We start from the raw sequence: 112737 nt of genomic DNA, 5'->3' as shown, positions 1-112737 counted from the left end.
TTCCTGCAGACCGGTAGGCCCGGTGGGCCCAGTGGGACCATCGGCCCCAGTGACGCCCTTTTCTCCTTGCAGACCGGTAGGCCCAGTGGCGCCATCGGCGCCGGTATCCCCCTTTTCACCTTGAGGTCCTGCAGGCCCATCGAAACCAGTGTCACCTTTTTCACCCTTAGGTCCTTCAGGTCCCAGAGGTCCCTGTTCGCCCTGGGGTCCCGGACATCCCATATCGCCCTGCGGCCCCTGAGGCGCAGTTGCACCGGGAGGCCCCTGCTCGCCCTGAGGTCCCTGCTCTCCGGCAAGCCCTCGTTCTCCTGGTTCGCCGCGATCTCCTTTTGGTCCCTGAGGGCCTGCGGGGCCAGGATCACCTTTGGGGCCTACAGGTCCCCGATCGCCCTGAGGCCCTATCGGTCCGGGATTTCCCTGAATGCCCTGGATTCCCATGGGGCCAGGATCGCCTTTGGGGCCTGCGTCTCCGCGTATTCCCTGAAGTCCTCTTGGCCCGGCTGGTCCGGCTGATCCTCTGGGCCCCTGAAGTCCAGGACACCCAGGATCCCCCTTGATACCTTGGGGGCCCATCGGCCCGCGTTCACCGCGCTGTCCCTGAGGCCCAGTTGCACCGGGAAGCCCCTGCGGTCCCTGAGGTCCCTGCACAGCAGCGGAAGATTCATTTGAGTTGCAGGAACAGTTATAACAGCGGCCATAATTATTGCCGTTATTCCCAAAACAATTCATAGTTTTTTCTCCTCAATTTAAAAAAGACTTTAATATTAAAATATGTGAATGTCCAGGTTTTGCTTCAATAAATTTGGACGAACCGGCAGAGATTTACCGAAATTTTTGTCCGTAGGGCATCTATTTTTCTGCATCTGCATAGATTTGGATCAAGTCTGAGCAGAAGGTGAATATCTGTGACAAGAGATCAGCTTTTCCAACTGAAAGATAAAGCGGCGTTTGTGTCGGAGAGGGTAGATATTGAAGCGGTGAATATGGATCAGGCTATGCCTGCTGCCTGGCGCGCAGAAGAATATCTGCGCCAGATCGGAAATCCTTATGCCTTCAAATGCGGAGAAATCTCAGTCAATGTATGCTTTGCTGAATCTGGAAGAACATTTCGTGAGGCTTTGGTTTCCTGTTTTGCAGCATCATTAGGAAAGAAGGCCAATATAGATAGTCTCTGATTTCTGGATTTTTTGGAGCGCATGTGTTCTATGGAAATAAAAAGGAGGCAGACTATGGCGCGAATCAGCAGACAGGGTTTCCAGAGTTCCGGAGCAGCTCCGGAGGATCTGCGTATCAGTATGGATTTGCAGAAATGGAGAATCTGTGTTTACGTGCGTCTTTCCAGAGAAGACGAAAGAAATATTTCTCGGAAAGGCGGACCGGAAAGCCAGCCGCAGAGCGAGAGTATTATGAACCAGAAAAGTATTCTCAGGTCGTGGATTGAGGATTATTTTGAACCTGGCAGCTATGAGATCGCCGGATATTTTGAGGATGACGGTCTGACTGGAACGGACGATGAGCGTGAGGGTTTTATGCGCATGGTCGGGACAATTGAGCGGGGAGAAGCAAACTGTGTGGTGGTGAAAACTCTTTCCCGCGCTTTCCGCAATTATTCAGATCAAGGTTATTACCTGGAAGAATTTTTTCCTTCCAGAAACGTGCGCTTTATTTCTACAATGGATTCTTTTGTAGATACCTATATGGATTCTGAAGCAATTTATAATCTGGATGTGCCGATGTATGGTTTATTAAATGACCGTTTTGCGGCGGCGACCTCGCGGTCAGTGAGAAGAACCTTTGATGATAAACGTTCTAAAGGGAAATTTATCGGTGCGTTTCCTCCTTATGGATTTTTGAAGGACCCAGAAGATAAAAACCATTTGATTCTTGATCCCGACACTGTGCCGGTCAAGCTGCAGATGAAAGATTGGCTGCTTCATGAAGGATTGAGCCTTGGCGCAGTGGCCAGGCGGCTCAATGCCATGGGAGTGCCAAATCCGGCCAGGTATAAGCAGATGAAGGGATGGAAATACTGCAACCCGCATGCGCGGGGCGGCCAGGGGCTCTGGTGTGCGGCCACGGTGAAAAATGTGCTGCTCACCCAGATGAATCTCGGTCACATGGTGCAGGGCAGGCAAAGAGTAATGAGCTACAAAATTCACGATAGAATTACCGTGCCCGAAAGCAGCTGGTTTGTAGTGGAAAATATGCATGAGGCTACGTTTACTCAGGAGGACTATACTGCTCTTTGCGCTCTGTTTGAAAGAAAGACCCGCGCCTCTGACAGCCGCGGTACGGTCCATAAATTTGCCGGGCTTTTAAAATGCGGATGCTGCGGGAGGGCGATGCACCGTTCCCATGTAAAAAACCATATTTATTATAAGTGTGAAACTAGAAAAAATAAAGGTCCGGCAGCCTGCCAGGTGAAGTCCATCCGGGAGGACAGACTGGAGCGGGCGGTGCTTGGAGCGATACAGGGACAGATGAAACAGGTGGAATCTTTGGAAACGGTCATAGAAGAGGCCGGAAAAAATTCGGATGCAAAGGACAGTATAAATCGCCTGGAAAAGCTGTTCTTGGATAAGGAGCGGGAATTGGAACGGATGCAGAACGTATTTGACTGCCTTTATGAAGACTGGAAATTTGGCGAGGTTTCAGAAAAGGAATACAGACGTATGAGAGAACGCTGCGAAACGAAAATGGATCAACTGAAGGCAGCCGCAGAAAAAATCAGAGAGGAAGCTGATAATTGCAGAAAGCAAGTATCAGAAGAAAACCCGCTGTTTGAAAGTCTTTTGCAATATGGAAATATAAAAGAACTGAGCCGTTCTGTGTTGCTTTCTCTAATTGATGTGATTTATGTACATGGAGCTTATAAAATTACAATTAAATTCAAATTTGAGGATGAACTGCTGCGGATAGCCAGGGCAACAGAGGGCTCTTTGGACAAAAGGACAGCGGATAAATAATTGCCGCCACCGGCCCTGCGGGCCCAACAGGCCCGGAAGGAACAGTTCCGGATCTCATTTTCGCTTCATTTGTAAATTATGGCGGATATTTTCCGGATGGGACTCTGATCCCCATGGGAACAGGCATCGCAGATCCCACCGGAAATATTACCCTCTCAGATCCGGCCCGCATTGCATTGGAACCAGGAATCTATGCTATTTCCTATCAGGTATCGGCGCTGCTTGCCGCCTCAGGATTTATGCAGGTGAGCCCCTATTACAATGGAAGCCCTCATCTGGAATATGGCATATATTTCATGACCGGCAGCGGACGTACCAGCGCGGCAGGTTCGGTTTCATTCCTCATTGAAGTGCCGGCGAGGACTGTTTTCACCCTGACCTTTAACAGCCCCGTCCGGGCTACAGAGGGAACACTAACAATGGTGATTTTTAAATTGAGGTAAGCTTCCTAACCTAAAACATTTCCGGAAGCCCTTGGCTAAGAGACTGCAGAACAAACTCCGGAGGCTATAGCCGTCAGGCATCGGGCCTCCGGAGTTTGTTCTGCAGTCTCCTTCCGGCTTCCCGGTTTTCTTGCCCATTCTCCGTTGAATTTGCAAAGGAAAAAGATTATAATAGAAATAATTCATAAAACAGCGGGTGAGGGCGGTACCCGCGGAAGGAGCGGACGATGGATTTCTATAATATGAGGCCGGAGGAAGCCGCAAGGGCGCTGCAGACTGATATGGAGAGCGGCCTGACCGAAAAACAGGTGTCTGAGAGGAAAGAGCAGTATGGGGAAAACAAGCTGAGAGAGAAGAAGAAAAAGACCAATCTCCAGCGCTTTCTGGCACAGTTTAAGGACGTGATGATTCTGATTCTTCTCGGGGCGGCGGCAGTATCATTCGTCACTGCCTGTATGGAAGGGGAGCTTCAGGAATTTTTTGAACCTGTGCTGATTCTGGCTATTGTTGTGATGAATGCGGTGATCGGGATGCTGCAGGAGAGCAGGGCGGAAAAAGCCCTGGAGGCTTTGCAGAAAATGTCCGCGCCCCATGCCAGAGTCATCCGGCAGGGAAAGGAGAGGATGGTTGAAGCCTCTGAACTGGTGCCCGGAGATTTGATCCGGCTGGAAGCCGGGGACTTTGTGCCCGCAGACGCCAGGCTGCTGAAAAGCGCGGGGCTGAAAAGCGAAGAATCTGCGCTGACAGGAGAGTCTGTGCCTGCGGATAAGGACGCAGAGGCGCAGATCCGTGAGAAAGCGCCTCTGGGGGATCGTGATAATATGCTGTTTTCCGGCTGCAGCATTACAAACGGGACGGCTCTGGCGGCAGTCACTGCAACCGGAATGTCTACGGAAATGGGCCGTATTGCGGATCTGCTGGAAAGAGAGAAAGACGATGAGACGCCGCTGCAGCAGAAACTGGCCAAGCTGGGAAAATATCTGGGCGTGATCGCTTTGGCTGCCTGCGCGGTGGTTTTCGCGGTGGGCCTGTATAATGGGATTCCGGTGATGGAGATCTTTATGACAGCAGTGTCCCTCGCGGTTTCAGCTATTCCGGAAGGTCTTCCAGCCATTGTGACCATTGTGCTGTCCATTGGAGTGCAGAGGATGGTAAAACAAAATGCAATTATCAGAAGCCTGCCGGCTGTGGAAACGCTGGGGAGCGCATCTGTGATCTGTTCGGATAAAACCGGAACCCTGACGCAGAACCGGATGACGCTGGTACAGGCATTTGCCGAAGGGATGAAAGAACCGGAAAAGATCGGCAGGAAAAATACAGAACAGATCAGGCAGCTGCTGAAGTATGCCGCTCTGTGCTGCGACGGCACTGTGGAGATGGAGGGAGAGGAGATCCGCCATATCGGAGACCCTACTGAGACTGCCATTGTGCTGGCGGCGGCCAAAAACGGTATGGAGAAAAGCGCGCTCTTCCGGGAGGCTCCAAGACTTGCGGAGATCCCTTTTGATTCTGACAGGAAACTGATGTCCACAGTACATAAGATGGGCGGAAGATATATTGTGATTGTAAAAGGAGCTTTTGATATTCTGGCCGGGCGGTGCAGAGAAGGAAATCTGCGGCTGGCGGAAAAAATCTGCGGGCAGATGAGCATGGCAGCCCTGCGGGTACTGGCAGTGGCGTGGAAGGAAATAAAAGAATTGCCGGATCAGCCGGATGCAGGAGAACTGGAGCAGGATCTGAATTTCCTGGGGCTGGTGGGTATGATTGATCCGCCCAGGCCGGAAGCGAAAAAGGCTGTGGAGGTCTGCCGCAGGGCAGGAATCCGCCCTGTGATGATCACAGGAGATCATGTGGCAACGGCCTCTGCAATTGCCGGAGAGCTGGGGATTCTAAAACCGGGCGGCCTGGCTGTGACGGGCGCACAGCTGGACGAGATGTCAGAAGAAGAGCTGGATGAGCGGGTGGAGCAGATTTCCGTGTATGCCAGAGTGTCCCCTGAGAATAAAATCCGGATTGTGAAAGCATGGCAGCGCAAGGGGCAGGTGGTGTCCATGACAGGAGACGGCGTGAACGACGCCCCGGCTTTAAAAGCGGCGGATATCGGCTGCGCTATGGGCGTGACCGGCACGGATGTGGCAAAAGGAGCGGCGGACATGACTCTCACCGACGATAATTTCGCAACGATTGTGGAGGCTGTCCGGCAGGGCCGGGGAATCTATGCCAATATCAGAAAAGTGGTGGGATTTCTCCTGGGAACAAATGTGGGAGAAATCTTGTCTGTGTTTACTGCTATGCTGCTTTGGCATAAATCTATCCTGCTGTCCATGCAGCTTCTTTGGATCAACCTGGTGACGGACAGCCTGCCTGCGGTGGCCCTGGGCATGGAAGCGGTGGAACCGGATGTGATGGATCAGCGACCGAAGCCCAGAAACGAAGGGATTTTTGCCCATGGTCTGGGGCTGCGCATTTTTCTGCAGGGAGTCATGTTTGCCGTGCTGACGCTGACCGGATTTTTTGCGGCGGAACGGATGACAGGGGATGTGGCGGCCGGCCGGACGCTGGCTTTTATGGTACTGTCCTTGTGCCAGATTGTACAGGTCTATAATATGCGTTCCGAACATTCTCTTTTTAAGACAGGTATATTTGGAAACCACAAGCTGAATTGGGCGGCCCTGCTGTCAGTAGTTTTGGTGGCTATCGTTCTGTTTACACCCCTGTCGTCAATTTTTGAGCTGGTGCGTCTGCCCTGGCAGCTGTACCTTCTGGGAGTAGCGCTGATACTGGTTCCGCTGCCGGTGATGGAGATCTCTAAGGCCTGCGGGCTCATCAAGCACCAGCATTGACCGGAACAGTGGTTTTCAAGTCCGCATTTTTATGGTATGATAGTGGGCATGGCGCGGCAGGAATCAGTTACAGGAGAAAAAATCGTATTATGATACAGGATATTGGAGAACATATTTATGACAATGCCTACCGGAAATCGGAGCCGTCGGAAGACAGCTTTGTGCTCTGGTATCAGGAAAGAGAAGTGCTGGTGCGCCGGAGCGGGGAGATGATTTCTTTTCCTGTTTTCGGGCAGCTGGTCCAGAACAACCAGAGACTGAAAGAACAGCTGACCTATCTGTTTTCTATAGACGGGAGAGAATATTTCCTTGCGGGGGATTTGGAGCTGCCTCCGGGAGAGGGATACTGTATGGTTTCCCAGGAGACGCTGCGGATGGCGGAACCCAGATATCTGGCATTTGCCGGAATCACCGGATTGCAGCTGAACCGCTGGTATGGGCAGCACAGGTTCTGCGGCTGTTGCGGCAGGGAACTGGAACAGGACGCAAAAGAGCGGATGCTGAAGTGCCCGTCCTGCGGACAGATGGAATATCCGAAGATATCCCCTGCGGTAATTGTGGGGGTGACGGACGGAGACAGGCTTCTGCTGACAAAATACGTGGGACGGACTTATAAAAAACATGCGCTGGTGGCTGGATTTGCGGAGATCGGAGAATCCATTGAAGATACCGTGCGCCGGGAGGTGCGGGAAGAGGTGGGCCTGGAGCTGGGGGACCTGCATTATTATAAAAGCCAGCCCTGGTCTTTTTCTGACACGCTGCTTTTAGGCTTTTTTGCGGAATTAAAGGGCTCTGACGAAATCTGCCTGCAGGAGGATGAACTGGCGGTGGGGGAGTGGTTTTCCAGAGAGGACATTGTGCCGGACGACGACACCTCCAGCCTGACCAATGAAATGATTCGTATGTTCAGGGAGGGAAAACTACCCTGGTGAGGAGGAATACCATGGAATGCAGAGAGGCGCAGAAGCTGATTCGGGATTATATGTACGGCCAGCTTCCGGCTGACAAAAAGGAAGATTTTGTCAGCCATATCAGAAGCTGCCGGGACTGTTATGAAGAACTGGATATTTATTATATGGTAGAAGTAGGGTTGAACGGCCTTCGGGACGACAGGCTGAATAACATGGACCTGAAAAACCGCCTGGAGCAGGAGCTGGAAGACCTGGAAACGGAAGTACAGCAGCAGCGCACCAATACTTTTTTCCGGTATTCCCTGCTGACGCTGTCCTACCTGGCCGCGGGAGTGATATTCCTGCTGCAGCTGCGCATCTGGCTGCTGCCCTAGGGCGTGAAAGAACTTTTTAAACACACCCTGGAAAACAATAGAAAACAGGAGAAGAATATGGAAGATTTTTTGCTGCTGATAGACGGCTCCAGCCTGCTGTCCACACAGTTTTACGGCAATCTCCCCAGGGAGATTCTGTTTGCGAAAACAGTGGAAGAGAAGGAGAAATACTATCACAAGATTATGATGACCTCTACGGGAGTGTATACCAACGCTGTTTTTGGTTTTCTGAGGACATTGTTTAAAATCCTGCAGGAACAGAAGCCCAGATATCTGGCGGTGGCCTGGGATCTGAGCCGGGATACCTTCCGGAGGGAAAAATACGCGGATTATAAAGCCAACCGGAGCGAACTGCTGGAGCCGCTGCGCCAGCAGTTCGATTTGTGCCAGAAAGTGCTGGGCCGCCTGCCGGTGGTCCAGCTGATGGATGAACGGTACGAAGCGGATGATTTCTGCGGCACCCTGTCGAAAAAGTTTGAAGGTCAGGTTCCTGTGAGGATACTGACAAAGGATAATGATTATCTCCAACTGGTGACAGAGCGGACAAATCTCTGGCTGATGCACAGCACTGCAGAAAAGACAGACGCCCTGTTTTCAAAATATCATATTGACAAGAAGACTGTAAATGTTCCGGAGCGGGCATTTTGTTTTACACCGGAACTGGTGGAACAGGAATTTGGCGTGAAACCCTGCCATATCAATTCCCTGAAGGGGCTGCAGGGGGACGCTTCCGATAATATTAAGGGTGTGTCCGGCGTGGGGCCGGTGGCTGCTGTAAAGCTGATTCAGGAATATGGGACGGTGGAAGCACTTTATGCGGCGATAGACGGTCTGGACGCGGCGGGGGAGAAGGAACTGAAAGAATACTGGAAAGAACATCTGGGGCTTAAGAGATCACCCCTGTCCTATCTGAAAAAGGAAAGCGATACAGAACTGGTGGGAAAGAAGGCTGCTTTTCTCAGCGAAGAGCTGGCCACCATCAAATGCGATATCCCGCTGGAACAGAGTCTTGGGGATCTGGAAGTGTCGCTGGACCCCCGAAAAGTGCAGGAAGTGCTGGATGAGCTGGAATTTGCGTCCCTGCACTACCAGACGGAGGAGCAGAAAAAGGAACAGGCCGGAAAGTGGAATCTGATCAGAGATTTCGGTGAAGCGGACCGGATTTTCCGGCAGGCCGGAAAGCAAGAGTCTTTGGGGCTGCACCTGATAGCGGAAAAGGGCCGAGTTCTGGCAGCCGCGCTGTGCTGGAAAGCCAGGGAGGCTTATACCATCCCGGCGGAGGGGATGGTCAGCCCCGAACAGCTTGCATGTTGGGTAAAAGAAACCCTTTGCGGGGTCAAGCAGGGATTTGTGCCGGATTTAAAGGGATTGCTGCATCTGGTTCCCGAACTCTATGGCTGCAGAGAGAAACAGAATCTGATGGATGTGGGCGTTGCGGCCTACCTGCTGAATCCGCTGCAATCCGGTTACAGCTGCCAGCAAGTTGCCAAACAGCTGTTGGAGGAGGTGATTCCTTCGGAAACAGACCTGTTGGGCAAAGGAGGATTTACGGAAGCGCTGGATCTGGAGCCAGAGCTGTTTTCGGAATGCGCGGGGAGAATGGCGGAAACGGCTTTTCTGGCAGGACCCGCCGCTCTGGCGCAGCTGCGCGAACAGGAAATGGAGGCGCTTTATAAAACGGTGGAACTGCCCCTGATCTACAGCCTGGCCAGGATGGAGGACGTGGGGATCGCCACCAGAAGAGAACTGCTGGAGGAGCTGAGCGAAAGGCTGTCAGGAGGCATAAGCCGTCTGGAAGAAGAAATCTATGAGATGACCGGAGCGAAATTCAACATTAATTCTCCCAAACAGCTGGGCGAGGTGCTTTTCGGTCAGATGAAGCTGCCCTTTGGAAAAAAGACAAAGACAGGCTATTCCACTTCAGCGGATGTTCTGGATAAGCTGGCTCCGGATTATCCTGTAGTAAAAAAGATTCTGGAATACAGGCAGCTGACGAAACTGAAGTCCACTTATTCCGATGGGCTGGTACAGTTCATCGGAGAAGACGGGAGAATTCACGGAACCTTTAACCAGACAATTACCGCAACCGGAAGGATCAGCAGCACGGAACCAAACCTGCAGAATATCCCGGTCCGCATGGAACTGGGCAGGGAAATCAGGAGAGTTTTTGTGCCCAGAGAAGGGTCCGTGCTGATGGATGCGGATTATTCCCAGATCGAGCTGCGGATTTTGGCGTCCATGTCAGGGGACAGCAGCCTGATCGAAGCTTACCGGGAGGCCAGGGATATCCACGCAGTCACTGCGTCCCAGGTATTTCATGTGCCTCTGGAAGAAGTGACGTCTTTGCAGCGGCGGAACGCAAAGGCAGTAAATTTTGGCATTGTCTATGGGATCAGCGCTTTTGGATTAAGTGAAGACCTGAGCATCAGCAGAAAAGAAGCTACTGAATATATCGAGCAGTATTTTGCCACCTATCCCGGCGTGAAGTATTTTCTGGATCAGCTGGTAGCGGACGCGAAAGAGAAAGGCTATGCGGTCACCCTGTTCGGCCGCAGAAGGCCTGTGCCGGAGCTGGATTCCTCCAATTTCATGCAGCGGTCTTTCGGGGAAAGGGTGGCGATGAATTCTCCCATTCAGGGAACTGCTGCGGATGTGATGAAGATCGCCATGATTCGGGTGGACCGGGCGCTGGAAAAAGCCGGGCTGTCCTCCAGAATCGTGCTCCAGGTTCATGACGAACTGCTTCTGGAAGTGCCTGTGGAAGAGCAGGAAGCTGCCAGAGAGATTCTGGAACGGGAAATGCGGGAAGCCGCGGCCCTGCAGGTTCCTCTGGAGGTGGACTGCAAAGTAGGCAACAGCTGGTATGAGACGAAATGACAGAGGATGACAGGATGAAAGTGATCGGAGTTACAGGAGGAATGGGCGCCGGAAAATCAGAAGTGCTCAGGATCATGGAGCAGGATTTCGGCGCCCGCGTGATCCTGGCGGACGAGGTGGGCCGCAGGCTGATGGAGCCCGGCGGCGCTACCTATGAAAAAATTCTGAGCGAATTTGGCAGGGAGTTTGCCGGAGCGGACGGAAAGATAGACCGGCAGAAACTGGCCCGGGAGATTTTCGGGGACGAGGAAAAACGCCGGAAGATCAACAGCATCGTCCACCCTCTGGTGCGGCAGGAGATTGAAGAAGAGATCGCGGAGGCGAGGGCGGAAAAACTGTTAAATAACAGGGGGGTACCCTCCTGCATCGCGGTGGAATCCGCCCTTCTGGCAGAGGGAGGGCTTGAAGGCTGCTGCGATACTCTGTGGTATATTTATGCTTCTCCTGAGACCAGGATCCGCCGGGTGATGGAAAACAGAGGCTATACCAGAACAAAGGCAGAACAAGTGATCAACAGCCAGATGGAAGAGGAAGAATACCGGCGGATCTGTTCCGTTATGATCGATAACAGCGGGGCCCTTTCGGATACCAGGAGCCAGGTGTCCTGCGAAATGCGTAAAATTCTTGACAATTCCGGCCGGATGAACTTATAATGTACAGGTGTATCACAGAACGGATACGAAGGAGGAAACAGGATGAGATTTGTCAGCCTGGCCAGCGGGAGCAGCGGGAACTGCACTTATATCGGGACAGACAGGACACATATCCTGATCGACGCGGGGATTTCCTGCAGGAGAATTGAGCAGGGTGTGGAAAGTCTGGACGTGAAGGCTTCGGAGCTGGACGGAATTTTTATCACTCATGAACATTCCGACCATATCTGCGGGCTGAAAATCCTTTGCAAGCGCTATGGCGTGCCGGTTTATGGAACGGAAAGGACGCTGGAGAGAATCAGGGAATCTGATAAAAAGGGAGAGATAGATCCGGAATTGTACCATCCCCTGGAGGCGGACTGTTCGCTGAAGCTGGGAGGGTTAGAGGTGATTCCCTTTCAGAATTACCATGATGCGGCCGACCCGGTAGCCTATCGGGTGGAAACAGAGGAGGACGGCAGAAAAAAATCCGCGGCGGTGATCACTGATCTGGGGCATTATACAGATTATACGGTGGACCATCTGAAGAATCTGGACGGAATCCTGATTGAAGCCAACCATGATATCCGCATGCTGGAAAGCGGCAGCTATCCCTATTCGCTGAAGCGCCGCATTCTTGGAGATCTGGGCCACCTGTCCAATGAACGGTCAGGCCAGCTTCTGACAGAGCTGCTCCACGACGGATTGAAACAGGTGCTGCTGGGCCATCTGAGCAAAGAAAACAACTATGAAGAACTGGCGTATGAAACTGTGCGCCTGGAAATCACCATGGGGGACAACCCCTATCAGGCCGGCGATTTTGATATCCGCGTTGCAAGGCGGGATATGCCGTCTGAAACGATTCTATTATAAACCCGGGAGAAGGAGAAGCTATGAGCAAGGCGATTATTACAGTAGTAGGTATGGACACAGTGGGAATCATTGCGAGGGTATGTACATACCTGGCAGAAAGTAAAATTAATATTCTTGACATATCGCAGACAATAATCCAGGAGTATTTCAACATGATGATGATCGTGGACTACAGCAGTACGGAGAAAGATTTCGGAACTGTAGTGGACGATCTGGAAGCCCTGGGAGATGAGATCGGCGTGCGCATCCGCTGCCAGAAGGAAGAAATTTTTACGAAAATGCACCGCATCTGACCCGCAAAGGAGAAATATCATGCTGAACATATTTGAAGTCAATGAGACAAACCAGATGATTGAGCAGGAACAGCTGGATGTCCGCACCATTACCATGGGAATCAGCCTGCTGGACTGCTGCGACAGAGACCTGGATAAGCTGAATGAAAATATCTACAGGAAAATCACCACATATGCGAAGGAGCTGGTTTCCACTGGGCAGGCGATTGAGCGGGAATATGGCATTCCTATTGTTAACAAGCGCATCTCTGTAACGCCCATCGCGCTGGTGGGCGGCTGCGCCTGCAAGAGCAGCCAGGACTATGTGACAATTGCCAGAACCCTGGACCGCGCGGCTCATGAAGTGGGCGTGAATTTTATCGGCGGTTATTCCGCGCTGGTGAGCAAAGGGATGACGCCTGCAGAAGAACTGCTGATTCGTTCCATCCCCCAGGCCCTTTCCGAGACGGAGCGGGTTTGCAGCTCTGTTAATGTGGGTTCCACGAAAACAGGTATTGATATGGATGCCGTCCGTCTGATGGGAGAGATGATCAAAGCCACCGCGGAGGCCACCAGAGAGAATGATTCCATGGGCTGTGCAAAGCTGGTGGTATTCTGCAACGCGCCTGACGACAACCCGTTTATGGCGGGCGCTTTTCATGGCGTGACAGAAGGAGACGCTGTGATCAATGTGGGCGTCAGCGGCCCGGGCGTGGTAAAATGCGCACTGGAACAGGTGCGCGGCGCGAATTTTGAAGTGCTGTGTGAAACAATTAAGAAAACTGCTTTTAAAATCACCCGCGTGGGCCAGTTGGTGGCCCAGGAAGCCAGCCGCCGGCTGGGTGTGCCCTTCGGGATCATCGACCTGTCTCTGGCTCCTACCCCTGCGGTAGGGGACAGCGTGGGGCAGATTCTGGAAGAAATCGGCCTGGAACAGGTAGGAGCGCCCGGCACCACCGCAGCGCTGGCGCTGCTGAACGATCAGGTGAAAAAGGGAGGAGTGATGGCTTCCTCCTATGTGGGCGGATTGAGCGGGGCTTTCATCCCGGTCAGCGAGGACCAGCATATGATCGACGCGGCTGCCTGCGGCTGCCTGACGCTGGAGAAGCTGGAAGCAATGACCTGCGTATGTTCCGTGGGCCTGGATATGATCGCGATTCCGGGGGATACTACTGCATCCACGATATCCGGGATCATTGCAGATGAAGCCGCCATCGGCATGGTGAACCAGAAAACTACAGCTGTCCGCGTCATTCCCGCTGTGGGAAAGAGCGTGGGAGATACAGTTGAATTTGGCGGATTGCTGGGCTATGCTCCCGTGATGCCGGTGAACACCAGATCCTGCGAGGCATTTGTCACCCGGGGAGGACGCATTCCGGCGCCCATACACAGCTTTAAGAACTGAGAAAGAAGGAAACATGGATAAACAGCAGGGAAACAGGAAAAACAGAAGTACCCGCTGGAAAAAACAGCGGAATAAACTGATCTTCATGTATACGGGGTTGGGATTGATGGTGGTGATCGTGATTGCCGCAGTGCTTTCTCTGACCAGAAATCTGATTTTCAGCGGAGGTCCTGACCCCACTGCTGCCACCGGAGGTCTGGAAGCCGGGTTAAACCAGGGCTACAGGCCCTCCGGCGCAGACGATCATGAGCCCACAGCGGAAGAGGTAGAGGAGTTTTATGATAATACCTTATTCATTGGGGACTCAATTATCGTCGGGTTCGGCAGGTATCTGGAAGCGCTGAATTCTGACTGCCTGAGCGGTCCCGAAGTGGTGGCGTCCGTAGGCTACAGCCTGCAGGAAGCGCTTCTGCCGCTGGAAGACTGCAAGCGCCATCCGGAGTACAACGGGACGCAGATGACGATATTTGACGCTGTATCCCTCATCCGGCCGGAAAAAATTGTGCTGTCTTTTGGACTGAATGACTTGAATATGAATACGGTCCCGCAGATTGTGGAGAATTATGGGAAAGTGATTGAAAGACTGCGCCAGATTAATCCAGAGGTCCAGATATATATCATCAGCTGTTCCTGGGTTTTCCGGGGCAGAGAGAGCGCAACGCTGAACAATAACAATGTGAAAGAGCTGAACCGCCAGGTTTCAGAATTCTGCGCAAAGAACAAGGTCGGCTTCATCAATATGGCGCCGTATCTTTCAGATGAGAGCGGGTATCTGTATTCTGGATATACATCAGATTTCTATATTCATCAGAATGCCAACGCCTATCAGACCTGGGTGCAGCTGCTGCGGAGATACGCCTACTGGCAGCTTTGCGGGAAAGAAGCCCCGGAAGAGATGTTCCCCATTACAAAACCCGGGCCTGTTGTAAATATTCCGGACGAGACCTTGTCCCCTACGGAGCCAATTGTGATCAAGCCTGAAAACACCGCTCCTGTTGTACCTCATACCACTGTGGCTCCTACTCCGGAGCCCGGCACACAAGAACCGCCCACGAACCCGGCTACTGAACCTCCGGCTACCGAGGCGCCCACTACAGCACCGGCAGAGACTTCTACTGCGGCCGAAACGCCGGCTCCGACAGAACCGCCGGAAACGAAACCGTCCGCAACGGCAGCCCCTACCGAGGCGCCGGTAACGACCACTGCACAGCAGAACAACGAGACGGATTTCAGCGCGGACGCGCCGGAACAATGATAATGTTACGATTATAAAAATGCGGGTCTCCTATGGCAGCTGTACCATAGGAGACCCGCGTTTTTCATTGCATGGGAAACTACGCTCCCTATGCAACAAAACCTTTCGGGGAATCGGTGTTTTCAAAGTGTCAAATCAGCGGTCCGGGCTCCCAGAAAACGGATCAGATCCTCCGGAGCTGCGATGATCTGCCGTCCGCGGCATCCGGCGCTGATATAGACACGGTCAAACAATATAACTGTTTCATCGAAAAATACAGGATAGTTTTTCTTCATCCCAACAGGAGAACATCCTCCCCGCATATATCCGGTAAGGTCCTGAAGTTCCTTTACATGAATCAGCTCCACCCTTTTGTCCCCGGCCAGCGCAGCCGCTTTTTTCAGGTTCAATTCTTCCGGAACAGGGATGCAGAATACCAGTATGCCCAGCCGTTCCCCCCGGGCCACCAGCGTTTTGAACAGCTGCTCTGGAGGAAGCCCCGTGACTTCCGCTACATGGCTGCCGGAAAGGTCAGACTCATCCACCGAGTATTCAATCGTTTCATAGGGAACGCCTGCCTGTTCCAGCAGCCGCATGGCATTCGTCTTAGCGGGCGGTTCATATGTCTTTTTTGCCAAGTCCGTCATCCCCTTCTGTCTCTGTTTCCATATTCCTGTTTAAAATAACAAGCTGCCGCCGATATTCATTGGGCAGCTCTGTCCCAAAACGGGTATATACTGCCAGACGGTATAGATCAGCAGCATGGACGTCCTGCTCCAGCTGCCGCTGCCAGATTGGCTGAAGAAATTCTTTTGCATCCGCCATTTTGCTGATGAGCGGGATACGTCCCTGTTCCTTAATGGCGCGGAGAAGATCAGTCCGTTCTTTTTTAAAGCCCAGAATCCGGGCATAACCGGTATACCCGGAAGCTTTGTATTCCGCCAGGTCTCTGCGGGTGATTTTCAGCAGGCACTGCATGAGTGAGCGGCTGACCCGGGTTCTGGTATATTGTTTTGTATTCAGTAAATCTGTCCAGCCGGAAAAACTGCGGAACGCGCCCCGCTCATTGAAGATACGGGCAGCCATATCAGGGGTCATGTCTCCGAACCGGGAGGGATCAGATTCGGAAAGAAGACAGTAGTTGAGCATCAGAGAAAAATCCTCTGAAGACACAGGGTAAATTTTGCCATATTCCTGTTCCAGGAGCCGGTATACTTCCGGAGGAACGGATTCCTTAAGGATTGACAGTTCCCGGGTGGTTTCCAGAAGGCTCCGCAGAGCCGAGGCTGAGTTCATATGCCCTTCAATTTCCTTACTGTGGTATTCCTGGCCCGCGCGCTTAAGCACATAGGGCTTTATGGAGCTGTTCTGCGTCAGCAGGGCTTTCAGGTATTCTATGCCCAAAATATTGTTGGGAGAGGACATGGCGTCAGTCAGAATATAAATATTCTGAATCGCGCTCAAATGAATCTGCTCCTGCATCATACAGGCGATCAGTGCGTCGCTGCGGGCCGCGGCAAAATTTTTCCCTTCACGGAGACTTTTCTGAAGGCTGTCAGTAAAGGCTTCCGGCTCTCTGGAAAGAATCCGGGCAAGGGCCTGAAGGGTGGTCAGATCAGCGGATTCGCTGCCGAAGCACAGAGCGTCTACAACGCCCAGCCGGTTCAGAACAGAAACCGCGCCCTGGGCAAAATATTCCGCGCTGCCGCAGGAAAAACAGGCCGGCAGTTCCAGAACGAGATCCGCGCCGCAACGCAGAGCCGTCTCTGCCCTCACATATTTGTCCAGAACGGCAGGAGCGCCTCTCTGCACAAAATCTCCGCTCATGACAACGACACAGGTATCTGCTCCTGTCATTTTTTTTGCCTGTTCCATATGATAAGCGTGTCCGTTGTGAAACGGATTATATTCCGCGATAATTCCTACTGTTTTCATTAGAAATACCTGCCTTTGATCATTAATAAACTACTGTGTTCAGTGTATCACATAAGGCCCTCTTGCGCAATAAGAGGAGCGCAAAAACTGCTGGTAAAACAGACTGTGCTGTGGTAGACTGAAGAAAAAAGAGGGCCAGAGGAGGGAAAGATGAAGTTTCATAATGGACATTGGCTGAATCAGCGGGGGACAGCTGTATTTTCCCCTAAAAAAGTATGGTTTGTAAGGAAAGTAAGCAATGGGCTGGAAATCTGCGCGCCTGCCGGGCGGGTAGAGGAACGTGGGGACACTCTGGGCGGGGTGAATCTGACGCTGCGTGTCACCGCTCCTGCCGAAGGGATTCTGAAAATGGAAGCGCTTCATTATGCGGGCGCGGCAGAAAAACAGCCTGTATTTCAAGTAAATGCGCAGGAGGGGTTTCTGCCTGAAGTTGAAGAATCAGAACAAAAATTAACGGTGCGCAGCGGTTCCCTGCGCCTGGAAATCAGCCGGGCCGACTGTGAGATGCGCTATTATGAGGGCGATCAGTTTCTGGCATCCGAAAGCGGGCTGGCCTATATCAAAGAAAACTGGGCGGGGCTTTACTACGATCCAGGCACAGAGAACGCCTGGATGAGGCAGGGCCTGTCTCTTTCTGTGGGAGAGCTGATTTACGGGCTGGGAGAGCGGTTTACTCCTTTTGTTAAAAACGGCCAGTCCGTAGAAATCTGGAATGAGGACGGAGGAACCTCTACAGAACAGGCTTATAAAAATATACCATTTTACCTTTCCAGCCGCGGATACGGCGTGTTCGTGGACCATCCAGGAAGAATCAGTTTTGAAGTGGGTTCTGAGATCGTAACCCAGGTGAGTTTTTCCGCCCGGGGTGAATCTCTGGCTTACTATATGATTGCCGGACCCACCATGAAAGAAGCTCTGGGACGGTATACCCGGTTTACCGGTAAAGCAGCCCTGCCTCCGGCCTGGACCTTCGGATTGTGGCTGTCCACCTCCTTTACCACAGATTATGACGAAAAGACAGTCAGCCATTTTGTGGACGAGATGTTCCGGAGAGACATTCCCCTCAGCGTGTTCCATTTTGACTGCTTCTGGATGAAGGAATTCTGCTGGTGCGATTTTACCTGGGATGAGCGGGTTTTCCCGGACCCTGCGGGAATGCTGGCCAGGCTGCATGAAAAAGGCCTGAAAATCTGTGTCTGGATCAACAGCTATGTGGGTCAGGAGTCCATTCTGTTTGAAGAGGGAAGAAGGAACGGGTACTTCCTGAAACGTCCTGACGGCAGCGTGTGGCAGTGGGATATGTGGCAGCCAGGCATGGCGTTGGTGGACTTCACCAACCCGGAAGCCAGAGAGTGGTATGGGCAGAAGCTGGAAAACCTGCTGGATATGGGCGTGGACTGCTTTAAAACAGATTTCGGTGAGCGCATCCCCACCGACGCAGTGTATTATGATGGATCAGACCCGGAAAGAATGCACAACTATTATACGTATCTCTATAATAAAACTGTATTTGAAGTATTGGAGAAAAAAAGAGGAAAAGGGGAAGCGGTCCTGTTCGCCCGTTCCGCCACTGCCGGCGGCCAGCAGTTCCCGGTGCACTGGGGCGGAGACTGCTGGTCAGATTTCCCCTCCATGGCGGAGACGCTGCGGGGCGGGCTGTCTCTGGGCATGAGCGGGTTTTCCTTCTGGAGCCACGACATCGGAGGCTTTGAGCAGACCGCGACTCCGGACGTCTATAAGCGGTGGGTGGCCTTCGGACTGCTTTCCAGCCATTCCAGGCTGCACGGAAGCTCCTCCTACCGGGTGCCCTGGGCTTATGACGAAGAGGCGGTGGATGTGCTGAGATTTTTCACTAAGCTGAAGCACAGCCTGATGCCCTACCTGTACAGCCAATCCGTACAGTGCTGTGAAAAAGGACTGCCCATGCTGCGCAGCATGGCGCTGGAATTTCCGGAAGATCCTGCCTGCGCGTATCTGGACCGGCAATATATGCTGGGGGATTCCCTGCTGGTCGCTCCTGTATTCTCTGAAGACGGAACTGCCCAATTTTACCTGCCGGAGGGGTTGTGGACAGATTTTCTGACAGGAGAAGAGATCCAGGGAGGAAGGTGGCTGAAGAAACAGTACGGCTATCTCAGCCTGCCCCTCTACGTGCGTCCGGGCACCCTGCTGCCTGTAGGAAGCGGTGAAAAAGGAGCTGTATATGATTACGGCCAGGCAGAATTAAGAGCCTATGGTCTGAAAGAAGGATCGGGGGCGGTGACCTTAGTTTATGACACAGCCGGAAAACTGCTGTATCAGGCAAAAGCAGCCCTTCAGGATGGAAAAATTACAGTGACCAGAACGTCCGGGGACTGAAACAGGACAGGAGAGGCGATGGAAGAAAAATACTTAAAGGCCATAACCACTGAAAATAATATATACAGAGAATTACAGCAGGAGGTCCAGGTACCTGCGACCACAAACACAGGCTGGAAAGAGCTGGATGAAGCTTTAGACTGGCTGTGCATGGGGGCGGAAAAAATCCTGGATTTTGGCTGCGGAAACGGAAGCATGCTTTTTCACTGCGCATTGAGGGGAACAAAAGAGCATCTTGGCATAGACTTAGCGGAAGAAGGGATACGCCTGGCGCGCCTGCGCGCAGAAAAAATGCCTGCAGGAAACTATCGCTTTCTTGAAGGCAGCTCAGAGGCCTTGTCCGGGGAGCCGGATTCCTCTGTGGACAGCGTTATTTTGTCCAATATTCTTGATAATTTGTATCCCGAAGACGCAGAAACCGTCCTGAATGAAGTCAACCGCCTTCTGCGCCCCGGCGGAAAGCTCATGGTGAAGCTAAACCCCTTTCTGGCAGAGGAACAGATTACAGAATGGGGAATCAGAAAAATAAGAGAAGACCTGCTGGACGACGGCCTGATCCTCTGGAACAGGAGCACAGAAGCCTGGCAGGAATACCTGAAACATTGGTTTTCCGCAGAATCTTACGCCGAGATGTGGATCCCGGAAGCAGAGCAGGTCAACAGAATATTCTGCCTGAGAAAAAAATAACACGTCTTCCCACATCAGTTGCGGCAGAGAAAACGGAGGAGGCTATTAGCCGTAAGGCATCGAGCCTCCGGAGTTTTCTCTGCCGCCTCTCTACGACTCCAAAGCTGCAAGATCTAACGGCTCATAATGGTTGTGTCCCGGCAATCGCTTTTTGTAATTCCAACACTTAATTGCCTCTTCCAAAGTTTTACCCGGATTATTTGCAAAAAAATCCCGGATATAGGTATTATACTCAAACTGCTTATCAATAACTGTTTTTCCCTTTTTCTTATCCTCAAGGATTTGATCATAGGCGGTAATTGCTTCTCTATAAGTTTTTCCGGCATTAGCCTTTAGCCACTTTTGAAAAGCCACATTAAACGAAAAAGCTTTCCCGATATGTTCCTTAAAAAATGCTCTATGCCTTTCCGAACAAACAAAGTCAGCTTCAATCTTTGCATCTTCAGTGATTTCTGATATTTCTGCGGCGGTTCTCTTTCCTGTTTTTGCGGGCATAACTTTTCCAGTATCCAGAAAATATGCAATCCTCTCTGCTATTTCTATTTTCCCGCCAGAAACAGGCAGGCCGTTTTTCCTGCAAAAGTCCACTAATTCCTCTTTTAAATAGTAAAAATCACGAAATGTTCTGCTGTCTAAATGTTTGTCTAAAGAAGGTCTTTCTATCATGGTTTACCTCGCTTTCAGCTATATTTGTCTGTATCCCTGCTGCGGTTGGGATTTTTCAGCAAGTCCATCATTTCGTCCATTTTTTCCTGGCATTCGCTGCATTCTCTATCATGGATAGAGATAATACCGGCGCATTTTGGACAAGTATATTTTTCTTTCTGCATTTCCATGAATAATTCCAAACCATGTTCCTGAACAAATCCACTATTTTCCAGAAGACTTGTCCGATACCTTTGGATATAGCTTTTTTCCAGATTTTTTATAAGCTTACATGGAAAAACGGAACATTCAAAACAGTAAGACAGCTCTTTTTCTTTTATGCAGTCCTTTATCCTGCATTTTCGGCAATGCTCAGGCTTTCCCATATCGCCGTTCAAACATCCCGCACATGGCTTTTTATGGTAACAATGTTTGTAACAAACCTTACAGTTCATTCCGCATGGAGCGAACATGGCATGATCAATATTTTCGCTTGGCATTTTCATAATTTATTCCCTTTTGCAAAATCCACCATTTCATTTTTGTGCATTTCATTATACCACAATCACAAAGGCGTGGAAACAGCAAGTTTCCGGGCTGATTTCCTACGTCTTGGAAAAATAATATGCTGCAGGGAATTTAGCTAACTCATGGCGGCCGGAAGCCCTTTGGCAGGGAGGCGGCAGACAAAACGGAGGAGGCTATTTGCCGTAAGGCATGGAGCCTCCGGAGTTTTCTCTGCCGCCTCTTCGCGACTCCCCCCATTGGTCACAAAAATATGATTTAAAAATTCCGCGGCATCCTACGCGCATAAATTGCAGTTCCCAGATCGCAGACGCCGTCCGCCACCAGAGCAGTGCCAAAAAACATGATCACAGTCTTGGCGGTGTCAAAAGGATTCGCAGCGATCAGAAATCCCAGAAACATGGGAACCAGAACAGAAATGGCCAGCGCCGCTGTCAGGGGGCTTCTGTCCTGCAGCGCCGCGATGAGAAGCGGCAGCTTTCCAACGCCGTCCAGCAAAAGAATGATGCCCAGCACCATGGGCAGGATGGAAAGGACAGTCAGTGGGAAAAAGCAGCAGAACAGGGTAAAACCAAAAAACGAGAAGCCCAGGATCAGGTCTTTCAGAGAAGAACAGCCTTTTTTTCTGCAGCTGACATAATAAAAAAGGCGGCCGGCGGCATAGATCAGGCTGCCCCCTGCCAGGAACCAGCAGAAAACAGTGCCGGTGATGCCCGGAAATATCAGCAGCATTGCGCCCAGAAAAACATAGAGGCATGCCGTCCATACAGAAGCGCTGCGGGACCAGAAAAATCGAAACATATGTATTCCTCCTTACAGTTTGAGATAATGAAATGAGCGGGAACTCTTTTCTATTATCTTATGTGAAAAAAGGAAAAGTGACCGCATTTTGAGGACAGAAAAAAAGAATGACCGGGACGGGAAAGCCCCTGTTTGCCGATACAAAACTTTACTCAACATATAAATGCCGGAATGCGAAAAATATATATTGCAATTCGATAATTATTAATTGACATTTGAAATGTAATGTGTTATCCTTCTTTAGAGATATGAGATAATATTTCTAAAATGCAGGAGGTAACTGACATGGAAGAAGCAAAATTGAAAGAAGAAACAGCTGAAATGATGGAAGGGCAGGCTGACCATGAGGAGGAAGAACTGGCCCCGGAAAGAATAATGAGTAAAAAATATCCGCTGTCAGGAATGGACGCGGTGTTTGCGGTTATCTTTTTTGCAGCAGCATGGCTTTACTGGGATTTAATTCTGTTTCACCGCCTGATTCCGGAAAGTGCTGCGACGGAGGGACCGGCCGGGCTGTTCTGGTTTTCGCTGTTCTATACAGGCGCCGTCCTGGGCTATTTGGCAATGAAAAAGAAAAAACCTGCGGCGGAAAGCTGGTTTTGGCTGGCAGTTCTGATTGCCCAGAGTCTTTCCCTGGTAATCTTTGGGGACCATATCCTGATGGGAGCGCTGCAGGTCCTCGCAATTCATGGAGTGGGAATCTACTGGACCGTTTCCGCGTCAGGCCGCCTTCTGGAAAACAGGACGTCTCACTGGGTGCTGTTTGATGTGCTGAACGCTGGGTTTATCATCCCCTGGGGGAATTTTCTGCGCCTGCCTGCCGTCTGGTGCGCCGGGGTGAAAGCCGGGGCAGGCAGGATCAGGGGAAAGAAAGAATTTCCGCTGAAAAAAGCAGCGGCTGTGTGCGGCGGCATCCTGGCGGCGTTGGCCTGCCTCTGTGTGGTGATTCCGCTGCTTTCCAAAGCGGATTCCTCATTCAAAACTGTAATTTCCGGGATGAGCGGCTGGCTCACAAACGGCTGGAGTCATTTCTGGAGCACAGTATTTTCCGGGACAGCGCTGATGCAGCTGGTCCTGGCCCTGTTTACCGGGATGTTCCTGTACGGTTTGGTATACGGCTGCGTCAGCGGAAGGCGTGCGGAAAACATGACCCAGAAAAGTTTGACAGAAATTCGCGATCAATTCCGGTTTGCTCCGGCAATTTCCGTGATATTGGTGCTGGCAGTTCTGACAGCGGTATACATCGTTTTTCTGCTTCTGCAGGCCGGGTATATGTTCGGTGCGTTTTTCGGAAATCTGCCGGAAGGGTTTTCCTACGCAGAATACGCTCGTACAGGCTTTTTTGAGCTGTGTCAGACTGTGCTGGTGAATGGAGCCGTTCTTCTGGCCATCAATCTGGCTGCAAAGAAAGGGGTATGCGAAGGAAAAGCTTTTCAAGCAGCCGCAGCGCTGGTCTGCGCGGCCACCTTGCTGCTGATCGTTATGGCGGCGTCTAAAATGGGGCTGTATATCACGGTCTATGGACTTACGGTGAAAAGAGTGCTGGTGAGCGTTTTCTTGCTCTGGCTGGCAATCGTTTTTATTTCCGCGCTGCTGCTGTGCTTCCGCAGGATACCACTGGTACGGATTGCGGCATTTTCCGGCGCCGTTCTTTTCACGCTGCTGTGTATATTGCCTGTGGAGAAAGGCATTCAGGAGTATAACAGCGCCGGAAATGTTTTTTTTCCAGTACAGCCTTGTCTGTTTAAAGAATGTGTTATATAATGATAATAGTACGGGCATCCGGGGCTGGATGGCTGAGAATCAATACAGGAAAGGAGTCAAAAATCATGGGATTTATTGACGTTATCAAAGAGAGAGCAAAAGCGGACAGAAAGAAAATTATTCTGCCGGAGTCCATGGACAGAAGAATTTTCGAAGCTGCCGCACAGATTCAGAAGGAAGATCTGGCGGATCTGATCATTATCGGCAGCCCTGAAGAGATTGAAAAGAACGGCGCAGGCCTGGATTTTTCCAAGGCTGTTGTTGTAGACCCTGCCACTTATGAAAAAACAGGAGAATACATTGACAAGCTGGTAGAGCTTCGCCAGGCAAAGGGCATGACCCCTGAAAAGGCAAAAGAAATTCTGATGACAGATTATACATACTACGGTGTGATGATGGTGAAATGCGGAGACGCGGACGGACTGGTTTCCGGCGCCTGCCACTCCACAGCCAACACCCTTCGTCCCTGCCTGCAGATCCTGAAGACGAAGCCCGGCGTGAAGCTGGTGAGCGCCTTCTTCCTGATGGTAGTGCCAGACTGCGAATACGGCGCGGACGGCGCGTTTATTTTTGCGGACGCCGGCCTGGAGCAGAATCCCGATCCGGAAAAGCTGGCGGCGATCGCTGTTTCTTCCGCGGAATCCTTTGAGCTGCTGGTTCAGAAAGAGCCTATCGTGGCGATGTTGTCTCATTCCACAAAGGGAAGCGCGAAGCATGCGGATGTGGATAAGGTTGTAGCCGCCACAGAGATCGCGAAGCAGAACAATCCCGGCCTGAAACTGGACGGAGAGCTGCAGCTGGATGCGGCCATCGTTCCCAGCGTAGGCGCTTCCAAGGCGCCCGGCAGCGAGGTTGCCGGCAAGGCTAATGTTCTGGTATTCCCTGATCTGGATGCCGGCAATATCGGCTATAAGCTGGTTCAGAGACTGGCTAAGGCAGAGGCTTACGGTCCTGTGACCCAGGGTATTGCAAAGCCGGTCAACGACTTGTCCCGCGGCTGCTCGGCAGAGGATATTGTGGGCGTGGTTGCTATTACCGCAGTACAGTGCCAGGCACAGGAATGACAGATTAAACAGAACAGAATACCGGTCTGACGGGCAGCGCGCCCGTCAGATTTGCGTTATGGAAAGTTGGAGCGGATGAAAAAAACAGTCATTGGGATTCTGGCCCATGTGGATGCCGGAAAAACTACTTTATCAGAGGCCATGCTGTACTTAAGCGGCGGAATCCGGAAACTGGGCAGGGTGGATAACGGGGACGCTTTTCTGGATACAGACGCGCTGGAACGCGCCAGAGGAATCACCATTTTTTCCAAACAGGCTGTTTTCAAATTTGGCAGCACGCGGTTCACGCTGCTGGATACTCCCGGACATGTGGATTTTTCTGCGGAAATGGAGCGCACGCTGCAGGCGCTGGATTATGCAGTGCTGGTCATCAGCGGTTCGGACGGCGTCCAGGGACATACGCTGACCCTGTGGAGGCTGCTGAAAGAATATGAGATTCCTGTTTTTCTCTTTATTAATAAAATGGACCAGCCGGGATGCAGCAGAGAAAAACTGCTGCAAGAGCTGCAGGAGAGGCTGGACGGAGCCTGCGCGGACTTCGGAGTTTCTGATCAGGAGGCGTTCCAGGAAGCTGCAGCCATGTGCGGTGAGGCTGCGCTGGAGCAGTATCTGGAGACAGGGAGAGTATCAGATGAGAAAATCAGGGAAATGATTTTCAGCCGGAAAATGTTTCCCTGCTGTTTTGGTTCGGCTCTGCGGCTGGAGGGTGTGGAGGAATTTTTGAAGGCTCTGGATTTTTGGACCAGGCCGGTTTCTTATCCTGAAGAATTCGGAGCCAGGGTCTTTAAAGTAGCCAGAGACGTGCAGGGGAACCGGCTTACCTACCTGAAAGTGACCGGAGGCGTTTTAAAGGCCAGGATGCAGTTGGGGGATGAAAAGGTCAATCAGATCCGCATCTATTCCGGCGAGAAATATGAGACTGTGAATGAAGCGGCTGCCGGAACAGTCTGCGCTGTCACCGGCCCGGGGGACACCAGGCCGGGCCAGGGCTTCGGCGCAGAGGAAACGGCCGGGCTGCCGGTGCTGGAACCGGTGCTGACGTATCAGATCTGCCTGCCGGAGGGCTGTGAACCTGCAGCGATGCTGCCAAAGCTGCGGCAGCTGGAGGAAGAGGAGCCGGAACTGCACATTGTCTGGAATGAGCAGCTCAAGGAAATCCATGCGCAGGTCATGGGAGAGGTGCAGATTGAAATTCTGAAAAGTCTGATACTGGAACGCTTTGAAACAGAGGTGGAGTTCGGAGCCGGCAATATTGTATATAAAGAAACGGTTGCCAGGACCGTGGAAGGTGTGGGGCATTTTGAGCCGCTGCGCCACTATGCGGAAGTCCATTTGCTGCTGGAGCCTCTGGAGCGGGGGAGCGGCCTGGAATTCGCTTCTGCCTGCAGCGAGGATTCTCTGGACAGGAACTGGCAGCGTCTGGTTTTGACCCATCTGGCGGAAAAGGAACATCCCGGGGTGCTGATCGGCGCGCCGGTTACAGATATGAGAATCACGCTGGCAGCGGGGCGTGCGCACCTGAAGCACACGGAAGGCGGAGATTTCCGGCAGGCCACTTACCGGGCGGTGCGCCAGGGGCTGCGGGAGGCCGGCACTGTACTGCTGGAACCTTATTATGAATTCCGGCTGGAGATTCCCGCGCAGATGGTGGGGCGAGCAATGACGGATATGGAGAAAATGTCCGGGGAATGTCTTCCGCCGGAGCTGTCAGAGGATATTGCCGTGTTAAAGGGAAAAGTGCCTGTGGCCTCCGCCCGGGATTACCAGAAGGAAGTCACGGCTTATACGCGGGGTACCGGCAGGCTGGTATGCGTGCCTGCAGGGTATGGGCCCTGCCATAACGCACAGGAGGTTATAGAGGCCGCAGGGTACGATCCGGAAAGGGATTTGGAAAATCCCACCGGTTCAGTTTTCTGTTCCCATGGAGCAGGATATCCTGTCAGCTGGGACAAGGTAAAAGAGCACATGCATGTGGAAAGCCCTTTCTCCTGCCTGAAAAACTCCGCCGCAGGCAATGCGGCGGAAAGTACCGGATCAGGAGAAGGGGAGCCATGGCTGGGCGTGGAAGAAATAGACGCTATCCTGGCGCGGACCTATTATGCCAACAGCCATGGAAAAGCGCCCGGAAGAAAGCGTGCAGGCTCCCGCCGGACAGTGATTTCAGCTCCTGCCGGACAGCGCCAGCCAAAGCCTGCTGCGATCCGGGAAAAATATCTTCTGGTGGACGGATATAATATTATCTTTGCCTGGGAGGAGCTTCGGTCCCTGGCGGAGGCGAATATTGACGGCGCGAGAGGAAAACTGCTGGATATACTCTGCAATTATCAGGCTGTCAGGAAATGCCGGCTGATCGCGGTGTTTGACGCTTACCGGATGCAGGGGCACCGGACAGAGGCCATGGATTATCATAATATCCAAGTGGTTTATACCAGGGAAGCAGAGACCGCGGATCAGTATATAGAGAAATTTGCCCACGAAAACGGGATGAAATATGATGTGACAGTCGCCACCTCCGACGGCCTGGAACAGATCATCATCCGCAGCCAGGGCTGCCGGCTGCTGTCCGCCAGGGAATTTCAGGAAGAGGTGGAGCGGGCCGCTCTGGAAATCAGGCAGATTTATGAAGAAAAGCAGGGGCCCGGAAGGAGAAATTTTCTGCTGGATACCTTGCCTGAGGAGGCCAGAAGGCAGATAGAGAAGCTGGCCGGAGAAGCTTCCCGGAATGAAACATCAGATTAGGTTGACAGAGCAGAAAAACTGTTTTATAATAACTGCTGTTCATCGGAGGGTGGACCATTCTCATGAAATGGCGACCGGATAAGATGCTGGCTGAAATGCCTGCTTTTTATCCGGTTTTTTGTTGCATAGGTAGCGGACTGTTATTTCACAGGAAACTGCGTTCCCTATGCAACAAAACTCTCCGGGGGGGGTGTTCAGTGCGCTTTTGAATAAGCGATGGGGCTGGCCTGACCGCAGGGCCGCCGGAGAAAAATACGCTGGTGGGAAAGGAAAAGAGATCATGAAGGAAACACAGAATTTTACTCAGGGAAATATTATGAAATCCCTGGTTAAGTTTGCGCTGCCGGTGCTGGCTGCCTTGTTTTTGCAGACCATGTACGGAGCGGTGGACATGCTGGTGGTGGGGCAGTTTGCTTCTGCGGCAGATGTTTCGGCAGTATCTACAGGGAGCTGGCTCATGCAGCTGATCACTTCCTTTGTGGTGGGAATCGCTGTGGGGACCACGGTTTTGCTGGGCAGAAAGCTGGGAGAAGGGAAGCCGGAAGAAGCCGGGAAAATTATTGGAGCCAGCATTACCCTTTTCCTGATCATCGGCATTGCCATTACCGTGCTGATGGAATTGTTTGCGGTACCGGTGGCGCGGATCATGAGGACGCCGGAGGAAGCTTTTGACGCAACTGTAAGCTATGTGAGGATCTGCTCGGCCGGCTCTTTATTCATTGTGGCATATAATCTGCTGGGCAGTATTTTCCGCGGGATCGGGGACTCCAGGATGCCTCTGATTACGGTGGCGATTGCCTGTGTGTTTAATATTGCAGGGGATTTTTTGCTGGTGGGAGTTTTTGGGATGGCCGCGGCGGGAGCTGCTGTCGCCACGGTCTGTGCCCAGGCCCTCAGTGTGATTATTTCTGTGTTTATTATCCGGAAGAAGAAGCTCCCTTTTGCGTTTGCAAAAAAGGATATTGCATTTGACAGAAAGCGGATGGGAAATGTATTCCGGCTGGGCCTGCCCATCGCGTTTCAGGATTTGCTGGTGAGTGTTTCCTTCCTGGCGATTACTGCGATTGTGAATTCTTTGGGCGTGATTCCGTCGGCAGGGGTGGGTGTGGCAGAGAAACTCTGCGGTTTTATTATGCTGGTGCCTTCGGCGTTTAATCAGTCCATGTCCGCTTTTGTGGCTCAAAATATCGGAGCCGGCAAAGAGCAGAGGGCCAGGAAAGCCTTGTTTTGCGGGATCGGGCTGTCTTTGCTGGTGGGGGTGGCGATGGCATGGTTTTCATTCTTTCACGGAGATCTGCTGTCGGGGCTGTTTGCCAGGGATCCGGCAGTGGTCGGCGCGTCTGCGGAATATCTGAAGGCTTATGCCATCGACTGCCTGCTGGTGTCTGTGATGTTCTGCATGATCGGTTATTTTAATGGCTGTGGAAAAACTATGTTTGTGATGGCGCAGGGGATTATAGGGGCTTTTGGCGTGAGGATTCCTGTATCGCTGCTGATGAGCCGGATGCAGCCGGTGTCTTTGTTTCGGGTGGGGCTGGCTACGCCTTGTTCGTCTGTGGTTCAGATTGCGCTCTGCGTGGGATATTTTGTGATTTTGAATCGGAAATCAGTAAAAATCAAAGAAACATGAAAAACCCGTTGACAAACGAAAAAAGCACATGTATAATAATTCAGGTGTGTATTTGAAACCAGATTTTGGAGGATAGTATGCAGATTAATTTATCTGAATTGTTTGCCGCTGACGGCATGGTCAGGGAGTATGACGTCCCTGTGGAGATGGAGGTTTTTTCCTGCTGGGAGGGAGAGTTTCCTCTGGTGAAGAAAGAACCGGTTCATCTTATGGTGACGCATACCGGAAACCGTTGTTTGGAAGTGACCGGTGAAATCCGTCTTTACCTGCTGGTTCCGTGTGACCGCTGCCTGACTTCTGTTGAGGTCCCTTTTGTACTTCCGGTGGAAAAAGAACTGGACGGAAACCAGGATGCGGCGGAGGAGTCAGATGAAGCCTATTTTTACAGTGGATATTACCTTGATGTAGACAAGCTGGTCAATGGTGAGCTTATCGTGAACCTGCCGATGAAAGTTCTCTGCAGTCCTGACTGTAAGGGGATCTGCAAACGGTGCGGCAAGAACCTGAATGAGGGTCCCTGCGCCTGCGACGACAGGTCGCCGGATCCGCGTATGGCAGCAATCCGTGATATCTTCAATAATTTTAAGGAGGTGTAACCCATGTCTATCTGTCCTAAGAACCGTTCTTCCAGAGCGAGAAGAGACAGCCGCAGAGCTAATTGGAAAATGAGTGCTCCTAATTTAGTGAAGTGCAGCAAGTGCGGTGCACTGATGATGCCTCACAGAGTATGCAAGGCTTGCGGGTCTTACAACAAGAGAGAGATTATCTCTAACGAGAAGTAAAGATCTGAACTGAGCAGGGCTTTCCGTAAGGAAGGCCTTTTTTCCTGTGTGTGGGATGATTTGGGGAGTGATGGTGTATGAGGGGCGGTGCACTTGCTTTTTTTACGTGCTGCGCCGGAGGCGCTGCGCGTTTGGGGGATGGCGGGGGAGTCGCTGGCCGCAGCGCGGGCCATGGAAGCGCAGCTTCCATGGCTTTGGGGCTGGCGCCCCATGGAACCTTAAAACAGAATGCCGGCCGGTGTGCGAGCACCCCGGCCGGCGTTCTGTTTTAAGGTTCCGCGCTGCTTGTAGCCTTGCTGAAAAAAAAGGTTGACCTGTAATTTGTTATCTTGTATAGTAGGGATAGGCAAATTCCGGATTTGGGAATGTTTGCCGGATATGAATGGGAGCTGAAGTTATGATTACTGTTGCAGTGGATGCGATGGGCGGGGATAATGCCCCGTCGGAGATTGTGAAGGGCGCTGTGAATGCGCTGAATGCCAGGCAGGATGTTAAAGTGGCTTTGGTCGGGCTTCCGGAGGTGATTAATCGGGAACTGGTGGAGTATACTTATGATAAGGGCCGTTTGGATGTGGTTCCTGCTTCTGAGGTGATCGCTACAGAGGAACCGCCGGTGAATGCGATTCGTTCCAAAAAGGATTCGTCTGTTGTGGTGGCGCTGAATCTGGTGAAGAAAAAACAGGCTGACGCGTTTGTTTCCTGCGGGAGTACGGGGGCTGTTCTGGTGGGCGGCCAGCTGATCGCAGGAAAAGTGAAGGGTGTGAAGAGGCCGCCGCTGGCGCCGCTTCTGCCTACGGAAAAGGGCGTGTCGCTGCTGGTGGACTGCGGAGCTAATGTGGACGCCAGGCCGGATCATCTGGTGCAGTTTGCCAAGATGGGCTCAATCTATATGGAGCATGCGATGGGTGTAAAGAATCCCAGAGTGGCGATTGTCAACATCGGTGCGGAAGAAGAGAAAGGGAATGCTCTGGTAAAGGAGACGTTTCCTCTATTGAAGGAATGCAGGGACATTAATTTTATCGGCAGTATAGAGGCCAGGGAGATCCCGCATGGGCAGGCGGATGTGATTGTCTGCGAAGCATTTGTGGGCAATGTGATTCTGAAGCTGTATGAGGGCGTGGGAGCCACGCTGGTGAATGAAATTAAGAAGGGTATGCTTTCTTCATTCAGAGGCAAAATGGGAGCGCTTCTCGTAAAACCAGCATTGAAAAAGGTATTGAAGAAATTTGATGCCAGCGAACACGGCGGCGCGCCGATGCTGGGGCTGAACGGCCTGGTGGTGAAGGCCCACGGCAGTTCCAAAGCCAAGGAAGTGACGAATGCTATTATTCAGTGCATTGCGTTTCAAGAGCAGGATATTCCGGGAAAAATCAGGGCCAGCCTGAATCCGGAGGTTGCAGATTCTAAATAAGAGAATAGTATAGCATAGATTATAACAAGAAAGGACGGATGATTTTGATGGAATTTGAAAAGCTGCAGAGTATTATCGCGGAGGTACTGAACGTAGACGCTGAGGAGATCACAATGGAGACCACATTTGTGGATGACCTGGGCGCGGATTCCCTGGATATTTTCCAGATCATCATGGGAATTGAAGAAGAATTCGATGTGGAGATCCCCAACGAAGCCGCCGAACATATCGTTACAGTTGGCGATGCGGTGGAGCAGATCAAGTCTGCTCTGAAATAACAGCGTCGGAAGGCAGAGAAACGGGGCTGCCGCAGCCGGGCCGTAAGGCCGGCCGCGGCGGCCTTCCTTTACAATAAGGAGAGGCATCTCCCGGCATAAAACAGACTTGAATGACAGACAGGAGGAAGAAAATGCGATCAATGGAACAGCTGCAGGAAACGGTGCAGTACCATTTCCGGGACAGCGGGCTGCTGCGGCTGGCGCTGACCCACAGTTCCTATAATAATGAACATCATCAGGAACGGCTTCAGAATAATGAACGGCTGGAATTTCTGGGCGATGCGGTGCTGGAACTTGTTTCCAGTGATTTTTTATTTCATAGGTATCCGGACAAGCCGGAGGGGGAAATGACAAAGCTCCGGGCCAGCCTGGTCTGCGAGCCTTCTTTAGCGTACTGCGCCCGGGATATCAGTTTGGGGGAATATCTCTATCTGGGGAAAGGAGAGGACGCCACCGGCGGAAGAAACCGTGATTCCATCACTTCGGACGCTATGGAGGCGCTGATCGGAGCCATTTATCTGGACGGTGGTTTTGCTAGCGCAAAAGAGTTTATTTTAAAATACATATTGAACGATCTGGAAAATAAACAGCTTTTTTACGATAGCAAAACTATCTTGCAGGAGATGGTACAGAAGGAAGACAGCCAGGAGTGCCTGGTCTATGAAATCCTGGATGAAGTGGGCCCGGATCATGACAAACAATTTCTGGCCTGTGTCACGGTAGAAGGAAGAGAATTGGGCCGGGGGAAAGGCAGGACCAAAAAAGCGGCGCAGCAGATGGCGGCTTATCAGGCGATCCTGCATTTGCGGGCAGGCAGAAAATGAGGAGCGGAAGATGTATTTAAAAAGTATCGAGGTACAGGGCTTCAAATCTTTTGCCAATAAAATCAAATTTGAATTCCATAATGGGATCACGGGCATTGTGGGCCCCAATGGCTCCGGCAAGAGCAATGTGGCGGACGCAGTGCGCTGGGTGCTGGGGGAACAGAGCGCAAAGCAGCTGCGCGGGTCCAATATGCAGGATGTGATTTTTTCCGGCACAGAGGTGCGAAAACCCCAGAGCTATGCATATGTGGCCATTACCCTGGATAATTCCGACCGCCAGCTGAACGTGGATTATGAAGAAGTAACCGTCTCCCGCCGGGTCTACCGTTCAGGAGAGAGCGAATATCTGCTCAACGGCGCAGCCTGCCGTCTGCGGGATATCAACGAGCTGTTTTATGATACAGGGATCGGCAAGGAAGGCTATTCCATCATCGGGCAGGGACAGATTGACAAAATTCTCAGCGGAAAGCCGGAAGACCGGCGGGAGTTGTTTGACGAAGCTGCCGGAATCGTGAAATTCAAGCGGCGCAAAGTCATGACCCTGAAGAAATTGGAGGATGAGCAGGCCAATCTGGTGCGGGTCAGCGATATCCTGTTTGAACTGGAAAAGCAGGTGGGCCCGCTGGAACGCCAGGCGGAAGCGGCGAGAAAATATCTGCAGCTCCGGGAAGAGCTGAAATTGTATGATATCAGCCTGTTTCTGAAGGACAGGGAGCAGACAGAAAACCAGCTGAAGGAACTGGAGGGAAAGATTGCGGTCACTGACGGGCAGATCAGGGAGACAGCCGCAGCTCAGGAAAAACTCCGCACAGAATATGCTTCTCTGGAAGCTGAGCTGGAAGAGCTGAACTGCAGCAGCGAGAGCGCCAGAAACGCTCTGCAGGAATCTACCGTGGGGAAGAGCAGTCTGGAAGGCAGGATCAATGTTCTGCTGGAACAGATCAATACGGAGCGGATGAATCAGGAGCACATCACAGGGCGGATTCAGGCGATCCGCAGCCGGCTGGAAGCCCGGCAGGGAGAAGAAGAACAGCTGGAACAAAGACGCAGAGAAACAGAGCGCAGCTGCCGGGAGAGCGAAGAGAAAATCAGCGCGGCCAAAACTGCACTGGAAGGCGCGGAGAGCAGGATCAGAGAATATGAGGAAGCCATTGCCGGGAGCAAGGGGCGGATTATTGAGCTTCTGAATGAAAAATCCGGTATTGCCGCAAAAGGGCAGCGCTATGAGACCATGCTGGAACAGGCGCTGGTCCGCCGGGCGGAGGTGGGCCAGAAGCTGATCAAGAGCAAAGCGGAAGAGGAATCGGCTTTGGCGGAAGAATCCCAGTTTTCCGGAGAGCTGGAGAGGTGTCTGAAAGAACTGGATGTTCGCCGGGAGAACTGCCGTACATTGCAGGAGCGGATTTCCCGTGGGACAGAAGAACATCACAGAAAGACGAAATATCTGAATGAAAGGCAGCAGGAATTTCATGCGCTGAAGAGCAAAGCGGATTCTCTGAAAAATCTGGCCGAGCGCTATGAAGGGTATGGGAACAGCATCCGCAGGGTGATGGAGGCCAGGGACCGGGTCAGCGGGATTCACGGCGTGGTGGCGGATCTGATTCATGTGGAGAAAGAATATGAAGTGGCGGTGGAAACGGCCCTGGGAGGCAGCATCCAGAATGTTGTGACAGACTCCGAACAGACGGCCAAGCACCTTATTGAATATCTGAAGAAAAATCGTTTTGGCAGAGCGACGTTTTTGCCGCTGGACGGCATTCAAAACAGAGGCAAACTGAAAGAGGCCGGCGTGCTGAAGGAAGCGGGGGTCATCGGCCTGGCCTGCGACCTGGTGCAAGCGGAGCCGGTGTATCAGAACCTGATTCAGTATCTGCTGGGGCGGGTGGTAGTGGCTGATCATATCGACCATGCTCTGGCACTGGCCAGGAAATACCGCTACACTCTGCGGATTGTTACCCTGGACGGGGAACTGCTTAACGCGGGCGGTTCCATGACCGGCGGAGCCTTTAAAAACACCAGCAATCTGCTGGGACGGCGCAGGGAAATTGAAGAACTGGAAGCTTCAGCAGAAAAAGCGCTGGCCCAATATGACAGCCTGCTCAAAGAGCTGGTGGAGCTGGAAGCTGCTGTGGAAAAGGATAAACAGCAGCTGGAAGAAGAACAGAAAAAGCAGCAGGAGGCCGCCCTGAAGGCCAATACCTGGGGATTGAAAAAACGTCAGGCAGAAGCCGCGGTGAGAACAATACTGGAAGCCAGAGAAGACTCAGCCCGGGAAATGCGCCAGCTGGAAGAACAGGTGAAGGACATCCGTTTCCAGAAAGAGGCGATTTCCGGGGAAATGACAGAGATTGAACGGCAGAACGGACAATCTGAATCGGCAGTACAGGATTATAATCAGAAACTGGAAGAAGAAAAAACCGGCAGGGACCGGCTTGCGGCAGAACTGACAGAAGCCCAGATGGCAGGATCAAAATTGGCGCAGCAGGCAGCTTTTGTCCGGGAAAATGCCGAACGGATCAGGCAAGAAAAGAAAAATCTGGAGCTGGAACAGGAAACTCTGCTGGCAAGCGAAGGCCAGGGAGATACGGCTGTTCTGGAAAAACAGCAGCAGATCGGATGCTTAAAAGAAGAAATCCGTGTGACGGATGAGAAGATTGCAGCGCTGAATGACCGGCTGGCAGAAATTGCCGCCGCGCGGGAAAACCGGTCGGCCAAACAAAAAGAATATTTTAACGCCAGAGAAGAGCTGTCGGCGCAGAGCGGCGCTCTGGAAAAAGAAAGTTACCGTCTGCAGACCCAGAAAGAAAAGCTGGAGGAACATCTGGACGGCCTGGTGAACTATTTGTGGGAACAGTATGAAATGATGCCTTCCGAAGCGGCGGACCAGGGCGCCATGAAAGACGGCGGTCTGAACGAGCTTCGCAGGCAGGCGGCAGAACTGAAAGGGAAAATCAAAAACCTGGGGACTGTGAATGTCAATGCCATTGATGATTACCGGGAAGTGCTGGAACGGTATACTTTCATGAAAGGACAGTACGAAGACCTGACCCAGGCGGAAGCGAATCTAAAACAGATCATAGAAGAGCTGGATACCGGAATGAGGAATCAATTCAATGAAAAATTCATGGAGATCCGCACAGAGTTTGACCGGGTGTTCAGGGAACTGTTCGGCGGAGGCCGGGGAACGCTGGAGCTGACCGGAGAAGAAGATGTGATCGAGGCGGGCATCCGTATTATTTCCCAGCCGCCGGGAAAGAAGCTGCAGAACATGATGCAGCTCTCCGGAGGAGAAAAAGCCCTGACGGCCATTGCTCTCCTGTTCGCGATCCAGAACCTGAAACCTTCTCCCTTCTGTCTGCTGGATGAAATTGAGGCGGCGCTGGATGATTCCAACGTAGGGCGCTTTGCCCAGTACCTGCATAAGCTGACGAAAAACACACAGTTTATTGTCATCACCCACCGGCGCGGGACGATGGTGGCCGCAGACCGCCTGTATGGCATCACCATGCAGGAAAAGGGCGTGTCCACGCTGGTCAGCGTGAATCTGATCGACAGAGAGCTGACCGCATAATGAGTTTGAGAGTTTGAAAGGGAGTATAGAGATGGGCGAAAAAAAAGGATTTTTCAGCCGGCTGGTTAAGGGGCTGAGTAAGACAAGAGAATCTATTGTATCTGGCATTGATTCTATTTTCAGCGGATTTTCCTCCATTGATGAAGATTTTTATGAGGAAATAGAAGAAACGCTGATCATGGGAGATCTGGGTATTCATACCACTGAAAAGATCATTGAAGACCTGCGGGCCAGAGTGAAGGAAGAGCATATCAAAGACCCCTCGGCCTGCAAACAGCTGCTGATCGACAGCATCCGCAGCCAGATGGATCTGGGAGAGAATGCCTATCAGTTTGAAAACCGCACTTCTGTGGTGCTGGTGATCGGCGTCAATGGCGTGGGGAAGACCACATCCATCGGGAAGCTGGCCGGCCAGATGAAGGAGATGGGCAGGAGCGTTCTGCTGGCGGCTGCGGATACGTTCCGGGCCGCGGCGATCGAACAGCTGACAGAGTGGGCCAATCGTTCGGGGGTAGGGATCATCGCCCAGAAGGAAGGTTCCGATCCGGCGGCGGTGATATATGATGCAGTACAGGCTGCAAAGGCCAGAAAGACAGACGTGCTGATCTGCGATACCGCGGGCCGCCTCCACAATAAGAAAAACCTGATGGAGGAGCTGCGCAAGATCAACAGGATCATAGAAAAAGAATATCCGGAAGCCTATAAAGAGACTCTGGTGGTTCTGGACGGAACCACAGGGCAGAATGCTCTTGCCCAGGCCCGCCAGTTTCAGGAGGTGGCGGATATCACCGGCATCATTCTGACCAAGATGGACGGCACAGCGAAAGGCGGCATCGCGGTGGCGATTCAGTCGGAGCTGGGAATTCCGGTGAAGTATATCGGGATCGGCGAGAAAATAGATGATTTACAGAAATTTAATGCGGATGAGTTTGTAAATGCCCTGTTTGGTGCGGGACAGAAACAGGAGGACTAAGGGATGACAGAGGAATTGACACTGGAGAAATTTGAAGAGGCTTATGAGACGGTCACAAAAGTGACGAATGAAACGAAACTGGTATACAGCGAATATTTCAGTTCCCAGACGGGAAACAAGGTCTATTTTAAACCGGAAAATATGCAGTACACCGGCGCTTATAAGCTTAGGGGCGCTTACTATAAGATTTCCACGCTGACAGAGGAAGAACGGAGCCGGGGCCTGATCACTGCTTCCGCGGGAAACCATGCCCAGGGCGTTGCCTATGCGGCGAAAGCTTTCGGTTGCAAAGCTGTGATCGTGATGCCCACAACAACCCCGCTGATCAAGGTGAACCGTACCAAGAGCTATGGCGCGGAAGTGGTGCTTTCCGGAGACGTGTACGATGAGGCCTATGACTGCGCCTGCAGGCTGGCGGAGGAGCATGGGTATACCATGATCCATCCCTTCAACGACCTGGATGTGGCGACGGGACAGGGGAGCATTGCAATGGAAATCATAAAAGAGCTGCCCACGGTGGACTATATCCTCTGTCCCATCGGCGGCGGCGGGCTGTGCACAGGCGTTTCTACTCTGGCTAAGCTTTTAAATCCCAAGATCCGCGTGATCGGCGTGGAACCGGCGGGAGCCAGCTGTATGCAGGCCTCCCTGGAAGCGGGGCATGTGGTCACTCTTCCTTCAGTGGACACCATCGCAGACGGCACAGCAGTGAAAACTCCCGGAGACAAGCTGCTGCCTTATATTCAGAGCAATGTGGATGAAATTATCACAGTGGAAGATAAGGACCTGATCGTGGCATTTCTGGACATGATTGAGAATCACAAGATGGTGGTGGAGAATTCCGGCCTGCTCACCGTGGCGGCGCTCCACCAGATGAAAGTTCATAATAAAAAGATTGTTTCTATCCTCAGCGGCGGAAATATGGATGTGATTACCATGTCCTCAGTAGTGCAGCATGGGCTGATCCAGCGCGGCCGGATTTTCACCGTTTCCGTGCTGCTGCCGGATAAGCCGGGCGAGCTGCAGAAAGTGGCTGGCGTGATCGCCCAAGCCAAGGGAAATGTGATTAAGCTGGAGCACAATCAGTTCGTCAGCATTAACCGGAATGCTGCGGTGGAGCTCCGCATCACCTTGGAGGCCTACGGCAATGACCATAAACAACAGATCGTCTGTGAGCTGGAAAAAGAGGGGTACCGTCCCAAGATTGTGAATACCAGCCTGTAAAGACTTTTGGAGATCAGCATATTTCCGCCGCGGGAAGGGGGTGCTGCATAGGAAACGCAGTTACCTATGCAGCACCCCCTTCCGGGAGATACGCACAACGCCCTTTATTTGCTCTTTATTTTGCATACTGTGTGACAAGCACGGTTTGTACTTCTGAGCCTGCCAGACGCTTGACGGTCAACCGTGCCTGTCTTGTCTGGCCAGTGGTATTTTCCGCAGCCAGCAGGAACAGGGAAGTATCCTCACCTCTTCCGCCCTGTGGGGGAGTGCAGCTCAGCCAGTCAGCGTTTACTGAAGAAATCCATGCGCCTTCGCAGCCGAGACGGATCTGTTTTTCGCCTCCCTCCCGGCTCATTTCCACTTGTCTTGCATCTGAAGCAAGCAGCGAGGGCCATTCTATCTGGACGCGCAGCGCTTGATTTTTCCAAGGGCCATAAATATCCTGTTCGGAAATGCTTCCGGAATTTCTCGAGATAGTAGAAATCAAATGTCCGCTGCAGTCTACAGTAAAAGATAAATGGGATTTTCCGGCGCGCTGGTTCGTGGGGAGCTTCCAAATCCAGTGCTGTTCAAATTGCGCCAACGTATGGGAGAGAGCGGCCGGGTCAAGCAGAAACTGCCAGCGTCCTGCCTGCTTATTTTGCCTTGCGTGGCGAAAGACATAATGCCATGCGATTTTATGTCCCTGCCGGCTCGTTTCAGTGGATACCGTACAATCTCTGACATTCATTGTCTCTGACTGGCTGAAGTTTCCTCCCATGCCCAGCTCTGCTCCCAGCTCATTTCCCTGGCCTGCCAGCTTCGCGGAAATGCTTCCGCTGATATCAAAACCCGTGCTTACTGTGATCTGCTGCTGGTCATTTGCAGCCACGGGCGCGCAATGCAGAAAGGCCGCGTTTGGGAAATCCGTATCCAGCGTGTTGGAAACCAGATATTCATGAATATAATGTCTGCACACCTCTCCGGCGCCCACCCAGTATTTCCCTCCGTACAGATATGCGCGCAGGGGCTCCCAATATTTTTCATAACTATACCCATCATTGGATTTCCCTCCGTCAAAATGGCAGGTTTCATGCAGGTAGAAAAAGTCGTCGCCCAGATCACTGTCCGGAGAGCCGGATTTGGAAAAGACGTGGCAGCTGACAGCATACAAATTGAGGATCATTGATTTTCCAAACAGATCAAAATTAAAAGTTGTCACATAAGCACGGGCCAGCCGTACCAGGTCCAGGTGGGAGAAAGTCTGGTTATCGTTCAGCACTGCGCCAGCGTCAAATTCGCCATGCAGCCATTGAATCAGCGCTGATGCATACTGAGAATCAATTTCCTCAGTATCCTTGTGTAACTGTACAAATGTGTAAAAATTCCCCTGATTGTCGAAACGCACAGCAATGAAATCAGCCTGCGCATCATGCGGCCAGACAGCCGCGGGAGTATTTTTACAAAAAGATTGAATATCTTCCGGCAGAGGATCGGTTATAATGATTGTTCGTTCCGTGAGTAATTGTTCTGCATCTGTTTCCTGCAGCGACTCTGCAGGGATGATTATCGGTTCATCTGTCTGGGGAGGCGGGTTTTTCTCATAGGAAATTCCCATTTGTTTCAGAGCTTCAGCCAATGTACAAAAGCCTGTTTTCTGACTTTCCATAGAGTAAAACATAATTTCCATCCTTTCCTCGTGATTGACACGATCTGTTTGTCCGTTTTCAACTTTCCACTACAATTTATGCTTGTCTTGTTATGATATTCCTGAATCATGAGATTTTTTCTCGTTTCAATAGAAGAAAATACTGAATTTACAACATCCTTCGCTATAAAAGCAGTATTGCATACTGTGCGAGGTTCGGCCTGAAGGCAGCAATCCGGATAATATCTAAATGGCTGGTACAGGTTCCTCTCCAAAATAAAAGTGGGGCTGATTGTAGTAGGAACATTGAAAGTGATTGAGAAAGAAGATAGGAGCTACGAGTTCAGCGGCCTGCTATCAGAAGACAATACCTGCTGTGTCAGAGCCAAGTGAAACGCCAACTGAGAAAGACCCTGCTCACCTGAAGCCAGAAGAGAGGCAAAAACAAGAAAAAAACAAGACGCCGCGTCTGAGCGGAAGAGAAATGCCCAAGCAGGGAGGCGGCAGAAAAAACGTAGGAGGGTATAGCCAAATATTTGGCATGGACCCTCCGGAGTTTCTTCTGCCGCCTCCCTGCGACATATTTCAACCTCAAAGATACTGAGAAAGATACTGATCCATTTCCGCCAGCTCGTCCACAAAGATACAGAACTTCCCGTTGCGCTGCATGACCTGTTCCAGCACTGTTTCGTAATCCATCCAGCGCACTTCCGATACCTCTTCCTCCTGCAAAAAGAGAGAAGAGGCCTCTACTGGACCCGTATAGAGATAAACTGCGCTGTACTCATTATTGATAAATGTTTTTCCGTAAAATTCTGCCTGGGCGTATCCTTTATGATAGAAGAGAAAGCGGAGCTGCTCCGGCAGGGCGGAAATCCCCAGCTCCTCTTTCAGTTCCCGGAGGGCAGATTCTGTAAATCCCTCCCCGGCCGGAACGTGCCCGGCAGATGAAATGTCATAACACCCGGGATAAGAATCCTTGCGGTCACTGCGCTTCTGCATCAGAAGCTGTATGCTGTTTGTTCCGGGGTCCCGGCGGGCGATCCAGACATGAGCGGTGCGGTGCAGATCCCCGTCCCGGTGTACCAGTGTTCTCTCTTTTGTTTTCCCGGTGGGCTGACCGTATTCATCCAGCAGGTCCAGGTATTCCATACTGTCTCCTCAGATCGTAATTAATTCGTATTCTTTGTTACCCAGCCCCAGCTTTACGCCGTGTTCAATGGCAGAAGTCCAGTTGGTGTCAGGATGGGTCATGACAAAATGATCCTGGCTGTCGCAGGCGTGGTGGTGGATCTGATCTTCCAGGACGCTTCCCGAGATCACCGGCATTTTGTTGCAGGCGTCGGCACAAGCCATATCCAGGGCGATGGGATCAAAGGATGCAAACATTCCCACATCCGGAATGATCGGAATATCATTTTCTGAATGGCAGTCGCAGTTGGGGGATACATCCAGCACCAGGCTGATGTGGAAACAGGGGCGGCCGTCCACCACTGCTTTTGTGTATTCGGCGATTTTTTTGTTCAGGATATCGTTAGTCTCATCGCTGGCGGGCTGCATGGCGTCCACAGGGCATACGCCGATACAGCGGCCGCAGCCTACGCACTTGCTGTGATCTGTGGAAGCTTTCCTGTCTGTGATCGTGATCGCGGAATGCGCGCAGTTTTTCTGGCAGGCGCCGCATCCGATACAGAGATCCTGCTCCACATATGGTTTTCCGGCGCTGTGCATCTCCATTTTACCTGCCCTGGAACCGCAGCCCATGCCGATGTTTTTCAGGGTGCCGCCAAAGCCAGTGGCCTCATGGCCTTTAAAGTGGGTCAGGGAAATAAAGATGTCCGCATCCATGACGGCCCTGCCGATCTTGGCTTCTTTTATGTATTCCCCGCCCTCCACAGGCACCAGAGCTTCGTCGGTTCCCTTGAGGCCGTCCGCGATGACGCAGTGGCATCCGGTAGAAAAAGGGCTGAAACCGTTTTCGTAGGCCGAATCCAAATGGTCCAGACCATTTTTGCGGCGGCCCACATAAAGCGTGTTGCAGTCAGTGAGAAAAGGCTTTCCGCCGTGCTCCTTCACATAGTCCGCCACCACCTTTGCGTAGTTGGGACGGAGATAGGCCAGGTTTCCGGGTTCTCCGAAATGAATTTTGATGGCCGCGAATTTATTTTCCATGTCAATAGAGCCTAAACCGGCCGTATCGATCAGGCGGCGCAGCTTCTGCAGCAGATTCTCCCGATAAGTGGCCTTGAAAGTTGTAAAATAGACTTTTGAAGATTGCATATGTTTTTCCTCCTCCGGTTAAACGAATTACGGTATATTATACTATAAACGGAGGGATGTGGCAAGAACTGTTGAATTAAGAGGTAAAAGTTGTTTTTTGATAAAAATCTATTATAATAAATTATATAAGGAACAAAGCTTTTCAAAAGCTAAAGTTAATCTTATTTCAAAAGAGACATTGGGGGGGATGACAGGTGAAAAAAGATAAGATACGAAAGACAGCGCTGAAAATATTGATGTTCCTTCTGCTGTTCCTGGCCATATGCAAGCTCCTTGTCTTTTACCGTTTTCAATGGTATGGAGCGGACCAGGTGATTCGCGGAGAGATATACCTTCCGGCAGGAGAAAAGGGTGTGACTCGTGAAATGACAGAAGCGGAGATGGGTTCTGTAATCTCGGTATTGAAGGAAATTTCTGCAGCCCCATGTCTGCCTGATTTTGGATTGAACGGAGTTCCGGGCAATTTATATCTGTACGGAAAGCACAGCACCTGGAATTTTGTAATCGCCGGGGATAAAATATACTTAAATTTTATTCCCTACAAAATCCCAGAAAAATACCGGGAACAATTATCTTCCATCAGTCCATACAAAATATTCCCTTATGAAGACTGGGAAAGCTATGCTGGCGAATAAATAAAAGCGTCAGGAGAAATACTAAAGATATCCGAAATACAGCGGCATGCGCCGGCATGGCTGCAGCGGACGAAAATCCGGGCCGGTAGTGAGAACATATGAAAACCAGGGGATCAGCGAAGCTGGCTGGCGTCTCCGGAGGCTCATATGTTCTTGCATAGGCCTATGCAAGAAAACCCCCCGGGGGATCGCACTGCGGCGTAAGGAGTTACGCTGCTAAAGCGACACGCCGCAGGGGGGAATCCCGCGAGCGGGATTCTTTTTTTCTACCGGAGTGTTTTTCCCGGGAAGGAACGGATGAAATAAATCAGAAAGTGAGGTCGAGGCGGCAGCATGGAAATTCGTGAGGTTGAGGAACAGGACAGAGAATGCCTTCTGGACATGATGGAGGCGTTTTACCACTCGGAAGCGGTGGAAAAGCCCATCCCCAGGAGCTATATGGAGCACACCTTTGATACGGCGGCGTCAGGTTCGCCTTTTATCCGCCTGTATTTGATGGAAGAAGACGGCGGAATTGTGGGATACAGCCTGGTAGGCTTTACCTATTCCAATGAAGCAGGCGGGCAGGTGCTCTGGATACAGGAGCTTTATCTGGAAGAAGGATACAGGGGAAAAGGGATTGGCGGCAGTTTTCTGGACAGGATGGCGGAGCTGTTTCAGGAGCAGGTCGTACAGCTGAGGCTGGAACTGCGGGAAGACAATGAAAAAGCCAGAAAGCTGTACAGCGCCAAAGGTTTTGGGAAAGTATTGTACGAACAGCTGGAAAGAAGGATATAACCTAAATAAAAATTCATAGCGTCAAGAAAAAAGCTTGACAATGCCCTGCGGATGGTGTATGATGCAACAGGTGATGAATCATGGAAAGGATCGTAAAGCAAAGCCTGCTCTATGATTTTTATGGAGAACTGCTGACAGAGCATCAGCGGAGGATCTACGAGGACGTGGTGTTCAATGACCTGTCCCCCAGTGAGATCGCTGAAGCCCACGGCATCAGCCGCCAGGGAGTACATGAGATGGTGAAGCGGTGCGACCGCATTCTGGAAGAGATGGAGAGCAAGCTGCATCTGATGGAAAAGAACCAGAAGCTGCGGGAGCTGGCGGAGCTGATTCTGCGGCGGTCAGAGGCTGCGGACAGTCCGGAAAAGGCGCTGGAAGAAGTCAGACAATGGGCTTCCCTGCTGCTGGAAGAGTTATAACGGAGGTTTTTATGGCTTTTGAGAGCTTAGCGGATAAATTGCAGAATGTGTTCCGGAATCTGAGGGGCAAAGGAAGGCTGACCGAGGCAGATGTAAAGGCTGCTCTGAAGGAAGTGAAGATGGCTCTTTTGGAAGCCGACGTCAATTTCAAAGTGGTGAAGCAGTTCGTTTCCTCTGTGCAGGAACGGGCTGTGGGACAGGATGTGCTCAACAGCCTGACTCCGGGCCAGATGGTGGTGAAGATCGTCAATGAAGAGATGGTCAAGCTCATGGGTTCCGAGACCACGGAAATTGCGCTGAAACCTGCGGGAGAGCTGACCGTACTAATGATGGTGGGCCTCCAGGGCGCCGGTAAGACCACAACGGCGGCCAAGATTGCGGGCAAGCTGAAGGCGGCGGGGCGCAAACCACTGCTGGCAGCCTGCGATATTTACCGGCCGGCAGCCATCAAACAGCTGCAGGTGAACGGTGAAAAACAGGGGGTGGAGGTTTTCTCCATGGGAGAGAACCACAAGCCTGCGGATATCGCGAAGGCAGCCATGGCCCATGCCAGGAAGAACGGCCAGAATGTGCTGATTCTGGATACGGCGGGGCGGCTGCAGATAGATGAAGCCATGATGGATGAGCTGGTGGAGGTCAGAGAAGCCGCGGAGGTGTCCCAGACAATCCTGGTGGTGGACGCCATGACCGGCCAGGAGGCGGTGAACGTGTCCAGAACCTTCGATGAGAAGGTGGGCGTGGACGGCGTGATCCTGACCAAGCTGGACGGCGATACCAGAGGCGGAGCGGCATTGTCCATCCGTGCGGTGACCGGCAAACCTATCCTCTATGTGGGCATGGGGGAAAAGCTTTCCGACCTGGAACAGTTCTACCCTGACAGGATGGCGTCGCGTATCCTGGGCATGGGCGATGTGATGAGCTTGATTGAAAAGGCGCAGGCCAATGTGGATGAGCAGAAGGCCAGGGAGCTGGAACAGAAGCTGAAGAAGGCCCAGTTCGATTTCAACGATTACCTGGACCAGATGCAGCAGATGAAGAAAATGGGCGGGCTTGGAGAGATTTTAAAGATGCTTCCTGGAAATATGGGAGGCATGAATCTGAACAAAAAAGGCATGCCGGATCTGTCAGACAGTGAAGCCCAGATGAAGAAAACAGAAGCTATCATTCAATCCATGACAGCAAAAGAACGGTCCAATCCCGAGCTCATCAATCCTTCCAGAAAACAGAGGATAGCTAAAGGGGCGGGTGTGGACATCGCGGATGTGAACAGGCTCATGAAGGGATTCGAGCAGTCCCGCAAGATGATGAAGCAGCTGCCCGGCATGATGGGCGGTAAAGGCGGTAAAAAAGGAAAGTTCAGGCTTCCCTTTTAACATAAAAATAATTATATATTTACTTTGGAGGTAAAGAATCATGGCAGTAAAGATCAGACTGAAGAGAATGGGACAGAAGAAGGCGCCTTTTTACAGAGTAGTGGTAGCTGACTCCAGATCTCCCAGAGACGGTAAATTCATCGAAGAGATCGGATACTACGATCCCAACCAGAATCCCAGCGTTGTAAAAATCGATGAAGAAAACGCCAAGAAGTGGCTGAACACAGGCGCGCAGCCTACAGAAACAGTTGCGAAGCTGCTGAAGATTGCCGGTATCGAAAAATAATTTGTCACACCATGGAGGTGAGCAGGAATGAAGGAATTGGTAGAGGTGATTGCAAAATCACTGGTCGAGTTTCCTGATGAAGTGGTGGTTACTGAGACAGAGAATGACAAAGCCATTGTGCTGGAGCTGAAGGTGGCGTCCTCGGATATGGGGAAGGTAATCGGCAAACAGGGCAGGATTGCAAAGGCAATCCGCTCTGTGGTCAAGGCCGCGTCTTCCAGAGAAGACAAAAAGGTCATTGTAGAAATCCGGTAACAGGTACATGGATGCCGCGTCAGTCTGCAGGAATGCGGGCTGGGGCGGCATTTTTCGTCCCGCGAGGCGGACAAAAGGAGCGATTTATGGTAGATATGCTGCGGGTAGGAGTGATTACCTCTACCCATGGGTTAAATGGGGAAGTCAAGGTATTTCCCACGACAGACGATCCGGCCCGTTTTAAAAAACTGAAAACCGTTTATCTGGAAAAAGGAAAAGACCGTATTTGCCACGAGGTGGAGTCGGTTCGATTTTTCAAGCAGATGGTGATTGTGAAGTTCAAAGGGCTTGATAAAATAGAAGATGTACAGCAGCTGAGGCAGGTATCAGTTCTGGTGACCAGGGATCAGGCGGTCCCGCTGGAAGAAGGCGAATATTTCATTGCTGACTTGTTGGATCTGGAAGTACGCACAGAAGAGGGAGAGGTGCTGGGCAGGATGAAGGATGTGCTTCAGACCGGAGCCAACGATGTCTATGTAGTGGAGACAGAAAACGGCGGGGAACTGCTGATCCCAGCTATTGATGAATGCCGCCGCGGCGTGGATCTGGAAGCCGGCGTCATGGTGGTGCATTTGCTGAAAGGACTGAGGGAATGATGAATTATCACGTGCTGACGCTGTTTCCTGAAATGGTGCTCTCCGGGCTGCGCACCAGCATCATCGGAAGAGCAGAGGAAAAGGGGCTGCTCTCTATTGAAGCAATCAATATCAGGGACTATTCTACCAATAAACATATGAAGGTGGACGATTACCCTTATGGGGGAGGCGCGGGAATGGTGATGCAGGCGGAGCCTGTTTACGGAGCATACCAGGCTTTAACGGATAAGCTGGGCAAAAGGCCGCGGCTGATCTATCTGACGCCCCAGGGCAGGACTTTTGACCAGCAGATGGCCCGGGAGCTGGCAGAGGAAGAGGATCTGGTTTTTCTTTGCGGCCATTATGAGGGGATTGATGAACGGGTGCTCGAAATGACTGTAACAGATTATGTATCTCTGGGAGACTATGTGCTCACCGGTGGGGAGCTGCCAGCCATGGTAATGATCGACTGTATTTCCCGGCTGGTGCCTGGGGTCCTGAACAACGACGTATCAGCGGAATTTGAATCTTTTCACGATAATCTTTTGGAATATCCCCAGTACACCCGACCGGAGGAGTTTATGGGCAGAAAGGTGCCGGAGGTGCTGCTCAGCGGCCATCATGGCAATATTGAGAAATGGCGAAGGCAGCAGTCTCTGCTGAGAACGAGAAATGCGCGGCCGGATCTGCTGGAAAAAGCAGAACTGACAGAAGAAGAGTGGAAATGGCTGGAAAAACAGGGGTGATTCTTGATATTTACACAAAAGAGTGGGGGCAAATCGCTTAAAAGCCTGCACTCTTTTTTGTTTTGGCTTTTTATATTTGTAAAAAAGACCGGGGAATGAATGATTCCCCTTTACAGTTTGCCTAAAAGGATTATAATGATATTACAAATGTTACGATGCTAAGTTTCGCCCTCAATATGACATATTATCTCAAACAGAAGGATGAAGGTGAAAAAATAATGAAAATTTACAGACAGGGGGCAATTCTGGCGCTTATTGCAGCCGCAGCCGTTACCGGGTGCGGAGGGAAAGGCAATTCGCAAAATGCGGGGCAGCCGGTGCTCCAGGTGAACGACTATCTGGTAGGAGAGGAAGAATATGATTTTTTCTGTTCTCTTTATAAGGCGCAGGCCAGCGCGGATTTCTGGGCGGAATATGGAATCGACGTCTCCGGAGCTGAGAGCGGATGGGATACGCCGAATCAGCAGGGTCTTACAGCCAGGCAGTATATGAATCAGCTGGCAGAAAAGGAAATTGTCCGCTATGCGGTGATCTTGTCGGCGGCCAAAGAACGGGGAATTCCGGTAACAGAGAGTTATGATGCCATGAAGCAGAGGCTGGAGGAAATAAACACCGCAGGAAGCGGAGTGAGCGGGTACGGTATGAGCAGCTGGAACATGCAGAATCTTTTTTCCTATCTATATACGGATATGGAGGCCAGTCTGAAAAAAGAATTGGCGGAAAAAGAATTTGTATTTACTGAAGAAGAGCTGCGGGAACATTATGAAACAATGGATCACAGCGCCATCACTTTGAGAGGAAGCCTGAAAGCGGAAGTGGATCTGTTTTACTACATATCTACTGCAACAGAAGAAGAGAGAGTATATCAGGAACAGCAGCTGCAAAAAATAGCCGCAGACCTGGAGGCCGGAGGGAATGCGGAAGAACTGGTAAAAAAGGAACAGGAAGACGGGACAGGGCTTACTGTTTTTCTGGAACAAGAAATCAGCACCGAAGCTGTGGGAAGAGATGACCTGCTGACACAGGCTGTCCTGACGGAGCTTTATGAGCGCGCTGAAGGTGATATTGTTTCAGGCGATTTTGCAGGGGTTCCCTGTGTGTTCCGGGTGAGGCAGCTGGTGAAAGACGGCGGAAGGTTTGAAGATTCCAGAGATAAGGTGGAGGCAGATATGATCAACATCGCCTATGATGATTTTATCAATCAGGCGGTGGAGGACGCGTCTGTCGTCCGCTTTTCACGATAGATCATTTTAATCAGGAAGGAGTAGGAACAGATGTACAGAAAACGGGGATGGAAACAAAGAAGCGCCGCATGGTGGATGATCCTTATTATGGTATTTTCAGTATGCTTTAGCGGTATGGATGTTCATGCGGAGGGACCAGCGGGGGGCAGTGAGGTGACCCTGACAGCTGTAAAAAGTGGCTATACGCAGGGAAACATGGCTACATTAGGGAAAAACGCCACCGGAATGGCGGAAATGCAGGGGTATTTGAGAGTTAAATATGCGAATGATGTGAAAGATACCACAGATACCTACAAACGGCGCGCCTATGTCGCGTTTGATTTGTCCGGAGTGACAGAGGAAATGGCAGAAAAAGCGCTGCTTCAGCTGACTGTGAAAGATCTCGATAATAATTACAGCAATTCGCAGCCGTATTATGTGGGAAGTGTAAAAGCAGATATGGATACCATTGCCTGGGAGTCTTTTGACGTATGGCAGGAACCCGCAGATAAGGTGGCGATTCCGGCAGACGGCGGCATGAGCGCAGGCGGCAGGCTGGAGACAGATGTAACAGATATTGTGAAGGCCGCTCTGGCAAACGGAGAAGAATCCATTACTTTCTGTATCTATATTCCCACCAAAGCGGAAAACAATGGGATCAATCTTTATTCGACCGCGGCGGAGAATGCTGCGCAGAGGCCGGGGCTGAAGCTTACTGCCGGTTCCGAAAGCCCGGAAATCCCTGTAATTCAGTCTCTGGAAGATGCTTCCTGTACAGTGCAGACAGGCGGAGTTCTCAATCCTCCGTCCACAGTAAAAGCGCTGATGTCCGACGGGAGCAACAGGGATGTGGCGGTTGTCTGGAATCAGGAGGAATTGAATCAGGTAGACCTGACAGCCACAGGGACTTATAATGTGAGCGGAACCGTAGAGGGATCAACGCTGAAGGCTGCGCTTCATGTGATTGTGGTTTCTGATCAGACCGGCAAAGAGAGCACTGTGGTCGCGTCTGAAGATACATATGTGGCCGGAGGCGGAAAAGCCGCACAGACCGGCGCACAGATGTTGGCTGCAGAGTCCAGCGCAGTGATGAAGGACCGTTTGAGACTGAAATATACGGACGGCGTCGACCAGGCCTATACCAGGCGGGTAGCCATGAAGTTTGATTTGTCCGCTCTGACCACCGAAGGAATGGATCAGTATTTACTGTATTTTCAGACACATGACGGAGAAGCGAATAATCCTGGGGAACATTTCAGCTCCTTCAATATCTACACTTTTGAAAAGGAAGCATGGACCAGAAGCGGACTCACCTGGAATGAGCTGAACGCCGTGCTGTCTCAGACAGCGGATACCCTGGCGGCTACAGTTTCAGCTGCAGACCGGATCAGAACAGTCCAGCTGAACAATCCCAGCTATGTATATGAAGTGGATGTGACTGATGCGGTACAGAAGGCGCTGGAGCAGGGAAAGACAGAAATATCCTTCGCTTTTGTGGTTCCTACCAGGGCTGCAAACAATCAGCATGATATCTTTTCCGCAACCAGCACCAGAGAGAATGTGCAGAAACCATCTTTAACGGCTAAAGAATCGCCTTATATTCAGTCCGCTGAAAATACTGCGGTGACAACAGTGGTAGGAACTGCTCCGGCGCTGCCCCAGACGGTGACGGCTCATTACAAAGATGGAACCAGCGGACAGGAAGCGGTTGCCTGGAATCCTGTAGATCCCACCAGTTATGGCAGCATTGGTAAATTTACGGTGACAGGAATCCTGCTGAACAACCCTGCGATCACTGTGACAGCGGAAGTGACGGTGCGTCTTGGCGATGATTATGCCGGAACTACCTATTATGTCAGCAGCAGCCTGGGAGACGATGGGAATGATGGCCTGAGCATTGATACCCCCTGGAAGTCTCTGAATAAAGTTAATACAGTGAATTTCCTGCCGGGGGATAAGATCCTGTTTAAAGCCGGGGATATTTGGAATGGTTATCTGCGTCCCATGGGCAGCGGAGATGAAAAACGCCCCATCCTGCTCAGTTCTTATGGGAACCTGGACCAGGACGGAAGGCCTGTCATTAACGGAGGCGGAACGACCTATAGCTGTTACAGCGCGGCTATTATGCTTGTGAACCAGCAATACTGGAAAATCAGTAATTTTGAGGTTACAAACTATGGAGCGGGTCAGGCATTTGGTCAGAGTTATACAGAGCCCTATGTGCGTGCGGGAATATATCTTTTTACCTATGATCAGAATGAATTGATGAAAGATCTGACTGTAGAAAACTGTTATGTCCATGATGTGGTATCCAATACCACAGACAGTGTGAGCAACACCAGTGCGAAGATGTCCGGCGGTATCATCGCCCTGGCCGAATTCCGCACCCCGGATGGAAACCAGGTGGTTGCAAATACAAATAATCAGTCAGGATTTGACGGTGTGAAGCTGCAGTATAATACAGTTTACCGCACCATGCATGAAGGAATCCGAACGAAGGTGGAGGGCGCTTATAATACCAGCAATCCAAACGCTTATAACCGTACCTGCCGGAATATCTCAATCAACAATAACTACATTGAAGATACTCTGGGCGATGGAATTGTGCTGGGAGAGGCATCCAGCAATGCAGTGGTGGAAAAGAATGTAGTCAACGGGGCTGCATCTGTGCCGCTAAACAGCGTGTATTATGCGGCTGTGTGGACACATTATGCCACTGATGTTCTGTTCCAGTATAACGAGGTATACGGAACGGTTTACGGACAGTCAGACGGTCAGGCTTTTGACGCGGATAATTTCTGCTATAATTCAACATTCCAGTATAATTACAGCCATGACAATCAGGGCGGCGCGCTTCTGTTGATGGGAAGCCAGAGGGATACGGTTTACCGTTATAATGTCTCTGCTAACGACGCGACTGGAAACGGACAGGAGATTTTCCAGGACCACAGCAACAACGGCACGTCTGCGGGAGCTCCGACGGTTTATAACAATACGTTCTATATTGTAAAAAATAACGTTTATCTCTTCTCCAGCCGCAGTACGACAGGGTCCCCGGAATACGTGACATTCCTGAATAACATTGTGGATGTGAAAGAAGGCGTGAGAAGCGCAAACTTCTCCAAAGCATCGGGTATAGCAGCAGGCTCCACAATCAAAAATAATCTGTTTGCATATGAAGGCCTGTTCGGAATAAATGAGAACAGTTGGCCGGGCAATTATTATGGAGACCCGCAGCTTGTAAATCCAGGCGCTTACCAGTCGCATAGTACGGGCCTGGCGGATGTCAGAACTTTGGCAGAAGTAGAGGAATTGAAAGCAGACCCTCTGAAAAATCTGCGGGGCCATGCGGCAGAATTTACGCCTCAGGCCAGGGAACTGGTGTCTGAAAAGGGGATTGTGATTGAAAATATGCGGTTGACTGAAGATATTATGGGCAATCCAATTAATCTGGACGCACCCGGGATCGGAGCCATCGAGCTGCAGGCCCATGTGCATACGCCTGAATACCGTAAAGGAGCGGAAGGAAGCACTGTTATAGAAGCGTACTGCTCTGGATGCGGAGAAATCCTTGGGACCGCGGAGCTTAAAGCGCCTGTTGATACAGAGTATGATGGTATTGCTAAAGAAGCCGCGGTTGCCTACAGCGATAGCTGGGTGGCAAATGCCCTGCCTGATTTACAGATTTCTTATGTAAAGGACGGTTTGGGAATCCCCGGACTTCCTGTAGAAGCTGGCAGTTATACAGCCAGTGGTGAAATTGGCGGCATTATTGTTTCCGTTGAATTTACTATTAATGAAGTGGAAACCAGTACCGAAGAAACCAGTACAGAGGAGACCAGTACAGAAGAGACCAGTACAGAAGAGACCAGTACAGAAGAGACCAGTACAGAAGAAACCAGTACAGAAGAGACCAGTACAGAAGAAACCAGTACAGAAGAGACCAGTACAGAAGAAACCAGTACAGAAGAAACCAGTACTGAAGAGACCAGTACAGAAGAAACCAGTACAGAGGAGACCAGTACCGAAGAGACGAGTACAGAGGAAACCAGTACAGAGGAGACGAGTACTGAAGAGACGAGTACAGAGGAGACGAGTACAGAGGAGACCAGTACTGAAGAGACGAGTACCGAAGAGACCAGTACAGAGGAGACCAGTACTGAAGAGATTAGTACCGAAGAAACCAGCAGTACAGAGGCGACCAGCGCGGAGGAAATTGAAAGCTCCAGCAGTACAGATTCTTCTGCAGATACAGGAGATCATTCAAATCCGATTGCATGGGTGCTTGTCCTGGCAATTGCAGCGGCAAGTATGGCAGGAGTCTTCGTGCAGGATCGGCGCCGGAGGGTTCATAAAAAAAGATAACTGAATTCCCATCGGAGCAGCGGATGAATGAATCGGTAATTTTGTCTTGAAAACTGCAGAAAAGGACTTGCACTGGCAGAAAAATTATGCTAAAATATAATGCGTTGTGTTATGACGGATGGTCCTCTGGTACAGAGTGTATTTAAGAACATCTGATTTTGAAGGAGGTTCATGATGAACGAAATTATTAAAAACATTGAAGCGGCTCAGCTGAAAGAGACGGTTGATTCCTTCAACGTAGGCGATACTGTCAGAGTGTCCGCGAAGATCAAGGAAGGCAACAGAGAGAGAGTACAGGTATTTGAAGGCACCGTGATTAAGAGACAGAACGGCGGAGTCCGCGAGACTTTCACAGTCCGCAAGAATTCCAACGGCGTTGGTGTGGAAAAGACCTGGCCGGTGCATTCCCCTGCTGTGGAACGCATTGAAGTAGTTCGCAAGGGTAAGGTAAGACGTGCGAAACTGTTCTATCTGCGTGACAGAGTTGGTAAGGCTGCAAAGGTAAAAGAATTAGTCAAATAATTCATGACGGAGAGAGGCTGCTGCCGTTTCCGGCTTCCGCACTATCAGGTGCGCGGCCGAACGGCAGCAGTTTTTATTTCATAGGAAAGTTCGTTCTATGAAACAAAACCCTCCGGGGGATCGCACTGCGGTGCAGGGACTTGCTTCCAGGGAAGAAAATTGCTCCCCGGAGAGATTCCCATGCGGACTTCTCATTTCGCATATTGAAGGAGAAAATACACCAGATGAACTTATATGTAACGGAAGACAGACTGTTTCTTCGGGTACTGCAATGGGCTGCAGACCTGGCAGCAGTGGCGGTGATGGCGCTGTTTCTGGCGCTGACACTGGGCAGGGAGATTCGAATTGAAGGAAAATCTATGGAACCGGTGCTCCATGACGGAGATATTGTGCTGGTGGATCAGATATGTTATAATTTTTTAAAACCCTCCAGATTTGATTTAGCGGTAGTACAGCTTACGGACGGGCGCCAGACCGTGAAGCGGATCGTCGGCCTTCCGGGTGAACGGTTGCAGATTGCGGATGGAAGAATTTATATTAATGGAACTGTTCTGGATACCAGGGGGACAATTGGAGAGGTGATGGTGCCGGGAGAGGCGGCATCAGAGCTGGAAATTCCGGCAGGGCATTATTTTTTGCTGGGCGATAATACCGGGAGCAGTGAAGACAGCCGTTCCAGACAGGTAGGTTTTGTGAGCAGAGACCAGATTTTAGGCAAGGTATGGTTTCGCATTGGCGGGCTGGCAGATCTGGAATTTTTATAAATAACTGTAATGTGAAGAAAGTAGAGGAATAAAATGAATTTTCAATGGTATCCGGGCCATATGACAAAGGCCAGAAGAGCGATGGAAGAAAGCATTAAGCTGGTAGACCTGGTGATCGAACTGGTTGACGCCAGGATTCCGGTATCCAGCAGGAATCCGGACATCGATTCTCTTGGCAGAAACAAAGCGCGCATGATTTTATTGAATAAGGCAGACCTGGCAGACGAGAAGATGAATGCTGCCTGGGAAGCATATTTCAGGGCGAAAGGCTACGAGGTTGTGCGGCTGGACGCCCGGCAGAAATCCGGGATGAAAACAGTGCAGGCCGCGATTGAAACTGCCTGCCGGGAAAAAAGAGAACGGGATCGGCGCAGAGGAATCCTGAACCGGCCGGTCCGCGCTATGGTTGCAGGGATCCCTAATGTGGGAAAGTCTACTTTTATTAATTCTTTTGCAGGCAGGGCTGCGGCCAAAACAGGAAATAAGCCGGGGGTGACAAAAGGAAATCAGTGGATCAAACTGAATAAGAATGTAGAACTCCTGGATACGCCGGGAATTCTCTGGCCAAAGTTCGAAGATCAGCAGGTCGGGCTCAGGCTGGCCTGGATCGGCTCTATTAAGGATGATATTTTGCAGGGAGAAGAACTTGCGGCAGAATTGATCGGATATCTCAGAGAAGAATATCCCGGTATATTAAACGCCAGGTATCAGGTGGAGGAGTCCGGGGAAAATTTTGAGATTCTGGAGGAAGTTGCCAGAAACAGGGCTTGTGTGAAAAAAGGGAACGAGCCGGACTGCTCCAGGGCAGCCGCCATGCTGCTGGAAGATTTCCGGGGCGGCCGGCTGGGCAGGATCACTCTGGAAAAACCTGGAGGGGATAACGCACATGAACAATAAAGATATTCTGCTGGAGCTGGAAAGAGAGAATCAAAAGAAATTTCCTGTCCTGCGGGAGATTTTAGGCGGGATCTGTTATCTGGCGGCAGTGGTAGCAGTCTCGCTTCTGGTGGTGATCTATGTGGTGCAGAGGACGGAAGTGATCGGACCTTCCATGAACGATACCCTGGCGGATGGGGAAAGCCTGCTGATAAATAAACTGTCCTATCACTTTCATGATCCGGAACGTTTTGATGTAATTGTATTTGATTATGAGTTCCGGGCGGACACGCATTATATCAAGAGAATCATAGGCTTGCCGGGAGAAGTGGTTCAGATTAAGGAAGGAATTGTCTATATCAATGGTGAGAGACTGGAGGACCCCTACGGAAAAGAGGTTATCATTAATCCCAAACGCGCGTCAGAACCGGTGGTATTGGGAGAGGATGAATATTTTGTGTTGGGCGATAACAGGAACAACAGCTCAGACAGCCGGGATCTGGATGTGGGAAACGTAAAGAAAGATCAGATTATAGGGAAAATCCTGATCAGAATCTGGCCGCTGAACCGGTTCGGAGGCATTGAATAAAACGTCAGGAGCGCTGGCAGAACAGATGAAAAAAATCAGTGAAATTACAGAAGAATACAGGAATTGTCCCGAAGCGGAGCTGGGGCAGTGGGCAGAAATTTATCGGGAGGACTCCCGGGCCGGCGTACAGAAGCTGGTTGCTTCTGCTGACAGAAAGAGAAAGGCTCTGGAGGCAGAACTGGAACGGCTCTGGAAGATGCAGGAATTCGAACGCCGCTGCGCCGGAAAAGCAGCCTGCGGGATTGATGAGGCAGGCAGAGGGCCGCTGGCCGGACCGGTGGTTGCGGCTGCAGTGATTCTGCCTGAGGATTGCCGGCTTTTATATGTAAATGATTCCAAGCAGCTTTCGGAATCAAGACGGGAACAGCTTTATGAGGAAATCATGAAAACTGCGGTGTCGGTGGGGGTGGGAATCCAGGGGCCGGGGGTTATCGATGAGATCAACATTCTGCAGGCCACTTATGAGGCAATGCGCCAGGCGGTATCCCAGCTGACCCCTGTGCCGGAAGTGCTGCTCAATGACGCTGTCCGCATTCCGGGACTGTCAATGAAACAAGTGCCGATTATCAAAGGAGATGCCAGAAGCCTGTCCATCGCGGCGGCCAGTATAATTGCAAAAGTGACCCGTGACAGGATGATGCGGGAATACGATAAAATTTATCCGGAATATGGATTTGCCAGCCACAAAGGATATGGCTGCGCTTCCCACATTGAAGCGCTGAAAACATACGGGCCATGCCCGATCCACCGAAACAGCTTTATCGGACATTTTGTATGAATATGTGTAGGCCTGACTGACAGGTTCTGCTGCTGCACAGGGTAAAGAGGGAAAATGGGTGAATAAGCGGAGAATAGGAGATAAGTATGAAGAGATTGCAGCCGGATATCTATTGTCAAAAGGTTACAGAATTGTAAAAAGGAATTACAGGACTCCATATGGCGAGATTGACATATTGGCAGAAAAAGATGTTGCCTGGATATTCTGTGAAATAAAGTTCAGAAGTACAGAGAACTGCGGAAGCCCGCTGGAAGCGGTGGACAGAAGAAAACAGAGGAGGCTCAGCAGGGCCGCTCTTTATTTTTATGCCAGCCATGGTTATGCAGAAGACGTTCCATGTAGATTTGATGTGATAGCCATCGACGGCAGCGGCGGCATCTGCCACGTGGAAAATGCTTTTGAATTTCAAATATAATAATCTCTGGAAAAGAACAGGCTCATTTTGTCTCCGAATGGATCAGGAGGAAAAAAATGTTGGAGGAATTGAACTGGATTAACCGAAGAGGAAGCGACCAGAAAGAAATTGTTTTAAAATATGGCGGAGGTGTGCCTTATTTTCAGTTTCCGCTTCTGGATCAAACCGGAATGGTGAATCATTGTTTCAGCACCCGTCTGGGCGGAGTGAGCACAGGCTGCTATGAAAGCATGAATCTGTCCCCGTCAAAAGCGGACAGCCCTGAAAACGTAAGAGAAAACTACAGGAGACTGTGCGAAGCAATAGGCGTAGATTTAAAAAAGACTGTGCTTTCCCGGCAGACCCATACCACTGTTGTCAGAAAGGTTGCGGTGGAGGACTGCGGCAAAGGGCTGTTCAGGCAGCGGGATTATGACAATGTGGACGGGCTGATGACGGATATTCCCGGAATTGTGCTGGTGACCTTTTACGCGGACTGCGTCCCCCTCTATTTTCTGGACCCGGTGCACAGAGCGGCTGCCGTTTCCCACTCAGGATGGAAGGGAACTGCCGCGGCCATGGGCGCCAGGACGCTGGAGGCCATGAATCAGGCCTATGGCACCAGGCCAGAAGATGTGCTGGCCTGCATTGGCCCTTCAATCTGCCAGGACTGCTACGAGGTAGGAGAGGAAGTAGCGGAGTATTTTCCGCAGGAATATCTGAAAAAGAACAGCAGAGGGCGCTGGCAGCTGGACTTATGGCAGGCGAACAGAGGCGTTCTGCTTCAGGCGGGAATTCTGCCGGAGCATCTGGCGGTTACGGACGTCTGTACCAGGTGCAATCCGCATCTGTTTTATTCCCACCGGATTATGGGGGAAAACAGAGGAATTCAGGCGGCGGTCATTTCACTGCGGGAAATGTAAGGTATGAATATGAAATGGCTGCTGAATGTGAAACAATTTAAATACTGTGTTAGCGCACACAAAAAATAAGGAAAAAATATGAGAAAACTAGCGTTAAGCGATGAAATTCTGCTGAGTGTGGAAAAACCGGCCAGGTATTTAGGAAATGAGATCAACGCCGCGGCAAAGGATAAGTCTGAGGCCGCTGTATCGGTTGCCATGTGCTTTCCTGACGTCTATGAAATCGGCATGTCCCATCTGGGAATTCAGATCCTGTATGACATGTTCAACCAATGGGAAGACACCTGCTGCGACAGGGTTTATTCCCCCTGGGTGGATCTGGACGCGGTGATGCGCCGGGAGAAAATCCCGCTGTTTGCGGTGGAATCCCAGGAACCGGTGAAAAGCTTTGATTTTCTGGCTATCACCCTTCAGTATGAGATGTGTTATACAAATATTCTCCAGGTGCTGGATTTGAGCGGCATACCGCTGGAAGCGGCAGAGCGCGGGGAAGAGGATCCCATTGTGATCGGAGGAGGCCCCTGCGCCTACAATCCGGAGCCAATTGCGGAATTTTTTGATCTGTTTTATATGGGGGAAGGGGAAACGCAGTATCGCCGCCTGCTGGATCTCTACCTGGAAAATAAGAAAAACGGCGGCAGCCGTCTGGATTTTCTGGAGCTGGCGGCACAAGTGCCCGGAATTTATGTACCTGCATTTTACGAGCCGGAGTATCATGAGGACGGGACTCTGGCTGCTTTTCGGCCGGTGAATCCTCACGCGCCGGAAAAGGTGCGCAAGGAGATTGTATTGGAAATGAGCGACACCTACTACCCGAAAAAACCGCTGGTGCCGTTTATCAGAGTGACGCAGGACCGGGTAGTGCTGGAAATCCAGCGTGGTTGTATCCGCGGCTGCCGGTTCTGTCAGGCAGGCATGGTGTACCGCCCTGTGCGGGAGCGCAGCCTGGAATTTCTGAAGAACCAGGCGAAAGAAATGCTGAAAAGCACCGGCCAGGATGAAATTTCTTTAAGCTCCCTCAGTTCCAGCGATTACAGCTGCTTGGAGGAGCTGGTGAATTTCCTCATTGAGGAATTCCATGGAAAGGGAATTAATATCTCCCTTCCGTCCCTGCGAATTGACGCATTTTCTCTGGATGTGATGAGTAAGGTGCAGGATGTGCGCAAGAGCAGCCTGACTTTCGCGCCAGAGGCCGGAACTCAGAGGCTGCGGGATGTGATCAATAAAGGTCTGACAGAGGATGTGATTTTAAATGGCGCAGCTATGGCCTTTGAGGGAGGCTGGAACAGGGTGAAGCTGTATTTCATGCTGGGGCAGCCTACGGAAACGGTGGAGGACATGGAAGGAATCGCGGTCCTTTCCAATGAGATCGCAAAAAAATATTACGAAATGCCAAAAGAAAAACGGAACGGAAAAGTTCAGGTAACAGCCAGCTCCTCTTTCTTTGTACCAAAACCCTTTACACCCTTCCAATGGGCGCCCATGTGCACCAGGGAAGAATTTCTGAACCGGGCGAGAATTGTCAACGCCAAGTTTAAGGAGCAGAGAAACTGGAAAAGCATGCGCTATACCTGGCATGAGGCGGATGTCACTGTGCTGGAGGGTGTTCTGGCCAGAGGAGACCGGCGCGTAGGGAAGGTGATCCGCAGGGCCTATGAGAAGGGCTGCATCTATGACGCCTGGGGAGAGCAGTTTAATAATGAGAAATGGCTGGAAGCCTTCGAAGAATGCGGGATTTCCATCGAATTTTACACCACAAGAGAGCGGGAGCCGGACGAGCTGTTCCCCTGGGACTTTATCGATGTGGGAGTGACGAAGGAATTTTTGAAGAGGGAATGGAGAAATGCCCTGGAAGGAAAGACAACGCCCAACTGCCGGATGCGGTGTTCCGGATGCGGCGCCATGAGCTTTGGAGGAGGTGTCTGCATTGAAAATCAGAATTAAATTCGGCAAATACGGCGATATGAAATTTATCGGGCATCTGGATGTGATGCGGTATTTTCAAAAGGTCATGCGCCGGGCTGAGGTGGATATCTGCTATACCGCGGGCTTCAGCCCCCACCAGGTGATGTCCTTTGCAGCTCCGTTGGGCGTGGGGCTCACCAGTGACGGAGAATATCTGGATATTGAGGTGAACAGCGCGGGTTCTTCAGAGGAAATGGTGCGAAGGATGAATCAGGCGGGGGCAGAGGAAATTCCGGTAAAAAGTTTCCGGCAGCTTCCTGATGATGCGAAAAATGCCATGTCCCTGGTAGCGGCGGCTGATTATCTGGTTTCTTTTCGCCCCGGCCATGAGCCGGAGATCAGAGATTTCGGGAAAGCGCTGGAAGAATTTTTTGCGCAGGAACAGATTATAATTCTCAAAAAGACTAAAAAAAGTGAGACAGAACAGGATATACGGCCGATGATTTACCGTCTGGAGCTGCGGCAGGAAGGAATTTTCATGCAGGTTGCCACAGGCAGCGCGGCAAACTTGAAGCCGGAACTGGTGATGGAGGCGTTTTACCGTTTTCTGGGCCTGGAGGCCGGCCAATTTGACTGGATGGTGCACAGGCTGGAAGTATACGCTGATACAGGTGAGGAGCAGCGGAAACTGGTTGCGTTGGAGGACCTGGGCCATGAGCTGTAAGCGGATTCTTGTGAGGCGGCAGCGGGGGCTGATGAACGGGCTCTGGCAGGAAGGACATTTTCTGGAGCTGGAATGTGTTTCAGACCAGCCGGAAGGGGCGCGGCTGAATCAGATCCGAACAGCCAAGGTAAAAAATATTGTAAAAAATATTAATGCTGCTTTTCTGGAATTGGGAGGCAGCCAGGCGGCCTATTATGATCTGGCAGCCCATTCTGCCGGGGAGAGGGCTGTAAAAGCCGGAGATGAGTTGGTGGTCCAGATATGCGCGGAGGCGGTGAAAACCAAAGCGCCTATGGTGACACAGAAGCTGACAATGAACGGAAGATATGTGGTGCTTACCTGGAAAAGCCCGGGGCTGCGCTGCTCGTCCAAAATCCGGGATGAGGAGTGGAAAGGGCGGATGGAAACAGAGCTGCGGGAACTGCTCACAGAGGATTGCGGCCTGATTTTGAGGACTAACGCCTATGGGGCGGCTTCCCAGGATATATTGGAAGAGGGCAGAAGGCTGCGGCAGAAGCTGGATTCCCTGCTGCGCGCAGCGCCGGCCAGGAGCTGTTACAGCCTGCTCTATGACCCGCCGGCAGAATGGATGGTTTCCGTCCGCGATACTTATGATTTGGAAGAAACCGTGACAGACGATCCGGAGATTTATCAGCAATTGAAAGGATTTTTTGAAGAGTGGGCCCCTGAATTGCTGCCTTCCCTCCGGCTTTATCAGGACGGCAGCCTGTCCCTGGCTGCCTGTTACGGACTGGACAGCGCTGTATCTGAAGCACTGCAGGAAAGAGTCTGGCTGAAATCAGGAGCTTATCTGGTGATCCAGCCTACGGAAGCGATGACTGTAATCGATGTAAACACAGGAAAAGCAATCCAGGGGAAGCGCACCAGCGACGAGACTTTCTGGAAAATCAACCAGGAGGCGGCTGCAGAAGTGGCCAGACAGCTGCGCCTGCGCAATCTGTCCGGAATAATTATGGCGGATTTTATCAATATGCGTTCCGGGGATTATAAAAAGCAGCTGCTGGCGCAGCTGCGCAGACTGGTACAGGCAGATCCGGTCCAGACGTCCGTTGTGGATATGACAAGGCTGGAGCTGGTAGAAATTACTAGAAAGAAACTGAAAAAGCCTTTGGCAGAAGCTATAGCCGCTCTTTCAGAAATTTAGAGATATCCGTATGGTCATAATGCTCCATACATTTCGCATAAGTGTCCAGGCAGGCCCGGTAGCGGGCCTGCATTTTTGGATTAAGCTTCCCTTCGGATACCAGGCGGGAAAAACAGGCTTCCGCATCCCCCCGCGCCTGAATAGCCAAATCCTTATAGTTGTTTTCCAGGTTCATCTGAAGTTCTGTGAGCAGACTTTCCAGTTCAGTGTTCTTTCTTTGAAACAATCCCATATGTTTTTCCTCCTACAGTAATTATACCAGGTTCCAGCTTGATATGCAGCTGTTATCCGGAAAAAAAACGGCAGTTTTTCTCCTTCTTTTTAACTTGCTTTTTTAATAGGAAAGGAGTATACTAAGTCAGGTTGTGGAGGTATATTATTCGACATCATGGAGGACTGAAAAAATGGAAACTTATCGTTATTTACTGGATCTTGCCCTGATCCTGCTGAGTACCAAGGCTTTGGGGCTGCTGACCAGAAGGGTACATATGCCCCAGGTGGTGGGCGCGCTGCTGGCCGGCCTGATTCTGGGGCCGGCAATGCTGGGCATAATTCAGAACACTACTTTTATTGAGAAAATGTCAGAGATCGGCGTGATTGTGCTGATGTTCTGCGCGGGGATTGAAACAGACATCGGAGAGCTGAAAAAATGCGGAAAAGCATCCTTTGTCATCGCGTTAATCGGGGTGCTGGTGCCGCTGGCCGGCGGCTTTGCCGTGGCATATTTCTTTAACCAGCCGGGAATGATCGACACTGCGGACGCTTCCGTGGGCCCGTTCCTGCAAAATATTTTTGTGGGCGTGATTCTGACTGCTACATCTGTGAGCATCACGGTGGAAACTTTGAAAGAAATGGGCAAGCTGAAAACCCATTCAGGCAATGCTATTTTGGGAGCCGCCATCATTGATGATATCCTGGGTATCATCGGGCTGACCATTGTGACCAGCTTTGCTGACCCCTCCGTAAACATTGTGGCAGTTCTTCTGAAGATTCTTCTGTTCTTTGTGCTGGCTCTTGTGCTGGGCGTTGTTTTTTACAAGGTCTACAAAAAATGGTTTGCGGGCACGGAGAAGGGGCTGCACCGCCATGCAATATTTGCCTTTGTCTTCTGTCTGCTGATGTCCTACTGCGCGGAGGAATGGTTTGGAGTCGCGGATATTACCGGCGCGTTTATTGCGGGCCTGATTATTTCCGCAACTCAGCGCACGAAGTTTGTGGCATCCAAGTTTGATACACTGTCTTATTTGCTGTTGTCGCCAATTTTCTTTGCCAGCATCGGTCTGAAGGTTTCCCTGCCCAATATGAGCGCAGCAATCATCTGGTTTGCCGTGATCCTCACCGTTGTGGCAGTGCTGACGAAGGTGATCGGCTGCGGCCTGGGGGCGAAAATGTGCGGCTATAAGAATTATCAGTGCGCCCGCATCGGAGTCGGCATGATATCCAGAGGCGAAGTGGCCCTGATTGTCGCGAACAAAGGCCAGGCGTTGGGGATGCTGGGAGCTAATTTCCTGGGACCGGTGGTAATTGTGGTAATCATCACAACCGTTGTCACCCCCATTCTTCTGAAGGCTGTGTTCAAAAAAGGCACTACATTTTTAATGAATACAGGAATGGAGCATGCGGATGACCTGCACACGGAAAAAACTCTGGCGGATTCTTATGAAGAGGTTGCCCGTTACCGCAGGGGAGAACAGAATGCCCAGTATTCTGACCAAGGGAAAAAATAGAATGGAATAACAGAGAAAGAAAATGCCCCTGCTATAACTTCCGGTTATAACAAGGGCATGATTTCGATATGTCCCGTTTAGGTGAAAGACATTGACAAACCGTACTTTCATTGCTATGATTAGGAAAATGAAGAAAAAGGTGGAGTGAAGATGGGTAAATGTGTTTTTTCTCTGCTGGTAGACAATCAGGCTGGTGTTTTGAGCCGTGTGGCAGGCCTGTTCAGCCGGCGGGGGTACAATATCGACAGTCTTACTGTGGGTGAAACGGAAAATCCGGCTTTTTCCAGGATGACAGTAGTTGCCAGCGGAGAGCCTGAGGTACTGGAGCAGATTGAGAAGCAGCTGCTGAAACTGATTGATGTGAAAGAAATCAAGGTGCTGCCGGCTAATATGTCCGTCTGCAGGGAGCTGATTCTGGTTAAAGTGATGGTTGAGGCTCAGGACCGCCAGCAGGTGATTTCCGTGGCAGATATTTTTCGGGCAAAGATTGTGGACGTATCGGAGCATTCCATGATGGTGGAGCTGACCGGTAATGAGCAGAAGCTGGAGGCATTTACCAAGCTGTTGGAGCAGTTCAGGATCAGGGAGCTGGCCCGCACGGGAATTACCGGGCTGGGCAGAGGCTGTCTGGATGAAGCATAATGAAGCTTGCAGTGGCAGAAGATTTTTTCTGCAATTACAATAAAGAGACATTGGAGGATATGAATTATGGCAGCAAAGATTTATTATCAGGAAGATTGTAACATGGCATTGCTGGAAGGCAAAACTATCGCTGTGATCGGCTACGGGAGCCAGGGCCATGCCCATGCTCAGAACCTGAGGGATTCCGGATGCAAGGTCATCATCGGCCTGTATGAGGGGAGCAGATCCTGGAAGAAGGCGGAAGAGAGAGGCTTTGAAGTATATACTGCTGCGGAAGCGGCTAAGAGAGCGGATATCATCATGATCCTGATCAATGATGAGAAGCAGGGTCAGCTTTATAAGGAGTCCATTGAGCCGAATCTGGAAGAGGGCAATATGCTGATGTTTGCTCATGGTTTTGCTATCCATTTCGGCGTGATCAAGCCTCCGAAGAATGTGGATGTGACCATGATTGCGCCCAAGGCGCCCGGACATACCGTGAGGAGCGAGTATCAGGTGGGAAGAGGAACTCCCTGTCTGGTGGCTGTGGAACAGGATTATACGGGCAGAGCTAAGGATATGGCGCTGGCATATGCGCTGGCTCTGGGCGGAGCGAGAGCAGGCGTTCTGGAGACCACCTTCCGCGTGGAGACAGAGACGGATCTGTTCGGTGAGCAGGCTGTGCTGTGCGGCGGCGTATGCGCGCTGATGAAAGCGGGCTTTGAAACTCTGGTGGAAGCTGGATATGCCCCTGAAAACGCTTATTTTGAGTGTATTCATGAGATGAAGCTGATTGTGGATCTGATTTTCCAGAGCGGTTTCGCTGGCATGCGGTATTCTATTTCCAATACAGCGGAATACGGCGATTACATCACGGGTCCCAAGGTTGTGACGGATGAAACTAAGAAGGCGATGAAGCAGATCCTGTCTGATATCCAGGACGGCACATTCGCCCGCGACTGGATCAATGAGAACCAGACCGGCTGCATGCATTTTGGCGCGATGAGGAAGATGCAGGCAGAGCATCCTGCGGAAAAGGTAGGCGAAGAGCTTCGTAAACTGTACAGCTGGAACAACGAAGGAAAGCTGCTGGATAACTGATGGATTGAATCATAATGTACATAATGAAAATGCCGCCGGACCGGTTATTTTGGTCTGCGGCATTTTCAATTTTATAGGAACCCGAAGCCGCCTGCTTAATTGGATTAAGAACCATTTCTTACCCGTCCACATATGATAAAGAAAAAAGAGGTTTTTCTATGGAATATGATACCTATCTAATGGTGACCGGAGTAATCCGTGAGATCAGCATGGGAAATTCCTGCTGCAGCTGGATGGTGACAGTAGCCACAGATGATTCAGATACGGTTAATTTTATCGTAACAGGAGAAACACAGATCATTGACAATGTCAGACTGCGCAGAGGGATGCGGATTGCCGCCTTTTATGACAGTACCCTGCCCGTGCCTTTAATCGAGCCTCCGCAGTACAGGGCGGAGCTGGTTACTGCTCTCCGGAAGGACCAGAATGTGATGCTGAGCTATTTTGATGAAAATCTAGTGGCTGAAGACAATATGCTCCGCCTGAACCTAAGCCCTCTTACGATGATTGTGACTGCCAATGGACAGCGTTTTCGATGCAGCCCGGAAAATTCTTATCTGCTGGTCTACTATACTGTAACAACCCGCAGCATTCCCCCTCAAACCACTCCTCAGAAAATCGTGGTGATGTGCCCGCAGGAATAAAATATACTTGCATTATTATTAAAAAAGTGGTATCATCTATTTAAAGAAAATTTGAAATAGGTGATGGAGATGGGGGTGCCGGATACAATTAAGGCGCTGTCGGACCCGATCAGAAGAGATGTGCTGATGATGTTGAAGGGGGGCAGGCTGACAGCCGGAGAGATCGCTGAACGTTCTGGAATTTCTCCGGCAGCCTGTTCCTATCATTTGAACATACTTAAAAAAGCAGATCTGGTGATGGAGTACCGGCAGAAGAATTTTATTTATTACGAACTGAGCGCAACGCTGTTTGATGAACTGATTTTATGGCTGAGCCAATTTGGAGGAAAATGTGATGAAGAGTAAGATCTTGTGGGCACTGACAGTTCTGCCAGCCGTGATTGCTGCTGCAGTGATGCATTTCATGCCGGACTCTGTACCGATGCATTATAATCTGCAGGGTGAAGTAGACCGGTGGGGTTCTAAATATGAAAATTTCATTTTTCCGGCATTGATTCTGCTGATGACGCTTTTCTGGTATGCGTTTATCCGGTATTACCGTAAAAAATCTCTCCGGGCAGGAGAAGAGAAAGAACGCCAGGAGGCGAAGAGCAATATGAATGTGCTGTACATTGTTGCGATCGCCACGACAGCTTTATTTAATGTGATGCATTGTGTATTTTTATACACAGCGTGGTCAGGAGCGGAAAGCCTCAGCAATGTGATAACCGTGGATACCAATATGGTGCTGGGAGTGATGACCGGGCTTCTGCTGGTGGTTCTTGGGAATTTTATGCCCAAAACAAAAAGAAACAGTGCAGTGGGTTTCAGGACGGTCTGGAGTATGGAAAATGACAGGACCTGGGCTGCCAGCAACCGTTTCGGCGGAATTTCCATGATGATATCCGGAGTGCTGATTATAGTGGAATCCTTCCTGGTGGGAGGAATCGCCTCTATTTTAATCATGCTGGGAATTGTAGTCGCGGATGGGGTTGTCTCGCTGGTCTATACATATTTCGCTTATAAAAAGTACCGGACATAATGGAGAAAATGCTCCAATTATTGAGAACCGGCAGAGCTGAATCATCCTCAGCTCTGCCGGCACTTTTTTACAGTTTTTTTTTAATTCAGCCGATTCAGCTTTTCCACCAGTTTTTCTATATCCTCAAAGGAAAGCTGCCCGCCGCTGAAACTGACCAGCCCGCGCAGAGGCATATACCGCATCATCGCAGCGTGCATTTCGCCGGAAATTGCTGATGACGCAGTCTCGCTGCTGTCTTCTGAACCGCCGCCCAGCCCCGGCATGGACATCATTGGCTTCAGGATTTCCATGGCTTTAGGGTTGCTCATGAGATCTCCGAAGATGGTGTCAGGGGTATAATGTACAGGGATCGCAGCCGAGGGGGACACATGTACGGCGCCGGTGAGACGGATATCTCTGGAGGATGCTCCGATACGGATCTCATAGTTTCCGGTTTCCGCATACCAGTCGTGAATCCGTGTATCCCAATAGGCAAAAGCCCGCTTTTCCAGAGTAAAAGCTACGGTTTTTGTCTCTCCGGGCTGCAGTTCCACCTTATCAAAGGCCCGCAGCTCTTGCTCGGGGCGGATGACGCTGCTGTCCGGAGCGGAGACATAAAGCTGTACCGCCTCTTTACCGGCCCGGCTGCCAGTGTTGGTGATATCGGCAGTAACTGTCAGGGTATCCGTATCCCGGATGCTGTCCGCGCTGAGTTTCAGGTTGGAATATGCAAAGCTGGTATAGGACAGACCGTGCCCGAAAGGAAACAGCACATCCATTTTTTTCTTATCATAGTAGCGGTAGCCTACAAACACGCCTTCTCTGTATTCCACCACATCTCCCTCTCCCAGATAATACAGATAAGACGGGTTGTCCTCCAGCTTTCTGGGGAAGGTTTCCGGAAGCTTGGCGGAAGGGTTCACATTCCCGAATAGAATATCCGTCTCTGCGGCTCCCACGGCCTGCCCGCTCAGGTACGCTTCCAGCACGCCTTTAACCTCTCCGATCCAGGGCATTTCCACAGGAGAACCGTTGTGCAGCACCACCACAGTATTGGGCTGGGCGGCCGCAACGGCGGAAACCAGCTCATTCTGGCAGTCCGGCATGCGCATATGGCTGCGGTCAAAGCCCTCTGATTCAAAGGAATCCGGAAGCCCGGCGAAGATCACGGCAGCATCTGCGTTTCTGGCAGCCTCCACCGCTTCTGCCAGCAGTTTTTCATCGGTCTGGTCGATATCATCCCGGAAACCCTCTGCAAAGGTAATTCCGGGGATGCCTGCAGCTGCTTCCAGAGCAGACGTGACCTTATGGCTGTTGATATGGGAACTGCCGCCGCCCTGATATCTGGGCGCCCTGGCGTATTTCCCGATATAAGCCACCTTAGCTGTTTTATCCAGGGGAAGGACGCCGTCGTTTTTCAGCAGCACAATGGTTTCTTCCGCAGTGCGGCGCGCTTTCTCATGGTCTGCATCCCGGTCAAACACAGCGGTATTGTCCCGATGCTCTTCATAACGATATACAATATTCAGAATGCGTTCCACTGCGGTATCCAGGACTTCTTCTTTCAGACGGCCATCCTGAACGGCCTTCACGATCAGCCGGTCGTTCATGCCGCCGGAAGCCGGCATTTCCAGATCCAGCCCTGCTTCCAGATCTTCCACGCGGCGGTTGACCGCGCCCCAGTCGCTGACCACATATCCGTCAAATCCCCATTCTCCCCGCAGCACATCGGTGAGATAGGTTTTATTTTCCGCGGCATACGTGCCGTTGATGCGGTTATAGGAACACATCACAGTCCAGGGCTTTTCCTTTTTCACTGCTCCTTCAAAAGCCGCCAGATAAATTTCCCGCAGCGTCCGTTCGTCAATCTGGGAAGATGAGGACATCCGGCGGTGTTCCTGGTTGTTGGCCAGGAAATGCTTGATGCTGGTGCCCACATTCTGGCTCTGGATTCCGTGGATCAGGGCGCCTGCCATTTCACCGGCCAGATAAGGATCTTCTGAATAATACTCAAAATTGCGGCCGCAAAGGGGAGAACGCTTAATATTCACCGCGGGGCCCAGGATAACGCTGACCCCTTCCGCCTGACATTCCTGCCCCAGAGCTGCGCCCATATCCTGCAGCAGTTTCCTGTTGAAGCTGGCGGCGGTGCCGCAGCCGGCAGGGAAACATACAGCTTTAATGCTGTCGTTGATTCCCAGATGGTCGCCTTCCGTATCCTGCTTGCGCAGTCCGTGAGGGCCGTCGGATACCATGGATGCGGGAATTCCCAGCCGCTCCACTGCCTTCGTGTGCCAGAAATCCGCACCGGAACAGAGGCCGGCTTTTTCTTCCAGCGTCATTTGAGAAACCAGTTCTTTTACGTTTACCATAGATAAAAAACCTCCTGTTGTATTCTGTTTTCAGTATACAGCTCAGCCGGGGACAAAACAATATCAATCCTGACTTAGATTGGGACAATATTGACTTTTTGACGCGGAACAATTAAAATGAACTTGTATAGGCCGAGAAAATTGGGTGAAAATTATCTGCCATCAGCATAATGCAGGGAGAAGAGGTGGTAAAGACGGGAAACTATACCTATGAAGTGATAAAAACAGAAAAGGATATTCCGGTCAGATGCTTCCGCTATACCGTGCCGGTGGGAAGGCCGGTGCCGGCTCATTGGCATGACAGCCTGGAAGTGGTCCGGGTGGAGCGGGGATGGATGTATGTGGATGTGGATCAGGAGAGAAAACAGCTGAAACAGGGAGATTTTCTGCTGATCTCTTCGGAAAAGATACACGCTACCTTCACCGGACAGGGGACTGTGACGGAGGTGCTTCAGATTCCGGACCAATTTTTAAAGCCATTATTTCCTGATGAAACCGGTCTGCAGTTTGCTTCCGAAGTTGAGGCGGCGGAGGGGCGCAGCCCAGGTGAAGACTGCGCCCCTTCAGAAATATGCAAAGAGGCCGGCCTGCTGATCCACAGGATGTGCTCTGTATATGAACAGAGAAAACAGGATTACCTGCTGGAATTTCACATGCTGCTGTATCGTTTTCTATATCTCCTGAACAGCGGGCTGCGCCTGTATGCCCGGAAGGAAGAAGAGCAGAAGGCGAATCCGGAGAGACAGAGGCTGAAAAAGGTCATGGAGTTTGTGAACCTTCACTACAGGGAGAAGATCAGGCTGGAAGAAGCGGCTGCCCAGGTGGCCCTGAATAAAGAATATTTCTGCCGCTTTTTCCGAAAATCCATGGGTGTTTCTTTTATGGACTATGTAAATGAAGTGCGCTTTTCCCGGGTCTGTGAAGAATTGTTTGATTCTTCAGAGAATATCATGACTTTGCTGGAAGCTCATGGGTTTGGCAATTACAAACTGTTCATGAAAATGTTCCGGGAACAATACGGCGGCACGCCTGCCCGGATGAGGAGGGAATATCAGCGCTGAAGGGCCGCGGAAGCTTTCATGAATTCCAGGAATTTTTCCGTGGCCTGTAAAGGCGCGGGAGAAGCGGGCAGGGCCAGGCCGATGAGCCGTTTGGGAATCAGGCCCGGAACAGGGATTTCCACCAGATGTCCGGCGTCCAGATCCTGCTGCACGCATTCCCTGATACAGCAGCCGATCCCCAGCCCGATTCTGGCGAACTCGATCAGCAGGTCCATGGTGGAAATTTCCATAGGGTGCGGAATCTCGATCTGCTGTTCCGTGAGATAACGGTCGATATGCTGGCGGGTCATGTTGTTCTGATTCAGGAGCATGACAGTGCCGGATTCAAACAGGCTGGCGTCGCTGCCTTCCCGCAGCCGGAGGTTTTCCAGATAGGAAGGGGTGCAGACAAAGGTGTCCTGAATCTCCACCACAGAATGGAAGCGGATATTTTTCAGATTTTTTGGCCGGGCGATGAGGCCGATGTCGATTTGCTGCTGTTCCAGCATGGAGAGCGTCTGGGCGCTGGCCTGGTTTTCCACGGTGATTTTAATATGAGGATTCTCAGCGATAAAATCCTTCAGATGAGGCAGAAGGATATATTTGCAGAGAGTGGTGGAGACCCCCAGGCGGATATGGCCGATCCCCAGCTCCTGGATGCGCAGCAGCTCTTCCTCTCCCCGGCTGAGGGTTTCAAAGGCAGCGCTCACATGCTCATAGAGAATCCTGCCCTCCGGCGTCAGGGTGACGCCTCTGGAATTGCGCAGGAACAGGGTGGTGGAAAGGCTGTCCTCCAGTTTTCCGATGGCTTTGCTGATGGCCGGCTGGCTGATATACAGCTCTCTGGCAGCCTTGGAGATATTCCCGGCTCCGGCCACGGTATAAAAAATACGGTACAGGGATAAGTTTTGTTCCATCTTGCCTCCTTATAACTATGAGTTATGCAATCTATTCTTTATATGTATTTCAATTATAGCACATTGTATGGTATCATGTAAACACTATGAAAATTCTGGAGGAATAATCGCATGGGAATGACAATGACGCAGAAGATCCTGGCCGCTGCAGCCGGACTGTCTGAGGTGAAGGCCGGACAGCTGATCGAAGCGGATCTGAACCTGGTTCTGGGCAACGACATCACTTCTCCGGTGGCCATCCACGAGATGGAGAAGCTGAATAAAAAAGAGGTGTTTGATAAGGATAAAATCGCTCTGGTGCTGGATCATTTTGTGCCGAATAAGGATATTAAATCCGCGGAACACTGCAAGTGCGTGCGGGAGTTCGCCTGCAAAAATGAGGTGACGAATTTCTTTGACGTGGGTGAAATGGGCATCGAACACGCGCTGCTGCCGGAAAAAGGCTTGGTGGTGGCCGGAGATGTGGTGATCGGGGCGGATTCCCACACCTGTACCTACGGAGCGCTGGGGGCGTTTTCCACCGGGGTGGGTTCCACGGATATGGCCGCCGGGATGGCTACAGGAAAAGCCTGGTTCAAGGTGCCTTCCGCGATTAAGTTTGAGCTGACAGGCAGGCCGAAGAAATGGATCAGCGGCAAAGACGTGATTTTACATATTATTGGCATGATCGGCGTGGACGGGGCGCTGTATAAATCCATGGAGTTCACAGGGGACGGCGTCGCGAACCTCTCTATGGACGACAGATTTACCATCGCTAATATGGCCATCGAGGCCGGCGGTAAAAACGGGATTTTCCCTGTGGACCGGGCTGCAGAGCAGTACATGAAGGAACATTCCGCCCGCCCTTATCAGATTTATGAGGCAGACCCGGACGCGGAATATGACGAAACTTTTGTGATCGACCTGTCAGAGCTGGAACCCACCGTGGCGTTTCCTCATCTGCCGGAAAATACGAAAACAGTGGCAGAGGCTGGAGAGGTAAAAATTGATCAGGTGGTGATCGGTTCCTGCACCAACGGCCGGATTGAGGATATGCGGGTTGCCGCTGAAATCCTGAAGGGCAGGAAGGTGAAAAAGGGCGTGCGCTGTATTGTGATTCCCGCTACCCAGAAGATTTATCTGCAGGCTATGGAAGAAGGGCTGTTAAAGACCTTTATCGAGGCCGGGGCAGTGGTGAGCACGCCCACCTGCGGCCCCTGTCTTGGAGGTTATATGGGGATTCTTGCGGCAGGAGAACGGTGCGTCTCTACTACAAACCGGAATTTCGTGGGGCGCATGGGCCATGTGGATTCTGAAGTGTATCTGGCCAGCCCCGCAGTGGCTGCGGCCAGCGCGGTGACCGGAAAAATTTCAGAGCCGTCAGAAATAGGATGTTAGGAGGACAGGGAAATGCAGGCAAAAGGACATGTATTTAAATTCGGAGACAATGTGGATACGGATGTGATCATTCCGGCGAGATACCTGAATTCCTCTGATCCCGCAGAGCTGGCGAAGCACTGCATGGAGGATATTGACCGGACTTTTATTGACCGGGTGCAGCCGGGAGATATTATCGTGGCGGAGAAAAATTTCGGCTGCGGCTCTTCCAGAGAGCACGCGCCCATCGCCATTAAGGCGGCAGGGGTCAGCTGCGTGATCGCGGAGACCTTTGCCCGGATCTTTTACCGCAATTCCATCAATATCGGGCTGCCCATCATTGAATGCCCCGAGGCTGCCAAAGGCATTGAAGCCGGGGATGAGGTGGAGATCGATTTTGACAGCGGGATGATCTATAACCGTACAAAAGGCGCCCAGTTCCAGGGGCAGGCCTTTCCGCCGTTTATGCAGAAGATCATCGCTGCCGAAGGGCTGATTAGTTATATTAATGGGAAGAAGTAAAACAGAATAATAGGACAGAGCAGGAGCAGCCAGCCGCCCGGGCGTATTGGGGCGGGCGGCTGCTCTGTTTTTGATTTAAATCATATCATTTCTCTAAGAAAATCATTTTTTACTTATTATTAAGTTCATTCTAATATATTCTTTAATATTTTTGCTTCAGGTGATTTGAAATTGCTATAAAATTGTGGGATATGATCTGTTATAGAGAAAGCCTTATTTATGAATGCGGCAGGGAACTTGATTGCCTCTGAGAGATGTTGGGGTGAGTTGGCACTACATTGTTTAGGGGAACTGATTTTTTTATATCCTGAAAGCGCGTTTTATAGCGATGTAATATTAGCATATAAGGGAGGATTGAGAAAAGTCGAATACAGTCGAATCGTGTCAAAAAACACAAAGAAATGACGAAATGCATAAAAATAATGGAAATAATATAAAAATAATATAAAATATTGACATTTATAGTATTATGTAGTATGCTATAACCAACAAACGTGAACGGGTTTAGAGGTGAGATTATATAGTATATTTATATTCTGCCGGGGATGGACAAATATTTTTACTTTAGGAGTTTGGCAATTTTTATATTGATCCAGAGACGGGGAATATACAGAACGGGCAAGAACGTTAGCAATAAAAACTATATCATTGGGGGGAGTGATGTTTATGAAGACATGCAAAGCGCTAAAACAAAGTATGAAAGCAATTTTCAGCAGCTATGGAATGTGGATGGCAGTCATTGCCTCGGCATTCCTGTTCCTGACTGCGACTTTGGTGACAGACGGAGAAGGGCGGCGATATTCCGCATTACAGGTGCTGTTTCTGATCAGAGGGGAATGGGGAACACAGTTGCAGTCTTTTGAAGTGCTGAACCTGAGCGCAATACGGACCGTAGGACAGTCGGCTTATCTCGCCATGTTTTTGCCTGTGGTTGCCGCGTTTCCGGGAATCCCGTTTTTGCTGGATGAGCTGAAAAGCGGGATGTCCAGATATTCCATTCACCGCAGCGGCAGGTACCAGCATTACCTGGGGCATGTGCTGGCAGTTTGGTTATGCGGCGGGCTGGCAGTGATGTTTGGCTATATTCTGGCGGCCGTTCCGGTGCTGGCAGTGTTCCCGCATCCGGGAGAAATGCAGCAGATGTTAGAACCGGAATTATTTGATATGGTTGTGTTTGCAAATAATTCCCTGGCTTGGTTCTATTCTATTCTGGGGGATGTGGGACTGCTCTTGTCCTTTGGGCTGGACATGTTTTTCTATGGGGCATTTTTCTCCCTCCCGGCCATCCTGTTTGTGGGATTTCTCCGCAATAAATATCTGGTTCTCTGTTTTCCTATGATTTTATTATTCTTCTATGATACGATCTGGAAAAAAATATATAACTTCTATCGTATAGCATGGGATCAAGAGATGATGATGAAGATAGACAGCTGGGCCAGCAATTCTCTGTGCAGCGCAGCTACCATGCCAACGGTGGGGAAATGGCTGTGGATTCTGGTTGGTTTGCTTGTTACAGCGGTTCTTTACTGTATATTGATGGGGAGGAGGCTGGACTGTGGAGCATAAACGCCATGCCGTCTGGGCAACGGCCCGGACAGAGTATATCAAATGGGTAACGGACCCGAGGATGATTTTGGTTGCTGTTTTGCTGATCTTTTTCTATCAGACAGCAGTGTCGCCTTTAATGGAAATGGCGGTGGAAATGGGGGAAAAGCTGAATGTGCTGGAGCCGTTTATAGCCGTAGCGAATTCGCCGCTGCTGATGCTGCTGATCCCGCTGGTGTTTATCACGCTGATCAGTGATTTTCCGCGGACAGATGGGAATACGGTGTTTTTTATCCATCGAATCGGAAGAACCTCCTGGATGTGGGGACAGATGCTTTTTGTGCTGATGGCAATGGGCTCCTATATTGCAGTGATTTTTCTGGGAACAACGCTTCCGGCTCTTTTTCAATCTCAATGGGGCATGGAATGGAGCCTGACGGTACGCCAGTATTATCTGAATTTCCCGGAAAAGTCCGGAAGCTTTGCGGCGCAGCTGATTACAGCCAGGCTGTATAATCAGGTACAGCCGCTGCCCGCGGTGCTGCAAACGTATTTGATGCAGGTACTGTACTTAATGCTTTTTGCGCTGATTCTGCTCTGGTTCTGGCTGCAGAAGAAGAAAGGGGTAGGGATTTTTGCAGTGATTTTTCTGGTGGGAATCGGGACTGCCTTTTCTTTGCTGGAGGGGAAACTGATGTGGATATTCCCCATGGCGCATACGAATGTGTGGCTTCATTATACGGCATTGTTGCGTGAGCCATTATGCCCGTTCTGGTGCTCATATTTGTATTTTGCCGTGCCGATCCTGCTTTTGAGCCTGTGGAATATTTGGCTGGTGCGCAGGTACAATTTCCTGAGCATTACCGAAATTGAATAAAAGCTGGAGTTGGGTGAAAGGAGAAGGTATGGTAGGCAATGTGAAGATAAGTATAAAAGAGTTGTCCTTGAAAATCGGGGAAGATACGATATTGGAAGATATCAATGCGGAATTTGAGAGCGGAAAAATCTATGGGCTGATTGGGCGGAACGGCTCAGGAAAAACCATGCTGATGAAATGTATCTGCGGGTACATCCGTCCGACGTCAGGAGAGATCTGGGTGGAAGGAAAGAAGCTGGGAAAGGACATGGATTTTCCGGATAACCTGGGAGTGATTATCGAGGTGCCGGGATTTATCCCTTATTACAGCGGAATGAAGAATCTGATGCTCCTGGCGGGGCTCCGGGGAAAGATCGGGAAGGAGGAGGTGCGGGAAGCCATAGAGAAGGTGGGCCTGAACCCGGATATGAAAAAGTCCGTGAGCAAGTACAGCCTTGGAATGAGGCAGCGCCTGGGGATCGCGCAGGCGGTGATGGAGAACCCTGATATCCTGATTCTGGATGAGCCGATGAACGGGTTGGATGTGGACGGAGTGGAAGATATCAGAAAGCTGCTGGAGTCCTGGAGGCAGCCGGGGAAGCTGGTGATTCTGGCCTCTCATATGACGGAGGATATCCGGCGGCTGTGCGATGTGGTATTTCGGATGGAGAAGGGGAAGCTGAAGGCGGAGTAGAGGATTGTTTTACTTACATAAGGCAGCAATCCAGTTATTAGGGTTTAATGCCTGGAGCTGGTTATTTTGTACATAAATGATTGGGGTGAGTCCAATGGAAAAGGTATAGCAGAAATATAGCAGTTGTACAGTCGGTTAAAAATAGGTGATTGCGAAATTCATGACAGTTAATGTGGATAACTTTTCAGAAATCGTAGTGAAGGTATAGACTTTGCAGATTTTAAAGTAAGAACGATTGTTGAAAATATATAATCAGATCGTGGCTATCCATATATCCACAGTACTTCTTTGAGTCTTATGAGGAGTATCAATTAACTCTAAGCAAAGAAACAGTATTTTGGTAGAGTATGAATTTTGTAAACGTCTATTGATTAAAAAGAAAGGAGATACATCTGAATAAAGATGTGAAAAGAATTATGTGGAAAAAAAGAATAGTAGCAGTGGTTTTAACATTAATTGTAGTGATGTCGACATCAGTTGCGGCTATGGCGGCGGTTGATAAGTTTGCTGCAGATTTGGAACGGGATACTTTGGCTGGGGTTTATAGAACTAGCATTACACAAATGGTGAACTATTATTCAAATGGTTATAGAGCAAGGATGACTGCGGTGAACAAAAGATCCGGAAATTATGCAATTGTTTATGTGACCAGTAACCTGCACTCTAACACGGGCACATTTACTGGGGCAGGTATACAAGACTTTGCTTCTACTGGAGCAAATATGCCAACGTTTACTGCACGGCTTTCTGCGGATAGAGATGCCGGTGCATTTGGTTATGTTGGTATAAAAGCAGTTGTAAGTTAATCTTAAGGAGGGGATATTGTAGAAAATACTTAATTTTACAATATCCCTTTCTACTAATATTATATGTGTGGATGAATGAAAGAAGGTATATTGTGCGAAAACGATTAGAATATTATGCAGTTATAATTTTATGCCTGGGAATTATGGGGTGCGGAAACAAAGTTGAGCCTGGAACTACCGCACAGGAAAGCGATACTGGGATATCCTCAGTGCAGGAAACAACTTTCACCAGTGGCGAAACAGAAGAACAAAAGACAGGGAATCTGGTATCTGTGAAGGATGCAAGAGAAGATATAGCAAAAGCACTGGATGCCCTGCGTGACGGAGGTTATTCTAATTTATCCGGTGATCTTTCGTTTGTACAATTTCCGGAAGCGGATAGTTTTTCTTCGATTCAGTTAATTTATGAGAGAGATGAACAGAGTATTCTGGAGTATGCAGAGGAGGCCAAGAAATTTTTTAGTCAATTCCAAGATATTACAGAAGAAAATGTTATAATTATCTTACCAGATGGCAAAAATATCCCACTTCCTACTGCCAAGAAAAAATTAGAAAGTGGAGAAGAAAATTATGATGATGCATTTAGCATCATGTATATCCCAGAGGATAATGGCCGGGAAATGCAGTTTTTGAGAATAAAATTGTATACTTGGACGAATAGAGGGGTAATTGCGGGTTTGGATGATGAGATTGTTGCACATCCAGAAGTTCATCCCTACGAAGGGGAGTATTATGATCTTAGGAATCATGAGATACCGAAGGTCACCGTACAACTGTTGGATGGAGAAGTCAGCATTGATGAGGCAATTGAAACCTTTAACCAGGAAATTAATGAAAATTATTACCTGGAAAATCCCAATTCTGACCTTACTTTCCAGGTCTGTGGTGTACAGGTTAGTCAAATTACAGAAAAAAACAAGGCTTATCGTCTATATGCGCGCCGCATTTATAATGGGATTCCATTTGATGCATTTAACCAGAGAAATTCTGCTTGGGCAGAATTGGAAAATTTTGAAGTACCAGAGATGAAAGTATGGTTTTCTGAGGCAATGATGATAGAAAAAGACAGGCTGGACTGTACTACAGAATGTGACAGAGTATGTAAGGTGGAAGAAAGAGGGGAGCCAATTACGGCAGTGCTGCCGCTGACGGAAGTGTTGGGAAAATTATCAGAGGTGCTGACAGAAGGATCATCATTCCAGGTGAAGAGTATAGATTTCACATATTGCAGTGATCCCTCAGATGAAGACGAATTTGAAACAATATTTAGTGGACGCTTCACTCCTTGCTGGAAAATTACGCTCCAGAATGAAAAGGATAAAAGTGTAATGAATTTTTATATAAATATATTAACCGGAGAGATTCGGGGATATAAAGAGTTACAAGGATAGAATAGTCATTTTTGTTTGTGGGTGCCATATATCCAAATAGAATTTTATGAGTATTTGACAGAGATAAAAGAGCAAAATGAGTTACGTTGGATGTGAGTCTAACGGAGATTATATTAGACTGTCTGTGAAATAGTTGGTTAAAAAACAGAAAAGAAAGAGGGGGATATAATGATGTGGAAAAAAAGAATTGGAGCAGTGGTTTTATCGTTAGTTATAGTGATCTCGACATCAGTTGTTTCGATGGCAGCGGTTGATAAGATGGCTGTAGATCTTGAACAGGATAATCTGGCAGGAGTTCATAGGATGAGCGTTTCAGGTAGTGTGAATTATTATGCAGGGGGTTATAGGGCAAAAATGACTGCAGTTAATAGACGGTCTGGAAATTATGCAATAGTTTATGTAACGAGTAATGTGCACTCAAATACTGCTGCATTTATTAGTGCAGGTGCACAAGACTTTATTGTTGCTGGAACAAGAACCCCTATATTTACTGCGCGGTTATCTTGTGATGGGGATGCCGGAGCATTTGGCTATATTGGTATAAAAACAGTTATAAATTAAACAAAGATGAAATATACACTGATAAAATTTTGTTCTGTGTTATCGGATGAATGAGAGTGAAAAGCAAAAAGAAACTATTTTAATTTGGGGCTGTTGTTTTGCGATTAAAAGTCGTGAAAGGGCAGCTCTTCAGTGTTTTACATAGAAATAGAAAATATATATTAAAATTTTGTTGATATATGGCAGAGGCAGGAGAGCGATATAAAATGAAAGATAACATACTTTGAAAGTAAATCTAATGGTGGGAGAAAGTACCAGATAGTTTCAGTCTGGAAAATAAATACCAGAAAAAAAGAAAAAGATATCTAGGGAGGAATGAGCAATGAAAAAGATTATTATTGCAGCTGCATGTGTTATACTTTTTGGTTTTGCAGCGTTTTTCTATTTTACATCTTCATCACATGTCCTTAGAAAGTCTGATTACAAAAATTTTGTACGCCTGAAAGAAATTGAGACAGACGCAATGAAATCATTAGATAAGCAATGCTATTTCGCCTTGGATCAGACAAAAACGAAATACACCATTTTGGAACTGACAAAGCCTTCATTTTTTAGAGCGCCGGTTCTTTCACCGTTGATAAGTGAAAAGCAGTTAGAGGAAGCTTCCGGCATGATTCCGCTGAGTCTGGATGGAGGTCAGTACATTAACAGATACGAATGTCTAATTTACTATTTACCCGTGGGGAAAATTGATGCGGACATGGAACTTCCCTATCATAATGTATCATATAGGACCTGGGAATTTGAGGAGGGGACTGTTCTGGCCTTCTTGGAGACACATAGACATGATGGTAATATGAGTTCAATAGAAAATGTGGATTGTGCGTTAAATAAAATAGAAAAATTATATCCGTCGTCCAGCACTGTTATAGGTCTTTTTAACTAGGGAGCATTGATTTCAGAAACAGGTCCGTCTGGAGACTCAGATCCGGAAGTATCAAAAAGCAGAATCCGGGGGAAACAAGAGGATGTTTGCCGGAAGCGTTTATCTGGAAGCCATGGAATGGGTCGGAAATCCGGCGGCGCAAGAGAAAAACAGTTGAACTTGCGATCAGTTTGTGCTATGCTTGTTGCAAAGCCGCAAAGGCTAATTTAACAGCGAGGTGAGCGGAAATGATTTATGATTCTAAAGAAAATCTGGATTTTTACAGAGGTCTGGGAAAGAATTATGAGACTGCGGTGGATTTCCTGCAGAAGACCGATCTGGAAGCCATTGAGCCCGGCAAATATGAGGTGGATGGCAAAGAAGTATATGTGAATGTGACGGAATATGAGACTAAAGCATGGGAGGACTGCAAGTTTGAAACCCATGAGCACTATACCGACATTCAGTATGTGATTTCCGGCAGCGAGGTGATGACCTACGCGCCCAAGAAGGACCTGACGGTGAAGACAGAGTACAACCCCGATAAGGACGTGACATTCTATACCGATGATGTGCGCGGAATCGATATGGCGACGCCTGCCGGGTATTACTGCATTTTCAATCCTCAGGACGGACATAAGCCCAAGGCCATGAACGGCAAGCCGGCTATGGTGAAGAAAGTGATCGTTAAGATCAAAGAGGACTGAGCAGAAGGATGAATTTCATACAGCCGGAGCGGAGAGCATCTGCTTCGGCTGTTTTAAAAACGATGACGGAGGGACCACATGGATTTGACATACAGAAGTACCAGAGGAGACAGGACGGCATACACCGCGTCCCAGGCAGTTTTAAAAGGACTTGCATCAGACGGGGGGCTTTTTGTACCGGATCAGCTGCCCAGGCTGGACAAGAGCCTGGAAGAACTGCAGGGCCTGAGCTATCAGGAGCTGGCCTATGAGGTGATGAAGCTGTTTCTCACAGATTATACGGAAGAAGAATTGAAGGCCTGCATCGCAGGGGCGTATGATGAAAAATTCGATACCCCGCAGATCGCGCCTCTTGTGGAAAAGCACGGCGCGTTTTATCTGGAGTTGTTCCACGGCGCCACCATTGCCTTTAAAGATATGGCACTCTCCATTCTGCCCCATCTCATGGTGACGGCTGCGAAGAAAAACCATGCGGAACATGAAATCGTGATTCTCACCGCCACCTCCGGGGATACGGGAAAAGCGGCCATGGCTGGTTTTGCAGATGTGCCGGGCACCAGGATCATTGTGTTCTATCCAAAAGACGGCGTCAGCCCCGTGCAGGAGCGCCAGATGGTGACCCAGAAGGGGAATAATACATATGTGGTGGGAATCCGCGGCAATTTTGACGACGCCCAGACTGGTGTGAAGAAGCTTTTCGGAGATCAGGCGCTGGCCGGGGAGCTGGCTGCGGCCGGATTCCAGTTTTCTTCCGCCAATTCTATCAATATCGGCCGCCTGGTGCCCCAGGTGGTGTACTATGTTTACGCCTATACCCGCCTGAGGGCAGCCGGGCAGCTGAAAGAGGGAGAACCCATGAATGTGGTGGTGCCTACCGGCAATTTCGGCAATATTCTGGCCGCGTATTACGCAAAGCGCCTGGGCCTTCCCATCGCGAAGCTGATCTGCGCGTCCAATGAAAATAAAGTTCTTTATGATTTCTTCCGTACGGGCTGTTATGACAGGAACCGGGACTTCATCCTGACAACTTCGCCTTCCATGGATATTCTGATTTCCAGCAATCTGGAACGCCTGCTCTATCTGGCCGGAGGCCAGGACGCGGAGGACAACGCGGCCAGGATGAGGAAGCTGAACCAGACCGGCAGTTATCAGGTGACCGAAGAGCTGCGCAGGAATCTGGAAGATTTTTATGGAAACTATGCTTCTGAAGAAGAAGTGAAGGAACAGATCGCCAGAGTATTCCGGGAGGAAGGCTATGTGCTGGACCCCCATACGGCGGTGGCTTCCTGCGTCTATGATAAGTATGCGGCGGAAACCGGCGACCACACCAAAACCGTAATCGCTTCCACGGCCAGCCCTTACAAATTTACCAGGAGCGTGATGGAGGCTATCGCGCCGGAAAATGCGGGTGGAGAGGACTTCGCTCTGGTGGACGAGCTGTCGGCGCTGTCCGGTGTGCCGGTGCCCCAGGCAGTGGAAAGCATCCGCACCGCGCCTGTGCTCCACGACCGTACCTGCGGCGTGGAGGAAATGAAAGCTACTGTAAAAGAGATTCTGGAAATCTGAAAAAGTTCAACTTGGTTGGCCTGCAGACTATTCTGAATTGTCCTGTGGGCCTTTTTAGTACCATAAAAGTGTAGTTGTTAGAGAGTAATTACTCCAACATCTACACTTAATTTGTATAATGAGGAAAGCAGTTGGTATGGCAAGGCTTTTTTGGATTATCACATCCGTTAATAAAACCGTCAGCCAACCACTTATTATATACATTCGCTTAGGCAGGTTGATATTCTATGGAGCTTTCGTGTAACGAACTAAACTGAATCGTAATAAGTGTGGGTTGTTTAACAATTGCTGATATTATAAATTTTGAATCAGGAGGTTATTGTGATCAGCGTAGGAATTGATGCTGCGAAAGGTAAAAGTACAGTGTGTTGATGACACAAATTTAAAAGACAATAAAAAAATTGAAAACCTGCTGGAAAACTATTGGCTTTTCTTAGCAGGTTTTATTGCATAGGAAATTGCGTTCCCTATGCAATAAAACCCTCCGGGGGATTGCACTGCGGCGTAAGGCTGAAAATAATTTCCTCTGAGCTTGTAATATAACAGGTCAGATGTTATAATGATCTTAATGGACTGTATATGTACCCAGTTTCGCAGATGCCGGAAGATTGTCTGCACTGCAAGAGAAATTGGAAAAGGGGAGGGAAAGATGCGCAAAGCCATGAAAAAAAGTGGGCGCCGTTGGTGGGTATGGGCGCTGATTCTGCTTATTTCTTTTGGAGTTCTTGGCAGTGGCTACTGGCTGTATTATCAAAGCATTGAACAGGCGGTTTATTCCACTACTTTTTCCTTTATGGAGCAGATTGCAGATCATGATCATTTGAATATCGTCAATCAGATGGACAGCAAAACTGAGTATCTCCGGGTGATTCTGGACAGAATCGATGCGTCCAGAGACAGCCGGTTTGAAGAAGTCATTTATAATTTGGGAGTAGAGGCCAGAACCACTTCTTTTGATACGCTTTATTTGATTACGGCAGACGGGGAAGTATACAGCAGTTCTTACCTAAAGTCCCAGTTTTCGGATATGCCCTGGGCGGAAGAGTTTGAGCGGACGGACGGCAATTTTGTCATTCGGTATGATGAAGACAGCCGGGAAAAATGGGGTGAGTTTCTTGTTTATGGCGTGCGGCTGACAACGCCGGTTTCTGCCGGAGAAAAAGAAATCAGCGGTGCGGTGGGGCTGGTTCCCATTGCGGAGATTGCGGACCAGATGCGGCTGGAGAGCTTTGACGGACAAGGAATTGCAGTAGTGATGCAGAAGTCCGGCGATATTATTACGGCAAGCCGGCAATACAGCACGCCGGACAACAATTTCCTGACTCCGCTGGAACACGCGCAATTCAGAAACAACGGTTCTCTGGAATCCTGCCTTCAGGCGGTGGAACAGGGGGAAAGCCTGTTCGTAGAATACAGCCTGGATAACGGCGCTTTTTATACCCTGTTTCAGTCTTTGAATCATCATGCGGGGAACGAGTGGTATCTGGTGGTACAGGTTTCCACGAAAGTGACGGAAGACCAGGTGAAAACGCTGATCTTCCGTTCGCTCCCTTTTTTCTTTGTGCTGGGCGTATTGATTCTGTTTGCTGCATCTTTTCTCTACCACACCACCAATGCGGCAAAGGTTGCCCGGGCTTCCGAGCAGGCAAAATCTACGTTTTTGGCGAATATGAGCCATGAAATCCGCACGCCTCTTAACGGTATTGTCGGGCTGCAGTATCTGATGCGCCAGAGTCTGGACGATCCTCTAAAACTGAACGAATATCTGAAAAAGGCGGAGGTGTCTGCGGCATTTTTGCAAAATGTAATAACAGATGTTCTGGATATGTCCAAAATTGAGAGCGGTCAGCTGGAGATCTATCCAAAAGAAATGGATTTGAAACGATTGATCGAAGAAGTACATACCCTCTTGGAAAATCAGGTGGAGAATAAAGGGCTGCATTTCCGCATTGACGTTCAAGGCCTGGAAGCGCCTCTTGTGCAGGGGGACGCCCTGCGGATCAAGCAGATCTTAACAAACTTGCTGGGAAACGCAGTAAAATTCACCCCTGAAGGGGGAGAAATATCCCTTACAGTGAGGCAGGAACTGACCGGCGGCGTGGCCAACACTGTTTTTCAGGTGGCCGATACAGGTTGCGGCATGAGCCAGGATTTTTTGCAGCATATCTGGAAACCCTTTGAGCAGGAAAGACGCGCTTCCTCACAGAACGGAACGGGCTGGGAACCACGCTGAGTAAAACTTTAGTAGAGAAGATGGGAGGGTCTATATCTGTGGAAAGCCAGCCGGAAAAAGGGACGGTATTTACATTTTCTATTCCTTTTCTGCAGGCGGAACAATCCGGAAATACAGCCGTGTCAAGTGATATGCAGAGGGAGGACCGGGGCCTGGAGGGCAAACATATTCTGGCTGCAGAGGACAATGACATTAACAGGATGATCGTTGTATCCATTCTGGAGGAGCAGGGCTGCAAGCTGACGGAAGCGCGGGATGGGCAAGAGGCACTGTCTGCCTTTGAAGCCAGCTCTCCTGGATATTTTGATTTGATCTTGATGGATATTCAGATGCCTGTGATGGACGGATATGAGGCCACCCGGCGCATCCGCGCGCTGCCCCGGCCGGATGCCGGGAATGTCCCGATTATTGCCATGACGGCCAATGCCTTTCGTGAGGATATTGAAAAAGCGCTGGCTGCGGATATGGATGATGTGCTGACAAAACCTCTGGATATCAAGCTGCTGTTCAAAAAAGTTGAGATCATTAAAGATCGGGAGGGACTATTATGAGGAAAAAGGGATTGCTCTGTGTTCTGCTTGCGGCATCGCTTTGCTTTGTGGCGGCCGGCTGTGAGACGCAAAAGATTGAAGAGCCGGAAAAAGTGACGTTGACAGTGAAAACTCCGCCCATTGGTTTGGGGAATATTCCAGGCACAGGCGAGGCAGAGGTCTATGATATGCTCGTGAAGGCGGCAGAACGCTTTCAGGCGCAGTATGACCGGTACGATGTGGATTTTCTGATCAGCCGTTATGATTATCTGGATGAGCAGACGCAGCTGGCAGACAAATACGGTACTCCGGATGCGGCCGATATCTTTTTTGCCGGTTCGTGGAATGTGCCGCTGTATGTGAAGCGGGGATGGCTGGTCCCCCTGGACGACATGATTGATGAGAGCCTGCGTTCTGATATCGACGAATCTATTTGGAACCAGAATTCCATTGACGGACAGGTTTATACTCTGCCGTTTCATCAGCTGCAAAATACATTGATGGTCAATCGGACTATGATGGAAAACGCCGGGCTTTCAGAATTCATACCGGAAGAGGAGTCAATCGCCCACTGGAGCACGGAAGAATTTAATCTGGTCTGCCAGAGGCTGGAGGAATCCCTGACTGCTGAAAATACTTTTGCATTTATGATGTACGCGGCGAACAATCAGGGAGACAGCCATATCATGACTCTGCTTCGGGCCTACGGCTGTCCGCTGTATGACAAAAACGGAAATTTTGCAGTCAATACGCCGGAGGGAATCCGGGCTTTAACATGGATCAAAGAGATGGATGCGAAAGGGATCACTCCGAAAGGCGCAGAAAACTTGGAACTTTTAGAGTGTGTAAACCTGTTTTATAATGGGCAGCTGGCTATATGCGTGGGGAATCTGACCAATCTTTGGGATGCCAGAAACAAGGGAGTGGATGTATTTGCCGCCAATTTTCCCGACTTGTCCGGTGCGGGGTATTGTACAAGCAGTTCCAACGGCTTTTGTATATTCGATAATGGAGACCAGAACAAGATCCAGGCTGCCAAGGATTTTCTTCGTTTTCTCTGCACGGATGAAGAAACCATGAAATATACGTTAGGCACGCTTCCGGTCAGCAAATCCGTGATCAAAAGGTATCAGGACGAAATTTGGATGCTGAAGGCCTATGGAGAGAACACAGCTGCTGTCGTTGACAATATACGCGGAAGCATCAACTGGCAGGGGGTGAGGGATGTATTTTACCGGAATATCAATGATCTGCTGATGGGGGTAAAGCCGCCGGAGGAGGTGGCTGCAGCCATTGACAGAAGCTGTAATGAAGCGTTGGAGAAGGGCCGCAGTAATATGGATTAAGACGGCCTGTATAAAATAAAGAAGTGGATCGGTGGAATAGGATGAAAAACGACATAATCCAATATGAACGGGCCTACCGGCAGCTGAAAAACAAGATTGAGAGCGGTATTCTGCCGGTAGGTTCGAAGCTGCCCGGGAGAGGGGCTTTGTGCAGGGAACTCGGGACTTCCGAACGAACCGTCCGGCATGCATTGGAGCTTCTGGAGCAGGATGGCTTTTTAGAAATTACGCCCAGGAAACGGCCGGCGGTAATATCATCCTTTCCCTCTCCGGCGGGGCGTGCGCTGCAAAATATGAGAAAGGCGGACAGCGCCCTGGTGAATGATCTGATGCAGACCGCTGATTTGCTCTGTTATCCTGTCTATTTACATGGATTACAGCTCTGTGAAGGTACTGACTGGCGGACGCCGGAAATGATTCTCAGTAAAATGGATCCAAACCGGCCAGAAGAATTCTGGCGGCTTTCCAGCCGTCTGGGACGATTTTTTATCGCCCGCAATGAGAATGAGCTGACCCTGCGCGCAGTGGACAGCCTGGGCTTTCGGGGAAAAGAGCCGCCGGCGGGAACGCCGGAAGAACGGGTGCGGTACCTTACCCATATCAAAGCTCTGTTTCGGGCTGTAAAAAGCGGCAATGCGCCGGAACAGGAGGTATTGGATGCGATTTTCTCGCAATATCGGATGATTGCGGAACAGGCAGGGGAATGCCAGTTCCACCAGCTGCGTTCGCCCTGCCCTATGCTGGCGGAGGCAGGAGGAGCGGGACAGCAGCTCAGCCTGACGCAGGAGAGGTATTCCACGGTTTGCCTGGACCTGTTGGGCCTGATTGCTATCGGCCGTTATCAACCTGGCGACCGCCTGCCCACCCATGCCCAACTTCAGGAATATTATGGCGTCAGCCGGGATACTTCTGTAAAAGCAGTGCGGATGCTGCAGGATTGGGGAGTTGTAACAGCAGCGCCCCGGCGCGGGATATCAGTGATGATGGATCTGGCGGGGCTGAAGTCCGTCCATATTACTCCGGAATCCATAGCCTGTCATGTACGGCGCTATCTGGACAGTTTGGATCTGCTGTCCCTGACAGCAGAAAGGGTGGCCGCCCATGCGGGGGCTTCTGTATCTTCTCAGGAAGCAGAGCGTCTTCAAGCGTCCATTTTGCGGCAGAGGGAGCAGGCCTGTGAGCATCAGTTAATCCCCCGCACCCTGCTGGATTTTATTACAGAGCATATCCGGTATGACGCGCTGAGATCGATCTATGAGATACTTGCCCGGAACTTCAGCATTGGAAGAGGCATTCCAAAACTGGTGAGTCCGGACATTAATCCACAGAACAGTGAGATTTATCAGCAATGTATTAAAGCTGTGAGTATATTGCTCAGCGGCAATGCCAGTATGTTTGCGAAGACAGCTGCGGAGGTGTATGATCAGATTCGCAGCCTGGTAATCACGGAGTGCGAGAAACTAGGGTATTTGGATGCAGCGATGCAGGTATATGATGGAAGGGCATTGTGGCATTAAAGAATAACAGGAAGGAAAACGAGCCGTTCATATGAAAAAAAATCTTCAAAAAAAAGAAGGCAAATGGGATATCTCTTTTGCTGTCATTACTCGCTATACAATCCTGTTTTGCCTGCTGATCATGATTACTGTCTTTATTGGCGGCGGCGTTCTCTCGGCCGGCAGGATGAAGACAGATGCCGAAACTTCGCTGGTTGCCGGCCATGCCCGGATCTCCCAGAGAGTCCGTGGCGCCGTCAGTCTGCTGGAATCACTGGCTGGTCTTTCGGAATATTACGACCCAGACATTCCTCCCATCGAAAAGGTGAAAAAACTGGATCAAATGAGTCCCTACTTTGGTTACATGATGATCTGTTATGTGGATTCTGATATTTATGTCTATTCCGACGGCTCTGAACCTGCCAGTCTGGCAAGCCGGGACTATATGCAGAAGCTGTTTTCAACCGGCAAACGCCAGGTGACGGATAGCTTTGCGGCAGGTGCTGACGGAGCGACTCTAAATTATACGGTGGCGGTACCGCTGCTGGGTGGAGGAAAAATCACAGGGTGCTTATTCTGCGCGATTTATTTTGATGAAATCGTGGAAATCCTGAGACAATCGGTGGGAACCGGCGGTTCGGAAATTACGCTGATCGGTACGCAGGGGCAGATCATGTCCTCTACAGCGGGATTTCCTTATGGGGATTCTATTACAGAGGTTATAAATGACAGCGTTTTGTTCGGCGTTACGGCGGATTATCTGGAAGAACAGCTTTTGGCAGCCCGTCCAGGCGCTTTTTGGAGCTTGCGCAATGGAAACCTGTATTATACTGCCTATCAGCGGGTAGAGAATACGGGATGGGATATTTTATGTTCAGTCAGTTTCTGGACTGCATATGAAGAGACGCTCCCTGCTTTGCTCCTGGTAGTTGGGCTTTCAGTCTTATTTTGCATAGCATTTTTAGGATTAGTGAGACGATATATCGCCGGCCAGATGAAGACAGTAGATATACTGGTTCATTCGGTGGAGGAACTGGAAAACAGGATTTACAGGGATGAGCGTCCGGAGACAGCTGATTTTCAGGAGGTTCTGCGTCTCACCAGCGACGGTCTGACAGACAGCCTTACCGGTGTGGTCACCCGTTCAGTGTTTTTAAGTCAGGCGGATGTCCTGCTGAAAAAGGCTGATCCTCAGATGATACAGGCTTTGTGCTTTGTGGATATGGATAATTTGAAATATCTGAATGACAGCTGCGGCCATGCCAGCGGTGATATAGCGCTGAAAAGTATCGGATACATTCTGAGAGAGTATGAGAAAAAATACCAGGGAGCAGTGGGACGGTACGGCGGGGATGAATTTGTCATGCTGCTGACCGAACTGGATGATGAAAAAGAGCTGCGCAGCGTTTTGGACGAGCTGGTGCTGCGGCTGCAGACGAGTATTCAGTCTGGCGGACAGAGTATTCCCGTCCAATGCAGTATCGGGGTGGCTGTTTACCGGCCGGGCACAGAACTGGAACAAATGATTGCAGAGGCTGATGAGGCGCTTTACTACGTAAAGAAAAATGGGAAAGGCTATTACTATATTCAACAGAAATGAGGTGTGCATGAGAAATCAGGTTTGGCGAAGATTATCCTGCTTTATCATCATATTTTCAGTATTCTTTGTTGCCGTGGGTTCCGTATTTTGGATTCGGAAGGCTGCCGTAGGTATACGGCAGAGGGAAGCTGAAAATATTCTGTACTATTACAGAGAAAAAATTCTTTTACAGATGCAGGGTACTGTCAATGAGGCATCCTCCCTGGCGCAAACAGTTTATGCGTCAATGTCTTTGGAGGCGGAGGTTCCGGAATGGCTTGCGTCCGCATCCGAATCGCTGCTTCAGCGGGCAGAGGTCATCATGGTCTGCCTGTTCGAAGGGGATACCTTGACGCATATTCTTCCCGAAGAGAGGTTTGGAGATTTGGCTGGGCGGGACCTGAGCGATTTTTCTTATATCTACACAATGTCAAAAGTGGTAAAAAATCTTGTGGTAGAAGGTCCTGTCGTCCTGGAAAACGGACCAGAAGGACAGGAGGTATTTCTGTTTTTACAGCCTATTGTCAAAGAAGACGTATACCTGGGGCAGGTAGCTGTAGCGCTGGACCGGGACTATGTCCTGAAACAGTTGGGGTTGGAAGATCTGTATACTCAGGGATATGACTATGAGCTCTGGCGGGTGGAGCCGCAGAATGGAAACAAAGAAGTTGTGGCGAGCTCTGACGAGGAGATGGATTTTTCTCAGGCGCAGAAGACCGTGTTTCATCTTCCCACACAGTGGACGCTCAGCATTCAGCCTGTATCGGGGTGGCTTAGCGGCGGGCAGCGCTTGCGGATGGTCTTGCTGTGCGTTTTATTACAGGTTTTCCTGACGGCCTTTATTTTTCTCTTGCGCAGGATGATCCGTCAAAAACGCATATTGAGCAAGGTAGACAATGTAGACCAGGTCACGGGATTTTATAATAGAAAGGGATTTACGCAGGCTCTGGACGGCTGGTTACAAAGCGGGGCTTCACCTGTTATACTGTTCTTTTTTTCTATTGAAGGATATGCGCAGGCCGCCCGATTGATCGGCCCGGCTAAGGAAGAACAGTATCTGCAGAGTATTCCGATACGGCTGAATGAGTATATCCACAGCCCTTTCCTCGCCGGAAGGCTGGATGAGGGCAGCTATATCGTAGCTCTGAGAGAGGAAATGAATGAACAAAGCTGCGATGGCTTTGCCAGGGGTCTGTCCCTGGAGCTGATGCTTCAGGTACGGATCAACGGTGAAAAGAAATTTCTGATGGCCCGCCATCAATATATTTGCTGTGAGCAGGAAGAAATCGGAGCGGCGGAACTGGTCTCCCAATTAATACAAGCCTATTATGACCGTATGTCAAAGGAATCCCCTGTCAGAATGCTGACTGAAAAATGCAGACAGCTGATCGAGGGCAAGAGCGATGTGACTTTTGATGAATATACAGACCTTGAGATGATGGAGCTGTCCAAAACTTTTAACCGCTACCGGAAACAAGTGGAACAGCTGGCATACTCCGACCCGGTTTTTGCGGCTGGCAACAGGCCAAAGTTTCTCCGGGACACAAATATGCTGATTGAGTATGATAAAAAAAGGCGCTTTGCTCTTTATTGCGTGGATATCTGTTCATTCAGCCAGTATAATGAGCTGTTCAGCGCGGATATCGGAGACGAGATTCTGCATGAGGCCCTGCGGAGGCTTTCGCGACCCTTTGGTTCATATCTGTACCGCATCAACGGGGATGTATTTTTGGGTGTTTCTCTCTCAAATGAGCCAGAGGCGTCCTTTGCCGGACGTCTGCAAAGTATGTTCGATGAACCGGTTACGGTAGGGAACCTCTCATTTTCGCTGAAAGTCCGTATTGCGGTATGTATGTATCCGGAACACGGTAAAACGCCGGGCGCCCTTCTGGACCACATCCAATCGGCGCTGCGTTTTGCCAAAGAAGCGGATCAGGCAATAGCCGTCTATAACGGCCGGCTGGATGAGATGATCCGGACAGAGGCCGATATCCTGCGCCGGCTGAAGAAGGCTATTCGTCAGAAGTCATTGGAAGTCTGGTACCAGCCCATCATGCTGCTGTCAGAAAACCAGTACAGTGCCGCCGAGGCATTAGTACGTCTGCCTGACGGAAGGGGAGGATATTTTTCTGCCGGTCAGGTGATTTCTCTTGCGGAACGAAACGGCATTGCTGAGGAGTTGGGGGATTATGTGCTTCTGCAGGCGTGCATGTTTATGTACAGATGCGGCAGGAAATCAGGACTCCGCCGCATCGGCATTAATCTTTCTGTACAGCAGCTTTTGGTAGGGAACAGTGCGGATCACCTGCTGAAGCTGATTTGCTCTGCCGGCATTGATCCGGGGGTTGTTACGCTGGAGATCACAGAGAGTGTCCTGATCCAATCCATCGATCAGGCAGCTCAGGCCCTGGAAAAGCTGAGAAAGGCCGGCGTACGAATTGCGCTGGATGACTTCGGGGTAGGGTACAGCAGCCTCAATTATCTGTCCAACCTCCCTGTGGATATCATCAAAATAGACCGGTCTCTGACACGGCAAATTCTGAGTAACCCCAAGCAGTGCGCGCTTTTGAAATCCATTGTGAATATGGCATCCATCAATGGGCTTTCGGTTGTGGCAGAAGGGGTGGAGACCCAGGAAGAGCAGCAGGAAATTGCTGAATCCAGAGTAGACTATATCCAGGGATATTTTTATGCCCGGCCCATGCCGGAAGAAGAGCTTTGCCTCTTCCTCAGCCATTGACGCAGAAGGGCGTTATCCTACGATTGCGGAAATCTTCAGGGCGATTTCATTTGCCTCCTGCCGGGTCAGCATACGGTCCGGCCTCTCCTGACCGGAAATCATCTCCATGCGCAGAGCAGCCTTCAGAAACTGCTGCGCCCACCCGGACCCGCCTGGATAAGTGGCCATGCCGGCGGTATCAGGCAGAGTGACCCGGCTTTTCAGGCCATTGAGCGCAATGCTGAGAAATTCCTCCAGAGTGGCGGGCGCGGCGGGGCGGAAACAATCCTCTTCCACAAGATGTCTGTCGATCATGCCGTTCTGGAAGGCGCATTCCACGCTGCCGGCATACCATTCGTGGCCTACCACATCCCGGTACATATCATTGTACACATTGGTGGGGAAAAAGTGGACTGCCTGGATGATCAGATCCAGCGCTTCGGCCCGCAGAAGCGGATCCTCCGGCCTGTCAATTTCTCCGGGAAGCGAGGGGCCGGTTTGTTTTTCTCTGTTATCCTCAAATCCTTCCGGCGGTTGGGAAGGAAAGACCTGCAGAGGCGGTTCAAACGTGAAGTCAGGCTCCCTGAAATACTCCCGCAGATAGCTGTAGGGCGCTTCTGTCAGCATATTTCGGCATTCTTCCGCCACAAACCCGGCCATGCGCACCCCTCCGTAATCATTGGTATGAGTATAGTCCCCGGGATAAAAATACCGTTTCGCATTTTCCAGCCCGTTTTTCATAATAAAATCCATGCTCTTCTGGTGCAGGTCCAGAACCGGTACATGGCATTCCCGGCCTAGTTCCAGACATACCTGGGCCTGGGCGGCCAGCAGGTCATTATAGGTGCCGTCGTTTCCTTTCCAGGAATTGCGGGCCAGGGGAGTGACAAGAACAGGCCAGGCCCCTTTTGCCCGGACTTCTTCTATGTACCGGAGCAGATTGTCCCGATAACCTTCCCGGGGTTTCAGATGAGGAAGCTTCTGATCATTATGCCCGAACTGCATGAAGAAAAAATCCCCGGGCCGTATGGCCTCCATAACGATAGCGTGATGCCCTTCTTCCCGGAAGCTTTCTGTGGTCAGGCCGGAATGGGCGTGGTTTGACAGCGCCGCGCCCTCCTTCAGGTACAGGGGCAGAGCCTGCCCCCAGCCGCAATAGCATTGCTCCGGATGATAGGGATATTCCCCTGTCTGGTCCGTGACGGTGGAATCGCCGGCGATATAAAGAGTGGGCACATGGATTTCCTGGATTTTCACTTCGGAAATCCTGGGGCAGGAACCGCATATCGCCAGATTGATACTGCGGTCCTCCCTGCGGGTTTCCGTCCCGCGTGGGATAATATCGCTGACATTGACCGTAAAGGAATGTGAAAAGGTTTCCTCTTCCTGTAAGGTACCTATCCATACCAGACGGCGGCGTCCGGTAAACAGGATCAGCCGGGAAATTTCCGGCCCCGGAGCGATGGTTACGGTTACCTGATAATTGCCGGAGCGGGGAACCGCTGCCTTGAAAATCAGCGGGACCGGCAGTTCGCTGACTGCGCGGCAGCCTGAAGCGTCTGAAGACAGAGATGTCAGCTCACGGCCCAGGTACCAGTAGGGCACTTCAAAAGCAGCGTTGATCTCCGGAATCTGCAGATCCGGATGAGAAGCGCGCACCGCCTCTGTGACAAAACCGTATTCGGCGCCCGGGCTATAAAGCACAGGTGTTGATGATTGAAAAGAATAAGTTTTTGTATACATGGGGGACCTCCCTGATTTTTGTGACTTCAACTGAGACTATCATAACATTTTACACAAAAAAAGTAAATAACACATTACGGAATGGATTTCAGGCGTTTCCGATACCAGGACGGCGGTTCTCCCAGGTGCTGCCGGAAGTATCTTGAAAAATAGAACTGGTCTCCAAACTGGAGCTGTTCCGCTATTTCAGAGATGGTCAGATCTGTTTCCAGAAGAAGGCGGCTGGATTCCCTGAGCAGGAGTTGGTCCAGATACGCGCCCGGGGAAATCCCCATTTCCCTGCGGAATTTTCTGTTCAGGCTGCTTTCTGAGATATTCAGCGCGTCAGCAAGGCTGTGAACTGTGGTGGCGGCTGAAACAGGATCTTGAGCCAGCTGGAAAACAGTGCACAGCGGCTGGGAATATCTTTTTTCCCAAAGCATTTCTTCCGGAAGCAGCCGGAGAAAGCGGATCAAATCCATTGTAAGAAGAGTCTGAAGCTCCAGAGCGTCAGGAAGCTGGTTCTTTTTATATAGCTGAAGCAGCCTGTGGGTTTTTCGGCTGTTTACCGGCAGCCGGAGAGGTTCTTCGGTATGACGGAAGATATCCAGTCCATTGGGAAAAGACAGATTCACGTGGAAGTACAGTTTTTCCAGATAACAGGAGCAGTGATAGTCAATCCGCAGACCTGCCGGAAGCAGATAGCAGTTGCCGGGAAGCAGCTGTAATTTACGTCCGCTGCAGGATACATAGCCTTCCCCGCCTGCAATATAATACAGCCTGGAAAAGGGAGAGCAGACGGACTGCTGGTTCCAGGAGTCATCCAGTAAAGCATATCCGCTGTCAGAAATTTTGATGCTGAGCCTGTTCATAAACTTCAGAAGTTTGTCATTGGTAACAATATTCATATTGATTTCTCCATATTTCTGCACTATTTTTTCATGGAACTGCAGTTTATAAAGTGCTATGTTCAGTATACAGAAATAAAATGAATCCGGCAAGATATATAGAAGAAAAAATGCCGGAAAGGAGGAAATATAATGACCAGCTACGCTGTAAAAAAGACGCCGGGAAATACAGAATGGTTTGTTCACGACCGTTTTGGCATGTTTATTCACTGGGGGCTGTACTCTATGCCGGCCCGGCACGAATGGATCAAAAGCAGGGAGAAGATTACAGAAGAACATTATGATCAGTACTTCAGCCATTTTGATCCGGATCTGTATGATCCGGGGGAATGGGCAAGACAGGCAAAAGCAGCGGGAATGAAGTATGCTGTTTTTACCGCAAAACACCATGAAGGTTTTTGTATGTTTGACAGCAGGTACACAGATTATAAATGCACGAATACCCCGGCGGGCCGGGATCTGGTCCGGGAGTTTGTGGATGCATTCCGTGCCCAGGGCCTGCGGGTGGGGTTTTACTATTCCCTGATCGACTGGCACCATCCGGATTTTACCATAGACATGATCCATCCCAGAAGAGATGATGAAAATGCCGAAGCAATGAATCAGGGCAGGGATATGCGTAAGTACGCGGAATATATGCGGAATCAGGTGAGGGAACTGCTGACTGGCTATGGGAAAATTGATATTCTCTGGTTTGATTATTCCTATTCAGGACAGCCAGGCGAGAAGCCCTGGCAGAAAGGGAAAGGGAAGGAAGACTGGGAGGCGGAGAAACTGATCGCTTTGGCCAGGGAGCTGCAGCCTGGAATCATCATTGACAACAGGACAGAGATCGAGCAGGACCTGTGGACGCCGGAGCAGTATCAGCCCCAGTCCTGGGTCCGGCATCAGGAAACCGGCGAACTGGTGACCTGGGAAGCATGTCAGACTTTTTCCGGGTCCTGGGGTTATTACAGGGATGAAATGACCTGGAAATCACCGGAAATGCTGATACGGATGCTGGTGAATACAGTGGCTCTTGGAGGAAATCTGCTGATGAATGTGGGGCCCACCTCCAGAGGGTATCTGGACCGGAGGGCGGAAGAAGCGCTGGGCGTTTTCAGGGAGTGGATGAAGTATCACAGCAGGTCGATTTATGGGTGCACCATGGCGGAGCCGGAGTTTAAGGCGCCCCCGGACTGCCGTCTGACGCAGAGCGGGGATGGCAGAAGACTTTATGTGCACCTGTTCGCCTATCCCTTTCAGCATCTGACTCTCAGGGGATTTGCCGGACAAGTGGAGTATGCACAGTTCCTGGAAGACGGAAGCGAAGTGCTGTTTACAGAAGGAGTTATGGAACATTTCGCTCAGTCCGACGCGGAAATACGCCGGGATGAACTGATCCTGTACCTGCCGCCGGTGAAACCAAAATCCCTGGTCCCAGTCATTGAACTGTTTTTGAAACAGCCGTCCGTGCCTGAAGCTGAAACTGTTTCGGAGCCTTGCCGCAGTTCCGTTTGAAAATTCTGCTGAAATGGGAGAGATTGCCGAATCCGCACAGCTGTCCCGCCAGTTCTACAGAACAGCCCTGTAGAAGCAGCTCCTTGGCTTTTGAGAGGCGGAAGTGGAGGATATAATTGCCCGGGGAATCCCCTGTCACCATGCGGAACGCATTGTGCAGGCCTGTCTTGGAAATCAGGAACCTGGCAGAGAGTTGATCCATGGTCAGCGTATCCTGATAGTGGAGATGGATATAGTCCAGCACCTGATAAACAAGTTCTTTTCCGGCCCGCTCGCCAGATGTGAGCGGGCCGATCTGATGGTAGTCCAGATATTGGCGGTTCACTTTGAGGAGAAACTGGATCAGATAGATTTTCTTGTATATTTCGGCTCCGTAAACCTCTGCAGGGGATACAGTGTCATAATATACCATGCGGTCTGCCAAAAAAAGGAATTCCGGCAGCTGTTCTTCCGGCAGGGGAAGGAGGTTGGGGCAGCTGCCTCTGCGGAGATAAAAACAGTCCAAAAGATTTGCCGAAGGAGATGAAAACTCAGTAATGATTTCCGGCGAAAAATAGAAGACGTAACGGTCGTACCTGCCCGGCTCATCCATATAAAACCGGTGCAGGTCGCTGTGGTTGAGCAGAAAAAGATGATGCTTTGGCACAGAAACGGTCTGATGCTCTAACTGGCATTTCAGCCCGTCGGAGCAGGGCAGAAGTATTTCCAGCTGGGGATGGATATGAAAATGATGATTGGAAGGACGTTCGCTGATATTGTGCCTGGCAAGAAAATCATTGCGCAGAATCTCTGTATACAGCCGGTATTCCTTTTTCATGTAAACTCCTTTCCGGATAATCTGCCTTTCCCAGGAACAGCAAAAAAATGTGAAGGAAACGCAAAAAAAATTCAAAGGTTTTCTTTTATAATACAAGATAGGAAGAGAAAAAGAAAGAGTAATCTGCATAAAGAGGATGAAGGGATGAAGGATTTTTTTGATAAGGAGCGGGAGGCCAGGGCTATTTTACAGGATCTGAAGGATCAGAAAAAAACAGATTTGGATCAGAGCCAGATATTGGAACGCCTGGGAAGGTGCGTATGCCTGAAATTCGGGATGGAAGACATACCGGATACGGATCTGAAAAATCTTGCCATTTATAGTGTGAAGCTGAAAATGGCTGAGGCAGGGAAGATCACAAATACAGAGCTGCAGAGCCAGATCCGGTCCCATGACTGCCATCAGACCAGCCTGGTGGTGCAGATGAAAAATTTGTTCATCATGTTTGTAGAAAATGAGCTGGGCATCCGCCTGGAAGACGCCCAGGCAGTGAAGATCTCCACGCTGGAACAGCTGGCGGACGCGGTGATGAAGAAAATGTCGGAGGAGAGTTATGCAGAAGCTGCTGGGGGTAAGAGATGATTTCCCGATTTTAAGTGGGAATCTTGTTTATTTGGACAATGCGGCCACCTCTCAAAAACCCGCATGTGTGACTGACAGGCTGATGCGGTATTACCAGGAAGAAAACGCCAATGTATACCGGGGTGGTTACCGCCTCAGCAGGCAATCCACAGATTCGTACCGCATAGCCAGAAAAAGTATGGAAAATTTTTTGGAAGCGGAGAGCGGGGGCTCAGTGATTTTTGTCAGAGGAGCCACAGAAGCCTGCAATCTGGCGGCGGCCGGATTCTGCAGAAGATATCTGCGTCCCGGGGACAACATCGTGGTTACCGAGCTGGAACACCATTCCAACCTGCTTCCCTGGCTGGAGCAGTGCAGAATGCGGCAGTGCAGCCTGCGGATTGCCAGGGCGCAAGAGGACGGAGGCCTGCCCGCCCGCCGGGTGACGGAGCTCATCGATGAGAGAACCCGGCTGGTGGCGGTTACAGCCATGTCTAATGTCACAGGGGTATGTCCCGACCTGCCTGCGATTATTGAAGCGGCGCACAGACGAAAAGCTGCGGTGTTTGTGGACGCGGCCCAGGCAGCAGCGCACACAGAACTGCCGGCAAAGGAGCTGGATTATGATTTCCTCTGTTTTTCCGGCCACAAGGTGTACGGCCCCATGGGGAGCGGAGTGCTTTATGGGAAAAGAAAATTTCTGGATGAGATGGAGCCGGTGTTTTTCGGCGGCGGCATGGTGGAAGAGGCTGGAACAGAAAACGTCCTGTACAAATCTGTTCCGGAAAAGTTTGAAGCAGGTACGCCTGATGTAGCGGCATCATTGGGGCTGGAAACGGCGGTGCAGTATCTGGGAAAATTGGGGAGGAAGGAAGTCCGTGCCTATGAAAATCAGCTGGCCGGATACCTGCGGGAATCCCTGGAAAAGCTGAACGGGATCAGAATTCTGGGACCGGAAGGCCTGACAGGACCAGTCCTGTCTTTTGTATCAGACAGGTTATCCTCCTACGATATCGGGATGATGCTCGCTATGAAGAATATTGCGGTAAGAAGCGGCGCGCACTGCGCCCATCCATATATGAGAAGGCTTGACGCGCGGGGAGCCTGCCGGGTTTCGCTGGCGCTGTACAATACCAGGCAGGATATTGATTTTCTTTGTGCCGGGCTGAAGGAGATTTTGCATGATACAGGAAAAAGCTGAAGAAATATCAGTTGTTCAGGCCAGATGGAAGGCACGGCTGAAGCGCCTGGAAGACTGCTTCGCCCAATGCAGCTTTCTGCTGTCTCTGGGGTTAAGCAATCCAGGAAACCGGGAACTTAGGAGAGAAGACTACCGGATTCCAGGCTGCCAGACTGCCATATGGCAGAAGGTGAATTGGGAAAATGGGCGGATCAGCATCCGGTATGACAGCGATTCTGTCCTGGTGCTGGGCGTGCTGAGCATTTTTCAGGAGCTGTACGAAGAAAGGGAGATCCGGGAAATCAGGGAGAATCCGCCGGAATTTTTGGAGGAGATCAGTGAAGAAGTAATTTACAGGGAGATCAGAGAAAACGGCCTGCGCAGGTACTACGAAAACCTGTTCAGAGCCAGTTGATAAAAAGGAGGATTATGATGAGACATGCGATGGATGTGAGGGTGAACCTGAAACCAGTGTTCAGCAACATGGTGCACACGGATATCTGGGAAGGCCCCTGCCGGACGGGGACGGTGGAGGAACTGGACCCCAGGTATGAACGCCGCACAGGTTTGGAACAGTTTGAGATCTGGTGCGAGGAACTGAAGAAGCACATCAGCCCGGAGGTGAATATTCTGGAACCGGTTTACCTGGAGTATGACGAAAGCTTTACAGTGCCGGAATCAGAGTTTGAAAAGCTGGAAAAGGATGTATATCAGACGGACCTGTTTTTGATTACATACCGTGTGCCTGGAATCGAACGGTTTGGGAAAGCAGTTTCGATGCTGGATCTGGGCCCCACTCCCATAGACCTGGTTGGATTTTATAAAAATATCGGCCTGGAAGCTTATATGGCCCATGATTATCGGGAATATAACAAACTGCTGCATTATTTGAGAGTGAAAAAAGCACTGGCCAATACAAAAATGCTGATTCTGTCCGCTACAGAACAGATTCCAGCCAGCGTAAATACCAGCTGTCCGGACCTTTTGGGGCTAGCCGGCCGGTACGGCATCCGCAACAGCAGGCTGACCTTCCGGGCCGTGTTTGACGTGATGGACCAGATGGATGTGACAGAGGAAATGGAAGCCCGGGCGGAATCGCTGCTGGACCAGGCTCAGGACAGCAGCATCCGGAAAGAATGGATCTGCCAGGACCTGAAATATTACTATGCAGTGCGCCGGCTGATGGAAAAGTACGGATGCAATGCGTTTACCACTTCGTGCAAGGAGCTGTGCGCTTCCAGGCTCCCCATGAAAAATAAATGTACTCCTTGCCTTGCCCACAGCCTGAACAAAGATGACAGGATTCCCTCCGCCTGTGAAGAGGATGTGAACGTGCTTATCGCCACAATGATCCTGATGTACCTGACAGGAAAATCCACTTTTATGGGGAATCCCGTTCTGGTACCAAAAGGGCAGGGAAATGCGTCCTGGCTGAAATTGTCAGGATATGGAGCGCCTGCCGTAGAATTTGACCGGGATGTGCTGGAAATTCACCATTCTGTTCCGGGGCTGAGAATGGACGGTTTTCAGGAAGAGCCCATGAAATACCTGTTAGGACACTTTACGGCGGAAGGCTGGGGAACCAAGATTCAGGTTGACATGTGGGACCATGAGGAAAAGACAGTGACTTTTGCCCGGTTCAACAGGGATGGAGACGCGCTGATTGCGGCGCGGGGGAAGGTGCTGGGGTGCGACTTCCGTGAGAGAGGATGCAGCCCGGCCGTGTATTACGATGTGGAAGGAGGCGTCCGGGAATTCCGCCAAGCTCTGGCAAACGGCTGCTTCGGACACCATCTGGCTGTGGTTTACGGCGATTATACAAAAGAGCTGAAAGAACTGGGGGCTGTAGTTGGCTTCCGGACAGAAATATTTCAGTAAAGTAGAATGATTTTTATCAGACGCAGCGCTGACAGTACGGCGCTGCGTTTGATTTCTCCTGAGCCGTAAAACAAAGCACATCCTGGCAGGCTTCAGTATCATTTTACGTGAAAACCGAATTACGTTTGAAATCACACAGGCCATTCATCCATTTTTTCAGAAACCAATATGGCCTATGCAAAAAAATCCGTCCAGGTATTTCGGGAAGGAAAAGGAACGGCGCATGAACTGGCAGAAGCAGAGGATGAGTGAATAATCCCCGTACATTTAGTTTCCTGCAAGCTACAGCAGGAGACGGGGATTCTATGCTTTCCATATTTGAACACAGAGCATAAAAACAGCACCTGCCATAATGACAAGTGCCTTATAAAACATTATATTTTTGACAAGAAAAAAGCGCGAGACGGGATTCGAACCCGCGACCCTCGCCTTGGCAAGGCGATACTCCACCACTGAGCCACTCGCGCATTGCAGCTGTTTTTTAACTGCAAGAAATAATATACAGGATGAGACAATATTTGTCAACCTTTTTTTGAAATTCTTTTACGAAACCTCATTGCTTCACGCGTGGCTGACGGTGGGAAACAACAGCTGCTCCCTGTCAAAGGGCTGGCGGCCGGTGTCCAGGAAAAATAGGGTGGTATCTTCTTCCCTCCAGGGAACACAGTCCATACCTGCAGTATTTTCCGGCATGAAGCAGAGCGCTGCCGTCTCCGAGCGGCCCATGGAAACTGTGCACAAAACCTGATTCAACGGGACAGCAGAGCCGGGTCCGTACAGGTCGTGGCAGACTATGGTGCGCCCCTCAAATTCTGCCAGGACAATCATGTCGTAAGCTGCGGAATAGTAGATGGAATCCCGCAGGAAATTAAGGCAGTGAAACAGCAGCAGGCCCTGGTTTTCTGTCATGGAAAAGACTGAATACGGATTTCCTTTCTGATAATAGTCCAGCAGCATAGCCCTGTCCCTCTGGTCAGAAATATCCAGCTTCCGCACAGAGGCCAGAGGGACGGGCAATTCCGGCAAAGGGAAGGTACAGTGGAATTCTCTGGAAGGCTGAAAACCGAATTTGGGGTAATAATCTAAAACTGTGTCATTGGCGAAGAGATAGACTGCTTCGCTGTTTTTATATTCTGACAGGATTTTCTCCATCAGAAAACGGCCCAGCCCATTTCCACGGTAATCAGGGTGAGTCATCACAGTTCCCAGCTGAATCCATTGCCGCCGCTTCCCGCGGTGAAGGAAAGTCATTTTGTTTACAGAAACATTTGCGGCAACCGTCTGCCCGTCGGCCAGAACATGAGGAATGTAATCCGTTCCCCATCCACCTTCATGGTACCAGGGCAGGAACGAGAGGCCGAAAGTGGACCGGGCCAGATCAAAAAAGCTTTTGCGAAGCGCTTCCTGATCTTTGATGTTGGAAATATACTGAAAATCTTTTACAGTTCTCTGATTGCTCATAAAATCCTCCGTTTCTTATGAGGAAAGTCTAACATATATTACAGAAAAGAGCAATGGAGAAAGACTTTGAAGACGATTAGTTTATGTATGATTGTAAAGGATGAGGAAGAAGTGCTGGAACGCTGTCTGAGGCCGGTGAGGCCTTTTGTGGAAGAGATTATCATTGCGGATACCGGTTCAAAGGACAGTACAAAAGTAATTGCCGCAGGTTATGCGGATCAGGTGTATTCTTTTCCGTGGAATGATGATTTTGCGGCAGCAAGAAATTTTGCATTTTCAAAGGCGTCCATGGATTACTGCATGTGGCTGGATGCGGACGATGTGATGACCCAGGAGAATCTGGAAAAACTGAAAATCTGGAAAAACCAGGAGGACAGGGCGGATGTGGTCATGATGAAATATCTGACCGGAGTTGATGAAAAAGGACGCCCTTCTTTATCCTATTACCGGGAAAGGCTGCTTAAAAATCATAGCGGTTTCTGGTGGAAAGGGAAGGTTCATGAGGCGATTCCTCTTGCAGGAACAATACAATATACGGATATGGAGGTTCTTCACCAAAAAGTGAAAAAAGGAGATCCTGACAGAAACCTCAGGATTTATGAAAACATGCGGAAGGAAGGCGGGCTGCAGGAACCCAGGGAGTGGTTTTATTATGGCAGAGAGCTGTATGATCATCAGAATTACAGCAGAGCTTTGGAAGTCCTTCACCATTTTCAGGAGATGCCGGGAGCCTGGCTGGAAAATAAAATTGAATCCTGTTTGCAGGCTGCGGCCTGCCAGGAAGCGCTGGGCAATGAAACAGAAGCTATGGGAGAACTGGTTCGCAGCTTTTTGTGGTCTGCACCCCGGGCAGAGATATGCTGCGAAATAGGACGCCTGTGGATGAAGCAGAAACAATGGAAAAACGCCGCAGCCTGGTATCAGCAGGCGCTGCGCGATACCAGAAGCCTGCAGTCGGGAGCATTTATCAGAGAGGACTGCCGCGGCTTTCTTCCTGCAATCCAGCTTTGTGTCTGTTACGACCATATGGGAAGCAGGAAAAGAGCCTATGGATATCACTGCCTTGCAAAAAAATTCCGGCCGGATTCCGAATGGGTGCTGTACAATGACAGGTATTTCAGCGACACGAATTAACGTATGTCCACATAAGATAAATGGAAAGGAGTTGGTAAAATGTTTCCAAATTTTCCGCATATGAAATCCAGCTATGGGAGATGCGAGAATAATACAGGCGGGGAATATGAGGAGGAAAGAAGGGAAAGGATGGGTGGCTGCTGTCCGCCGCCCTGTCCGCCCAGGCCGCCGGTGGGACCTTGCCCTCCGGCCTGTCCTCCCGGTCCACAGGGCCCTCCCGGTCCTCAGGGCCCCATGGGCGCTCAAGGCCCTATCGGCCAACGTGGTATGACAGGCGCCACGGGAGCCACCGGACCTACTGGCCAGAGAGGAGCCACCGGATCTACAGGAGTCACCGGCCCGACGGGCCCAACAGGAATATCAGAAGCCTCTGCCGCAATGTCAGCACTTAATATATCATCCAGTACCTTTTCTGTAACAACAGATGGGACGAATATTTCTCTGCCAGTTCAACCCTATATGAATGGCTTTACAGCGGATACTACAGATTCAGAATTTACAGTTGCTCAAACTGGGACTTATTTAATTTCTTATGATATCAAAATGACATCAGGATTGCCGATGTCATCAAGAGTAACATTAAACGGGACGCCAATAACGAATTCAATTAATATTTCTTCAACATCTTCAAGTGAATATAGTGTGACTTTTATGCAGGCCTTAACTGCAGGTGATATATTATCATTACAATTTTATGGTGTAAATGGTTTGGTTACATTACAAGCCGGTACAGGAGCGTCACTGAATATTGTAAAAATATCTTAGCGATGAGGAATAAACCATGGGAAATGTCAATGTGCCAACGTAATAGTGCTCTGTACAAATAAATGATTATTTAAGAGACTGCTGCAGTTATCTTTCTGCAACGGTCTCTTTGCAAATATAACTAAGGTTTACTTTGATTTATAGATGTGACAGCATTCTGAACGAGCGGCGTATAAGGACAGTTTTTCAGCGACACGAATTAACGTATGTCCACATAAGATAAATGGAAAGGAGTTGGTGAAATGTTTCCGAATTTTCCGCATATGAATGCTAATTATGGCAGATGCCAGAATAATACAGACAGAGAATTTGAGGAGGAACAAAGGGAATGGCCGGGCGACTGCTGTCCAGTGCCCGATTTTCCGCCCAGGCCGCCGGTGAGACCTTGCCCTCCGGTCTGTCCTCCCGGCCCACAGGGGCCTCCGGGCCCGGCAGGCCCACAAGGCCCGGCAGGTCCTCAGGGCCCCATGGGCGCTCAAGGTCCTATTGGCGACCGAGGTTTGACAGGAGCCACGGGAGCCACCGGCCCTCAGGGGCCGCAGGGGGTTCCTGGCTTACAGGGTCTTCCGGGAGCTACCGGAGCCACAGGCGCAACCGGTCCTGCCGGCAATACGAATTCTGCTAATTGTGGCTGTAAAGAGCAAATGAGAAATATCATACAGCAAATTATTACACTATATCCCAATAGTGACTTATTTGTCACATTGCAGAGCGGTGATGCAGTCGTTGGCCGTCCTGGCTCTTTGATATTAGGCCAAAACGGACGCACCGGAGTATTTGAAGTAATAAATTCTCAAAACTTAGGACAGTTTTTATCAATATGCAGTATCGACACGATTCAGATAAACAATGCGGTGTATAATGATGCAATTGTTTATCTGCCGCAGCCGGTTCCCGCTCCCACAGACTGCTGCGCTGATTGCGAAGCAACCATTCGTTCTCTTATGCCCGTCGGAACTGATGCAAATATCATAACAAGTACCCAAACTCCGACAACGGGAACAGTCATAAGAAATGAATACGGTATGATTGTACTCGCGAATGAAGACCGTACCAATATAGCGTTTATATCATCCTGCAGTATTGATCTGTTTTATATTTAATGCCTGGAACGGGCGGACATCATTGTCCGCCCGTTCTATTCAAGTGTGAACGAAAACAGCGCGTCCCATGGCCCGGTAAATAATAGTAACATTGTTACAGACAAACAGGGAATGATATGGTATCATTACAAAAAAGCTAAAGGAGAATGCAAATGGCATATTTTATTACATTTCTGGAAGGTCTGGTGACCTTTGTGTCGCCGTGCCTGCTGCCTATGCTTCCGATCTATGTGATGTATTTTGCAGGCGGCCGCGGGAAAGGAAAGCTGGGAACCCTGAAAAATGCGTTTGGTTTTGTACTGGGCTTTTCAGCTGCATTCATTATTCTAGGGGCGTTTGCCGGGAGCATAGGTGTTATTTTCAGGCAGTATCAGTTCTGGGTGAATATTGTCTGCGGTTTGATCGTGATATTGTTTGGGCTGAATTTTCTGGGCGTATTCCGCTGGAATCTTTTTCGGGGCGGTATTCACATGGGAGACAGCGTCAGACAAACAGGATTTTTTTCCTCTGTGCTGTTCGGTCTGATTTTTTCTATTGGATGGACGCCCTGTGTGGGAGCGTTTCTCGGTTCCGCGCTGATGCTGGCATCGCAGCAGGGATCTGTATGGGAGGGGATGCTGCTTCTCTTATGCTATTCTCTGGGCCTGGGAATCCCGTTTTTGATCAGCGCCATACTGATCGAGAAACTTCAGACTGCGTTTAGCTGGATCAAGAGACATTACCAATGGATCACCAGGATTTCAGGAGCTCTTTTAATCCTTGTGGGAATACTGATGATGACTGGCCTGCTGGGAGCGATGGTTGGCCTGCTCAGCAGTATATAAAAAGAGCAGCAACAGCCCCAAATAAAGGAAAACAAGGAAAGTAAGGAGAGGATACCATGAAGAATTCAATCAAATGGATTTTGGCGGCAGTTGGATTTATGATCCTTCTGGCCGGAGGAATGCTGGTTTACCGGAACCTTTCGGACAAGTATTCAGCCGCAGAGGAAGAAAGCGGAACAGGAGACAGCCGGAGGACCGATTCAGCGGAGACTTCCACGGAAAAACCAAAGGTGGAGATGCGCGATATTACAGTTGTAGACTGGGACGGCAAAGAGGTGCAGCTTTCCGGCCTGAAAGGGAAACCTATATTCTTAAATTTCTGGGCCAGCAAATGCTCTCCCTGCCGCAGCGAGATGGCAGACTTTCAGAAGGTATATGAAATCTATAAGGACAAAGTCCAGTTCGTCCTGGTTGATGCCATCGGTTTGCTGGGGGAGACAGAAGAGGCGGGAAGATCTTATATACAGGAAAAAGGATACACATTTCCAGTATATTTTGACAGGGACCTGAGCGCTGTGATGACTTATGGGATCACCAGTATTCCCACGTCCTTCTTTATTGACTCAGAAGGCTACATTGTGTCTGGTTACAGGGGGATGATGGATGAAAGCATTGTTACAAGATTACTGAACAGCATTGCGGAAGAAAAGTAAATTGATTTAATGAAAAGATACAGGAGGCAGGGCCATGATAGAATTCAGATATGACACACAGCTGTTAATTGAAGGAGAGGATCTGGATGAAGATCTCATAAGCGATTATTTTACCAGCCATTTTAAAGGAGATTGTCTTTTGGCTGTAGGAGACGAGGAATTGGTAAAGATTCATTTTCATACAAATGAACCGTGGCGGGTTCTGGAGTACTGCGCTGCTTTGGGTGAAATTTATGATATTGTCATTGAGGATATGGACAGACAGGCCCGCGGGCTGAAAGGCTGAGAACCAATGTCGTTTTTTTTCAATACAAAGCTGCTGCGCTATGTTATAAAAAATGAGGACGAGGAGTCAAGGGGATGAAAAAACTATATACGTTTATGTGGATTTTGGTGTGGAGTTTTATAGGCGTTTTTATAGGCAGCAGTATTTTCCAATACTATGACTATAAAACTCATCCAGGTTTATACGCATATCAATCGGCTCCATGGTATTTGAGCATTGAGATAAGGGGAGCCTTTACTGCTGTTATTGTTCTGGCGATTCTTTCTGCAATGTGGTTAATGAAAAAGAGAATGAAGAAAAACAGAAAGGAGTAATTTCGAAATGAAGTTTAACGAAACAACAATCCGTATTCTGGTACGGAAAGATTACGGAGAATGCTATGATTTTTATACTGAGAAGCTGGGACTGATTCCAGTCTGGGGGGATAGAAACGGCCCTTATACTTCTTTTGCTGTCAGCAGCGATGCGCCGCCCTGCTTTGCGATTTTTTCAGGCCAAGGGATGCAGCTGTTTCCGGGCTATGTACAGCCTGCTGCCGGCGGGCAGCCCGATACTGTTGTGGGCGTTATTCCTACCCTTGACCTGGACGGAGACTATCTGCGGCTGAAGAAAGCAGGCGTACAGTTTTTGAGTGAACCTCAACGTATGGAAGACTGGGGGATGCGCTGTACTTATTTTAGGGATCCGGAAGGAAACCTGTTTGAATTAAACGATGCCAGCGGAGTATGAGTAAATGAATAAGCCATGATGAGCGTCCGGAAAAAACCGTATAGCTGCTCATCATGGCTTATTTAAAAGGAAATTCAGTTTATTTTGGCAAACAAAAAGCGCGAGACGGGATTCGAACCCGCGACCCTCGCCTTGGCAAGGCGATACTCCACCACTGAGCCACTCGCGCATTGCAGCTGTTTCTGAGCTGCAAGAAATAATATACAGGATAGGGCCGCATTTGTCAAGAACTTTTTTGAAAATATCAGGAAAGATTTTCCGTCCTTTGGCTCTGCTGAAATTCATCCCTGGTCATGGAATAGCAGACCTCATCCAGGACCGCTCCGTCAAATCGTTTTGTCGCATGACGGAGAACCCCTTCATGCCGGAATCCCAGTTTTTCAATTACCCGTCTGGACTGGGCGTTGAAAGAATAGTGATAAACAGAAACCAGATCCAGTTTCAATTCTTCAAAGGCGAAGCGAAGTATCTCTATACAGGCTTCAGGCATCAGTCCCTGCCCCCAATATTCTTCCGCCAGCACGTATCCCAGCATCCGTACATTTTTAACATCCCTCTTAGCATCCCGGTGCAGCCCTGCAGAGCCGATGATTTTTCCGGAATCCTTCAGGCATATGGCCCAGCAGTCTCCTTCTTTTATAAACATCTGCAGGATCTGTTCGCTCTCCTCTTTGCTTTCATGAGGCTTCCAGCCCGCCATAGGCCCTACTTTCGAAGATTTTCCATAGAAATACAGCCCCTCTGCGTCGTCTCCGGACCATTCCCGAAGAACCAGGCGTTCTGTTTCCAATGTTTTCATCCAATCCCCCCTTATGATTATATTGAGTCTGAGTATAACACAGAAAGTGCAGTTGTCAAGGAATTTGTCAAACCTGTCTTTTCCTGATATAATGGAAGAGAATTTCTGGCAAAAACAAAAGAGAGGAAACAGCGCGCGGAGACTGGCCTCCGGTACAGCGCATTGAAAAATGAATATGACAGATGAAAAAATGAAATATCAGATACTGAAACAGACCTTCGGATACGATAGTTTCCGGACAGGTCAGGAAAAACTGGTGGACAGTATTCTGGCCGGCCGGGATGTGCTGGGAATTCTGCCTACCGGTGCGGGAAAGTCTCTTTGCTATCAGCTTCCGGCGCTGATGATGGAAGGGGTTGCGCTGGTCATTTCTCCCCTGATTTCCCTGATGAAAGACCAGGTGACGTCTTTAAATCAGGCAGGCGTGCACGCGGCCTTTCTCAATAGTTCCCTGACCTGTTCTCAGTATCAGAAGGCCCTTGTATTTGCGAAGGAGGGAAGGTACAAGATTATTTACGTAGCGCCGGAACGTCTGGAAACAGATGAATTTCTGGATTTTGCCAGAAATGTTTCGATTTCGCTGCTGGCGGTGGATGAGGCGCACTGTGTTTCACAATGGGGGCAGGATTTTCGTCCCAGTTATCTGAAAATCAGACGCTTTGTGGATCAGCTACCCAACCGTCCTGCTGTAGCGGCGTTTACAGCCACGGCCACCAAAACGGTGCGGGAAGATATCATTGATATTCTGGAACTGCGGGAACCGGAAACCGTAGCTACCGGATATGACCGGCCGAATCTTTTTCTGGGTGTTCAAAGCCCAAAAGATAGGTACGGAGCGCTGAAGAATTTTCTGGAATGCCGGCCTGAGAAAAGCGGGCTGGTTTATTGCCTCACCAGAAAACTGGTGGAAGAGGTATATGGGAAGCTGCTGGCTGACGGATTTTCCGTAACCAGATACCACGCGGGACTGGATGACCGGGAACGCCGGGAAAATCAGGAAGATTTCATCTACGACCGGAAGCAGATCATGGTGGCGACCAATGCTTTTGGAATGGGGATTGATAAGCCGGATGTACGCTTTGTGGTGCATTATAATATGCCGAAAAATCTGGAAGCCTACTATCAGGAGGCGGGGAGGGCCGGACGGGACGGAGAGCCTGCGGAGTGCATTCTGCTTTACGGCGGACAGGACGTGGTCACCAACCAGTTTTTTATCGGCCATAATCAGGAAAATCAGGATCTGGATGAGATGACCCGGGAAATTGTGATGGAGCAGGACCGGGAGCGTCTGCGAAAAATGACTTTTTACTGTTTTACAAATGAATGCCTGAGGGATTATATTTTACGGTATTTTGGAGAATACGGCAGTAATTACTGCGGCAACTGTTCTAATTGTCTCAGCCAGTTCGAAGAAGCAGATGTGACAGAGGAAGCCAAAGCCTTAATCGGATGTGTGGAAAGCAGCAGGCAGCGTTACGGCGTAAATGTGATCTGTGATACGCTGCGTGGAGCGAATACCGCAAAGATACGGCAGTACCGGATGGATGAGAACCCTTACTATGGGTGTCTGTCAAAGCTGCCGGTATTCAGAATGCGCCAGATTGTAAATTATATGCAGATGCAGGAATATCTGTCAGTGACAAATGATGAGTATGCGCTGTTAAAGCTTACCGGAAAATCTAAGGAAGTGATAGAAGGCGGAATAAAAATTGTCATGAAACTGGCAAAGGAGCAGGAACGGGCGCCGAAACCGGCAAAGGAAAAGGCGGGAAGAAAGAGAACAGAGGCGGAGGCGGCCCTTACAGAACAAGAGCAGAAAATATTCGAACAGCTCCGCGCACTGCGGATGAAAATCTCACGGGAGGAAGGCGTGCCGCCCTATGTTGTCTTTTCTGATAAATCTCTGGCGCACATGTGCCGTATAAAACCCCGGAACAGGGAGCAGATGCTGTCAGTGACCGGAGTGGGGGATTTTAAGGTCAAAAAATATGGAGAACGATTTTTATATGCGCTTGAAAAAGCGATGGAAATGTACTGCTGATCAGCTGCTGTCTACGGCCCGTGGATTGATTTCACAGACTTACTGCTATAAAATAAGAGTGTGAACACATGGTACTATAGCATGGAAGAAGAAACGGCCGGAGGATAGGTGAATGGATTGTGCAAAGATTGGTAAGCTGATTCTACAGCTGAGGAGAGAAAAGGGGCTGACACAACGTCAAGTTGCGGAACAGCTCAATATCAGCAACAAAACAGTATCAAAATGGGAATGCGGCTTAGGCTGTCCCGATGTTACATTGTGGGAAGATCTGTCCACAATACTTGGCGCAGACATTTTGAAATTGCTGAGGGGCGAGTTGATCCCCAATTGCCCTGACGTTGGTAAAATTGACAGAGCGCGGTTTTATGTATGCCCTACCTGCGGCAATATTCTGGTAAGTACCGGAAAAGCGGCGATTTCTTGCTGCGGGCGCAAGATAGATTCATTACTGCCTGCTTCCGATACCACAGGACATGATGTGACAGCAGAGGAGTCAGATGACGAATATTATATTACACTGGAACACGACATGAGCAAAGAACACTATATTTCTTTTGCAGCCTGCGTGCAGAATGACCGGGTTTTTCTCTATCGCCTGTATCCGGAACAAAGTCCGGAGTTCCGGATGCCTATAACAAAAAGGGGCGGAATCCTTTATCTGTACTGCACCAGGCATGGTTTGCTGAGATACCCGTTTCTTATATGAAAAAGAATCCCGCCTGCGGCGTGTCTCACAAGCGATGTAATTCACTACGCCGCAGTGCGATCCCCCGGAGGGGTTTGTTTTATAGAGAACGCAGTTTCCTGGGCAATAAAAAAAGCGCGAGACGGGATTCGAACCCGCGACCCTCGCCTTGGCAAGGCGATACTCCACCACTGAGCCACTCGCGCATAGCAGTTTTTTTCCAAACTGCAAGAGATAATATACAGGATGGGAGCAGATTTGTCAACCCTTTTTTGTGATTTTTTAGAATTTATTTCCTGTGCCTTCTTTGTTCAGTTAGATAATTTATTTGAACCCATAAGGAAATATCTGGAAGCAATAACCTGTGTTTTTCAACACCATTTAACGTATGTCCACATAAGATAAATGGAAAGGAGTTGGTAAAATGTTTCCAAATTTTCCGCATATGAATTCCAACTATGGCAGATGCCAGAATAATACAGACAGAGAATATGAAGAGGAGCGAAGGGAAAGAAGGGGTGACTGCTGTCCGCTGCCGCCGCCTTGCCCGCCGCCGTGTCCGCCCAGGCCTCCGGTACCGCCGTGTCCGCCAACCTGCCCTCCTGGACCGCAGGGCCCTCCCGGCCCGGCTGGACCGCAAGGCCCGGCCGGCCCCCAGGGACCGATGGGACCGCAGGGTCCTATTGGTGCTCGTGGACTGACAGGAGCCACCGGGGCTACAGGAGCCACGGGAGCGACAGGTGCAACTGGAACACCCGGTACTGCCGGAGCAACCGGCCCGGCGGGGCCGACAGGACCACAGGGCATTCCGGGTACGGTGGGTCCTACAGGAGCGACCGGAGCCACAGGGCTTCAGGGAATCCAGGGACTCGCCGGAGCCACAGGAGCGACCGGGCCACAGGGGCCGCAGGGTGTTCCTGGTTTGCAGGGGCTGCCTGGGGCAACAGGTGCAACTGGTCCAACCGGCCCTACTGGCCCTACAGGGCTGAGAGGGGCGACAGGTTACACAGGAGCAACAGGGCCTACGGGAGCCACGGGAGCGACAGGCTCCACGGGGGCTACTGGGCCTACGGGTCCGGTGGGACCTACGGGCCCGAGAGGAGCAACAGGTGCCACAGGGGCGACAGGCCCTACGGGCTCAGACGGCACGGCAGAAACAATTCAAATTAGAAGTACAACAACAGGGGAGCCTGGAGATGCAGCTGCAGTAGTAGATATAACTGGATCGCCGGATCATGTACTGGATTTCATTATTCCCAGAGGAGCCACCGGAGCGGTTGGGCCTACGGGTCCAACCGGGGCAACGGGACTGACAGGAGCCACAGGAGCGACAGGGCCGACCGGCGCCAGCGGCGCAGTTGGAGCAACTGGTCCAACCGGGGCAACGGGACTGACAGGAGCCACAGGAGCGACAGGGCCGACCGGCGCTACCGGCCCTACAGGAGAGACAGGAGAACCTGGTCCTACCGGTGAAGCTGGTCCGGCTGGTGAGACCGGCCCGGCGGCAACAATCCGGGTTGGGACAGTAATTACTACCGATCCTGGTACTCCGGCAGAGGTAATCAATGCCGGAACGGAACAAGACGCGATCTTTGACTTTTATATTCCGCGCGGAGAACCAGGTGGAGGCGGCGGAGTACCGGAGGTGCTGGCAACAGTAGACCTTTCAAACCAACCCAGCGCAGCAGGAGCGCCGCTGGCCTTTAACGACACCCCTCTGGTATCGGGAACAGCAATCACCCATGCGGCAGGCTCGACAGATGTCACCATCAATCAGGACGGCATTTATCAGGCTACGTTTCATGCTACTGTAGCAGTGGATACAGGAACAGCCATACCGGCAACATTGGTGGTCCAGCTTTACGAAAATGGTGCGCCGGTAGCCGGAGCATCTGCCCGGCATACCTTTACCGCGACGAATGAAACTGCAACGCTGTCCTTTGATGTTCCTTTCCGCGCTGCAGGGACGCCGGTGACGATACAGGTGGTTCCGGACTCAACAGGATTCACCTTCCAGGAATCAGCGCTTACCGTAATTCGACTTGGCGACGCCAGCTGAACGAAAAAATTTCATAGGAAACTACGTTCCCCGTGATACAAAACCCTTAATTAATGTATCCAGAAATGGCGCGGCCGGAGATAATCCGGCTGTGCCATTTCTGTGTGCGCCCGGCGGCGCACGTTTCTAACCGGTGCAAGTCCGGAATCCGCCCGGTAGTGGGAAGGATATAGCCGAAGGCAAGGGTGTCCATCGT

103 protein-coding genes, 3 tRNA genes and 3 pseudogenes are annotated in these 112737 nt (G+C 50.3%); 89 read left to right on the top strand and 20 right to left on the bottom strand.

Features of this window, described 5'->3' with window-relative positions:
- Positions 1-729: pseudogene (locus tag EV209_RS00530) on the bottom strand (collagen-like protein); the annotation flags it as partial.
- A 176-nt stretch (positions 730-905) separates the two neighbouring features.
- On the opposite strand from EV209_RS00530, the gene EV209_RS00525 reads away from it, so the two are divergent.
- The 12 genes from EV209_RS00525 (at position 906) to EV209_RS00470 (ending at position 14851) form a co-directional block, all read left to right on the top strand.
- A complete protein-coding gene (locus EV209_RS00525; RefSeq protein ID WP_130432015.1) occupies positions 906-1175 on the top strand; it encodes a DUF6870 family protein in 270 nt (89 codons plus the stop codon).
- Positions 1176-1229: 54 nt separating this feature from the next.
- A complete protein-coding gene (locus EV209_RS00520; protein WP_165388763.1) occupies positions 1230-2966 on the top strand; it encodes a recombinase family protein in 1737 nt (578 codons plus the stop codon).
- Between the two features lie 113 nt (positions 2967-3079).
- Positions 3080-3409 (top strand): hypothetical protein, encoded by a 330-nt coding sequence (locus EV209_RS00515; RefSeq protein WP_130432011.1) that lies wholly within the window; start codon positions 3080-3082, stop codon positions 3407-3409.
- Between the two features lie 227 nt (positions 3410-3636).
- Entirely contained in the window at positions 3637-6252 is a 2616-nt protein-coding gene (locus EV209_RS00510; RefSeq protein ID WP_130432009.1) for a calcium-translocating P-type ATPase, PMCA-type, read from the top strand.
- An 89-nt stretch (positions 6253-6341) separates the two neighbouring features.
- The gene (gene nudC, locus EV209_RS00505) at positions 6342-7184 is read left to right on the top strand and encodes an NAD(+) diphosphatase (protein ID WP_130432007.1); all 843 of its coding nucleotides are present in this window, start codon (positions 6342-6344) and stop codon (positions 7182-7184) included.
- 11 nt (positions 7185-7195) lie between these two features.
- A complete protein-coding gene (locus tag EV209_RS00500; protein ID WP_130432005.1) occupies positions 7196-7537 on the top strand; it encodes a zf-HC2 domain-containing protein in 342 nt (113 codons plus the stop codon).
- A 57-nt stretch (positions 7538-7594) separates the two neighbouring features.
- On the top strand, positions 7595-10414 hold the full coding sequence (gene polA, locus EV209_RS00495) for a DNA polymerase I (RefSeq protein WP_130432003.1): 2820 nt from the start codon (positions 7595-7597) through the stop codon (positions 10412-10414).
- On the top strand, positions 10411-11067 hold the full coding sequence (coaE, locus tag EV209_RS00490) for a dephospho-CoA kinase (RefSeq protein WP_130432001.1): 657 nt from the start codon (positions 10411-10413) through the stop codon (positions 11065-11067). Before polA ends, coaE begins: the two co-directional genes overlap by 4 nt.
- 42 nt (positions 11068-11109) lie before the next feature.
- Positions 11110-11919: an MBL fold metallo-hydrolase gene (locus EV209_RS00485; protein ID WP_130431999.1), complete on the top strand. Its 810-nt coding sequence runs from the start codon at positions 11110-11112 to the stop codon at positions 11917-11919.
- Positions 11920-11939: 20 nt separating this feature from the next.
- Positions 11940-12212, top strand: coding sequence for an ACT domain-containing protein (locus EV209_RS00480; RefSeq protein WP_130431997.1), 273 nt, complete (start codon positions 11940-11942; stop codon positions 12210-12212).
- Between the two features lie 19 nt (positions 12213-12231).
- Positions 12232-13596, top strand: coding sequence for a PFL family protein (locus tag EV209_RS00475; RefSeq protein ID WP_130431995.1), 1365 nt, complete (start codon positions 12232-12234; stop codon positions 13594-13596).
- A 13-nt stretch (positions 13597-13609) separates the two neighbouring features.
- Complete coding sequence (locus tag EV209_RS00470) at positions 13610-14851, top strand: GDSL-type esterase/lipase family protein (protein ID WP_130431993.1); 1242 nt, start codon at positions 13610-13612, stop codon at positions 14849-14851.
- A gap of 122 nt (positions 14852-14973) precedes the next feature.
- Here the strand turns inward: EV209_RS00470 and ybaK are convergent, their stop codons facing one another.
- A complete protein-coding gene (gene ybaK, locus EV209_RS00465) occupies positions 14974-15426 on the bottom strand; it encodes a Cys-tRNA(Pro) deacylase (RefSeq protein ID WP_243647512.1) in 453 nt (150 codons plus the stop codon).
- A gap of 22 nt (positions 15427-15448) precedes the next feature.
- Positions 15449-16765 carry a nucleotidyltransferase gene (locus EV209_RS00460; protein ID WP_130431989.1) on the bottom strand — a complete coding sequence of 439 codons (1317 nt, stop codon included), beginning with the start codon at positions 16763-16765 and terminating at the stop codon, positions 15449-15451.
- A gap of 150 nt (positions 16766-16915) precedes the next feature.
- Here EV209_RS00460 and yicI point away from each other — a divergent pair, with 150 nt between their 5' ends.
- Positions 16916-19123: an alpha-xylosidase gene (gene yicI / locus EV209_RS00455; protein WP_130431987.1), complete on the top strand. Its 2208-nt coding sequence runs from the start codon at positions 16916-16918 to the stop codon at positions 19121-19123.
- Between the two features lie 18 nt (positions 19124-19141).
- Positions 19142-19810, top strand: coding sequence for a class I SAM-dependent methyltransferase (locus EV209_RS00450; RefSeq protein WP_130431985.1), 669 nt, complete (start codon positions 19142-19144; stop codon positions 19808-19810).
- A gap of 90 nt (positions 19811-19900) precedes the next feature.
- Here EV209_RS00450 and EV209_RS00445 read toward each other — a convergent pair whose 3' ends face one another.
- The 3 genes from EV209_RS00445 to EV209_RS00435 form a co-directional block, all read right to left on the bottom strand.
- Positions 19901-20476, bottom strand: coding sequence for a DUF6434 domain-containing protein (locus EV209_RS00445; protein WP_130431983.1), 576 nt, complete (start codon positions 20474-20476; stop codon positions 19901-19903).
- Positions 20477-20490: 14 nt separating this feature from the next.
- Complete coding sequence (locus EV209_RS16910; RefSeq protein ID WP_130431981.1) at positions 20491-20961, bottom strand: DUF3795 domain-containing protein; 471 nt, start codon at positions 20959-20961, stop codon at positions 20491-20493.
- A 277-nt stretch (positions 20962-21238) separates the two neighbouring features.
- Positions 21239-21781 (bottom strand): HdeD family acid-resistance protein, encoded by a 543-nt coding sequence (locus EV209_RS00435; protein ID WP_130431979.1) that lies wholly within the window; start codon positions 21779-21781, stop codon positions 21239-21241.
- Between the two features lie 285 nt (positions 21782-22066).
- On the opposite strand from EV209_RS00435, the gene EV209_RS00430 reads away from it, so the two are divergent.
- The 13 genes from EV209_RS00430 (at position 22067) to ilvA (ending at position 38041) form a co-directional block, all read left to right on the top strand.
- Positions 22067-23545 carry a DUF4153 domain-containing protein gene (locus EV209_RS00430; RefSeq protein ID WP_165388762.1) on the top strand — a complete coding sequence of 493 codons (1479 nt, stop codon included), beginning with the start codon at positions 22067-22069 and terminating at the stop codon, positions 23543-23545.
- A 65-nt stretch (positions 23546-23610) separates the two neighbouring features.
- Entirely contained in the window at positions 23611-24609 is a 999-nt protein-coding gene (gene pta, locus EV209_RS00425) for a phosphate acetyltransferase (RefSeq protein ID WP_130431975.1), read from the top strand.
- 75 nt (positions 24610-24684) lie between these two features.
- Positions 24685-27348 (top strand): translation factor GTPase family protein, encoded by a 2664-nt coding sequence (locus EV209_RS00420; protein WP_130431973.1) that lies wholly within the window; start codon positions 24685-24687, stop codon positions 27346-27348.
- A 280-nt stretch (positions 27349-27628) separates the two neighbouring features.
- Positions 27629-28978, top strand: a complete 1350-nt coding sequence (locus EV209_RS00415; RefSeq protein WP_130431971.1) for an MATE family efflux transporter — start codon at positions 27629-27631, stop codon at positions 28976-28978.
- 77 nt (positions 28979-29055) lie between these two features.
- Positions 29056-29574 carry a YceD family protein gene (locus EV209_RS00410; RefSeq protein ID WP_130431969.1) on the top strand — a complete coding sequence of 173 codons (519 nt, stop codon included), beginning with the start codon at positions 29056-29058 and terminating at the stop codon, positions 29572-29574.
- Between the two features lie 3 nt (positions 29575-29577).
- On the top strand, positions 29578-29760 hold the full coding sequence (gene rpmF, locus EV209_RS00405) for a 50S ribosomal protein L32 (protein ID WP_130431967.1): 183 nt from the start codon (positions 29578-29580) through the stop codon (positions 29758-29760).
- Between the two features lie 93 nt (positions 29761-29853).
- Positions 29854-29982: a hypothetical protein gene (locus tag EV209_RS16755; protein WP_279387327.1), complete on the top strand. Its 129-nt coding sequence runs from the start codon at positions 29854-29856 to the stop codon at positions 29980-29982.
- Positions 29983-30157: 175 nt separating this feature from the next.
- Entirely contained in the window at positions 30158-31171 is a 1014-nt protein-coding gene (gene plsX / locus EV209_RS00400; RefSeq protein WP_130431965.1) for a phosphate acyltransferase PlsX, read from the top strand.
- 47 nt (positions 31172-31218) lie between these two features.
- Entirely contained in the window at positions 31219-31449 is a 231-nt protein-coding gene (acpP, locus tag EV209_RS00395) for an acyl carrier protein (protein WP_130431963.1), read from the top strand.
- Between the two features lie 131 nt (positions 31450-31580).
- Positions 31581-32273 carry a ribonuclease III gene (gene rnc, locus EV209_RS00390; RefSeq protein WP_130431961.1) on the top strand — a complete coding sequence of 231 codons (693 nt, stop codon included), beginning with the start codon at positions 31581-31583 and terminating at the stop codon, positions 32271-32273.
- Between the two features lie 10 nt (positions 32274-32283).
- Complete coding sequence (smc, locus tag EV209_RS00385) at positions 32284-35844, top strand: chromosome segregation protein SMC (protein WP_130431959.1); 3561 nt, start codon at positions 32284-32286, stop codon at positions 35842-35844.
- Between the two features lie 31 nt (positions 35845-35875).
- The gene (gene ftsY / locus EV209_RS00380) at positions 35876-36817 is read left to right on the top strand and encodes a signal recognition particle-docking protein FtsY (RefSeq protein ID WP_130431957.1); all 942 of its coding nucleotides are present in this window, start codon (positions 35876-35878) and stop codon (positions 36815-36817) included.
- A 3-nt stretch (positions 36818-36820) separates the two neighbouring features.
- On the top strand, positions 36821-38041 hold the full coding sequence (gene ilvA / locus EV209_RS00375; protein ID WP_130431955.1) for a threonine ammonia-lyase: 1221 nt from the start codon (positions 36821-36823) through the stop codon (positions 38039-38041).
- 115 nt (positions 38042-38156) lie between these two features.
- Here ilvA and EV209_RS00370 read toward each other — a convergent pair whose 3' ends face one another.
- From EV209_RS00370 to EV209_RS00360, 3 genes are all read right to left on the bottom strand, one after another.
- Positions 38157-39689, bottom strand: coding sequence for a BACON domain-containing protein (locus tag EV209_RS00370; protein WP_165388761.1), 1533 nt, complete (start codon positions 39687-39689; stop codon positions 38157-38159).
- Positions 39690-40259: 570 nt separating this feature from the next.
- Positions 40260-40820, bottom strand: coding sequence for an NUDIX hydrolase (locus EV209_RS00365; protein WP_130431951.1), 561 nt, complete (start codon positions 40818-40820; stop codon positions 40260-40262).
- A 9-nt stretch (positions 40821-40829) separates the two neighbouring features.
- On the bottom strand, positions 40830-41948 hold the full coding sequence (locus EV209_RS00360) for a DUF362 domain-containing protein (protein WP_130431949.1): 1119 nt from the start codon (positions 41946-41948) through the stop codon (positions 40830-40832).
- 194 nt (positions 41949-42142) lie between these two features.
- On the opposite strand from EV209_RS00360, the gene EV209_RS00355 reads away from it, so the two are divergent.
- The 21 genes and pseudogenes from EV209_RS00355 to EV209_RS00260 all read left to right on the top strand — a co-directional run bounded on the left by EV209_RS00355 (position 42143) and on the right by EV209_RS00260 (position 61242).
- Positions 42143-42583 (top strand): hypothetical protein, encoded by a 441-nt coding sequence (locus EV209_RS00355; protein WP_130431947.1) that lies wholly within the window; start codon positions 42143-42145, stop codon positions 42581-42583.
- A gap of 333 nt (positions 42584-42916) precedes the next feature.
- Positions 42917-43360: a GNAT family N-acetyltransferase gene (locus EV209_RS00350; protein ID WP_130431945.1), complete on the top strand. Its 444-nt coding sequence runs from the start codon at positions 42917-42919 to the stop codon at positions 43358-43360.
- A gap of 80 nt (positions 43361-43440) precedes the next feature.
- Positions 43441-43779, top strand: coding sequence for a YlxM family DNA-binding protein (gene ylxM, locus EV209_RS00345; RefSeq protein WP_130431943.1), 339 nt, complete (start codon positions 43441-43443; stop codon positions 43777-43779).
- 11 nt (positions 43780-43790) lie between these two features.
- The gene (ffh, locus tag EV209_RS00340; RefSeq protein ID WP_130431941.1) at positions 43791-45152 is read left to right on the top strand and encodes a signal recognition particle protein; all 1362 of its coding nucleotides are present in this window, start codon (positions 43791-43793) and stop codon (positions 45150-45152) included.
- Between the two features lie 40 nt (positions 45153-45192).
- Positions 45193-45438 (top strand): 30S ribosomal protein S16, encoded by a 246-nt coding sequence (rpsP, locus tag EV209_RS00335; RefSeq protein ID WP_130431939.1) that lies wholly within the window; start codon positions 45193-45195, stop codon positions 45436-45438.
- A gap of 27 nt (positions 45439-45465) precedes the next feature.
- Positions 45466-45693 (top strand): KH domain-containing protein, encoded by a 228-nt coding sequence (locus tag EV209_RS00330; RefSeq protein WP_130431937.1) that lies wholly within the window; start codon positions 45466-45468, stop codon positions 45691-45693.
- An 86-nt stretch (positions 45694-45779) separates the two neighbouring features.
- Positions 45780-46289, top strand: coding sequence for a ribosome maturation factor RimM (gene rimM, locus EV209_RS00325; RefSeq protein WP_130431935.1), 510 nt, complete (start codon positions 45780-45782; stop codon positions 46287-46289).
- The gene (trmD, locus tag EV209_RS00320; RefSeq protein ID WP_130434080.1) at positions 46289-47014 is read left to right on the top strand and encodes a tRNA (guanosine(37)-N1)-methyltransferase TrmD; all 726 of its coding nucleotides are present in this window, start codon (positions 46289-46291) and stop codon (positions 47012-47014) included. The genes rimM and trmD overlap by 1 nt, the downstream gene beginning before the upstream one ends.
- Before the next feature lie 218 nt (positions 47015-47232).
- Positions 47233-48258 (top strand): hypothetical protein, encoded by a 1026-nt coding sequence (locus tag EV209_RS00315; RefSeq protein ID WP_130431933.1) that lies wholly within the window; start codon positions 47233-47235, stop codon positions 48256-48258.
- Between the two features lie 30 nt (positions 48259-48288).
- Positions 48289-50001: pseudogene (locus EV209_RS17025) on the top strand (DNRLRE domain-containing protein); the annotation flags it as partial.
- A gap of 2032 nt (positions 50002-52033) precedes the next feature.
- Positions 52034-52606: a histone H1-like repetitive region-containing protein gene (locus tag EV209_RS17020; protein ID WP_408609001.1), complete on the top strand. Its 573-nt coding sequence runs from the start codon at positions 52034-52036 to the stop codon at positions 52604-52606.
- Positions 52607-52776: 170 nt separating this feature from the next.
- Positions 52777-53124: a 50S ribosomal protein L19 gene (rplS, locus tag EV209_RS00305; RefSeq protein WP_130431929.1), complete on the top strand. Its 348-nt coding sequence runs from the start codon at positions 52777-52779 to the stop codon at positions 53122-53124.
- Between the two features lie 224 nt (positions 53125-53348).
- Positions 53349-53888: a signal peptidase I gene (gene lepB, locus EV209_RS00300; protein ID WP_130431927.1), complete on the top strand. Its 540-nt coding sequence runs from the start codon at positions 53349-53351 to the stop codon at positions 53886-53888.
- A 33-nt stretch (positions 53889-53921) separates the two neighbouring features.
- Complete coding sequence (gene ylqF / locus EV209_RS00295; protein WP_130431925.1) at positions 53922-54785, top strand: ribosome biogenesis GTPase YlqF; 864 nt, start codon at positions 53922-53924, stop codon at positions 54783-54785.
- Positions 54775-55353 carry a signal peptidase I gene (gene lepB, locus EV209_RS00290; RefSeq protein WP_207220558.1) on the top strand — a complete coding sequence of 193 codons (579 nt, stop codon included), beginning with the start codon at positions 54775-54777 and terminating at the stop codon, positions 55351-55353. Before ylqF ends, lepB (EV209_RS00290) begins: the two co-directional genes overlap by 11 nt.
- A 25-nt stretch (positions 55354-55378) precedes the next feature.
- Positions 55379-56131, top strand: a complete 753-nt coding sequence (locus tag EV209_RS00285; protein ID WP_130431923.1) for a ribonuclease HII — start codon at positions 55379-55381, stop codon at positions 56129-56131.
- Between the two features lie 58 nt (positions 56132-56189).
- A complete protein-coding gene (locus EV209_RS00280) occupies positions 56190-56546 on the top strand; it encodes a YraN family protein (RefSeq protein ID WP_130431921.1) in 357 nt (118 codons plus the stop codon).
- 56 nt (positions 56547-56602) lie between these two features.
- Positions 56603-57448, top strand: a complete 846-nt coding sequence (gene pgeF / locus EV209_RS00275) for a peptidoglycan editing factor PgeF (protein WP_130431919.1) — start codon at positions 56603-56605, stop codon at positions 57446-57448.
- Between the two features lie 78 nt (positions 57449-57526).
- Positions 57527-59392: a TIGR03960 family B12-binding radical SAM protein gene (locus EV209_RS00270; RefSeq protein WP_130431917.1), complete on the top strand. Its 1866-nt coding sequence runs from the start codon at positions 57527-57529 to the stop codon at positions 59390-59392.
- A complete protein-coding gene (locus EV209_RS00265; RefSeq protein WP_130431915.1) occupies positions 59376-60077 on the top strand; it encodes a TIGR03936 family radical SAM-associated protein in 702 nt (233 codons plus the stop codon). Before EV209_RS00270 ends, EV209_RS00265 begins: the two co-directional genes overlap by 17 nt.
- A complete protein-coding gene (locus tag EV209_RS00260) occupies positions 60067-61242 on the top strand; it encodes a ribonuclease E/G (protein ID WP_130431913.1) in 1176 nt (391 codons plus the stop codon). The genes EV209_RS00265 and EV209_RS00260 overlap by 11 nt, the downstream gene beginning before the upstream one ends.
- Here EV209_RS00260 and EV209_RS00255 read toward each other — a convergent pair.
- Positions 61217-61474, bottom strand: a complete 258-nt coding sequence (locus EV209_RS00255) for a hypothetical protein (protein ID WP_130431911.1) — start codon at positions 61472-61474, stop codon at positions 61217-61219. The genes EV209_RS00260 and EV209_RS00255 overlap by 26 nt on opposite strands.
- Before the next feature lie 172 nt (positions 61475-61646).
- Here EV209_RS00255 and EV209_RS00250 point away from each other — a divergent pair, with 172 nt between their 5' ends.
- The 6 genes from EV209_RS00250 to EV209_RS00225 all read left to right on the top strand — a co-directional run bounded on the left by EV209_RS00250 (position 61647) and on the right by EV209_RS00225 (position 66356).
- Complete coding sequence (locus EV209_RS00250) at positions 61647-62969, top strand: cation:proton antiporter (RefSeq protein WP_130431909.1); 1323 nt, start codon at positions 61647-61649, stop codon at positions 62967-62969.
- Positions 62970-63119: 150 nt separating this feature from the next.
- On the top strand, positions 63120-63611 hold the full coding sequence (gene ilvN, locus EV209_RS00245) for an acetolactate synthase small subunit (protein WP_130431907.1): 492 nt from the start codon (positions 63120-63122) through the stop codon (positions 63609-63611).
- A gap of 66 nt (positions 63612-63677) precedes the next feature.
- Positions 63678-64691 carry a ketol-acid reductoisomerase gene (gene ilvC / locus EV209_RS00240; protein WP_130431905.1) on the top strand — a complete coding sequence of 338 codons (1014 nt, stop codon included), beginning with the start codon at positions 63678-63680 and terminating at the stop codon, positions 64689-64691.
- Between the two features lie 158 nt (positions 64692-64849).
- Positions 64850-65335 carry a hypothetical protein gene (locus tag EV209_RS00235; RefSeq protein ID WP_130431903.1) on the top strand — a complete coding sequence of 162 codons (486 nt, stop codon included), beginning with the start codon at positions 64850-64852 and terminating at the stop codon, positions 65333-65335.
- A gap of 69 nt (positions 65336-65404) precedes the next feature.
- Positions 65405-65680 (top strand): autorepressor SdpR family transcription factor, encoded by a 276-nt coding sequence (locus EV209_RS00230; RefSeq protein WP_130431901.1) that lies wholly within the window; start codon positions 65405-65407, stop codon positions 65678-65680.
- Positions 65670-66356 (top strand): SdpI family protein, encoded by a 687-nt coding sequence (locus EV209_RS00225; RefSeq protein ID WP_130431899.1) that lies wholly within the window; start codon positions 65670-65672, stop codon positions 66354-66356. The genes EV209_RS00230 and EV209_RS00225 overlap by 11 nt, the downstream gene beginning before the upstream one ends.
- A gap of 80 nt (positions 66357-66436) precedes the next feature.
- On the opposite strand, the gene EV209_RS00220 is transcribed toward EV209_RS00225, so the two are convergent.
- Positions 66437-68707 (bottom strand): glycoside hydrolase family 3 C-terminal domain-containing protein, encoded by a 2271-nt coding sequence (locus EV209_RS00220; RefSeq protein ID WP_130431897.1) that lies wholly within the window; start codon positions 68705-68707, stop codon positions 66437-66439.
- Positions 68708-68877: 170 nt separating this feature from the next.
- Here EV209_RS00220 and EV209_RS00215 point away from each other — a divergent pair, with 170 nt between their 5' ends.
- Positions 68878-69768, top strand: a complete 891-nt coding sequence (locus EV209_RS00215) for a helix-turn-helix domain-containing protein (protein ID WP_130431895.1) — start codon at positions 68878-68880, stop codon at positions 69766-69768.
- Here the strand turns inward: EV209_RS00215 and EV209_RS00210 are convergent.
- Positions 69759-70664 (bottom strand): LysR family transcriptional regulator, encoded by a 906-nt coding sequence (locus EV209_RS00210; protein ID WP_130431893.1) that lies wholly within the window; start codon positions 70662-70664, stop codon positions 69759-69761. The two genes, EV209_RS00215 and EV209_RS00210, sit on opposite strands and share 10 nt — an antisense overlap.
- A gap of 111 nt (positions 70665-70775) precedes the next feature.
- Here EV209_RS00210 and leuC point away from each other — a divergent pair, with 111 nt between their 5' ends.
- From leuC to EV209_RS00130, 18 genes and pseudogenes are all read left to right on the top strand, one after another.
- A complete protein-coding gene (gene leuC / locus EV209_RS00205; RefSeq protein ID WP_130431891.1) occupies positions 70776-72041 on the top strand; it encodes a 3-isopropylmalate dehydratase large subunit in 1266 nt (421 codons plus the stop codon).
- 12 nt (positions 72042-72053) lie between these two features.
- Positions 72054-72542 (top strand): 3-isopropylmalate dehydratase small subunit, encoded by a 489-nt coding sequence (gene leuD, locus EV209_RS00200; protein WP_130431889.1) that lies wholly within the window; start codon positions 72054-72056, stop codon positions 72540-72542.
- Positions 72543-73208: 666 nt separating this feature from the next.
- Complete coding sequence (locus EV209_RS00195) at positions 73209-74108, top strand: hypothetical protein (protein WP_130431887.1); 900 nt, start codon at positions 73209-73211, stop codon at positions 74106-74108.
- Positions 74098-74964 (top strand): hypothetical protein, encoded by an 867-nt coding sequence (locus EV209_RS00190; RefSeq protein ID WP_130431885.1) that lies wholly within the window; start codon positions 74098-74100, stop codon positions 74962-74964. Before EV209_RS00195 ends, EV209_RS00190 begins: the two co-directional genes overlap by 11 nt.
- 28 nt (positions 74965-74992) lie before the next feature.
- Positions 74993-75637, top strand: a complete 645-nt coding sequence (locus tag EV209_RS00185) for an ATP-binding cassette domain-containing protein (protein ID WP_130431883.1) — start codon at positions 74993-74995, stop codon at positions 75635-75637.
- A gap of 416 nt (positions 75638-76053) precedes the next feature.
- Positions 76054-76443 (top strand): hypothetical protein, encoded by a 390-nt coding sequence (locus EV209_RS00180; protein ID WP_130431881.1) that lies wholly within the window; start codon positions 76054-76056, stop codon positions 76441-76443.
- A 92-nt stretch (positions 76444-76535) separates the two neighbouring features.
- Positions 76536-77834 carry a hypothetical protein gene (locus EV209_RS00175; protein ID WP_130431879.1) on the top strand — a complete coding sequence of 433 codons (1299 nt, stop codon included), beginning with the start codon at positions 76536-76538 and terminating at the stop codon, positions 77832-77834.
- Between the two features lie 168 nt (positions 77835-78002).
- Positions 78003-78395, top strand: coding sequence for a hypothetical protein (locus EV209_RS00170; protein ID WP_130431877.1), 393 nt, complete (start codon positions 78003-78005; stop codon positions 78393-78395).
- Positions 78396-78717: 322 nt separating this feature from the next.
- Complete coding sequence (locus EV209_RS00165; RefSeq protein WP_130431875.1) at positions 78718-79281, top strand: hypothetical protein; 564 nt, start codon at positions 78718-78720, stop codon at positions 79279-79281.
- Positions 79282-79508: 227 nt separating this feature from the next.
- A complete protein-coding gene (locus tag EV209_RS00160; protein WP_130431873.1) occupies positions 79509-79967 on the top strand; it encodes a NanQ anomerase/TabA/YiaL family protein in 459 nt (152 codons plus the stop codon).
- Between the two features lie 78 nt (positions 79968-80045).
- On the top strand, positions 80046-81533 hold the full coding sequence (gene thrC / locus EV209_RS00155; protein WP_130431871.1) for a threonine synthase: 1488 nt from the start codon (positions 80046-80048) through the stop codon (positions 81531-81533).
- Between the two features lie 661 nt (positions 81534-82194).
- Entirely contained in the window at positions 82195-83766 is a 1572-nt protein-coding gene (locus tag EV209_RS00150; RefSeq protein ID WP_207220557.1) for a sensor histidine kinase, read from the top strand.
- A pseudogene (locus EV209_RS17015) lies at positions 83751-83843 on the top strand (ATP-binding protein); the annotation flags it as partial. The gene EV209_RS00150 and the pseudogene EV209_RS17015, both read left to right, overlap by 16 nt.
- Before the next feature lie 42 nt (positions 83844-83885).
- Positions 83886-84317 (top strand): response regulator, encoded by a 432-nt coding sequence (locus EV209_RS16445; RefSeq protein ID WP_207220556.1) that lies wholly within the window; start codon positions 83886-83888, stop codon positions 84315-84317.
- Entirely contained in the window at positions 84314-85642 is a 1329-nt protein-coding gene (locus EV209_RS00145) for an ABC transporter substrate-binding protein (RefSeq protein ID WP_130431869.1), read from the top strand. The genes EV209_RS16445 and EV209_RS00145 overlap by 4 nt, the downstream gene beginning before the upstream one ends.
- Before the next feature lie 41 nt (positions 85643-85683).
- The gene (locus EV209_RS00140; protein ID WP_130431867.1) at positions 85684-87159 is read left to right on the top strand and encodes a GntR family transcriptional regulator; all 1476 of its coding nucleotides are present in this window, start codon (positions 85684-85686) and stop codon (positions 87157-87159) included.
- 31 nt (positions 87160-87190) lie between these two features.
- A complete protein-coding gene (locus EV209_RS00135; protein ID WP_130431865.1) occupies positions 87191-88738 on the top strand; it encodes a sensor domain-containing diguanylate cyclase in 1548 nt (515 codons plus the stop codon).
- Between the two features lie 7 nt (positions 88739-88745).
- The gene (locus EV209_RS00130; protein WP_130431863.1) at positions 88746-91457 is read left to right on the top strand and encodes an EAL domain-containing protein; all 2712 of its coding nucleotides are present in this window, start codon (positions 88746-88748) and stop codon (positions 91455-91457) included.
- A 12-nt stretch (positions 91458-91469) separates the two neighbouring features.
- Here EV209_RS00130 and EV209_RS00125 read toward each other — a convergent pair whose 3' ends face one another.
- Both EV209_RS00125 and EV209_RS00120 read right to left on the bottom strand, forming a co-directional pair.
- Positions 91470-93179 carry a rhamnogalacturonan acetylesterase gene (locus EV209_RS00125; protein WP_130431861.1) on the bottom strand — a complete coding sequence of 570 codons (1710 nt, stop codon included), beginning with the start codon at positions 93177-93179 and terminating at the stop codon, positions 91470-91472.
- 74 nt (positions 93180-93253) lie between these two features.
- A complete protein-coding gene (locus EV209_RS00120; RefSeq protein WP_130431859.1) occupies positions 93254-94066 on the bottom strand; it encodes a helix-turn-helix transcriptional regulator in 813 nt (270 codons plus the stop codon).
- Between the two features lie 132 nt (positions 94067-94198).
- Here EV209_RS00120 and EV209_RS00115 point away from each other — a divergent pair, with 132 nt between their 5' ends.
- Entirely contained in the window at positions 94199-95566 is a 1368-nt protein-coding gene (locus tag EV209_RS00115; RefSeq protein ID WP_130431857.1) for an alpha-L-fucosidase, read from the top strand.
- On the opposite strand, the gene EV209_RS00110 is transcribed toward EV209_RS00115, so the two are convergent.
- A complete protein-coding gene (locus tag EV209_RS00110) occupies positions 95490-96383 on the bottom strand; it encodes a helix-turn-helix domain-containing protein (protein WP_165388760.1) in 894 nt (297 codons plus the stop codon). The genes EV209_RS00115 and EV209_RS00110 overlap by 77 nt on opposite strands.
- A gap of 144 nt (positions 96384-96527) precedes the next feature.
- Here EV209_RS00110 and EV209_RS00105 point away from each other — a divergent pair, with 144 nt between their 5' ends.
- The 4 genes from EV209_RS00105 to EV209_RS00090 are packed head-to-tail and all read left to right on the top strand — an operon-like array spanning position 96528 to position 100002.
- Complete coding sequence (locus EV209_RS00105) at positions 96528-96965, top strand: hypothetical protein (protein ID WP_130431853.1); 438 nt, start codon at positions 96528-96530, stop codon at positions 96963-96965.
- The gene (locus EV209_RS00100; protein ID WP_130431851.1) at positions 96937-98145 is read left to right on the top strand and encodes an aminotransferase class V-fold PLP-dependent enzyme; all 1209 of its coding nucleotides are present in this window, start codon (positions 96937-96939) and stop codon (positions 98143-98145) included. The genes EV209_RS00105 and EV209_RS00100 overlap by 29 nt, the downstream gene beginning before the upstream one ends.
- Positions 98126-98539, top strand: coding sequence for a SufE family protein (locus EV209_RS00095; RefSeq protein ID WP_130431849.1), 414 nt, complete (start codon positions 98126-98128; stop codon positions 98537-98539). The genes EV209_RS00100 and EV209_RS00095 overlap by 20 nt, the downstream gene beginning before the upstream one ends.
- A gap of 17 nt (positions 98540-98556) precedes the next feature.
- A complete protein-coding gene (locus EV209_RS00090; protein ID WP_130431847.1) occupies positions 98557-100002 on the top strand; it encodes a hypothetical protein in 1446 nt (481 codons plus the stop codon).
- Positions 100003-100397: 395 nt separating this feature from the next.
- On the opposite strand, the gene EV209_RS00080 is transcribed toward EV209_RS00090, so the two are convergent.
- Positions 100398-100469, bottom strand: a tRNA-Gly gene (locus tag EV209_RS00080).
- A 94-nt stretch (positions 100470-100563) separates the two neighbouring features.
- Entirely contained in the window at positions 100564-101463 is a 900-nt protein-coding gene (locus tag EV209_RS00075) for a GNAT family N-acetyltransferase (RefSeq protein WP_130431845.1), read from the bottom strand.
- Between the two features lie 66 nt (positions 101464-101529).
- On the opposite strand from EV209_RS00075, the gene EV209_RS00070 reads away from it, so the two are divergent.
- The 8 genes from EV209_RS00070 to EV209_RS00035 all read left to right on the top strand — a co-directional run bounded on the left by EV209_RS00070 (position 101530) and on the right by EV209_RS00035 (position 106957).
- Entirely contained in the window at positions 101530-102597 is a 1068-nt protein-coding gene (locus tag EV209_RS00070; protein ID WP_130431843.1) for a tetratricopeptide repeat-containing glycosyltransferase family 2 protein, read from the top strand.
- 378 nt (positions 102598-102975) lie between these two features.
- Entirely contained in the window at positions 102976-103362 is a 387-nt protein-coding gene (locus tag EV209_RS16525; RefSeq protein WP_243647511.1) for a BclA C-terminal domain-containing protein, read from the top strand.
- Between the two features lie 467 nt (positions 103363-103829).
- Entirely contained in the window at positions 103830-104465 is a 636-nt protein-coding gene (locus EV209_RS00060) for a collagen-like triple helix repeat-containing protein (protein ID WP_279387326.1), read from the top strand.
- Positions 104466-104617: 152 nt separating this feature from the next.
- Positions 104618-105289 (top strand): cytochrome c biogenesis CcdA family protein, encoded by a 672-nt coding sequence (locus EV209_RS00055; protein ID WP_130431841.1) that lies wholly within the window; start codon positions 104618-104620, stop codon positions 105287-105289.
- A 56-nt stretch (positions 105290-105345) separates the two neighbouring features.
- Positions 105346-105942: a TlpA family protein disulfide reductase gene (locus tag EV209_RS00050; protein ID WP_130431839.1), complete on the top strand. Its 597-nt coding sequence runs from the start codon at positions 105346-105348 to the stop codon at positions 105940-105942.
- 34 nt (positions 105943-105976) lie between these two features.
- A complete protein-coding gene (locus EV209_RS00045) occupies positions 105977-106228 on the top strand; it encodes a fatty acid kinase subunit FakA-related protein (protein ID WP_130431837.1) in 252 nt (83 codons plus the stop codon).
- A 74-nt stretch (positions 106229-106302) separates the two neighbouring features.
- Positions 106303-106542 carry a hypothetical protein gene (locus EV209_RS00040; protein ID WP_130431835.1) on the top strand — a complete coding sequence of 80 codons (240 nt, stop codon included), beginning with the start codon at positions 106303-106305 and terminating at the stop codon, positions 106540-106542.
- A 7-nt stretch (positions 106543-106549) separates the two neighbouring features.
- On the top strand, positions 106550-106957 hold the full coding sequence (locus EV209_RS00035; RefSeq protein ID WP_130431833.1) for a VOC family protein: 408 nt from the start codon (positions 106550-106552) through the stop codon (positions 106955-106957).
- A 97-nt stretch (positions 106958-107054) separates the two neighbouring features.
- On the opposite strand, the gene EV209_RS00030 is transcribed toward EV209_RS00035, so the two are convergent.
- Both EV209_RS00030 and EV209_RS00025 read right to left on the bottom strand, forming a co-directional pair.
- Positions 107055-107126, bottom strand: a tRNA-Gly gene (locus EV209_RS00030).
- Positions 107127-107201: 75 nt separating this feature from the next.
- The gene (locus EV209_RS00025; protein WP_130431831.1) at positions 107202-107756 is read right to left on the bottom strand and encodes a GNAT family N-acetyltransferase; all 555 of its coding nucleotides are present in this window, start codon (positions 107754-107756) and stop codon (positions 107202-107204) included.
- 169 nt (positions 107757-107925) lie between these two features.
- Between EV209_RS00025 and recQ the strand changes: the two genes are divergently transcribed.
- Together recQ and EV209_RS00015 are read left to right on the top strand one after the other, a co-directional pair.
- Positions 107926-109797 (top strand): DNA helicase RecQ, encoded by a 1872-nt coding sequence (gene recQ / locus EV209_RS00020; RefSeq protein ID WP_408608992.1) that lies wholly within the window; start codon positions 107926-107928, stop codon positions 109795-109797.
- 112 nt (positions 109798-109909) lie between these two features.
- On the top strand, positions 109910-110503 hold the full coding sequence (locus EV209_RS00015; RefSeq protein ID WP_130431827.1) for a helix-turn-helix domain-containing protein: 594 nt from the start codon (positions 109910-109912) through the stop codon (positions 110501-110503).
- Positions 110504-110616: 113 nt separating this feature from the next.
- Here EV209_RS00015 and EV209_RS00010 read toward each other — a convergent pair.
- Positions 110617-110688, bottom strand: a tRNA-Gly gene (locus EV209_RS00010).
- A 326-nt stretch (positions 110689-111014) separates the two neighbouring features.
- Here EV209_RS00010 and EV209_RS00005 point away from each other — a divergent pair.
- Entirely contained in the window at positions 111015-112541 is a 1527-nt protein-coding gene (locus EV209_RS00005; protein ID WP_456298266.1) for a collagen-like domain-containing protein, read from the top strand.
- The last annotated feature ends 196 nt before the right edge of the window (positions 112542-112737 follow it).

This window comes from Cuneatibacter caecimuris (assembly GCF_004216775.1).
GTDB classification, from domain to species: Bacteria; Bacillota; Clostridia; order Lachnospirales; family Lachnospiraceae; genus Cuneatibacter; species Cuneatibacter caecimuris.
Note: the sequence above shows the minus strand (reverse complement) of the source record. Positions and strands in the feature narration are given on the sequence as shown.

What these genes read in the sequence shown, in the direction of transcription:
- EV209_RS00520 (WP_165388763.1), top strand. Translation starts at nt 1,230, where the DNA reads ATGGCGCGAATCAGCAGACAGGGTTTCCAGAGTTCCGGAGCAGCTCCG.
- EV209_RS00515 (WP_130432011.1), top strand. Translation starts at nt 3,080, where the DNA reads ATGGGAACAGGCATCGCAGATCCCACCGGAAATATTACCCTCTCAGAT.
- EV209_RS00510 (WP_130432009.1), top strand. Translation starts at nt 3,637, where the DNA reads ATGGATTTCTATAATATGAGGCCGGAGGAAGCCGCAAGGGCGCTGCAG.
- nudC (WP_130432007.1), top strand. Translation starts at nt 6,342, where the DNA reads ATGATACAGGATATTGGAGAACATATTTATGACAATGCCTACCGGAAA.
- EV209_RS00500 (WP_130432005.1), top strand. Translation starts at nt 7,196, where the DNA reads ATGGAATGCAGAGAGGCGCAGAAGCTGATTCGGGATTATATGTACGGC.
- polA (WP_130432003.1), top strand. Translation starts at nt 7,595, where the DNA reads ATGGAAGATTTTTTGCTGCTGATAGACGGCTCCAGCCTGCTGTCCACA.
- coaE (WP_130432001.1), top strand. Translation starts at nt 10,411, where the DNA reads ATGACAGAGGATGACAGGATGAAAGTGATCGGAGTTACAGGAGGAATG.
- EV209_RS00485 (WP_130431999.1), top strand. Translation starts at nt 11,110, where the DNA reads ATGAGATTTGTCAGCCTGGCCAGCGGGAGCAGCGGGAACTGCACTTAT.
- EV209_RS00480 (WP_130431997.1), top strand. Translation starts at nt 11,940, where the DNA reads ATGAGCAAGGCGATTATTACAGTAGTAGGTATGGACACAGTGGGAATC.
- EV209_RS00475 (WP_130431995.1), top strand. Translation starts at nt 12,232, where the DNA reads ATGCTGAACATATTTGAAGTCAATGAGACAAACCAGATGATTGAGCAG.
- EV209_RS00470 (WP_130431993.1), top strand. Translation starts at nt 13,610, where the DNA reads ATGGATAAACAGCAGGGAAACAGGAAAAACAGAAGTACCCGCTGGAAA.
- ybaK (WP_243647512.1), bottom strand. Translation starts at nt 15,426, where the DNA reads ATGCGGCTGCTGGAACAGGCAGGCGTTCCCTATGAAACGATTGAATAC.
- EV209_RS00460 (WP_130431989.1), bottom strand. Translation starts at nt 16,765, where the DNA reads ATGAAAACAGTAGGAATTATCGCGGAATATAATCCGTTTCACAACGGA.
- yicI (WP_130431987.1), top strand. Translation starts at nt 16,916, where the DNA reads ATGAAGTTTCATAATGGACATTGGCTGAATCAGCGGGGGACAGCTGTA.
- EV209_RS00450 (WP_130431985.1), top strand. Translation starts at nt 19,142, where the DNA reads ATGGAAGAAAAATACTTAAAGGCCATAACCACTGAAAATAATATATAC.
- EV209_RS00445 (WP_130431983.1), bottom strand. Translation starts at nt 20,476, where the DNA reads ATGATAGAAAGACCTTCTTTAGACAAACATTTAGACAGCAGAACATTT.
- EV209_RS16910 (WP_130431981.1), bottom strand. Translation starts at nt 20,961, where the DNA reads ATGAAAATGCCAAGCGAAAATATTGATCATGCCATGTTCGCTCCATGC.
- EV209_RS00435 (WP_130431979.1), bottom strand. Translation starts at nt 21,781, where the DNA reads ATGTTTCGATTTTTCTGGTCCCGCAGCGCTTCTGTATGGACGGCATGC.
- EV209_RS00430 (WP_165388762.1), top strand. Translation starts at nt 22,067, where the DNA reads ATGGAAGAAGCAAAATTGAAAGAAGAAACAGCTGAAATGATGGAAGGG.
- pta (WP_130431975.1), top strand. Translation starts at nt 23,611, where the DNA reads ATGGGATTTATTGACGTTATCAAAGAGAGAGCAAAAGCGGACAGAAAG.
- EV209_RS00420 (WP_130431973.1), top strand. Translation starts at nt 24,685, where the DNA reads ATGAAAAAAACAGTCATTGGGATTCTGGCCCATGTGGATGCCGGAAAA.
- EV209_RS00415 (WP_130431971.1), top strand. Translation starts at nt 27,629, where the DNA reads ATGAAGGAAACACAGAATTTTACTCAGGGAAATATTATGAAATCCCTG.
- EV209_RS00410 (WP_130431969.1), top strand. Translation starts at nt 29,056, where the DNA reads ATGCAGATTAATTTATCTGAATTGTTTGCCGCTGACGGCATGGTCAGG.
- rpmF (WP_130431967.1), top strand. Translation starts at nt 29,578, where the DNA reads ATGTCTATCTGTCCTAAGAACCGTTCTTCCAGAGCGAGAAGAGACAGC.
- plsX (WP_130431965.1), top strand. Translation starts at nt 30,158, where the DNA reads ATGATTACTGTTGCAGTGGATGCGATGGGCGGGGATAATGCCCCGTCG.
- acpP (WP_130431963.1), top strand. Translation starts at nt 31,219, where the DNA reads ATGGAATTTGAAAAGCTGCAGAGTATTATCGCGGAGGTACTGAACGTA.
- rnc (WP_130431961.1), top strand. Translation starts at nt 31,581, where the DNA reads ATGCGATCAATGGAACAGCTGCAGGAAACGGTGCAGTACCATTTCCGG.
- smc (WP_130431959.1), top strand. Translation starts at nt 32,284, where the DNA reads ATGTATTTAAAAAGTATCGAGGTACAGGGCTTCAAATCTTTTGCCAAT.
- ftsY (WP_130431957.1), top strand. Translation starts at nt 35,876, where the DNA reads ATGGGCGAAAAAAAAGGATTTTTCAGCCGGCTGGTTAAGGGGCTGAGT.
- ilvA (WP_130431955.1), top strand. Translation starts at nt 36,821, where the DNA reads ATGACAGAGGAATTGACACTGGAGAAATTTGAAGAGGCTTATGAGACG.
- EV209_RS00370 (WP_165388761.1), bottom strand. Translation starts at nt 39,689, where the DNA reads ATGGAAAGTCAGAAAACAGGCTTTTGTACATTGGCTGAAGCTCTGAAA.
- EV209_RS00365 (WP_130431951.1), bottom strand. Translation starts at nt 40,820, where the DNA reads ATGGAATACCTGGACCTGCTGGATGAATACGGTCAGCCCACCGGGAAA.
- EV209_RS00360 (WP_130431949.1), bottom strand. Translation starts at nt 41,948, where the DNA reads ATGCAATCTTCAAAAGTCTATTTTACAACTTTCAAGGCCACTTATCGG.
- EV209_RS00350 (WP_130431945.1), top strand. Translation starts at nt 42,917, where the DNA reads ATGGAAATTCGTGAGGTTGAGGAACAGGACAGAGAATGCCTTCTGGAC.
- ylxM (WP_130431943.1), top strand. Translation starts at nt 43,441, where the DNA reads ATGGAAAGGATCGTAAAGCAAAGCCTGCTCTATGATTTTTATGGAGAA.
- ffh (WP_130431941.1), top strand. Translation starts at nt 43,791, where the DNA reads ATGGCTTTTGAGAGCTTAGCGGATAAATTGCAGAATGTGTTCCGGAAT.
- rpsP (WP_130431939.1), top strand. Translation starts at nt 45,193, where the DNA reads ATGGCAGTAAAGATCAGACTGAAGAGAATGGGACAGAAGAAGGCGCCT.
- EV209_RS00330 (WP_130431937.1), top strand. Translation starts at nt 45,466, where the DNA reads ATGAAGGAATTGGTAGAGGTGATTGCAAAATCACTGGTCGAGTTTCCT.
- rimM (WP_130431935.1), top strand. Translation starts at nt 45,780, where the DNA reads ATGGTAGATATGCTGCGGGTAGGAGTGATTACCTCTACCCATGGGTTA.
- trmD (WP_130434080.1), top strand. Translation starts at nt 46,289, where the DNA reads ATGAATTATCACGTGCTGACGCTGTTTCCTGAAATGGTGCTCTCCGGG.
- EV209_RS00315 (WP_130431933.1), top strand. Translation starts at nt 47,233, where the DNA reads ATGAAAATTTACAGACAGGGGGCAATTCTGGCGCTTATTGCAGCCGCA.
- EV209_RS17020 (WP_408609001.1), top strand. Translation starts at nt 52,034, where the DNA reads ATGAAGTGGAAACCAGTACCGAAGAAACCAGTACAGAGGAGACCAGTA.
- rplS (WP_130431929.1), top strand. Translation starts at nt 52,777, where the DNA reads ATGAACGAAATTATTAAAAACATTGAAGCGGCTCAGCTGAAAGAGACG.
- lepB (WP_130431927.1), top strand. Translation starts at nt 53,349, where the DNA reads ATGAACTTATATGTAACGGAAGACAGACTGTTTCTTCGGGTACTGCAA.
- ylqF (WP_130431925.1), top strand. Translation starts at nt 53,922, where the DNA reads ATGAATTTTCAATGGTATCCGGGCCATATGACAAAGGCCAGAAGAGCG.
- lepB (WP_207220558.1), top strand. Translation starts at nt 54,775, where the DNA reads ATGAACAATAAAGATATTCTGCTGGAGCTGGAAAGAGAGAATCAAAAG.
- EV209_RS00285 (WP_130431923.1), top strand. Translation starts at nt 55,379, where the DNA reads ATGAAAAAAATCAGTGAAATTACAGAAGAATACAGGAATTGTCCCGAA.
- pgeF (WP_130431919.1), top strand. Translation starts at nt 56,603, where the DNA reads ATGTTGGAGGAATTGAACTGGATTAACCGAAGAGGAAGCGACCAGAAA.
- EV209_RS00270 (WP_130431917.1), top strand. Translation starts at nt 57,527, where the DNA reads ATGAGAAAACTAGCGTTAAGCGATGAAATTCTGCTGAGTGTGGAAAAA.
- EV209_RS00260 (WP_130431913.1), top strand. Translation starts at nt 60,067, where the DNA reads ATGAGCTGTAAGCGGATTCTTGTGAGGCGGCAGCGGGGGCTGATGAAC.
- EV209_RS00255 (WP_130431911.1), bottom strand. Translation starts at nt 61,474, where the DNA reads ATGGGATTGTTTCAAAGAAAGAACACTGAACTGGAAAGTCTGCTCACA.
- EV209_RS00250 (WP_130431909.1), top strand. Translation starts at nt 61,647, where the DNA reads ATGGAAACTTATCGTTATTTACTGGATCTTGCCCTGATCCTGCTGAGT.
- ilvN (WP_130431907.1), top strand. Translation starts at nt 63,120, where the DNA reads ATGGGTAAATGTGTTTTTTCTCTGCTGGTAGACAATCAGGCTGGTGTT.
- ilvC (WP_130431905.1), top strand. Translation starts at nt 63,678, where the DNA reads ATGGCAGCAAAGATTTATTATCAGGAAGATTGTAACATGGCATTGCTG.
- EV209_RS00235 (WP_130431903.1), top strand. Translation starts at nt 64,850, where the DNA reads ATGGAATATGATACCTATCTAATGGTGACCGGAGTAATCCGTGAGATC.
- EV209_RS00230 (WP_130431901.1), top strand. Translation starts at nt 65,405, where the DNA reads ATGGGGGTGCCGGATACAATTAAGGCGCTGTCGGACCCGATCAGAAGA.
- EV209_RS00225 (WP_130431899.1), top strand. Translation starts at nt 65,670, where the DNA reads ATGAAGAGTAAGATCTTGTGGGCACTGACAGTTCTGCCAGCCGTGATT.
- EV209_RS00220 (WP_130431897.1), bottom strand. Translation starts at nt 68,707, where the DNA reads ATGGTAAACGTAAAAGAACTGGTTTCTCAAATGACGCTGGAAGAAAAA.
- EV209_RS00215 (WP_130431895.1), top strand. Translation starts at nt 68,878, where the DNA reads ATGCAGGGAGAAGAGGTGGTAAAGACGGGAAACTATACCTATGAAGTG.
- EV209_RS00210 (WP_130431893.1), bottom strand. Translation starts at nt 70,664, where the DNA reads ATGGAACAAAACTTATCCCTGTACCGTATTTTTTATACCGTGGCCGGA.
- leuC (WP_130431891.1), top strand. Translation starts at nt 70,776, where the DNA reads ATGGGAATGACAATGACGCAGAAGATCCTGGCCGCTGCAGCCGGACTG.
- leuD (WP_130431889.1), top strand. Translation starts at nt 72,054, where the DNA reads ATGCAGGCAAAAGGACATGTATTTAAATTCGGAGACAATGTGGATACG.
- EV209_RS00195 (WP_130431887.1), top strand. Translation starts at nt 73,209, where the DNA reads ATGAAGACATGCAAAGCGCTAAAACAAAGTATGAAAGCAATTTTCAGC.
- EV209_RS00185 (WP_130431883.1), top strand. Translation starts at nt 74,993, where the DNA reads ATGGTAGGCAATGTGAAGATAAGTATAAAAGAGTTGTCCTTGAAAATC.
- EV209_RS00180 (WP_130431881.1), top strand. Translation starts at nt 76,054, where the DNA reads ATGTGGAAAAAAAGAATAGTAGCAGTGGTTTTAACATTAATTGTAGTG.
- EV209_RS00170 (WP_130431877.1), top strand. Translation starts at nt 78,003, where the DNA reads ATGATGTGGAAAAAAAGAATTGGAGCAGTGGTTTTATCGTTAGTTATA.
- EV209_RS00165 (WP_130431875.1), top strand. Translation starts at nt 78,718, where the DNA reads ATGAAAAAGATTATTATTGCAGCTGCATGTGTTATACTTTTTGGTTTT.
- EV209_RS00160 (WP_130431873.1), top strand. Translation starts at nt 79,509, where the DNA reads ATGATTTATGATTCTAAAGAAAATCTGGATTTTTACAGAGGTCTGGGA.
- thrC (WP_130431871.1), top strand. Translation starts at nt 80,046, where the DNA reads ATGGATTTGACATACAGAAGTACCAGAGGAGACAGGACGGCATACACC.
- EV209_RS00150 (WP_207220557.1), top strand. Translation starts at nt 82,195, where the DNA reads ATGAAAAAAAGTGGGCGCCGTTGGTGGGTATGGGCGCTGATTCTGCTT.
- EV209_RS00145 (WP_130431869.1), top strand. Translation starts at nt 84,314, where the DNA reads ATGAGGAAAAAGGGATTGCTCTGTGTTCTGCTTGCGGCATCGCTTTGC.
- EV209_RS00140 (WP_130431867.1), top strand. Translation starts at nt 85,684, where the DNA reads ATGAAAAACGACATAATCCAATATGAACGGGCCTACCGGCAGCTGAAA.
- EV209_RS00135 (WP_130431865.1), top strand. Translation starts at nt 87,191, where the DNA reads ATGAAAAAAAATCTTCAAAAAAAAGAAGGCAAATGGGATATCTCTTTT.
- EV209_RS00130 (WP_130431863.1), top strand. Translation starts at nt 88,746, where the DNA reads ATGAGAAATCAGGTTTGGCGAAGATTATCCTGCTTTATCATCATATTT.
- EV209_RS00125 (WP_130431861.1), bottom strand. Translation starts at nt 93,179, where the DNA reads ATGTATACAAAAACTTATTCTTTTCAATCATCAACACCTGTGCTTTAT.
- EV209_RS00120 (WP_130431859.1), bottom strand. Translation starts at nt 94,066, where the DNA reads ATGAATATTGTTACCAATGACAAACTTCTGAAGTTTATGAACAGGCTC.
- EV209_RS00115 (WP_130431857.1), top strand. Translation starts at nt 94,199, where the DNA reads ATGACCAGCTACGCTGTAAAAAAGACGCCGGGAAATACAGAATGGTTT.
- EV209_RS00110 (WP_165388760.1), bottom strand. Translation starts at nt 96,383, where the DNA reads ATGAAAAAGGAATACCGGCTGTATACAGAGATTCTGCGCAATGATTTT.
- EV209_RS00105 (WP_130431853.1), top strand. Translation starts at nt 96,528, where the DNA reads ATGAAGGATTTTTTTGATAAGGAGCGGGAGGCCAGGGCTATTTTACAG.
- EV209_RS00100 (WP_130431851.1), top strand. Translation starts at nt 96,937, where the DNA reads ATGCAGAAGCTGCTGGGGGTAAGAGATGATTTCCCGATTTTAAGTGGG.
- EV209_RS00095 (WP_130431849.1), top strand. Translation starts at nt 98,126, where the DNA reads ATGATACAGGAAAAAGCTGAAGAAATATCAGTTGTTCAGGCCAGATGG.
- EV209_RS00090 (WP_130431847.1), top strand. Translation starts at nt 98,557, where the DNA reads ATGAGACATGCGATGGATGTGAGGGTGAACCTGAAACCAGTGTTCAGC.
- EV209_RS00075 (WP_130431845.1), bottom strand. Translation starts at nt 101,463, where the DNA reads ATGAGCAATCAGAGAACTGTAAAAGATTTTCAGTATATTTCCAACATC.
- EV209_RS16525 (WP_243647511.1), top strand. Translation starts at nt 102,976, where the DNA reads ATGTCAGCACTTAATATATCATCCAGTACCTTTTCTGTAACAACAGAT.
- EV209_RS00060 (WP_279387326.1), top strand. Translation starts at nt 103,830, where the DNA reads ATGGGCGCTCAAGGTCCTATTGGCGACCGAGGTTTGACAGGAGCCACG.
- EV209_RS00055 (WP_130431841.1), top strand. Translation starts at nt 104,618, where the DNA reads ATGGCATATTTTATTACATTTCTGGAAGGTCTGGTGACCTTTGTGTCG.
- EV209_RS00050 (WP_130431839.1), top strand. Translation starts at nt 105,346, where the DNA reads ATGAAGAATTCAATCAAATGGATTTTGGCGGCAGTTGGATTTATGATC.
- EV209_RS00045 (WP_130431837.1), top strand. Translation starts at nt 105,977, where the DNA reads ATGATAGAATTCAGATATGACACACAGCTGTTAATTGAAGGAGAGGAT.
- EV209_RS00040 (WP_130431835.1), top strand. Translation starts at nt 106,303, where the DNA reads ATGAAAAAACTATATACGTTTATGTGGATTTTGGTGTGGAGTTTTATA.
- EV209_RS00035 (WP_130431833.1), top strand. Translation starts at nt 106,550, where the DNA reads ATGAAGTTTAACGAAACAACAATCCGTATTCTGGTACGGAAAGATTAC.
- EV209_RS00025 (WP_130431831.1), bottom strand. Translation starts at nt 107,756, where the DNA reads ATGAAAACATTGGAAACAGAACGCCTGGTTCTTCGGGAATGGTCCGGA.
- recQ (WP_408608992.1), top strand. Translation starts at nt 107,926, where the DNA reads ATGAATATGACAGATGAAAAAATGAAATATCAGATACTGAAACAGACC.
- EV209_RS00015 (WP_130431827.1), top strand. Translation starts at nt 109,910, where the DNA reads ATGGATTGTGCAAAGATTGGTAAGCTGATTCTACAGCTGAGGAGAGAA.